107 protein-coding genes and 1 riboswitch (1 of these 108 running past the window's edge) are annotated in these 115,343 nt (G+C 49.0%); of the genes, 47 read left to right on the top strand and 60 right to left on the bottom strand.

Annotated elements, in window-relative coordinates; translation table 11 throughout:
* The first annotated feature begins 462 nt into the window (after positions 1-462).
* Positions 463-601: riboswitch (cyclic di-AMP (ydaO/yuaA leader) on the top strand.
* A gap of 5 nt (positions 602-606) precedes the next feature.
* Positions 607-1,077 carry a C40 family peptidase gene (locus BP97_RS0123410; RefSeq protein ID WP_028551300.1) on the top strand — a complete coding sequence of 157 codons (471 nt, stop codon included), beginning with the start codon at positions 607-609 and terminating at the stop codon, positions 1,075-1,077.
* A 173-nt stretch (positions 1,078-1,250) separates the two neighbouring features.
* A complete protein-coding gene (locus BP97_RS0123415) occupies positions 1,251-2,621 on the top strand; it encodes a cryptochrome/photolyase family protein (RefSeq protein ID WP_028551301.1) in 1,371 nt (456 codons plus the stop codon).
* A 67-nt stretch (positions 2,622-2,688) separates the two neighbouring features.
* Here BP97_RS0123415 and BP97_RS0123420 read toward each other — a convergent pair whose 3' ends face one another.
* On the bottom strand, positions 2,689-3,228 hold the full coding sequence (locus BP97_RS0123420) for an NADPH-dependent FMN reductase (RefSeq protein ID WP_231506369.1): 540 nt from the start codon (positions 3,226-3,228) through the stop codon (positions 2,689-2,691).
* 239 nt (positions 3,229-3,467) lie between these two features.
* Between BP97_RS0123420 and BP97_RS37205 the strand changes: the two genes are divergently transcribed.
* Complete coding sequence (locus BP97_RS37205; RefSeq protein WP_036746418.1) at positions 3,468-4,034, top strand: DoxX family membrane protein; 567 nt, start codon at positions 3,468-3,470, stop codon at positions 4,032-4,034.
* 221 nt (positions 4,035-4,255) lie between these two features.
* On the opposite strand, the gene BP97_RS0123430 is transcribed toward BP97_RS37205, so the two are convergent.
* Entirely contained in the window at positions 4,256-5,224 is a 969-nt protein-coding gene (locus BP97_RS0123430; RefSeq protein WP_028551303.1) for a quinone oxidoreductase family protein, read from the bottom strand.
* A 366-nt stretch (positions 5,225-5,590) separates the two neighbouring features.
* Between BP97_RS0123430 and BP97_RS0123435 the strand changes: the two genes are divergently transcribed.
* Positions 5,591-6,355 (top strand): exodeoxyribonuclease III, encoded by a 765-nt coding sequence (locus BP97_RS0123435; RefSeq protein ID WP_028551304.1) that lies wholly within the window; start codon positions 5,591-5,593, stop codon positions 6,353-6,355.
* Between the two features lie 250 nt (positions 6,356-6,605).
* Here BP97_RS0123435 and BP97_RS0123440 read toward each other — a convergent pair whose 3' ends face one another.
* Complete coding sequence (locus BP97_RS0123440; protein ID WP_028551305.1) at positions 6,606-7,661, bottom strand: 2,3-butanediol dehydrogenase; 1,056 nt, start codon at positions 7,659-7,661, stop codon at positions 6,606-6,608.
* A 282-nt stretch (positions 7,662-7,943) separates the two neighbouring features.
* Here BP97_RS0123440 and BP97_RS0123445 point away from each other — a divergent pair, with 282 nt between their 5' ends.
* Positions 7,944-8,969: a LacI family DNA-binding transcriptional regulator gene (locus BP97_RS0123445; protein ID WP_028551306.1), complete on the top strand. Its 1,026-nt coding sequence runs from the start codon at positions 7,944-7,946 to the stop codon at positions 8,967-8,969.
* A gap of 193 nt (positions 8,970-9,162) precedes the next feature.
* Here BP97_RS0123445 and BP97_RS0123450 read toward each other — a convergent pair whose 3' ends face one another.
* The 3 genes from BP97_RS0123450 to BP97_RS41620 all read right to left on the bottom strand — a co-directional run bounded on the left by BP97_RS0123450 (position 9,163) and on the right by BP97_RS41620 (position 10,542).
* Complete coding sequence (locus tag BP97_RS0123450) at positions 9,163-9,471, bottom strand: hypothetical protein (RefSeq protein WP_028551307.1); 309 nt, start codon at positions 9,469-9,471, stop codon at positions 9,163-9,165.
* A gap of 229 nt (positions 9,472-9,700) precedes the next feature.
* Positions 9,701-10,030 (bottom strand): sulfurtransferase, encoded by a 330-nt coding sequence (locus tag BP97_RS41615; protein ID WP_331281318.1) that lies wholly within the window; start codon positions 10,028-10,030, stop codon positions 9,701-9,703.
* Positions 10,027-10,542, bottom strand: coding sequence for a sulfurtransferase (locus BP97_RS41620; RefSeq protein ID WP_331281319.1), 516 nt, complete (start codon positions 10,540-10,542; stop codon positions 10,027-10,029). Before BP97_RS41620 ends, BP97_RS41615 begins: the two co-directional genes overlap by 4 nt.
* Before the next feature lie 165 nt (positions 10,543-10,707).
* Here BP97_RS41620 and BP97_RS0123460 point away from each other — a divergent pair, with 165 nt between their 5' ends.
* The gene (locus tag BP97_RS0123460; RefSeq protein ID WP_028551308.1) at positions 10,708-11,205 is read left to right on the top strand and encodes a GNAT family N-acetyltransferase; all 498 of its coding nucleotides are present in this window, start codon (positions 10,708-10,710) and stop codon (positions 11,203-11,205) included.
* Here the strand turns inward: BP97_RS0123460 and BP97_RS0123465 are convergent.
* The gene (locus tag BP97_RS0123465) at positions 11,197-11,502 is read right to left on the bottom strand and encodes a 4a-hydroxytetrahydrobiopterin dehydratase (protein WP_036746431.1); all 306 of its coding nucleotides are present in this window, start codon (positions 11,500-11,502) and stop codon (positions 11,197-11,199) included. The two genes, BP97_RS0123460 and BP97_RS0123465, sit on opposite strands and share 9 nt — an antisense overlap.
* Positions 11,503-11,553: 51 nt before the next feature.
* Positions 11,554-11,847, bottom strand: coding sequence for a hypothetical protein (locus BP97_RS0123470; protein WP_028551310.1), 294 nt, complete (start codon positions 11,845-11,847; stop codon positions 11,554-11,556).
* Between the two features lie 159 nt (positions 11,848-12,006).
* On the opposite strand from BP97_RS0123470, the gene BP97_RS0123475 reads away from it, so the two are divergent.
* Together BP97_RS0123475 and BP97_RS0123480 are read left to right on the top strand one after the other, a co-directional pair.
* Complete coding sequence (locus BP97_RS0123475; protein WP_028551311.1) at positions 12,007-13,608, top strand: SWIM zinc finger family protein; 1,602 nt, start codon at positions 12,007-12,009, stop codon at positions 13,606-13,608.
* Entirely contained in the window at positions 13,605-16,544 is a 2,940-nt protein-coding gene (locus BP97_RS0123480) for a DEAD/DEAH box helicase (protein WP_028551312.1), read from the top strand. Before BP97_RS0123475 ends, BP97_RS0123480 begins: the two co-directional genes overlap by 4 nt.
* Positions 16,545-16,560: 16 nt before the next feature.
* Here the strand turns inward: BP97_RS0123480 and BP97_RS0123485 are convergent, their stop codons facing one another.
* Complete coding sequence (locus BP97_RS0123485; RefSeq protein WP_051620911.1) at positions 16,561-17,748, bottom strand: EAL domain-containing protein; 1,188 nt, start codon at positions 17,746-17,748, stop codon at positions 16,561-16,563.
* Positions 17,749-17,892: 144 nt separating this feature from the next.
* The gene (locus BP97_RS0123490; RefSeq protein ID WP_028551314.1) at positions 17,893-18,663 is read right to left on the bottom strand and encodes an MBL fold metallo-hydrolase; all 771 of its coding nucleotides are present in this window, start codon (positions 18,661-18,663) and stop codon (positions 17,893-17,895) included.
* A 186-nt stretch (positions 18,664-18,849) separates the two neighbouring features.
* On the opposite strand from BP97_RS0123490, the gene BP97_RS0123495 reads away from it, so the two are divergent.
* The 3 genes from BP97_RS0123495 (at position 18,850) to bluB (ending at position 23,036) form a co-directional block, all read left to right on the top strand.
* Positions 18,850-19,266, top strand: coding sequence for an Lrp/AsnC family transcriptional regulator (locus tag BP97_RS0123495; protein ID WP_331281320.1), 417 nt, complete (start codon positions 18,850-18,852; stop codon positions 19,264-19,266).
* 38 nt (positions 19,267-19,304) lie between these two features.
* Entirely contained in the window at positions 19,305-22,205 is a 2,901-nt protein-coding gene (locus tag BP97_RS0123500; RefSeq protein ID WP_028551316.1) for an ATP-binding protein, read from the top strand.
* Positions 22,206-22,379: 174 nt separating this feature from the next.
* Positions 22,380-23,036, top strand: coding sequence for a 5,6-dimethylbenzimidazole synthase (gene bluB / locus BP97_RS0123505; RefSeq protein ID WP_028551317.1), 657 nt, complete (start codon positions 22,380-22,382; stop codon positions 23,034-23,036).
* 71 nt (positions 23,037-23,107) lie between these two features.
* Here the strand turns inward: bluB and BP97_RS0123510 are convergent, their stop codons facing one another.
* From BP97_RS0123510 to BP97_RS0123525, 4 genes are all read right to left on the bottom strand, one after another.
* On the bottom strand, positions 23,108-25,321 hold the full coding sequence (locus tag BP97_RS0123510; protein WP_028551318.1) for a methyl-accepting chemotaxis protein: 2,214 nt from the start codon (positions 25,319-25,321) through the stop codon (positions 23,108-23,110).
* Between the two features lie 175 nt (positions 25,322-25,496).
* The gene (locus BP97_RS0123515) at positions 25,497-27,074 is read right to left on the bottom strand and encodes a UDP-glucose--hexose-1-phosphate uridylyltransferase (protein ID WP_197035524.1); all 1,578 of its coding nucleotides are present in this window, start codon (positions 27,072-27,074) and stop codon (positions 25,497-25,499) included.
* A gap of 46 nt (positions 27,075-27,120) precedes the next feature.
* A complete protein-coding gene (galE, locus tag BP97_RS0123520; RefSeq protein ID WP_028551320.1) occupies positions 27,121-28,107 on the bottom strand; it encodes a UDP-glucose 4-epimerase GalE in 987 nt (328 codons plus the stop codon).
* 83 nt (positions 28,108-28,190) lie between these two features.
* Positions 28,191-29,366, bottom strand: a complete 1,176-nt coding sequence (locus tag BP97_RS0123525; RefSeq protein ID WP_028551321.1) for a galactokinase — start codon at positions 29,364-29,366, stop codon at positions 28,191-28,193.
* A gap of 226 nt (positions 29,367-29,592) precedes the next feature.
* On the opposite strand from BP97_RS0123525, the gene BP97_RS0123530 reads away from it, so the two are divergent.
* Positions 29,593-30,468 carry a helix-turn-helix domain-containing protein gene (locus tag BP97_RS0123530; protein WP_028551322.1) on the top strand — a complete coding sequence of 292 codons (876 nt, stop codon included), beginning with the start codon at positions 29,593-29,595 and terminating at the stop codon, positions 30,466-30,468.
* A gap of 46 nt (positions 30,469-30,514) precedes the next feature.
* Here the strand turns inward: BP97_RS0123530 and BP97_RS0123535 are convergent, their stop codons facing one another.
* Complete coding sequence (locus BP97_RS0123535) at positions 30,515-32,647, bottom strand: sensor histidine kinase (protein ID WP_036746420.1); 2,133 nt, start codon at positions 32,645-32,647, stop codon at positions 30,515-30,517.
* A gap of 78 nt (positions 32,648-32,725) precedes the next feature.
* Between BP97_RS0123535 and BP97_RS0123540 the strand changes: the two genes are divergently transcribed.
* Entirely contained in the window at positions 32,726-33,418 is a 693-nt protein-coding gene (locus BP97_RS0123540; protein WP_028551324.1) for a response regulator transcription factor, read from the top strand.
* 64 nt (positions 33,419-33,482) lie between these two features.
* Here the strand turns inward: BP97_RS0123540 and BP97_RS0123545 are convergent, their stop codons facing one another.
* On the bottom strand, positions 33,483-34,805 hold the full coding sequence (locus tag BP97_RS0123545; RefSeq protein ID WP_028551325.1) for a hemolysin family protein: 1,323 nt from the start codon (positions 34,803-34,805) through the stop codon (positions 33,483-33,485).
* 350 nt (positions 34,806-35,155) lie between these two features.
* Here BP97_RS0123545 and BP97_RS0123550 point away from each other — a divergent pair, with 350 nt between their 5' ends.
* Positions 35,156-36,124, top strand: coding sequence for a cation diffusion facilitator family transporter (locus BP97_RS0123550; protein ID WP_028551326.1), 969 nt, complete (start codon positions 35,156-35,158; stop codon positions 36,122-36,124).
* A 53-nt stretch (positions 36,125-36,177) separates the two neighbouring features.
* Here BP97_RS0123550 and rluF read toward each other — a convergent pair whose 3' ends face one another.
* Positions 36,178-36,879 carry a 23S rRNA pseudouridine(2604) synthase RluF gene (gene rluF, locus BP97_RS0123555; protein WP_028551327.1) on the bottom strand — a complete coding sequence of 234 codons (702 nt, stop codon included), beginning with the start codon at positions 36,877-36,879 and terminating at the stop codon, positions 36,178-36,180.
* A 176-nt stretch (positions 36,880-37,055) separates the two neighbouring features.
* Between rluF and BP97_RS0123560 the strand changes: the two genes are divergently transcribed.
* The 3 genes from BP97_RS0123560 (at position 37,056) to BP97_RS37215 (ending at position 40,422) form a co-directional block, all read left to right on the top strand.
* On the top strand, positions 37,056-37,463 hold the full coding sequence (locus BP97_RS0123560) for a hypothetical protein (RefSeq protein ID WP_051620913.1): 408 nt from the start codon (positions 37,056-37,058) through the stop codon (positions 37,461-37,463).
* A 128-nt stretch (positions 37,464-37,591) separates the two neighbouring features.
* Entirely contained in the window at positions 37,592-38,050 is a 459-nt protein-coding gene (locus BP97_RS0123565) for a hypothetical protein (RefSeq protein ID WP_028551329.1), read from the top strand.
* A 176-nt stretch (positions 38,051-38,226) separates the two neighbouring features.
* Entirely contained in the window at positions 38,227-40,422 is a 2,196-nt protein-coding gene (locus tag BP97_RS37215; RefSeq protein ID WP_081824327.1) for a transglycosylase domain-containing protein, read from the top strand.
* Between the two features lie 88 nt (positions 40,423-40,510).
* Here BP97_RS37215 and BP97_RS0123575 read toward each other — a convergent pair whose 3' ends face one another.
* Both BP97_RS0123575 and BP97_RS0123580 read right to left on the bottom strand, forming a co-directional pair.
* Positions 40,511-41,560 (bottom strand): hypothetical protein, encoded by a 1,050-nt coding sequence (locus tag BP97_RS0123575; RefSeq protein ID WP_028551330.1) that lies wholly within the window; start codon positions 41,558-41,560, stop codon positions 40,511-40,513.
* Between the two features lie 98 nt (positions 41,561-41,658).
* Positions 41,659-42,204, bottom strand: coding sequence for a hypothetical protein (locus tag BP97_RS0123580; RefSeq protein ID WP_028551331.1), 546 nt, complete (start codon positions 42,202-42,204; stop codon positions 41,659-41,661).
* Positions 42,205-42,400: 196 nt separating this feature from the next.
* Between BP97_RS0123580 and BP97_RS40740 the strand changes: the two genes are divergently transcribed.
* Positions 42,401-42,559 (top strand): hypothetical protein, encoded by a 159-nt coding sequence (locus BP97_RS40740; RefSeq protein WP_197035525.1) that lies wholly within the window; start codon positions 42,401-42,403, stop codon positions 42,557-42,559.
* A 131-nt stretch (positions 42,560-42,690) separates the two neighbouring features.
* On the opposite strand, the gene BP97_RS0123590 is transcribed toward BP97_RS40740, so the two are convergent.
* From BP97_RS0123590 to BP97_RS0123630, 9 genes are all read right to left on the bottom strand, one after another.
* Complete coding sequence (locus BP97_RS0123590; RefSeq protein ID WP_028551332.1) at positions 42,691-43,425, bottom strand: class I SAM-dependent methyltransferase; 735 nt, start codon at positions 43,423-43,425, stop codon at positions 42,691-42,693.
* A gap of 61 nt (positions 43,426-43,486) precedes the next feature.
* A complete protein-coding gene (locus tag BP97_RS0123595) occupies positions 43,487-44,032 on the bottom strand; it encodes a DNA-deoxyinosine glycosylase (protein WP_028551333.1) in 546 nt (181 codons plus the stop codon).
* A 108-nt stretch (positions 44,033-44,140) separates the two neighbouring features.
* Complete coding sequence (locus BP97_RS0123600) at positions 44,141-45,034, bottom strand: DMT family transporter (protein WP_028551334.1); 894 nt, start codon at positions 45,032-45,034, stop codon at positions 44,141-44,143.
* 124 nt (positions 45,035-45,158) lie between these two features.
* On the bottom strand, positions 45,159-47,141 hold the full coding sequence (locus BP97_RS0123605) for a methyl-accepting chemotaxis protein (protein WP_028551335.1): 1,983 nt from the start codon (positions 47,139-47,141) through the stop codon (positions 45,159-45,161).
* A 116-nt stretch (positions 47,142-47,257) separates the two neighbouring features.
* Positions 47,258-47,599: a hypothetical protein gene (locus BP97_RS0123610; protein WP_028551336.1), complete on the bottom strand. Its 342-nt coding sequence runs from the start codon at positions 47,597-47,599 to the stop codon at positions 47,258-47,260.
* An 81-nt stretch (positions 47,600-47,680) separates the two neighbouring features.
* On the bottom strand, positions 47,681-48,877 hold the full coding sequence (locus tag BP97_RS0123615) for a class I SAM-dependent methyltransferase (RefSeq protein ID WP_028551337.1): 1,197 nt from the start codon (positions 48,875-48,877) through the stop codon (positions 47,681-47,683).
* 43 nt (positions 48,878-48,920) lie between these two features.
* A complete protein-coding gene (locus tag BP97_RS37220) occupies positions 48,921-50,141 on the bottom strand; it encodes a PQQ-dependent sugar dehydrogenase (protein ID WP_036746421.1) in 1,221 nt (406 codons plus the stop codon).
* Between the two features lie 200 nt (positions 50,142-50,341).
* Complete coding sequence (locus BP97_RS0123625) at positions 50,342-50,791, bottom strand: Dps family protein (protein ID WP_051620915.1); 450 nt, start codon at positions 50,789-50,791, stop codon at positions 50,342-50,344.
* Between the two features lie 188 nt (positions 50,792-50,979).
* Positions 50,980-51,225, bottom strand: coding sequence for a hypothetical protein (locus BP97_RS0123630; protein WP_028551339.1), 246 nt, complete (start codon positions 51,223-51,225; stop codon positions 50,980-50,982).
* A 299-nt stretch (positions 51,226-51,524) separates the two neighbouring features.
* Here BP97_RS0123630 and BP97_RS39065 point away from each other — a divergent pair, with 299 nt between their 5' ends.
* Positions 51,525-52,046 (top strand): DUF2231 domain-containing protein, encoded by a 522-nt coding sequence (locus tag BP97_RS39065; RefSeq protein ID WP_028551340.1) that lies wholly within the window; start codon positions 51,525-51,527, stop codon positions 52,044-52,046.
* 112 nt (positions 52,047-52,158) lie between these two features.
* Here BP97_RS39065 and BP97_RS37230 read toward each other — a convergent pair whose 3' ends face one another.
* The 6 genes from BP97_RS37230 to cls form a co-directional block, all read right to left on the bottom strand.
* On the bottom strand, positions 52,159-52,806 hold the full coding sequence (locus BP97_RS37230; protein WP_051620917.1) for a serine/threonine-protein kinase: 648 nt from the start codon (positions 52,804-52,806) through the stop codon (positions 52,159-52,161).
* Between the two features lie 26 nt (positions 52,807-52,832).
* Positions 52,833-53,714, bottom strand: a complete 882-nt coding sequence (locus BP97_RS0123645) for an SMP-30/gluconolactonase/LRE family protein (RefSeq protein ID WP_036746422.1) — start codon at positions 53,712-53,714, stop codon at positions 52,833-52,835.
* Positions 53,715-53,887: 173 nt separating this feature from the next.
* Complete coding sequence (locus BP97_RS0123650; protein ID WP_028551342.1) at positions 53,888-54,172, bottom strand: hypothetical protein; 285 nt, start codon at positions 54,170-54,172, stop codon at positions 53,888-53,890.
* A 100-nt stretch (positions 54,173-54,272) separates the two neighbouring features.
* Positions 54,273-55,073 (bottom strand): M48 family metallopeptidase, encoded by an 801-nt coding sequence (locus tag BP97_RS0123655; protein WP_028551343.1) that lies wholly within the window; start codon positions 55,071-55,073, stop codon positions 54,273-54,275.
* A 22-nt stretch (positions 55,074-55,095) separates the two neighbouring features.
* Positions 55,096-55,941, bottom strand: coding sequence for a DUF72 domain-containing protein (locus BP97_RS0123660; RefSeq protein WP_028551344.1), 846 nt, complete (start codon positions 55,939-55,941; stop codon positions 55,096-55,098).
* Between the two features lie 57 nt (positions 55,942-55,998).
* On the bottom strand, positions 55,999-57,459 hold the full coding sequence (gene cls / locus BP97_RS0123665) for a cardiolipin synthase (protein WP_081824328.1): 1,461 nt from the start codon (positions 57,457-57,459) through the stop codon (positions 55,999-56,001).
* Positions 57,460-57,713: 254 nt separating this feature from the next.
* On the opposite strand from cls, the gene BP97_RS0123670 reads away from it, so the two are divergent.
* From BP97_RS0123670 to BP97_RS0123695, 6 genes are all read left to right on the top strand, one after another.
* A complete protein-coding gene (locus BP97_RS0123670; RefSeq protein ID WP_051620919.1) occupies positions 57,714-58,415 on the top strand; it encodes a 3D domain-containing protein in 702 nt (233 codons plus the stop codon).
* 235 nt (positions 58,416-58,650) lie between these two features.
* On the top strand, positions 58,651-60,303 hold the full coding sequence (locus BP97_RS0123675; protein WP_028551347.1) for a glutamine--tRNA ligase/YqeY domain fusion protein: 1,653 nt from the start codon (positions 58,651-58,653) through the stop codon (positions 60,301-60,303).
* Positions 60,272-60,970 carry a PepSY-associated TM helix domain-containing protein gene (locus tag BP97_RS0123680; RefSeq protein ID WP_269321924.1) on the top strand — a complete coding sequence of 233 codons (699 nt, stop codon included), beginning with the start codon at positions 60,272-60,274 and terminating at the stop codon, positions 60,968-60,970. Before BP97_RS0123675 ends, BP97_RS0123680 begins: the two co-directional genes overlap by 32 nt.
* Positions 60,971-61,100: 130 nt before the next feature.
* Positions 61,101-62,840, top strand: coding sequence for a 5'-nucleotidase C-terminal domain-containing protein (locus BP97_RS0123685; RefSeq protein WP_028551349.1), 1,740 nt, complete (start codon positions 61,101-61,103; stop codon positions 62,838-62,840).
* Positions 62,841-62,996: 156 nt separating this feature from the next.
* Positions 62,997-63,425 (top strand): MarR family winged helix-turn-helix transcriptional regulator, encoded by a 429-nt coding sequence (locus tag BP97_RS0123690; protein ID WP_028551350.1) that lies wholly within the window; start codon positions 62,997-62,999, stop codon positions 63,423-63,425.
* A 402-nt stretch (positions 63,426-63,827) separates the two neighbouring features.
* Positions 63,828-64,160 (top strand): carboxymuconolactone decarboxylase family protein, encoded by a 333-nt coding sequence (locus BP97_RS0123695; protein WP_028551351.1) that lies wholly within the window; start codon positions 63,828-63,830, stop codon positions 64,158-64,160.
* A gap of 156 nt (positions 64,161-64,316) precedes the next feature.
* Here BP97_RS0123695 and BP97_RS0123700 read toward each other — a convergent pair whose 3' ends face one another.
* Both BP97_RS0123700 and BP97_RS0123705 read right to left on the bottom strand, forming a co-directional pair.
* Positions 64,317-64,757 carry a hypothetical protein gene (locus BP97_RS0123700; RefSeq protein ID WP_028551352.1) on the bottom strand — a complete coding sequence of 147 codons (441 nt, stop codon included), beginning with the start codon at positions 64,755-64,757 and terminating at the stop codon, positions 64,317-64,319.
* A 4-nt stretch (positions 64,758-64,761) separates the two neighbouring features.
* On the bottom strand, positions 64,762-65,310 hold the full coding sequence (locus BP97_RS0123705) for an NAD(P)H-dependent oxidoreductase (protein ID WP_028551353.1): 549 nt from the start codon (positions 65,308-65,310) through the stop codon (positions 64,762-64,764).
* A 161-nt stretch (positions 65,311-65,471) separates the two neighbouring features.
* On the opposite strand from BP97_RS0123705, the gene BP97_RS0123710 reads away from it, so the two are divergent.
* The 3 genes from BP97_RS0123710 (at position 65,472) to BP97_RS0123720 (ending at position 68,277) form a co-directional block, all read left to right on the top strand.
* Entirely contained in the window at positions 65,472-66,110 is a 639-nt protein-coding gene (locus BP97_RS0123710) for an HlyD family secretion protein (RefSeq protein WP_036746423.1), read from the top strand.
* A 12-nt stretch (positions 66,111-66,122) separates the two neighbouring features.
* Entirely contained in the window at positions 66,123-67,652 is a 1,530-nt protein-coding gene (locus BP97_RS0123715) for a DHA2 family efflux MFS transporter permease subunit (protein WP_028551355.1), read from the top strand.
* Between the two features lie 82 nt (positions 67,653-67,734).
* On the top strand, positions 67,735-68,277 hold the full coding sequence (locus tag BP97_RS0123720) for a helix-turn-helix domain-containing protein (protein ID WP_028551356.1): 543 nt from the start codon (positions 67,735-67,737) through the stop codon (positions 68,275-68,277).
* A 52-nt stretch (positions 68,278-68,329) separates the two neighbouring features.
* Here the strand turns inward: BP97_RS0123720 and BP97_RS0123725 are convergent, their stop codons facing one another.
* The 5 genes from BP97_RS0123725 to BP97_RS0123745 all read right to left on the bottom strand — a co-directional run bounded on the left by BP97_RS0123725 (position 68,330) and on the right by BP97_RS0123745 (position 74,694).
* Positions 68,330-69,502 (bottom strand): response regulator, encoded by a 1,173-nt coding sequence (locus BP97_RS0123725; RefSeq protein ID WP_028551357.1) that lies wholly within the window; start codon positions 69,500-69,502, stop codon positions 68,330-68,332.
* Positions 69,480-71,354, bottom strand: a complete 1,875-nt coding sequence (locus BP97_RS0123730) for a cache domain-containing sensor histidine kinase (protein WP_028551358.1) — start codon at positions 71,352-71,354, stop codon at positions 69,480-69,482. The genes BP97_RS0123725 and BP97_RS0123730 overlap by 23 nt, the downstream gene beginning before the upstream one ends.
* Positions 71,355-71,457: 103 nt before the next feature.
* Positions 71,458-72,255, bottom strand: coding sequence for a carbohydrate ABC transporter permease (locus BP97_RS0123735; RefSeq protein WP_051620924.1), 798 nt, complete (start codon positions 72,253-72,255; stop codon positions 71,458-71,460).
* Between the two features lie 102 nt (positions 72,256-72,357).
* Positions 72,358-73,248, bottom strand: a complete 891-nt coding sequence (locus BP97_RS0123740) for a carbohydrate ABC transporter permease (protein WP_028551360.1) — start codon at positions 73,246-73,248, stop codon at positions 72,358-72,360.
* Positions 73,249-73,347: 99 nt separating this feature from the next.
* Complete coding sequence (locus BP97_RS0123745) at positions 73,348-74,694, bottom strand: extracellular solute-binding protein (protein WP_036746426.1); 1,347 nt, start codon at positions 74,692-74,694, stop codon at positions 73,348-73,350.
* Positions 74,695-74,974: 280 nt separating this feature from the next.
* On the opposite strand from BP97_RS0123745, the gene BP97_RS0123750 reads away from it, so the two are divergent.
* The 6 genes from BP97_RS0123750 to BP97_RS0123780 all read left to right on the top strand — a co-directional run bounded on the left by BP97_RS0123750 (position 74,975) and on the right by BP97_RS0123780 (position 79,289).
* Entirely contained in the window at positions 74,975-75,385 is a 411-nt protein-coding gene (locus BP97_RS0123750) for a DoxX family protein (RefSeq protein ID WP_028551362.1), read from the top strand.
* Positions 75,386-75,406: 21 nt separating this feature from the next.
* Entirely contained in the window at positions 75,407-76,183 is a 777-nt protein-coding gene (locus tag BP97_RS0123755; RefSeq protein ID WP_028551363.1) for a DODA-type extradiol aromatic ring-opening family dioxygenase, read from the top strand.
* A gap of 116 nt (positions 76,184-76,299) precedes the next feature.
* A complete protein-coding gene (locus BP97_RS40315; RefSeq protein ID WP_156043294.1) occupies positions 76,300-76,467 on the top strand; it encodes a hypothetical protein in 168 nt (55 codons plus the stop codon).
* Between the two features lie 110 nt (positions 76,468-76,577).
* Positions 76,578-76,829 carry a hypothetical protein gene (locus BP97_RS37235; RefSeq protein ID WP_051620920.1) on the top strand — a complete coding sequence of 84 codons (252 nt, stop codon included), beginning with the start codon at positions 76,578-76,580 and terminating at the stop codon, positions 76,827-76,829.
* A gap of 370 nt (positions 76,830-77,199) precedes the next feature.
* Positions 77,200-77,874, top strand: coding sequence for a response regulator transcription factor (locus tag BP97_RS0123775; RefSeq protein WP_028551364.1), 675 nt, complete (start codon positions 77,200-77,202; stop codon positions 77,872-77,874).
* Positions 77,871-79,289, top strand: a complete 1,419-nt coding sequence (locus tag BP97_RS0123780) for a HAMP domain-containing sensor histidine kinase (RefSeq protein WP_231506376.1) — start codon at positions 77,871-77,873, stop codon at positions 79,287-79,289. The genes BP97_RS0123775 and BP97_RS0123780 overlap by 4 nt, the downstream gene beginning before the upstream one ends.
* A 31-nt stretch (positions 79,290-79,320) precedes the next feature.
* Here BP97_RS0123780 and BP97_RS0123785 read toward each other — a convergent pair whose 3' ends face one another.
* The 3 genes from BP97_RS0123785 to BP97_RS0123795 form a co-directional block, all read right to left on the bottom strand.
* Positions 79,321-80,202 carry a carbohydrate ABC transporter permease gene (locus tag BP97_RS0123785; RefSeq protein WP_028551366.1) on the bottom strand — a complete coding sequence of 294 codons (882 nt, stop codon included), beginning with the start codon at positions 80,200-80,202 and terminating at the stop codon, positions 79,321-79,323.
* 21 nt (positions 80,203-80,223) lie between these two features.
* Positions 80,224-81,123 (bottom strand): carbohydrate ABC transporter permease, encoded by a 900-nt coding sequence (locus BP97_RS0123790; protein ID WP_028551367.1) that lies wholly within the window; start codon positions 81,121-81,123, stop codon positions 80,224-80,226.
* A 135-nt stretch (positions 81,124-81,258) separates the two neighbouring features.
* Complete coding sequence (locus BP97_RS0123795; protein WP_028551368.1) at positions 81,259-82,617, bottom strand: ABC transporter substrate-binding protein; 1,359 nt, start codon at positions 82,615-82,617, stop codon at positions 81,259-81,261.
* Between the two features lie 304 nt (positions 82,618-82,921).
* On the opposite strand from BP97_RS0123795, the gene BP97_RS0123800 reads away from it, so the two are divergent.
* Positions 82,922-83,284, top strand: coding sequence for a group I truncated hemoglobin (locus BP97_RS0123800; protein ID WP_028551369.1), 363 nt, complete (start codon positions 82,922-82,924; stop codon positions 83,282-83,284).
* A gap of 96 nt (positions 83,285-83,380) precedes the next feature.
* Here BP97_RS0123800 and murI read toward each other — a convergent pair whose 3' ends face one another.
* Positions 83,381-84,148, bottom strand: a complete 768-nt coding sequence (murI, locus tag BP97_RS0123805; RefSeq protein WP_028551370.1) for a glutamate racemase — start codon at positions 84,146-84,148, stop codon at positions 83,381-83,383.
* Positions 84,149-84,361: 213 nt separating this feature from the next.
* On the opposite strand from murI, the gene BP97_RS0123810 reads away from it, so the two are divergent.
* On the top strand, positions 84,362-85,489 hold the full coding sequence (locus tag BP97_RS0123810) for an FtsW/RodA/SpoVE family cell cycle protein (protein ID WP_028551371.1): 1,128 nt from the start codon (positions 84,362-84,364) through the stop codon (positions 85,487-85,489).
* 255 nt (positions 85,490-85,744) lie between these two features.
* On the opposite strand, the gene BP97_RS0123815 is transcribed toward BP97_RS0123810, so the two are convergent.
* Positions 85,745-87,367, bottom strand: coding sequence for a response regulator transcription factor (locus BP97_RS0123815; RefSeq protein ID WP_028551372.1), 1,623 nt, complete (start codon positions 87,365-87,367; stop codon positions 85,745-85,747).
* Complete coding sequence (locus BP97_RS0123820) at positions 87,333-89,132, bottom strand: sensor histidine kinase (RefSeq protein WP_051620921.1); 1,800 nt, start codon at positions 89,130-89,132, stop codon at positions 87,333-87,335. The genes BP97_RS0123815 and BP97_RS0123820 overlap by 35 nt, the downstream gene beginning before the upstream one ends.
* A gap of 215 nt (positions 89,133-89,347) precedes the next feature.
* On the opposite strand from BP97_RS0123820, the gene BP97_RS0123825 reads away from it, so the two are divergent.
* From BP97_RS0123825 to BP97_RS0123845, 5 genes are read left to right on the top strand one after another with little or no spacing between them, the layout of a single operon-like run.
* Positions 89,348-90,892 carry a spore germination protein gene (locus BP97_RS0123825; RefSeq protein ID WP_028551374.1) on the top strand — a complete coding sequence of 515 codons (1,545 nt, stop codon included), beginning with the start codon at positions 89,348-89,350 and terminating at the stop codon, positions 90,890-90,892.
* Positions 90,889-91,989, top strand: coding sequence for a GerAB/ArcD/ProY family transporter (locus BP97_RS0123830; protein WP_028551375.1), 1,101 nt, complete (start codon positions 90,889-90,891; stop codon positions 91,987-91,989). The genes BP97_RS0123825 and BP97_RS0123830 overlap by 4 nt, the downstream gene beginning before the upstream one ends.
* Positions 91,986-93,104, top strand: a complete 1,119-nt coding sequence (locus tag BP97_RS0123835) for a Ger(x)C family spore germination protein (RefSeq protein WP_051620922.1) — start codon at positions 91,986-91,988, stop codon at positions 93,102-93,104. Before BP97_RS0123830 ends, BP97_RS0123835 begins: the two co-directional genes overlap by 4 nt.
* A 30-nt stretch (positions 93,105-93,134) precedes the next feature.
* Positions 93,135-94,235, top strand: coding sequence for a GerAB/ArcD/ProY family transporter (locus tag BP97_RS0123840; RefSeq protein WP_028551377.1), 1,101 nt, complete (start codon positions 93,135-93,137; stop codon positions 94,233-94,235).
* A complete protein-coding gene (locus tag BP97_RS0123845) occupies positions 94,232-95,341 on the top strand; it encodes a Ger(x)C family spore germination protein (RefSeq protein ID WP_028551378.1) in 1,110 nt (369 codons plus the stop codon). The genes BP97_RS0123840 and BP97_RS0123845 overlap by 4 nt, the downstream gene beginning before the upstream one ends.
* Positions 95,342-95,415: 74 nt before the next feature.
* On the opposite strand, the gene BP97_RS0123850 is transcribed toward BP97_RS0123845, so the two are convergent.
* The 3 genes from BP97_RS0123850 to BP97_RS0123860 form a co-directional block, all read right to left on the bottom strand.
* Complete coding sequence (locus BP97_RS0123850; RefSeq protein ID WP_028551379.1) at positions 95,416-95,961, bottom strand: glutathione peroxidase; 546 nt, start codon at positions 95,959-95,961, stop codon at positions 95,416-95,418.
* A 3-nt stretch (positions 95,962-95,964) separates the two neighbouring features.
* A complete protein-coding gene (locus BP97_RS0123855) occupies positions 95,965-96,414 on the bottom strand; it encodes a MarR family winged helix-turn-helix transcriptional regulator (protein ID WP_028551380.1) in 450 nt (149 codons plus the stop codon).
* 252 nt (positions 96,415-96,666) lie between these two features.
* On the bottom strand, positions 96,667-97,641 hold the full coding sequence (locus BP97_RS0123860) for an aldo/keto reductase (protein ID WP_028551381.1): 975 nt from the start codon (positions 97,639-97,641) through the stop codon (positions 96,667-96,669).
* 203 nt (positions 97,642-97,844) lie between these two features.
* Between BP97_RS0123860 and BP97_RS0123865 the strand changes: the two genes are divergently transcribed.
* Complete coding sequence (locus tag BP97_RS0123865) at positions 97,845-99,671, top strand: sulfatase family protein (protein ID WP_051620923.1); 1,827 nt, start codon at positions 97,845-97,847, stop codon at positions 99,669-99,671.
* 119 nt (positions 99,672-99,790) lie between these two features.
* Positions 99,791-100,690: a LysR family transcriptional regulator gene (locus BP97_RS0123870; protein ID WP_028551383.1), complete on the top strand. Its 900-nt coding sequence runs from the start codon at positions 99,791-99,793 to the stop codon at positions 100,688-100,690.
* A gap of 185 nt (positions 100,691-100,875) precedes the next feature.
* Here BP97_RS0123870 and BP97_RS0123875 read toward each other — a convergent pair whose 3' ends face one another.
* The 8 genes from BP97_RS0123875 to BP97_RS0123910 all read right to left on the bottom strand — a co-directional run bounded on the left by BP97_RS0123875 (position 100,876) and on the right by BP97_RS0123910 (position 109,653).
* Positions 100,876-102,078: a M20 family metallopeptidase gene (locus BP97_RS0123875; RefSeq protein WP_028551384.1), complete on the bottom strand. Its 1,203-nt coding sequence runs from the start codon at positions 102,076-102,078 to the stop codon at positions 100,876-100,878.
* A gap of 287 nt (positions 102,079-102,365) precedes the next feature.
* On the bottom strand, positions 102,366-103,331 hold the full coding sequence (locus BP97_RS0123880) for an ABC transporter ATP-binding protein (protein ID WP_028551385.1): 966 nt from the start codon (positions 103,329-103,331) through the stop codon (positions 102,366-102,368).
* Positions 103,312-104,310 (bottom strand): ABC transporter ATP-binding protein, encoded by a 999-nt coding sequence (locus BP97_RS0123885; protein WP_028551386.1) that lies wholly within the window; start codon positions 104,308-104,310, stop codon positions 103,312-103,314. The genes BP97_RS0123880 and BP97_RS0123885 overlap by 20 nt, the downstream gene beginning before the upstream one ends.
* 42 nt (positions 104,311-104,352) lie before the next feature.
* Positions 104,353-105,255, bottom strand: coding sequence for a nickel transporter permease (gene nikC, locus BP97_RS0123890; RefSeq protein WP_028551387.1), 903 nt, complete (start codon positions 105,253-105,255; stop codon positions 104,353-104,355).
* A 139-nt stretch (positions 105,256-105,394) separates the two neighbouring features.
* On the bottom strand, positions 105,395-106,315 hold the full coding sequence (gene nikB / locus BP97_RS0123895) for a nickel ABC transporter permease (RefSeq protein ID WP_028551388.1): 921 nt from the start codon (positions 106,313-106,315) through the stop codon (positions 105,395-105,397).
* A gap of 142 nt (positions 106,316-106,457) precedes the next feature.
* Positions 106,458-108,002: a glutathione ABC transporter substrate-binding protein gene (locus tag BP97_RS0123900; RefSeq protein WP_028551389.1), complete on the bottom strand. Its 1,545-nt coding sequence runs from the start codon at positions 108,000-108,002 to the stop codon at positions 106,458-106,460.
* A gap of 283 nt (positions 108,003-108,285) precedes the next feature.
* A complete protein-coding gene (locus BP97_RS0123905; RefSeq protein ID WP_028551390.1) occupies positions 108,286-108,606 on the bottom strand; it encodes a hypothetical protein in 321 nt (106 codons plus the stop codon).
* A 15-nt stretch (positions 108,607-108,621) separates the two neighbouring features.
* Entirely contained in the window at positions 108,622-109,653 is a 1,032-nt protein-coding gene (locus tag BP97_RS0123910) for an LLM class flavin-dependent oxidoreductase (RefSeq protein WP_028551391.1), read from the bottom strand.
* 174 nt (positions 109,654-109,827) lie between these two features.
* Between BP97_RS0123910 and BP97_RS0123915 the strand changes: the two genes are divergently transcribed.
* Positions 109,828-110,385 carry a GNAT family N-acetyltransferase gene (locus BP97_RS0123915; RefSeq protein WP_028551392.1) on the top strand — a complete coding sequence of 186 codons (558 nt, stop codon included), beginning with the start codon at positions 109,828-109,830 and terminating at the stop codon, positions 110,383-110,385.
* A 57-nt stretch (positions 110,386-110,442) separates the two neighbouring features.
* Here the strand turns inward: BP97_RS0123915 and BP97_RS0123920 are convergent, their stop codons facing one another.
* Complete coding sequence (locus tag BP97_RS0123920) at positions 110,443-110,754, bottom strand: hypothetical protein (protein ID WP_028551393.1); 312 nt, start codon at positions 110,752-110,754, stop codon at positions 110,443-110,445.
* Between the two features lie 33 nt (positions 110,755-110,787).
* Complete coding sequence (locus BP97_RS0123925; RefSeq protein ID WP_028551394.1) at positions 110,788-111,213, bottom strand: Rrf2 family transcriptional regulator; 426 nt, start codon at positions 111,211-111,213, stop codon at positions 110,788-110,790.
* A 302-nt stretch (positions 111,214-111,515) separates the two neighbouring features.
* Here BP97_RS0123925 and BP97_RS0123930 point away from each other — a divergent pair, with 302 nt between their 5' ends.
* The 3 genes in view from BP97_RS0123930 to BP97_RS0123940 are tightly spaced (at most 29 nt apart) and all read left to right on the top strand, a layout consistent with a single transcriptional unit that may run on beyond the window.
* Complete coding sequence (locus tag BP97_RS0123930; protein ID WP_028551395.1) at positions 111,516-111,965, top strand: MarR family winged helix-turn-helix transcriptional regulator; 450 nt, start codon at positions 111,516-111,518, stop codon at positions 111,963-111,965.
* A 29-nt stretch (positions 111,966-111,994) separates the two neighbouring features.
* Positions 111,995-113,761: an ABC transporter ATP-binding protein gene (locus BP97_RS0123935; RefSeq protein WP_028551396.1), complete on the top strand. Its 1,767-nt coding sequence runs from the start codon at positions 111,995-111,997 to the stop codon at positions 113,759-113,761.
* Positions 113,754-115,343, top strand: partial view of an ABC transporter ATP-binding protein gene (locus tag BP97_RS0123940; RefSeq protein ID WP_028551397.1) — the 5' portion only. It continues 285 nt past the right edge of the window; the window shows 1,590 of its 1,875 coding nt (coding positions 1-1,590); its start codon is at positions 113,754-113,756; its stop codon lies beyond the right edge, outside the window. The genes BP97_RS0123935 and BP97_RS0123940 overlap by 8 nt, the downstream gene beginning before the upstream one ends.

Here is a 115,343-nt window from a genome sequence, read left to right on the forward strand (position 1 = left end):
TTTTAGCCATAAAAATATCCCCTCCAAGTTCCACTCGAACCTCCATGATAACATGAAGGTTTTTTTTGAGTGTCTACTTGAAGGGGATAATACCAAGCTGTGACGGTTTTTTTGTGCGAATTCATGGTAGCCTCAAATGCTCTTCCCATCTCATGTGAGGTATCAGATTTCTTTCGTAAAGTCAAGCGGTTGCCACATCGCTTGCTTCCACTACATCCAGTAATGCTGAATTTTCAAGCTATTATAGATGTCAAACCACTCAGTAATTTGTCGAAAATTGTATTTTCAGGAGTAAAAAAAAGGCATATAGCTCTCATAATTTTTCAATGAAAACCTTTTCAAATGTAAAATTACATGAAAAACTAAAAAATATATCAAAAATTCCTTTATATTTGTGAATTTTCTATGACAGAGGAAGGAAAAATGCATTTTTGATCGAATTCTTGTAGTCGTAACAAAAAAACGTACATATTGCCGAATTTCCACACAATGGAAAACGGGGGATCCAAAACCCGGGTGAATTGATCTCGCAACAGAGTGATCATAGGGAGCCTTCAACCGAACCCTTAAGCTAACCTCGTAGGCACCGGAAGGGGAAAATTTCCTTTGAAAAAGTTTTTTGGTTTTGCCGTTTCTGTGGCACTGTTTTGCAGCATTCAAGTAGGAAGCGCTTTTGCGGAAACGCCGCTAAGTCAAGCCGTGAACGAAGAGCTGGGAGCTCCTTACAAATGGGCAGGTACAACAGCTAAAGGCTTCGATTGCTCCGGCTACACTTCCTTCGTCTTCGCAAAATTCGATATCGATTTGCCTCATACGTCTAAAGGACAAGCAGCAATCGGTACAACGGTGTCCCAAGATGAGCTTCGCCCAGGCGATCTCGTGTTCTATAACACAGATGGCAAAGGAATCTCACATGTAGGAATTTTTGTTGGTGACGGAAAGTTCTATCACTCCGCCACAAACCAAGGTGTTACGGTGACTAAATTGAGCGACTCGTACTACACGAAGCGCTTTGTCACTGCGAAACGCATACTGTCGGATGAGCAGTACCAGCAAGTAATGACCGACAGCAAATAGAAGCACTGTATCTATCTTTTGAAGCCCTCAGCGTTTACATCCGTAACGTCTCCAGCGTTCGGACAAGCCTGCTGGGCTCTCTTTCTTTCTATACGAATATTTAACCAAAAAGGTTGCAAGTGAACCGCTTTCATATATATTCCAAATCAATCCAATTGAAGGGCCCGTGACCCATGATTTTATTTGTGCACCGCAAAGATCTGCGGGTCAATGACCTGCCCGCATTTGATTATATACGTGAACGTCGCAAGCCAAGCTTGCATGTGCTGATCCTCGATCCGTTCGTGCTGAAGCATGAACGGCACCGTGAGCACAGCGGAATGAACTTCCTGCAGCATGTCGCACGGCTGCAGCAGCTGTATCGTGCGGCAGGAAGCCGGCTGCACGTGCTGTACGGCGAGCCCGCACGGGTGGTGAGCGGACTGCTGTCGTCGCATCCAGTGGAGGAGCTCGTGTTCCACGAGGACTACACGCCTTATGCGACGCATCGTGATCGTGAACTGCGCGAAGCGGCTCACGCCGCAGGCGTAGCTGTCACCGAGTTCGGCGAGCAATCGCTTGCGGACCTGCGCGACTTCCAGCGCTGGAGCGGCCGCAGCGAGCCGTACAAGGTGTTCACGCCGTTTTACCGGAAGTGGAGCGAGTACCTGCTCCACTTCTACCGGCCGGCGTTCGCCGCACATGTGCGGGAGCTCGCCCAAGCGGAGCTCGCCGAGGGCGCAGCCGCCGCCTACGCGCTGCCGCCCGAGCTGGCGGCGTGTCTCGCCCGCGACGCGAAAGCCGTGCACGGAGGCGGATCGGGCGCCGTGGCGATCGACCCGCACCGCGTGCTGGGCGGCTTCCTCGCGGAGCGGCTCGGCAGCTACGCCGACGGGCGCGATCGCTTCGCGGATGAGGCGACGAGTCGGCTCAGCCGGCACTTGAACGTCGGTGCGCTCTCGGTGCGCGCCGTATACGAGGCGCTGCTCGAGTATCCTCAGCGCGAGGCTTGGCTGCGTCAACTGGCATGGCGCGACTTTTATATTTATCAAGCGCGGCTCGACGCCGACTTCTTCCAATATGAGAAGCGTTATGATCTCTATAAGCTGAGCAGCTATCATTTCCAAGCATGGCGCGAGGCGCGCACCGGTATTCCTATCGTGGATGCCGCTATGACGGAGCTGAACATGACAGGCTGGATGCCTAACCGTTTGAGGATGATTACCGCTATGTTTCTTACCAAAAACTTGCTCTGCCCCTTTACTTACGGAGAGCAGTATTTCCGTTATAAACTGGCCGACTATGATAATACATTGAATCGTGGAGGATGGCTATGGTGCTCCTCGCTAGGGTTTGATGCGGCCCCCTACTTCCGTATTATGAATCCGGTAACGCAGTCACAAACACATGACCCGGAAGGAAGCTACATTCGCCGTTGGCTTCCAGGGCTATCTTCTTTGTCCAATCAAGCCATCCATCTCCCACAGCCTCATGCGATAGTTGATTTAAAAACGTCGAGAGCCCAGGCCATCGACGTCTATCGAACGATATTGAAAAACGAATAGAGCGGCCCCAGGCCGCTCTTATTTTTGTGAGAAGCTTTCAAGTAAGAATTTCAAAGGTTTCCCTTCGTCATCCCCGTAACTCTACAGCATTAGCCAGCGCTCGGAGAAGCGCTCTTATCTCCTCGGTCGTCTCCGCGTCCGTAAACTCGCCTTGCTCGTTTAGCTTTTTGTATATCAATGGAATACTCAACTGGCCACCTTCAAAAAGGTTCGCCGTGATCATTTGAAGGGTCAACAGCAACGAGGCATGCGCCACCTTCCCACCTGTTGCCAAGGGAGATGCGCTGATAACAGCCGTCGGTTTATTCAAAAATTCTCCTGAGGAGACGATCCAATCCAAGGCGTTCTTCAGAACTCCCGGAACTCCGTTCGCATATTCCGGAGTGCAGAGGATCACTCCATCAGCTATTTGAAGCGCCTTCCGCCATTCCATCAACGAGGCTGGCGAATCATCGCCATCTATATCAGGATTAAAATGCGGGAGCTCCCCTATCCCTTCGAACAATAATATTTCCATCCCCTCCGGCGCCAAGTCTGCTACTGCCTGCAGCAATCTTGTGTTGGAGGAAGCCTTGCGTAAACTGCCGGAAATGGCCGCGATTCTCATCCGCTGTTGCCCCCCTCTTTCGTAAATAACTACCATTATACACCATGGGGGCAACCCCATTTCTTAAACATGTTGAAATGGGTCTTCAATTACTCTCTTATGTCAAAACCATGAAAATTAATCCAAATCAGGAATATTGTGATTATAATCACATATAAAATTACGAGCTCAAGATACAATAAAGCTATCCAATATATTTCACAGTTTAAATTGCTATTCACATTAAGGAGGTTGGTTCCATGAGCAAAAATGAAATCATGATACCCGAAAATCCCGTATCACACTTTTTATTCAGCAGCACCAGAGCAGGTGTGATTTGGTTAATCATCCGGCTATATGTCGGCTACACATGGATCACATCCGGTTGGGGTAAAGTCACTAACCCTGCATGGACCGGAGATAAAGCAGGAACCGCTCTGCAAGGGTTCATTAAGGGAGCCTTAGCTAAAGCGGAGGCAGGCAAAGACGTGACGGGCTGGTATGCAAGCTTTCTAGAAAATTTCGTGCTGCCAAATGCTAAGGTGTTCGGGTTCTTCGTCGCTTTTGGCGAACTGCTAGTAGGACTTGGTCTGATCTTAGGCTTGTTAACAGGAATTGCAGCCTTCTTCGGCGGCATCATGAACGCCAGCTTCTTATTCGCTGGAACGTTGAGCACGAATCCTCTGCTGTTTATTCTGGCTACTTGGCTGGTACTTGCTTGGAAAAATGCCGGCTGGTACGGGCTGGATCGTTGGGCGCTTCCATTCCTCGGTACGCCTTGGGGACGCAAACCATCAAACGATAGCTTCAAGACAACACCGCTATAAACCTAGGCTTCTCTAAAAAGCAGTCCCGCCTTCATCTCATGAGGCGGGACTTTTGGTCTCTCATCCCTTAAATAAAAGAATTCCCTAACTGAAACTAACATAAGGTCATTTGCATAGGAACGGCATGATGAACAGCATCCTCTTAGGGGATGGCTGTAGTTCCAGCATATTTAAACTCATGAACTGGATTGGAGTGTTAACTTCGCCCCTCTGCTTGAGTTCTACGGAATCAAAATTATCTTTCCCGTGCTTTGTCGGCTCTCCAGCAGTCGATGCGCTTCTGCCCCCTCGCTTAGCGGGAAGACTTTGGGCCTCTCCAGCTTGATACTTCCTTCACGGATCCAGGTAAACAAATCATTGGCTCTTCGCGCTCTATCAGCTGGAGTCGTTACATGATTCCATAGATCTCCGCCCGTTAGCGTCTTGGATGTATCCATCAGCATTCGGGGATCGACTAATGCCGGATCTCCCCCTGCCATACCGAAGAAAACAACCGTCCCCTTCGTCCTTACCGCTGCAAAGCTATCCATTAAAGTAGAACCTACCGAATCATAAGCGACCGTGAGTCCATCCCCTTCGGACGACCAGCGTTTGGCTGTCTCTACCCAGTCACCGTCGTAGAGCAGTACCTCATCGGCTCCTGCGGCTAGGGCCATCTCGCGTTTGGCCGATGATGAAGTAAGCCCGAGGACACGCGCCCCACTTAGCTTAGACAGCTGGATGAGAAGCTGCCCTACGCCTCCCGCCGCAGCATGAACCAGTACTTCGTCACCGTGCTGCAATCGATAGCTGTCTCGGGTTAGATAATGTGCGGTCATCCCCTGCAAAAGAACGGAAGCGGCTGTTTCAAAGCTGGTATCCTCGGGCAGAGGTATCACCTTCTCAATGGGCACTAGCACGAGCTCAGCGTTTGCATAAGGCACATCTGCAAATGCAATACGATCCCCCGGTTTTAGTTGCGTAACACCTGCTCCCACCTGTTCTACAACGCCTGCGCCTTCATAACCGAGTATGTACGGCGGCTTTCCCGCTAAATGATAATTGCCGCGTCTACGATAAATATCAGCGAAATTCAATCCTACAGCCTTCATCCTTATCAGAACCGTTGAAGGTAATAGCTGTGGCGCCGGCAGCTCTGTATACTGTAGAACCTCCGGTCCGCCAAACTGCTGGAACGTCAATGCTTTCATTATTTTTACCCTCCAAAACATTTCATATCGAGTGGCCATCTCGGAAGCTAACATGATTTTATGCAGATCCCATTCATCATTAGTATACTCTTCCGTGAGCGGCAAACCATTCATCATCGCTTATTTTACCGAGATACTCCAGCGCTGTTTTCATACCTGGGCAAAAAATACAGCTCTATCCATTCAGGACATTGGCCGCATGCTGTTTATTAAGGTTGGCGCAATCCGTATTCCAAAAGCTTTCTCATTACTAGAAGCCGTGAATAGGCCTTACGCCGGGGACTACTAAAGTTTGCGTTGTTCCTTGGTAATAGGAATCTATGATACACTTAAAAAAATGACTAGAAAGCTTTAAGGAGATAGATGATGAAACTGGTATCCTGGAATGTCAATGGTCTACGCGCCTGTGTGAACAAAGGATTTTACGATTACTTCAAAGAATGCGAAGCAGATATTTTCTGTTTACAGGAGACGAAGCTTCAAGAGGGACAAATCAGCTTGGAGCTGGGAGAGTCGTATAGTCAGTACTGGAACTATGCTGTCAAAAAGGGCTACTCTGGTACTGCCGTCTTTACAAAAATAGAGCCGCTTTCTGTTCGTTACGGCATTGAGGAAGATCAAGAAGATGAAGGTCGGATCCTAACGCTGGAGTTTGAGGCTTTTTACCTTGTGAACGTATATACCCCCAATGCCCGGCGTGATCTATCAAGATTAGACTACAGACTGGAGTGGGAGGAACGGTTTCGCGCCTACCTTCAGCAATTGGATGCTAGGAAGCCTGTCCTTGTATGCGGAGATTTGAATGTTGCTCACCAAGAAATAGATTTGAAAAATCCAAAGTCCAACCAGAACAATTCTGGCTTCACTCCGGAAGAACGGGAGAAGATGACACGGCTGCTGGAGGCCGGATTTATAGATACTTTCCGACATTTCTACCCTGACCGGACGGATATGTATAGCTGGTGGTCCTACATGCCAAAGGTAAGGGAACGGAACGTGGGATGGCGAATCGATTATTTCCTTGCTTCTTCCAGACTGAGTCCTTTTCTGACAAATGCGCAAATTGATACGGAAATAACCGGCAGCGATCACTGTCCTGTGACTCTAACGGTTTCAGATATTAGCGAATAAGAGAAGTTCTGAGATCGTTCCCCCTACCAGACTTCAAACGTAAGCATCCCACTGAACTGGGGCGGGACATATCGTCTTGTATCTATTAGCTTGGGTGTTGAGAGATATTCAGAAAAAGCTGTGAACATCGCCTTCCGGCATCATGTCACAGCCCTCAAAAAAATTTAAAGCTCCCATGCTATAGTAACCTTGCAATTAAACAGAGAGAGCCTGACAGGCTCCCTCTCTTTGGTTTGCGCTGTAGCGTGAATTACTTACTCTTTGGAGTAACAATAATTTTGATCTGGCTTTTCTCTTTGATAAGTGTCTCAAAGCCTTCCTCTACAATATTGGAGAGCGCAATCCGCTTGGTCACCAGCTTGTCTGCCGGGAAGTAGCCTTGCTGCATCAGACTGATGACCGCAGGGAAAACATCGCGGTAGCCGATGATACCGGCAATATTGCGTTCTTTCAGCACAATCTGGTTAGGGTGAATGGAGGCTTCACGCTCGAAAATGCTGACAATCATGATTTGACCGCTCATTTTTGTCGAAGCAATGGCTTGGTTCAATACGGCTGGTACGCCAGTCACTTCATAGCACACATCCGCTCCGCCGTTAGTGAGGCGTTGAATCTCTGCCACAACGTCCGTATCAGCTGGATTCAGGCCAATTGCGCCCAGCTCTATAGCTTTATTTCGTCTCTCTTCTGATAGCTCAACAGCATAGATTTTGGATGCCCCGGATGCTTTCAAGGCTTCAATCAGAAGCAATCCAATGGGGCCTGTACCGAACACAACCGCACGATCGCCTACTTTCAGCTGGCTCGAACGAACGGCATACAGCACAACAGCTGACGGTTCAACCAATGCACCCTGCTCATAGGAGAGGCTATCCGGAATTTTGTGAACCATATGTTCATCCGCCGCTACATACTCCGAGAAACCTCCGCCTCCGCCGGCGAGGCCCAGGAAGCCCATTTTGTCGCAAAGGTTGTATTTGCCATGCTTACAAGAATCACATGTTCCGCATGAGAATACAGGCTCCACCACGACGCGATCGCCTACCTGAAATCGGCTTACTTCTTCACCAACCTCTACGATTTGCCCGGAAAACTCATGTCCCATTACGATAGGTGCTTTTTCATTCGTCAGCGGATGGGGTGTTCCCTCGGGAATAAAAATAGGACCTGCAGCATATTCATGCAGATCGCTTCCACAAATGCCGCATGCTTCAATTCTAATTTTAACCTGCCCTTTTTGGGGGGTCGGCTCATTGATCGTTTCTACGCGCAAGTCCTTCACACCATACCATCTTAACGCTTGCATATTAGTCATCTCCCTGTAGGAATTAAGAAATAATTGATATGGTTTCCCATCTTGATAGACAAAATAGGAAACGTTTCCGGTAACTATCATGTCACAACTCCGTCAAACTGTCAATTCGCAGGCAGCTGCTTTAACGGGCTTTTTTGCTGGTAAACTGGCTTCTTTCACGTTTTTAAGCGCCATCCCGTTATGCGGAAGACGCGCTATGTTATAATAAGGATATAAATAGGAGTTAGCGGAATTGTCATGGAAACGATTCCGTTATGAAAGGACCATTCTCTTATGGTGAACAATAAAAAGCTAACGATTGAGGATGTGGCGAAACAAGCCGGTGTCGGGATAGCTACTGTTTCCCGGGCACTTAACAATAGCAAAGGCATCAGCGCCAAGACTAAGGCTAAGATATTGCAGGTCGTTAAAGAAATGGGATTTACCCCTAACACTTCGGCCCAAAGCCTTAAAATCCGCCAAACACGCCAGATTGCGCTGGCCGTCCCCGATATTCGGAATGCGATTATTCCGGATATTGCCTGGTCGGTCGAGCAGGCTGCCAAGCAGCACGGATATAGAGTTGTACAAATTAACACGCTGGGGAATGCCATGCTTGAGCTGGAGACGCTGCGGGAGCTGGATCAGCTGCATGTGGACGGGCTTGTCATAATGCCTTTGGCATACCCTAAGCAACTGGAGCCTATGATTAATCAGGCAGGCATCCCGGTATCTGTCATTAACTATGGCAAAAAAATGAGCGAGGACCTCAATGCGGATATTGTCGGCATGGCGCGCCAGGAGGGCAAGCTTGTGATGGAGCATCTGCTGCAGATTGGCCGCAATAGAATCGCCTATGCGGGTGCGCCAAAACATAAGATAGAAGAGCGGTATTTTGCTTATGAGCAGTCGCTCAACCACATAGACCCGTCCTTCGTCTACTTCGGGGAAGATTTTTCATTTGAAACGGGGCGCCAGGCCGCCAACTATTTTTACAGTTTAAAGCATATGCCGGATGCCATATATGCCGTGAATGACATGGTTGCTATCGGCATTGTGAATCGGCTCAAGGAGCTTGGAGTTCGAGTGCCGGAGGATGTGGCAATTGCAGGTATCGATAACAATCTGTGGGCGACGGTCACAACACCACAAATTACTTCCGTCTCCATTATGGGCAGTGAGGTAGGAAGACTGGCGGCGGAGCTATTGCTCAAACGAATTCAATATCCGAATACCTCCGGGTATGAACGTGTAGAATTTGAGCCCCGGCTCATTGTCAGGGAGTCCAGTGTCAAAATGAATCAATACGCCAAGAGCTGATTAAAATTTGCAATAAAAGGGCTGTGTCAGGTTATCCTTAACCAGACACAGCCCTTTAATCTTTGTCACTAGTGACCACTTATTCTTCCCCGTCCTCGTCCCCTATGCTCAAATAATTCTGAACAAGAAAGTGGGGATTCGAACCAACACGGCGTGGATGCCTCGGAGCATATGCCCTTGCCCAAGAACTGCCTTAAGCAGCAATAATTCCGTTCATTTGCAGTGTTGCTTGCGCCTGATCGTCGGCGGGGTGGTAACCTTTTTCCAATAACTCTTTAATGTACATTTTGTTATAAATAAATGAGAAAATAATGCCCGGAACCCATGCCCCGAATCCCAATGTAAATGTCCCAACTGCGGCAGCGGCAATAAACATTATTGCAGCCCATTTCAGATCGCCTCTGAAAAGTGCTGGGAAAAACCCGAAAAAGAAGGTAGTCCAACTAAATCCAACTTTTACTTCTTTTATACCACCTGCAGCATTTTTTAGTCGTACACGCATGAGTATATTCGCCCCTTATTATCATAATTTTTCCATTTCAATGGTTATTATAGGCAAATAGTCGCATTTTGTCGATACTTAATTATTTGCGAACTCATTTTTTTGGTGTGTACGCCGATCCGTATGAACTGGATGCTTGTCTCCCTATTGATTTGGAGCCAACGAAAAAAGCGTACAGTCTTTAGCAGACTATACGCCAAACGCCCGTAGCTACGTGGTCTCTCAGCACTTATTCTTTCCCCGTAGCCACCGGATTGTCCTTATACGACACCCAGTCGCTCCAGCTGCCCGAGTACAGCTTCACATTCGGCAAGCCGGCTTCCTTCAAAGCAAGCACATTAGGACAAGCCGTAACGCCGGAACCGCAGTAAACGATAATTTCATCAGCATTGTGCAATTCCCCGAACTGCTTACGCAGTGCTGCTGCATCCTTCCAGCCGCCTTCTTCATTCAGACTTTGCTTCCAGAAGTAGTTCTTCGCTGAAGGAATATGTCCTGCTACCGGATCAATAGCTTCTTCCAAGCCAAGATATCTGCGCTCTTCCCGAGAATCGATCAAACCGTTCCCGGACGTCCGATACGCTCCTTCACTTCCTCCATGCTAACCACCATAGAGCTTTGCAGCTTAGGCACAAATACAGCTGCATGTACCGCAGGAGGCTCATCTGTTACCGGATAGCCAGCAGCTTTCCATTTGGCGTACCCGCCGTCTAATACAAATGCTTGCGTATGCCCTGCGTATTGGAGCATCCACCAAAAACGAGAGGCCATTGCCCCTCCCTGATCGTCATAAGCGATAACCTTCGAGTCCTTGCCGATCCCTGCAGCCCCCGCAACCTCGGCAAAGCGATCCCAATCCGGCAGCGGATGACGTCCGCCATGCTCGGTTATAGGAGCGGACAATTCTTTCTCCAAATCGACATAAACGGCACCAGGGATATGATCCTGCTCATAAGACTTCCGCCCAGCATCCGCATTACCCATGCCAAGTACGAAACGGCAATCTACTATAACAACATTCTCATCGGTTCCATGCTCAAACAACCATTCCTGAGTTACAATATGCTGCATCGAAAGTTCACTTCCTTTGCTGGAGTTAATCTTTTCTTCTAGTATACAACGGAATAGCGGATGAACAAAATGTGGAAATGAACGAATCTTCGGCAGGTCGACAAAAGAGCCCTCTCTTTGTACAATAAAGTATGGAAATTTAATGGAAAAGGAGTTGAGTGCCCCTTGTACAAGACATCCGAACTTCGTATCGTCCCTTTAACGGAAGAGCATTGCCAAGATATTTGTACCTGGAAGTACCCTATACCCTATGACATCTATAATTGGCGAGATTGGGAGCTGATGGTAAAGGACCAAGAGGAATTCGCTGATGCAGCATTGCGAGAGGAGCAGTACCGCGGAGTAGTCGACTCGGACGGTACACTAGTAGGGTTTGCTCAATTTTTTCCTTTAGTCGGGGTAACGCGTCTTGGGCTTGGTATGCATCCCCATTTATGCGGGCAAGGATACGGGGTTGATTTCGTTCGGGCCATCGTGGCTGAAGCCAAGCAAAAAGCACCTGCCAACGAAATCGATTTGGAGGTGCTTATATGGAATATTCGCGCTTATCGCGTCTATGAAAAAGCCGGGTTTACCCATACCGATACCTACGAACGGATGACCCCAACCGGTATGGATATGTTCCACTGTATGGTGTGGAAAGATTCAGCAGCTTTACGATAAATCCCGCTGTCCGTTGAACACAGCATCGTAGCGTGAAGCCGCCGCAAAATCAAGGTCCGTCAAGCCTCCTGCCCGCCAGGAGGTCAGGCGCAGCCGAACCAGCTTATAGTCGATAGCAATGAGCGGATGATGATTCAATTCCCGCTCCGATATACGGGCAATTTCCTGCACAAATTGAATACCTTCCATATAAGCGTCAAACCGGAACGTTTTGACGATCCAATTAACGTCCTCCCTACTCCAGCCTGCCGCCCGCTCTAGCTTATAAGCTATTTCTTCCTCATTCAGCTTCGTCATTTTCATAAGGTCCGGCCCTCCCATGGCACTTGCCGTAATGGAGCTAGCCAATTAGACCAAGTAAACTACGCTGATCAGCTTGCCCTCATGGTAAATGACAATGACATGTTTTTCTCTGTCATGGCTGACCGTACAGCTGCCGACACGCATTTTAGGCTCCGTGCCCAAACCGTAGAACAAATCGTCAGCCAACGTTTTAATACAGTCCTGCTGCTCCTCGCTATCCAGCTCATTCCAGTCGTCCGAGGTCATTTCCAAAAATGCATAACACTCGTCGATACTGTGTAAAGCTTGGGTAAAGTCGTCAATAATGTCATTATATTCTCGGGCGAATTTAATTCCCATGCAACGTCAGTCCTTCCGGATGAAAATGGAATGAAAATGCTTACTAAGCATTTTAACCTGAAAAATCCTTCTCATGCAACCGCATGGAAATAAAGCATTTGGATCCAAAATCTGTTACACTGTAAGGATACAAACAAGTTCGGAGGCGGAACGTTTCCTATGTTGAAGCTGCAACTCCCGAAAAACCGAATGAACTTTTTGATCGAACGGATGCAGCATGATTTCGATCTCACCATCCTTGAGCAAGGCTGGGAGTATTACCATAAGGGCCGTGTATCCGACGTGGAGCTGGTTCACGGTGTGGAAATCAGCGCACTCGTTCGTGGTTCACAGTCCTACGAGGTCATACTGGATTTGGACCGTTTTGAGAAAAGTGAATGCAGCTGCCCCTATGACGGGTACTGCAAGCATATGGCCGCTGTTATTTTCACATTATATGCATCGTTTGCACGCCCGGAACTGCTGCTGCAGCACTTAAAGCAGGCCATTAGGGTCAAAAACCGCCAACAGTTGTCGCGCACAGCTGCCGGTACCAAAACGGAGAAAAAGCAGGAGCGGCTGGAAGCGCCCCAGGCCAATCAACTGCCTGCTTATTGGCATCGTTTTTTTGACCAGCAATTTTATGGCTATTCTTTATCTCAGCAGCATTCCATCGAGCAGTTCTATTCCGCGGCCCAGGAATCACTCAAGCCGATAGCAGAGGAATGGGAGCCCTCGCTGCAAACACTGTATGAGCTGCATGTGCTGCTGTTCGTCATGCGTAAGATCGAGCAGTTTTATTCCGATACGAAAACTTCCTATATGTCCCACTATATAGAAACAGGCTGCAAAACCGTAGCCAAGCAATGCATGGAGCAGCTTACGAAGCTGCTTCCTGAATTGGACATTCCGTCATTGGTCAAACGGCATGCCGCTGCTTTGGATGAGACATTGACCATGCTGAGCGAGGCGGCGCTAAGCGCCAAAGATTCTCCGCTCGATTGGCTGTTAGGCTACCGTAGTATTTGGTGGCAGCTAGCGGAAGAGCCTGAGCGGATCGCCAAAGAGCTGAAGCGTCTAAAGCTTCTTGCTTCCAAGCAAGGTCTGCAGCCCCGCCGGAGAGACGCATTGTTGGTAGCTATGGCTCACTTCAAAGTAATGGAAGGCAAAGACGAGCAAGCCCGCGAGCAGCTGGAGGCACTAACCAAGCGGGAAGCCCGAGATTATTTCCTGTATTTGCACCATTGCTACGAGTTGCAGGAATGGGAACGGATGCTGTCCTGGCTGCGTTGGATGCTGCCCTCCATGCAAAGAGCGCAGCAGGAAGAGCTGCGGACGTTTTGTACGTACTGGATGGAAGCGGTCAGCCGACAGCCTGACGACGGCGAATGGGTTGAAGTCATGATAGCCTTGCTGCCGCGGACGTACTATTTCTATACGGCTTACCTGCTCAAGGCCCACCGGTTCAAGGCCTGGGTTGACCTGCAGATCGCCAACCGGGTCTCGCCGCTCAATCTGTATGCGCTGGATTTGAAAACAGTGGAAAGTCACGACCCTTCTCTCTTGCTGCCGCTGTATCATCAAGCGGTGGAGCGAAGCATTGCCGAGAAAAACAGGAACGCCTACAAAATGGCCGTCAAGATGCTCAAAAAACTGCACGCCTACTATAAAAAGCTCGAAAAGCCCAATACATGGGAGGAATATATTTACCGGCTGGCTACACGGTATTCCCGCCTCAGGGCGTTTCAAGAGGAGCTTCGGAAAGCGAAGTGGATTCCATGATCGACTCGTCTGCAATCACGGTTAATGTCAGATGGATAGCTCCGGGCTGCTTCTTTTTGTGGGGCTCCCGGTATAACGGCGGCGTGAGCGATGCCTATGATTTGAAGGGGCTGCTGTTCGCCTGGCATGAGCCCTCATTTTATGGCACGTTCATCGAGGTTACGGAATCGATGAACGTGGAGGGGCTGCAGCTGTCCGCGCTGGAGGCGCTGGACTACTTGTGCAGCCCGAGCGCAGTCCAGCATCTGAAGCTGGACTGGTGCAGCGAGCTGCGCGAGCTGATGAAGCTGGCGCCGTACGTGAAGGAGGCGCTAGTGCAGGGACGCTGCATGCCCGACTTCGCGAAGTGGAAGGCGGGCGAGCTCGGCTGGAAGCTTCAGCTGCCGGATCAGGTGGCAGCTGAAGGGTTCTCGCCCTTGGCGCAGCAGTGGATGGACCGCCTCATCCCCGAGTGGGGCGAGGAAGACAGCCTGCTGCGACAAAGCATTAGGCAGCTGGAGGCAACGTATCCTCTGCTGCAGCGCGGCAAGCTCCCGGCCGACCTGTGGATGGACGAGGAGGACTGGCTCGTCTCCATCGGCTGGCAAACCGACGGCACGCCGTTCCGGACGTGCCTGCAGCTGAGCGAGCCGCCGCAGCAACGCAGCGGCAGCGGAACCTGGCCCCTGCGCGTCGTGCTGCAGGACCGCGCCGACAAGACGCTGCTGCGCGAGGTAGATGCCCGAATGCTGGCTTCAGCCAGCTCGGGCGATGCTGACGCGCACGCGCCAGAGCCAGAGCCAGAGCCAGCCGCGCTGACGGAGCTCCCTGCTGCATGGCAGCCGGAGCTGCAGCGCGCGGCGCGCGATCTCGCCAAGTGGCAGCGTATCCTGCCATGGCTTGAGAAGAGCGATGAGCCCGGCGTGCTGCGCAGCGAGCTCACGCAAGACGAGGCTTGGCAGCTGCTGACCGATGGCAGCCTGCGCCTGATGGAAGCGGGCTACTCCGTCTTCCTGCCCGCCTGGTGGGAACGCATCCGGCGATGGCGTCCACGCCTCAAAGCGAAGATCAAGTCGTCGGTTGGCTCCGGACCCCAGTCGATGTTCGGCCTCGAACAGCTCATGCAGTTCGACTGGAAGATCGCCTTGGGCGATATCGAGTTGACGGAGGAAGAATTCCGAGCACTCCTGGAGGAGAAGCGCAAGCTCGTTCAAATTCGCGGCCAATGGATTCAATTGGACCCGGCCCAGCTTCAGCAGCTTGAACAGGTTATGAAGCAGGTACAGAAGAAGCAGGGACTTTCCTTCCGTGACGTGCTAGAGCTGCATCTACTCGGCTCCTCCGAGGGGGAGGAAGAATTCGGCTTCCAGCGATCCCTCCAGATGGAGGTAGAGCTTAATGACCAGCTTCAGGAAATGGTGGATTTGCTCAACCATGCCAAACGTCCGCCGCTGATCGAACCTCCCGCATCATTTCAAGGGATATTACGCCCTTACCAGGTCGAAGGGATTTCCTGGCTCTTGTTCCTGCGCCGCGTTGGTCTGGGAGGCTGCTTGGCCGATGACATGGGTCTCGGCAAGACGATACAAATGATTACGTATTTGCTCCATTTGCGGGAGCAAGAAGCTGCGATTCATGCGGAGCACGGAACGGAGTCTTCCCCGTCGCTCCTCATATGTCCGACTTCGGTGCTCGGCAATTGGCAGAAGGAGCTCGAGCGGTTTGCTCCCGAGCTCAAAATCCATCTGCACTACGGCCCGAACCGAGCTAAAGGCGATGCCTTCAAGGAGACCTGTGAAGGCTACGATCTGGTGCTGACAACTTACACATTGTCTCATCTCGATGAAGTCGAGCTATCTCAGCTCGAGTGGAGCTCGATTTGCCTGGATGAGGCCCAAAATATAAAAAATGCGTACACCAAGCAGGCAACCTCAATCCGCGGCCTAAAGAGCCGCCATCGAATCGCCTTGACAGGGACGCCGATCGAGAATCGGTTGACCGAGCTATGGTCGATCTTCGACTTTCTTAATCCAGGCTATCTGGGCACCCTGCGTGAATTCACGCATCACTACGTAGGCGCTATCGAACGGACGAACGATCCCGAGCTCGTATCCAAGGTACAACGGCTCATTCGCCCTTTCTTGCTGCGAAGAGTCAAGAAGGACCCAGCTATTCAGCTCGATTTACCGGATAAGCACGAATATAAAACATTCGTCTCGCTAACGGCGGAGCAAGGTCTCTTATACGAAAATTACATTAAGGATATGTTTGAACGGCTGGACAGCCTGAGCGCCATGGAGCGGAGAGGCTTAATTTTGGCGGCTTTGACCAAGCTGAAGCAAATTTGCAACCACCCTTCACTCATGCTTAAGGAACCAGCTGGCGTTCCCTGGCAGCAGCGCTCCAACAAAGTCGAACGGCTGCTGGAAATGGTTCAGGAGCTGCGTCAGGAGGGCGATAAATGCCTTATTTTCACTCAGTTCGTGGAAACGGGCCATCTGCTGCAGCGCATCCTGGAACAAGAGCTTGATTCCCAAGTGCTATTCTTGCATGGAGGCACGCCTAGAGTGGCACGCGATCGCATGATAAGTGAATTTCAGAACGAAGAGATACAAGGAGACCGTCAGCCGGGTATTTTCCTTCTGTCGCTGAAAGCGGGCGGTACGGGGCTTAATCTGACCGCAGCGAATCACGTGTTTCATTTTGACCGGTGGTGGAATCCTGCCGTTGAAAATCAGGCGACCGACCGTGCTTTTCGAATCGGCCAAACCCGTCATGTACAGGTGCACAAGTTCGTCACGCTCGGCACTCTGGAGGAACGCATCGATGAGATGATTGAGAAGAAACAAGGCTTAAGCCAGCAAATTGTCGGCAATGGCGAGCAGTGGATCACCGAAATGTCCACCGATGATTTGAAGGAGCTGTTCGCTTTAAGAAACGAATGGGTCGAACTCTAGCTGCTTACCAAAAGCGTTACACTTGCACATCCAAAAATAAATAGTGCGTATCTCCAACAGGGCAAGAATACGTCTGCATCAGACGGGAAGTATCGAGATCGGTGTACTCGCTCGAGAGCATCCCCTGCCGCTGATTGTTTAGCCGCATCATATTCGGAATAAAATAAGGACGCCATATCCAGTTCGATCCTTGATATTGGGCGTCCTTTTTCCATTCACCCTCGATATCCCTCGTATAATTGGAAGAAACCTGACATCCGTCTTCACGGCATATATAAATTCTGACCACATTGAGTCCTACGCTCATTAGCAAACTTTGAATCATCTTATCCGCATCCGTCACGCTGCCAATATGAATATCTGATGCAATCAGCTCGCTTAAGCTGTCCTGCACGGAGAACAGCGCCCGATAGCGTGCCATCTCCTGTTCGGTGTACAGCCTGATTTCTTCTTTTAAGAATGGTTCGTAGGCTCGCTCATCCTGAAGCCCCTGCCTTGCTTCCGAGAATAGGAAGCCCTGAACATACCGCGCCCCCGCTTTCAACGCATAATACAAATCCTGCTTGGTCTCGACTCCTTCGATCAGCAGCGACGATCCCATCTGGGAAGACAGGATAGAGAAGGAATTCAGCAGCGCCTTATAGCCGTCATGCATGGCGCTCTTCTTCAGCAGCTTCAGGTCGATTTTCAATATATTGGGTCGAATCGAAGCAATACGGTCATAGTTGCTGTACCCGCTCCCTATATCGTCGATAGCAATGAGACAGCCCTGCTCGCGGTAAACGTTAATAATAGCGGACAACTCGTCGAGTCTCCCGTGGAACTCCTCTTCAGTTACCTCTATAACGACCCTTGATGGATCAAGTCCATGCTTCTGAATAAATTGCAGCGTCGGAAGTATACCGCATTCTTTATATATGCGATAAATCCAGGAGGGCTTTAAATTCAAAAACAGCAGCGCGCTAGAATCCGACTGTGCTATTGCGGCAATGGCTTGTTCCCGCAAAATACGGTCTACATGCAGATGCTGCTCATCACTAATTTCCGGATTTTGAAAAAAAGGCCCCAAGCTCCTCACCTTTTCTCCTTGCACCGTTCTCCCTAACGCTTCATAAGCGATTATCCGTTGCGTTTGCAGTGATAAAATCGGTTGAAAAAACGAACGCAGCTCTCGTTCCTGCAGCTCCCGTATTTCATTCAGCATCCCCATTTGCCCTCCAATAACTACCGGCGTTAGTTTTATGACAATATTTCTGACATCTCACCTTAACGCTATTGTAAGTTACAAGAGACAAACTGGCAATTGTTTACTGCGAATCTTGTCATATTTTCTGTATAGGCTTTCAGCCTAACATGGTGCCTCTGAACTAAAATCGAGCCATTCACCATCCTCAGGAATTCTGACTTGATGCTGTAATTGCTCAGCGCTCAAATAATCTCGTACCTGCCCCCGCGTCTCCAGACAATGGTTGATCGCCTCCATATGAACGGCTACCACACAAGTCTCTGGTGCATAACGGCATACTCGGGCGATATCCTCATGGGTCATCGTGATCGGGTCGCCTTGAGCAAATTGGGCAGCACCGCCGTTAACAATAGTCACATCTGGGCTATAGCGGTCTAACGCATTTTCCACCTCCGGCACATAGATGGTGTCACCGGCTATATACAGCACAGGCTCATCCTGGGCATGCAGCACAAATCCCGACACTGCCCCCATCCGCTTCCCAATTTCACCAGTCCCGTGTTGACCACCCGTTCGCGACAAGCGGATGCCCCTCCACTCAAGCTCATTCTCTATGGATCGAACATGATTGAATCCGGCCTGTTTTATTTTATCCGTGTCCGCCGGCTGACAAAATACCGGAAGCTGTTTATCCAAAAGTCTTACCGCCTCTTCATCCCAATGGTCGAAATGGGTGTGAGTCACTAATACAGCTTGTATCGTTTGCAATAATTGCGGTGATACGGGGATGGAAACTAAAGGATTTTGTCGACTATTTGTCGAATTCATTACAGGTGGATACGCCCCCTGCTCGCAGAGCATCGGGTCCACCAAAAAACGGATCCCATGTATGTCTACCAGCAGTGTCGCATGTCGAAGCAGTTGAATTTTCATGAAAAATCCCTCCTATGCAAATAAACGGATTGGCGCCTGGAATTCAGAGTAAGTACACCCTCCGGGCATCTATGCTTAGTATGCCTTATTTCTCTTTATGGCTGAAGAGCTTGATGAAAGGGCTGGACGCAATTCATTTTCACCATGAAAAAAATAACCGATGCACGCAGGAAAGGATGAATGCCCATGCTCGATGCCACGGATTTAAAAATATTGGAATGCTTGCTGGCCGATGCCCGCATGCCCCACAAGGAGATCGGTGAGCGCGTTCATCTTACCGGACAAGCGGTCGGCTTTCGTATTCGCAAGCTAGAGGATGCAGGAATTATCCAGGGCGTCCATATCACACTGAATCAGGAAAAGCTCGGCTTGACGGTTATGGCGCAAATCATCGTTTTCATGAAAACGACGAGCTCCCATTCGCTGTTTCAAACCTTCGTACGGGAGCATCCGAACGTCAAGGAAGCTTACCGTATCAGCGGGGAAGGCTGCTACTTACTCCGTCTTCTCGTAGCTTCGCATGGCGAACTCAATGCATTTTTGGATCGGTTAGTCGAATACGCCAACTATAGAGTTCATATATGCTTGGACCGCATCAAATAAGCAGGATTCATTCTATTATCAGGTAAGGTGGTTTATGCATGAATGTAACCCGTTCTAATGTATCATTGCTGTATGTTGTACTTATCATCGCCCTGCTCGCTCTTGTCAGCGTATCGAGCTACATCGCCTCGACGAATATGGAGGCTGAATTGAACAGCATCGTGCAGGAAGCGATTCCCTTATCTGCTGTAGCCGAAAATATTTTGGGTGACGTGGTCAATCAGGAGACCGGCGTACGAGGCTTCGAAGTAACCAGCGACGAAAAATATTTGGATCCTTATGAGCAAGGCAAAGCACAGCTCGCCAAAGACTTGGAGCTCATGGCCGTGTATCAGAAAAAATATCCGAATCTGAAAAGCTTAATGGAAGGAGACATCCTTCCGCAAATTCAAAAGCTGCAAGATCATTATAACTCGCAAGTGGAGCTGGTCCGGGCCGGTAAGCTGGATGAAGCACGTACACGGCTGAATAACGGAAAGCTTCTGATGGATCGATTCCGCCAGCTGCATCTGAAAATTCGTACCGATATCGATACGATCGGAACGGAAGCCTACAATGATGCCCAACATGCCGGGCATATCGCCCGTTTGATCATAGCTGCCGGAGGGGCGGTAGCGGTCGTCATCGGCGCTTTCTCCGCCTTTATATTCAACCGTGCCAATCGGGCCGAATCCGCATTGCGCAAGAGTGAGGAGACATACCGCTACATGGCGGAAAGCCTGGAAGCACAAAACGAGGAAATTATTGCTCAACAGGAAGAGCAGGAGCAAACCCTGGAGAAGCTCTCCCAAAGAGAGCAGGAGCTTGAAACCATCAGCTCCTACCAGGAGAAGCTGTCCGGTTCATTGAACATGAACCAATTTCTCGAGTCATCCATTCCAGCACTGCTTAGTTCACTGCAAATGGATGCAGCACTGCTTGTTATCCAATCGCAAACCGCTTCCGGACAGCAGTCTTCTTATGACATTTTGTATGCGGTAGGCTATCCGTCGAACCTGCCTTCGCGAATGGAGCACGAGCTGTTCGGTCCTGCACTGCGTGTGTTTACAGAGAAAGTACAGATTGACTGTAAGCGGGAGCTGTCCGCCGAGGAAACAGGACTTCATCGAAGTATGACCTATGCGATAGATCAATACCATCCTCTGTTTGACGACAAGCAGGAAGTGATCGGTTTTCTGCTGCTCACCGGCTATTTGTCATCACGGACCGAGCAGCAGGGCCGGGTGGGTAAAGGCTTAATGCGGCAGTTTGGACTGGCCTTCCTAGCCCAGCAAATGAATGAAGAGCGTCATCTTCAATCCCGACATCTGGAGCAATTAAACGAGCAGCTGCTGCAGGAGAAGGCACTAATCGAGGAGCAGCGCGACTTAATCGAGAATATCCTTGAATCGACCCATGAAGGCATGATGCTGTGCGACGCCTCCGGCAAGCTGCTCTTTGCCAACCAACGGATGAAGAGCTACTTTACAGTAGCTGAGCATAGCGGAGATAATTGGACCGAGCTTGCTCGCAATATCGAGAAGGTCATTCCTTCCTTCTCCCCTGTTCGTAAAGCCATGGAAGGCCTGCTTAACGGTTCATTGGATAAGCTGACTGAACGGTTCGCCTTTATAGACGAAGAAGAGCAGCAGCGTTATATCGAGCTGTACGCCACCAAGGTTGGAGATAAGAAAAACCAGCAGGAGCGAGGCTACTTATTCGTATTCCGGGACCGAACCGAAGAGGAAAAGGTCGACGAGATGAAAAACGAGTTCATTAGCATCGTATCTCATGAGCTGCGCACTCCGTTAGCCAGCGTGCTTGGATTTATTGAAATACTTCTGCATCGTCAGCTTGCACCGGACAAGCAGCAAAAATATATGCAGACTATTTATAAAGAAGCTCATCGTTTATCTACGTTGATTAACGATTTCCTGGATTTGCAGCGGATGGAATCCGGCAAGCAGGTGTATCATTTTGCGCCGGTTGAGCTAGTCAGTGTAATCCATGAGGTCGCGGAGCAATGGAAGGAAAAGCTCAGCCACGATATTCATATCGTGTCGGCCGATCCAGAGGTATGGGTTCGTGCAGACGCCGACCGACTTAAACAGGTCGCCCACAATTTAATCAGCAACGCGATCAAATACTCGCCTCAAGCCGATAAAGTGAACATAGCGATTGACTCCCAGGCTGGGCAAGTGAAGCTGCACATATCCGACTATGGTCTCGGCATACCTGAAGAGGCCAAGAGTAAGCTGTTCTCCAAGTTTTACCGTGTCGATAATTCGGACCGCCGTCAAATCGGGGGTACCGGCCTAGGACTTGCCATTGTGAAAGAAATCGTTGATGCCCACCATGGGGCCATTACATTCGATTCAGTCATGGGTGAAGGAACCACCTTCACCGTTCAGCTGGAAAGCTACACATTCCCTGATGTCGACGGCAGCATTATCGTGCTCGAGGATGATGACAATTTGGCAAAGCTGATCCAGGTCGCTTTAGGCAAGCTGGACATTCCTACCGTACATCTACGTTCCGCAGAGGAAGGCATAGCTGCTCTAGCTCGAGTTCGTACGACTCCACCGCGGCTGTGCATCGTCGATATCCATTTAGAAGGCTCCAAGAACGGATGGGATTTCATGGCCGAGCTGTACGACCATCCGACCTTCTTCCGAACACCGGTCATCGTATCGACCGCATTGGAGCCGCCGCTTAATTATCACGAGAAGGATATTGAGAAATTTTTACGCAAACCGTTCTCGATGGAAAAGCTGCTTCAAGTTGCAGACCAGCTGTTGTTCCATACAGACAAACATCCCGCTTACGTTTTCCCGGAGCAGGATGAAGCATTAATTACCTCGTCGTTAAGAAAAAAAGGGATTGAGGTTACTGAAATTACCCATGGACAGGATACGATCCAGGTTGAGCTTAAACGTAAACCGAGTCTCCCGGAGACTTAGTCCTATAGTACATCAACTAAGGCGAACCATCCCATTTCCGAAGCTCCAGCAGCTGTGAATGGCGGTCCGCCCTTTTTATGTTTCAATCGCATTTAAAAATAACCATCATTTCGTTGAAAATTGATTTATGTGATAAGCTACTGATTAGAACAATCGAAGGAGTTGATAGATACGATGGATTTTCGTGATGAAGAAAAGGCTGCGGTCTATAAAGCGATTTACACTCGCAGGGATATCAGGACATTTCGGCCCGATCCGATCCCGCAGGATACGATCATGAAGCTGCTGGATGCCGCGCATCACGGGCCTTCCGTCGGCTTCAGCCAGCCATGGAATTTTATTCTCATCCAATCGGACGAAGTGAAACAACGGCTCGCCTGGGCTGCAGATAAGGAACGAAGAGCCCTGGCTATCCACTATGAAGGGGAGAAGGAAACGAAGTTCATGTCGCTCAAAATCGAAGGACTTGCGCAAGCTCCCTTGACGGTCTGCGTCACCTGCGATCCCACCCGGGGCGGCTCTCATGTTCTCGGTCGCAACTCCATTCCCGAAACGGATATTATGTCGACAGCCTGCGCCATTCAGAACATGTGGCTAGCAGCCTGTACCGAAGGACTAGCCATGGGCTGGGTCAGCTTTTACAAGAAAAACGACGTTCGTGATATCCTGGATATCCCGCCTCATATCGATCCTATCGCTCTCTTATCCATTGGGTACACGGACAATTATCCTTCCATGCCGATATTGGAATCGACGAATTGGGAGAAACGGCGTTCGCTCGAGCCTTTGATCTTCGCAGAAAAGTGGGCAGCAGCCCCTAATCAGCAGTAAACATGTAGAAAAAGAAGCGGCCCAGTCCTTGTCAGGAGCAGCCGCTTCTTTTCATATTATGGATGGAGGCATCATCTTCTGCGCGTTTCCGTTAACCGGAACTGGTTCACCAACTGCTGTAGGAAGCCCGTAATGGCCTCCACGTGATGAGACGTATGACGGACGTTGACAATATCGGTCATCAGCTCATGCACCTTTCCCTCGACCTCCGTCGAAATTTGCCGGTTCTCTTTACTGACGTCGGCGATTTTCTCCATCAGTCCTACTACTTCGTTAATGACCTGCGTCTTTTGCGAGTCCATACCGGCACCGCTTAACAGCTCAGAGGCTGCGGCAGCCAACTGCGTACCTTCCTCCACTACCTGTGTACCTTCCTCCATCGAGGAAAAAGCTTCCTTGGCATTTTTATAAATCAACTGTACAGTTTCGTGTATCTCTTCTGTCGATTTGCGGGTTAAATCGGCAAGCTTGCGAATTTCCCCTGCGACGACGGCAAAGCCTTTGCCGTGCTCCCCTACCCGCGCCGCTTCTATTGAGGCATTTAAAGACAGTAAATTCGTTTGATTGGATATTTCTTCAATGACCTGCAGTACATTTTTGATCTGCTGCGTCGTCTCCATGAACGTAAGAATCGTTTGGTTCGTTTCGGCTACTTTATTCGAGATTTGGCGCATCTTATCCCCGATACGTTCTACTTCCGTCTGTGCAACAGCAATCTGCTCAGAGGCCTTGTCCTCAAGCACTCTCAGCGTCCCCTGCATGTCGCCTACCGCATCCTTCGCCACATCGATATCTTTCAGCTGGCTGCGGATGCTTCGGATCATATCGTGAATTTTGCCGCTCATCCGTTCCGTGGAGCCTGCCGTACTGACAGTCGAATCATTGAGCAGCTGCTGACTGGACAGTACTTCTGTCGCCGCCTGCTTCACCTGCAGCATAATTCCCTCCAGCGAGTCGATCATGTTGTTAATCCATTTCGCCAGCTCGCGCGTCTCATCCTTATCGAACCGTCCGTAATCCAAACGCTGTGTCAGGTCCCCTTTTCCCTCGGCATTAATTCGGATAAACCGATTGATCGTATGCAAGCTGTCCACTACCGGCTTGGAGCCACGCTTATGCAGCGTCCAGGCAACCATGCCGCCATATACGAGATTGAGTACGGCAATTCCAACAGCTGTGACGATCGGAGAAACTGATATATTGCTTAATGCCAAGTAAACCAGCAAAGCGCTAACCACAGCAAAAACAGCAATCATAGGCAGCTGAAGCTTCGTTAGCTTCCAGCCGATCCCACGAACCCGGTATACCTCCTCCAAGTCCCCTTCACACATCATGCCCCAGACATCAGAACAATGAGGAAGCTGAAAGGTGACTCCTTTGCCGATGACAGGAATATGCCGGTAATCCGAATAGCCGGGAAAAGCGACGAACAGGTTGCTGCCATTCTCTATCGTATTAGCAACACCAGGATGGAGCTTCCCGGTTGCCGGATCGGTAAACATCAGCTCGAGCTCCGTATGTTCCTGCACCGTGACCACACCCCAATCGGTGGTGACGCCATCTTTCAGGTTCTCCCCGTGAGTAAAGGTGCGATCTTCGAACCTACTACGAGATAATGCTGTACCCGGAGCAATCTGAGTATTCAACCCAGCACGCGCCATAAAAATGTAGTTATCGCCGGAATCCGGATAGACGTGTCCTGACTCACGTTGGATCAAGTCACCGATCACATCATTGGGAACTCTGCCGCACAGCGCTCCCGCCCAACGTCCGTTCGTCATTATGGGCACGATGTAGAGAAGTGTCATTTTATCATGAAAAGCGGAGGTCGTAGGACCTATCTCCAGCGTCAACGGATCAGCAAATGGACCGAACAAGCATTTATTTCCTTTGTTGGTGTGTTCCAGACCTTTGGACAACAGCCCTCGCCCTGCATAGCTTGTTCCAATGTGCTTCGGATAGGATGAGAATACGACCACAGACTGTTCATCCAACAGGAAGACTTCCGAGAAATCCAATGCACGATTACGAACGGACGCAAACAGCTTGCCCAACGCCACAGACTGTTGATCCTTGGAAACCTCATGTAAGGATATCTCCGATACAATTTGTGCCAACAGCCGGTCCAAATGAGACCAGTACTCGTTCGTCCAGCTTTTTAACAGCTCCATGCGAGTGCTGGCAATCCCTTCGAAAATATCTTCAACATCCGCCCTTAACCCGCGATTTAATCGGTAAGACCACCAGAGAGGAAGCCCCTTCCTGAACCCTAACCAATCAAACATATGTACTCCCCCATCTCCAAAGCAAGTGTTATTGTTATGTAAAATACTATAACACAAACATGGTTTAGATGTGAGAAAATTTTCCTATTTTTCGCACAAAAGTTATCATCATGTTATGAAAAGCAGGAAAAAAGGCCCATCTATGATTAGATGGGCCTTTAATATGCCATAAGATTTATTCAAATCCGAACGATCGAATGAACGATTTAAATCCAGAAAGCCCTATTTCGGTCCGTTTGTATACCCCTGCATCCTGGAGAACATTAGCAAACTTTTGTCCGATAGCTTGACGAAGCAGCTCTTCAACCGTTTGCAAAGGCAGTCCTATACCGTGTCCGGCGATCAATTCCGCAATCCATTCGCGATGCTTGTGAAGCGGATGCTCGGCATGCTCTGTTATGCTCGAGTCAAAAGCTAGAGACCCCGTCAGTACCTGGGCCAAGAGCTCCATTTCGTCCTTGAGCCGTCCAGGGAGTACAGCCAGGCCCATCACTTCAATCAAGCCGATATTTTCCTTCTTAATATGATGAAGAGGCTGGTGAGGGTGGAAAATCCCGTCCGGGTGCTCCTCACTGGTCCTATTATTGCGCAGCACAAGATCCAGCTCATATTCCCCGTTTGCATTGTTACGAGCAATAGGAGTGATAGTATTGTGAGGTATTCGTACACCATCCCGTTCAGTGTGAGCCAATATATCATGATCTGGATCGCTATATTGCTTCCATTCGTTCAAAATCGTATCGGCCAGCTTCAACAGCTGGGATCTGTTATGTCCGGAAATACGAATCACGGACATCGGCCATTTCACAATACCTAGCTTCACATTCGGATAATCCGGATGGGACATACTGCTCTCGACCGGAGCCTTCTCCATCGGAAAGCGATGCTTGCCGCCTTGGAAGTGATCGTGATTCAGAATCGAACCGCCCACTATCGGCAGGTCTGCATTAGCCCCGATAAAATAATGAGGGAACTGATCGATAAAATCAAACAATCGATAAAACGTCTGCTTCGAGGTTTGCATCGGACGGTGTTGATGGTCCAAGATGATGCTGTGCTCATTGTAATATACATAGGGCGAATATTGAAAATACCATGGATCCCCGTCCAGCTCAAGCGGAATGACCCTCAAGTTCTGTCGCGCAGGATGATTAAGCCGTCCTGCGTAGCCTACATTATCGATACATAGCAAGCATTTTGGATAGTTGCTCTGCGGGGCTGTTTTAAGCAGCGCAATTTCCTTGGGATCCTTCTCCGGCTTGGAGAGGTTGACTGTAATCTCCAGTTCGCCGTACTCCGTCGGTGCCAGCCAGTATTGGTTTTTGGCGATCCGATCTACACGGATATAGTTAGAATCAATACATAACCTATAGAATTCGTTCGTAGCCCGTTCCACGCTATCCTGCTTCGCCGTCTTCCAGAAGCGCCCGGCAATCTCCGATTGTCGTGGCATCAGGCAGCCCATCATTTTGGCATCCAGCAGATCGCGGAGCGTTGTGTTGTTGTCTTCAAGAATTCCGGTTTCTGCCGCATAATCAAGCAGCACCTCCAACAGCGCTACCGGACTGTCGATATGCTCCTCCTCGACGGCGCCGCCGTATGGCTCGCTGATTCGAAGCAGCTCCAGCAGGGCGTTGCGCGCGGCGTAGATGTCGATCGGCTCCAGCAGCTTTTGCCGAATGCCGAACTGAAGCAGCCGTTCAATCGTTAGAGCGGCCGTCTCCTCCCGGTTCATTCCGGTTGTGTCATTCATAGCGCACGATCTCCTTTTTTGCAGCTTGTAGGCTGCATAGACTTAATTACTTGGCGTACCCGTTCGGATGGCTTTGATGCCATGCCCATGCCGTTTCAATAATTTGTTCCAGACTATCGCGTTTCGGCTGCCAGTCAAGCTCTGCCTTTGTCCGTTCCGAAGATGCGATAAGCACCGCAGGATCACCTGCGCGGCGCGCCTCTACAACCGCAGGAATAGCGTGACCCGTTACTTTGCGGGCAATATCGACCACTTCTTTAACGGAGAAGCCTTTGCCGTTGCCGAGGTTGTAAATGCTGCTTTCGCCGCCTTTGCGCAGCTTCTCGACCGCAAGGATGTGAGCGTCGGATAAATCTGTAACGTGAATGTAATCACGGATGCAAGTACCGTCCGGCGTCGCATAATCTTCTCCGAAAATCGAGATATGAGGCCGCTGTCCAAGCGCCACCTGCAATATGATCGGAATCAGATGGGTTTCCGGCGAATGGTCTTCCCCGATACGTCCGCTTTCATGGGCTCCAGCCGCGTTAAAATAGCGAAGCGACACATATTTGATGCCGTGTGCGGTATCGAACCAACGCATCATTTTTTCCATGGCAAGCTTGGTTTCGCCGTAAGCATTTGTAGGGAGCGTACGGTCACTTTCGACGATAGGCACGTTCTCCGGTTCACCATAAGTAGCGGCCGTGGACGAGAAGACGATCTTTTTCACGCCGTACTCGTTCATTTTTTCCAGCAAGCACAGGGTTCCGTACACATTGTTATGATAATACTTGGCCGGATTCTGCATGCTCTCTCCAACCAGTGAATTGGCTGCAAAATGAATGACCGCTTCGATGTTGTTTTCCTTAAACACCGTATCCATAAATGCCGCATCGCGAAGATCGCCAACGTACAGCTTCCCGCCTAACACCGCCTCACGGTGACCCTGCTGCAGGTTGTCGACTACGACAACCTCCTCGTTCCTTGCCAAAAGCTCTGCAACCGTATGCGAGCCGATATACCCCGCTCCACCTGTTACCAATATAGCCATTTGAAATCCTCCCCGTCCTTATGCATTTCATTCGCTAATCAACATGCGGTTCAAGCGTCTCGCAGTCCGACTCTATTCCCGTGTTATACCGACACTTGTTCTACACCATTGCCAATATCACATACATAGAAATCTGCCGTTAAGCCCGTTTTCTCCTTGTACACCCGGCCTACTTGCTCAATAAAGGAGTCTACACTGTCTTCATGAACCAAGGATACCGTGCAGCCCCCAAAGCCTGCGCCTGTCATGCGAGAGCCCAATACGCCGGTTACTTTCAGCGCTTCCTCAACCATGACATCCAGCTCCAAGCAGGTTACTTCATACAGATCACGAAGCGAGTTATGGGAGCCGATCATCAATTGACCGAACGCCTGTAAATCGCCCTGTTCCAACACTTTCATGGATTGCAGCACACGATCGATCTCCTCGACAACGTGCTTGGCGCGTTTGCGTACAGTCTCATCAGGAATAAGATGCTGATATTCATTAAACTGCTCTAGGCTCAATTGACCGAGCAAAGTCAGCTCTGGAAATTGCGATTGCAGATCCTTAACCGCCTGCTCACACTGCGATCTTCTTTCGTTATATGCAGAATCAACAAGGCCGCGCTTCTTGTTCGTATTCCCAATGACAAGCTTATAAGCACCGCTTTGGAACGGTACATGCTTGTACTCCAGTGTGTCACACATAAGCAGTATAGCGTGATCCTTCTTACCCATTGCCACAGCAAACTGGTCCATGATGCCGCATTTTACATCCATGAACTCGTTCTCAGCCTTCTGTGAAAGCAGGGCGATCTGTACTTTATCCGTCGGTTGACCTTCCATCGTCAGCAAACCGAAAGCTGTTACCACTTCAATAGAAGCAGAGGAGGACAAGCCTGATCCGTTAGGAATAGCTCCACTGTACAAAATATCATAGCCGCCTACGGATACTCCTCGCTGCTGCAGCTCACGAATAATCCCTTTTGGATAATTCATCCAGTCATCCGCGGGGTCAAAGGCAATGTTATTGATGGAAATATGTTTGTGTAAAGGGAAGTTCGTGGAAGCGAATCCCACTTGCTCGTCACCGCGCTTGCGAATCAGCATCGTCGTCCCGAAAGTAAGCGCCGCAGGAAATACGTAGCCACCGTTATAATCCGTATGCTCGCCGATCAAATTGACGCGTCCCGGTGCATGGAATACGTGAATAGGTTCTGTTCCGGCATTGCCGTATAATGCTGTAAAACGCTCTTTCAATGCTTGTAAATCTGCCATGAATACACCACCTAATTTAATTTATTGGGCCGCTTATGATCGTTTGGCGGCACTGTTTTCTTGATATTAGTATACTGCCGCATACTGCACTTCACTATGGAACGATGTCAGCATCGCATGGAAAAATGTTAGATCGTATGTTTACCCTACCTCTTAACATGATATACTTTTATCCATACGAGCAACAAGTACGAGAACACTATACAAGCTAGAACCTTCCAGGAGGATGACTATGTCCACCCCAGCCAAACGAACGGAAAGCTACTATGTCGTCTCTAACCCGCAGCCGCCTGCCGAAGATGATTTGACCGTGCTGTTCAGCGGCAGCAGCCAAACAAAGCCCGGGCATAAGCCAGGACCCAAGGTCGTCGATTACTATTTGCTGCATCATATTCAATCTGGATACGGCACTTATACGTGTCAAGGGGTGACCTACCCCCTCGGGCCCGGAGACAGCTTCCTGATCGAGCCTGGCAAGCTTATCAGCTACAAAGCGGACGAGGATGATCCGTGGTACTACCGCTGGATTGCGTTCGAAGGAATTCGAGCTGAACGCATTTTGAAGCAAATCGGCATTTCCTCCCAGCAGCCCATCGTTCATACAGGACGCAAACGCAGCATTGGTGTACTCTATCACCAAGTGCAGACTGTCTTCCAGACAAGGGTAAGCCAAGCTAACCTGAGAGCGAGCGGCTATCTGCATTTGCTGCTTGCCGAATATGCCGAAGCGCTGAAGCCCGGTCAGAGCAGCTCTCCGCAGCTCACGAGCAGCAGCGACCAAATCGTGCAGCAGGCTATTCAATATTTGTCCACTCAATATGCAGAGCCAATCACCATAGAGCTGATGGCTGAGGCGCTCGGATACAACCGCGCTTACCTGTCCACATTGTTCAAGAAGCATACCGGGCTAACGCCCGTTACCTTCCTGCTGCAGCTTCGTACGGATAAAGCAAGGCTCCTGCTTCGCGAGAGACAGGAGCTCACGGTGGAGCAGATCGCCTCATCCGTCGGATTCCATGATCCGCTCTACTTTTCCAAGCAGTTCAAGCGACTGTACGGGGTGTCTCCAACCGAGTACCGCCATGCCATGAAGCGGCTCTAGCTTGAGCCCGGGAAGGACATGGTCCGCCTGCGCCCTTACCATGGGCTTACGCTCTAAGGACATGGCTAACCGGCTGGAGAGGAAGTACAAAGCAAATACAAGCTCCTTGGCCGAGGCGGCTTTCCGCCCAGATCCGCCCGCCATGGAATTCGACGATTTCCTTCGCGATGGCCAGCCCCAAGCCGCTCCCTCCTTCAGCGGAATTACGCGACTTGTCCTTTTTGTAGAAACGATCGAATATGTAGGGTAAATCCTCTGGGTCTATCCCGCTGCCGTTGTCCTGCACTCTCATAACAAGAGCCTGACCTTCAATAGCCATCTGCAGCTGAATGAAGCCGCCTACTGGAGTATGTTTAATAGCATTATATATAATATTGGTCAGCACCTGGTCAATGCGGTCAATGTCGATGAACACGCTGCCGATTTTATTCCGTTCCTCAGGGGTTGGAATGGGAGCCTGTACACTAAATCGCAGCCCGGCGTTTTTTACCTCAAGATCATAACGATCGCTGTAAAAGCTCATGACGTCCTCAATGATCATTTCCTGCATGGAAAAGTCGATTTGCCTTGCCTCCAGCTTAGACAGCTGGAACAGGTCGGAAATCAGCCGATTCAAACCGGTTATCCGGCCCAGAATGAGCCGCAAATATTTCTCCTGCTGATCAGGGTCGACAACAACCCGGTCAATCAAAGCCTCTACATAACCTTGAATCAGCGTCATCGGTGTTCCCAGATCATGCGAGATGTTGCTTAGCAAATGACGCCTCGAGGTTTCCAATCGCCCCAAATCCTCGTTCATTTTCTCCAGCCTGCGGTTAGACCGCTGAAGCTCAGCCGTACGTTCCTTGATCCGGTGCTCCAGTCCCATATTCAGCTCGCGCAGCTGACGGGATAAGGTCTCTACGGAAGCAAACGCTTTGAATGATTTGAGACTAATAATAAAGGATGTCATGAATATAAAATAAAACAACCCATAGGACGAAATATCCCCCACGCGAATCCATTGATTGTAATACAAAATGTCCACTATAACCGTGAACGCGTATACCCCCCCGCCCAGGGTCGCAAACCACGCGCCTTCTCTGCCGCGCAGCAGCGCTTTAACAATTCCGGCCATGACATAACTGCAAACCAGCAACGTGATAACCTGATACGCTTGGGTAGTGAATGTAAATATCTCTGGGGGAAGCACCGTGACAGCCAAAGAGAACAGAACTCCTGTCACCTGTGTCCCAATAACAAAAGAACGCTTAATTTCTTGCGGATACAAGGACTTGCAAAACATAACTGCCAACGGCAGCCCAAGGTAAAAACAATAGTATTCGATTCGCAAGCCGCATTCCCACGGGATAGACGGGAACATTTGCAGCGCTGCTCCTGCGCCAACGTACATTGCACGGATGCCAACAGCTATACAGAATAGAGAAAAGTAAAGGGATCCCCTTTCCTTGAACCGGATGAGGAATAGTCCAAAATGATACAGTCCCATTAGCAGTAAACTGCCTACCAGCATTAAATCTAAGCCCATATGATTATTGTGACGGTTAGCCACCTGCTCAGCTGTACCCAACGACAGCCCACTCCATATTCCCCCCACCCGATGGTGGTAGTTCGATACCTGAAGCACGATATCTATCGTTGTATCGTTCGGTTTGAAATATACGAGCTGGGGCTTATATCCAGGTCGCCCGCTGTCCGGGCTCACGCCCACCTTACCAGCCTTGGCTAATGCTTCCCCGTTTACCCAGAGCTTATACGCGGTACGTATGGAAGGCAGCTCTAGAGCCAAAATATCGTCTGTCGTTTCCGTCAGCAATCTTAGGTGAAAGGTTGCGTAGCCTTTGCCGGATATCTCCTCATCGTCCACAAGGTACCCGTTCCAGGAGGAGGGCAGCTGAAGCCAGTCGGCCGCTTGATGGCTTTCGCCGTAAAGAGCAGCCTCTTCAGGAGAGATTAAACGGTTCCAATAAAAGTCCCATTCGCCGTTCAGTCCCACAATGCCGTCCTTCTCGAAATGCCAGCCGCGTAAATCCATGACACCCTGTACCGCCAGCGGGTCCATTCTTTTGTTCGTCGCTGAATCGCTGCATCCGCTTAACAAAAGGATAGCAAAAATAACTGGAATCCATATATAATAGAGATATATTCTGGAAACGAAAATCACTTTCTTTCTATACATTTTTCTCTCATCGTATCGCAATTTTCAATATTTGGGAACTAGTAGGATACAACAGGGGTCAGGAGATGAAGAGTGACAATGTCAGCCGAAAAAATTTTAATAGTGGATGACGAACCGGAAATTATCGAGCTCATTCGATTATATTTGGCTAAAGAAGGCTATGACGTGATAAGCACGGACAACGGCCCGAGCGCATTGGATTATTTGGAACGCTTTAAGCCGGATATGGTCATTTTGGATATTTTGCTTCCGGGGATGGATGGCATTGAAATATGCAGACAGATTCGGAGAAATTATGATATCCCGATATTATTCATTAGCTGCAAAAGCGAGGATATGGATATTATTCTCGGCTTGAGTATCGGGGGCGATGATTATGTGACCAAGCCGTTCAGCCCGAGCCAGCTCGTGGCCAGGGTAAAAGCCCATTTGCGTCGCAAGCAGCTGTTGGACCAGCAAAAGGAGGATTCGCAGCAGCTTTCTTTTCCTGGGCTCGAAATCGACTTGCTCAGCCGCAACGTTTGGGTCAACGGCTCTATCGCTCCTCTCTCGTCCAAGGAATTCGATCTGCTAGCATTGATGGCTAAAAAGCCGAATAAAGTGGTGCCTATCGAGCAATTGTACAAAATGGCTTGGGGAGTGGATAGCAACGGAGATACCCGCACCCTCCTCGTACATATTAGTAATTTACGCAAAAAAATCGAGCCGAATCCGACCGAACCGGTATTTGTACAGACGGTCCGCGGCGTAGGCTATAAATTCAACTGCTAGCCAATAAAGAAGGGCTGCCCAGTAAGATCTCTTGAGACCTTACAGGACAGCCCTTCTTTATTAATTACGCTGTTAACGTTTCTACGGACAGCTTCTTGACGATAATCCGCGAGACCCTGAGTTCATCTGTTTCTTCTACAATAAACTCATATTGGTCGCCGTAGGAGATCTTCTGACCTTTCTTAGGCGGGATCTCGATATGAGAGTATACCCATCCGCCGATCGTATCATAATCCTCCGTGTCAATCTCCGTTCCGAACCGATCATTGACTTCGTCAATTAGCATACGGCCATCAATAGAAAACGTTCTTTCATCTTTTTGTTCCAGCACCGGACGTTCATCGGTATCAAATTCATCCTGAATTTCTCCAACGATTTCTTCGATAATATCCTCGATCGTCACCATACCGGAAGTACCGCCATACTCATCGATGAGCAGCGCGATTTGCGCTCTCTTCTTCTGCATCATCTTCAGCAAGTTACTGATCGGCATTGATTCAGGCACTTTGGTAATGGGACGAATAATTCTGCGAATATCCGGGCTTTTTACGTTTGCCTTCAATAAATCCTTTATATGGACAAACCCGATAATGTTATCTTTGTCCGGATCACATACCGGGTAACGTGTTCGCATCTCGTCTAGCGCGATTTTCATGTTCTCCTCAAACGACATTTGGACATAAAGGCAGCCCATGTCTGTACGGGGAATCATAATTTCACGCGCATTGGTTTCGGTAAACTCAAATATATTGTCAACCAGCGTGAGCTCGGTATTGTCGATTAAGCCGTTCTTATGACTTTCCTTCATCAGTACGCGGATCTCTTCCTCCGTATGAGCAGAATCATGTTCGGAAGCAACTTCGATTCCTGCCTTGCGCAGCATCCAGTTGGAGATCGTGTTTAACAGCCAGTTAAACGGAAACATAATTTTATAAAATACAATCATGGGTCCGGCAGACATCATCGTAATCTGCTCCGGCTTCCGAATGGCATAGGTTTTGGGAAATTGCTCACCTAAAGTAATGTGCAGTGTGGTGATAACGGAAAAGGAAATGATGAAAGAAATCGTATGAATCAATGTATCGTTCAAACCGATATCCTTGAGCACAGGCTCAATCATTCTCGAAACGGTCGGTTCCCCAACCCAACCTAAAGCTAGTGACGCTAAAGTGATACCTAACTGGCACGCGGAAAGATAAGCGTTCAAGTTACTCGTAATTTTTTGTGCAAACTTGGCGCTTGTATTACCATCCTTAGCCAACGTTTCAATCCTGCTGTTACGAACCTTAACCATCGCAAATTCTACAGCGACAAAAAATCCATTCAATAAGATCAAAACAAGAATCAAAACAAGATTCCACAATAAAGGTAACGGGTCACTACTCAATAATTCCCTATCCCCTCGGTGAGGCGGATAGGTACACCTCCCTTAAAAACTCAATTTTTTAGTGTAAACATAAGTAACACTTATATATATTATATCGCAAATAAAGCTCGCTTCCAAGGAACGGCTTGCCGATATACATCGTTATATCCAGAGATAAGATGTCAAAAGTATAGGTATACAAACTATTTTCTAACAATTTTGCGCTGATTTGGACCGTTTTCGACTTCCGATTCGGTTTATTCTATACATAAATGAAGCTGATAGAACTCATATTATACGAAAAGCACGTTATTTTTTGATTCTTTGTTTCTCTCCGATTGGAGAACAAGTCAATCAAACCGGAGGAATGTATGGCTAGTTGGGTCCAGCTGATTAAGCAAGGAAATACGTCTTCAGCAACCGCGGCATTAGGGAATGCAGGAATCGCGATTTTGAAGGGCATTGCGGCAGCCCTAAGCGGCAGCGGCGCCATGTTTGCCTCGGCCATGCACTCGATCGCGGATGCGATTAACCAAGGTTTTGTTTTTGCAGGAAGCGTGCTGGCCGAGCGGAAGCCAACTCCACGTTTTCCTACAGGGTTCGGACGGGTTATCAATCTATTTTGTATGATTGCAGTAATTGTAGTCACCGTCATGGCTTATGAAACAATTAAGGAAGGCATCCATCTGCTATCGCATCCAACAGTTACCCACAGCTTCTGGTTGAACTTTATCGTGTTGGCTATTTCCATCGCTGTTGACGGCGCTGTGCTCATCAAAGCCATGAAAGAAATTGTACATGAAACAAGAGTCTCTGCACAGGGGTTGGGAATTATTGCTGCCGCCTTCAAAAATGTAGGACGTGCGGCCCCTCCTACCCGTCTTGTCTTTTATGAGGATATCGTTGCTACATCAGGCGCTTTGCTTGCTCTTATCGCTGTTATTGTTACTCAGCTTACGGATTTTAAAATGTTTGACGGTATAGCAACCATTTTTATAGGTATATTAATGGTTGGTGTGGCATTTAAAGTGGGCTATGACAACATGGTAGGCTTGATCGGGGTAGCCGCACCAATTGAGGTTGAGTCGAAGGTAGCCAAAACGATATTGGCTGATAAGGATGTAACCGACATCTATAGGCTTCGAATCATTCAAGAAGGTCGTACCTATCATGTGGAAGGATACATCGAGCTTCGTAAGGGGCTGACATTGGCTGATGCGGACGACATCAAATTCCAAGTTCGTGACCAGCTGCTGGCCGATGCGGATATCTCGGATGTCATTCTGGGCATTATTGAAGATAATGGAGTCAAGGACTGGAAGAATGAAACCAATATATGAAAAACCGGCCAACACCCTGTTGAGCCGGTTTTTAGGTTAACAAGCTTCTCTGCCTATTTACGGTCATGAACGATACTTTTCAAAAGCTCGTTCATTTCTTGATCCGTCAAGTCACGCCATTTGCCCACCGGCAAGGCACCAAGCTCGATATTCATGATCCTTACCCGCTTCAATCGCCGTACCTCGTAGCCAAAGGCGCTGCACATTCTACGAATTTGCCGATTCAGTCCTTGTGTCAAAATAATGCGGAACACTCTTTCACCCTGCTTAGATACTTGACACGGCTTAGTCATCGTACCCAAAATACGGACTCCGCTCGCCATGCCCTGCAAAAACATCGGTGTAATCGGCTTGTCCACCGTCACGATATATTCCTTCTCATGATTGTTTTCAGCCCGCAATATTTTGTTCACGATATCCCCGTCATTGGTAAGTAAAATAAGCCCCTCTGAGTCCTTATCCAGACGTCCAATAGGAAATATGCGTTCTTTGTGCCCCACAAAGTCTACTATGTTGCCTTTCACGTGCTGCTCCGTCGTGCTTGTAATGCCGACCGGCTTATTCAGGGCTATGTAGACCCCTCTCTTCTTGGCGCTGACCGGTCTGCCATCCACCCGGACCTCATCGCCCTCTTCAACTTGACTGCCCAATTCTGCGCGTTTTCCGTTAATCGTCACACGCCCGGCATCCACCAGCTTATCTACCTCGCGCCGCGAGCAGAAGCCCGTCTCGCTTATGTACTTGTTAATCCGCATCTATCGTCACTCCACTTATAATCACTCAACTGCCTGTATTATACCACGGCCTATCATTTATGAACAAAATTAGGCATAGGGTAACTTAGTTGTTTACATAAAATACCTAATTAGGTACGATAGACCTATGACTTAAGATGGGTTTTGAAATAAAAAACGAAAGAAGGTGAATTTAAGTGTTATCGAATATGACGTACCCGGCAAAAACCGTTTTTTTCTTCAGCTTGTACATGTTTGTGCTCAGCTTAGTCCTTCTGGTCGTCCCAGAACTTCTTGCTTCGCTGCTCGGCTATACGGCGGAGAGCGAAATCTGGATTCGTGTCGTCGGAATGTTCCTGCTTTTCCTCGCCTTCGACTATTGCGCATCCGCACTGGAGGGCATGAACCGATTCTTTTATTTGACCGTCTACACACGTGCATCGATCATTGTCTTCATGACCACCTTCGTCCTGCTGGGGATGCTGAAGCCTATCTTCATCGCTTTGAGTCTGATTGACTTAAGCGGAGCGATATGGACATTCTCCGCTCTGCGCGCCGCCAAACAGCATCGCAAGAAAGCTTCCTTTCACGCCGACGCTGCGTAATGTGTAAAAAGAATAGAGGCGCAGATTCAATATTCCGTGAGCGGGGTAATAGAGACTACCCGATTCCCGGGATGCCTGACTTCGGTCGCTGGCATTCCCACACAACCATTATAAGGAGTGTGAAGGCAATGACACGCAAGAAGCAGATGCATTTGATTACTCGCCCCTTTTCCCATGTGCATAATATATTAACGGCTTTAGGTTTTGCAGAAAGAACGCAGCGTGACGGCTGCGTGTATGAGCTCACTTTCCGCGACCCCATCACGCTGCAGGACTATTTGTATCAGCTGCCGACGAAAACCGCGAGCAACGGCCTGACGATCGTCCATCTTCATAAGGCTTGCTTCAGGGATAAAGTCGAGATTCCGCTCAGCGCAATCGAAGCGGCGGCACAGATGATGGCAGAGGTTGAGCAGTATTTATCCAGCCATCAGCCTAAGCAGACCAGCGCACCGATCGATGATACTATGAACGGCCGTATGGCCAACACCGAGGAGGAAGTGAAGAAGCTTGGCAAAGAAATGGCCAGCATGCCGACCAACTCCCAGGTGATGGAAAACGGTATGGTGCCCGACCCTATTCAATAGACATTCCATATGAACAAACGAGAACCCCGGCAGCTGCGGTACCAAAGCCTGCCGGGGTTCTTTCTGTGCGTCTTATGGAACTGTGCGCAGAAAAACCGACATCCCCACGAATTAATTAGTATGCGACATTTTGTATTGCGCAAAAAGATCATGTATTTGTAGTGAGGGGTTTACCTATGACATCAAGACAAAGACCTTCTATTATAGCGATGCTGCGAAAAAGGCTTCGCCGTAAATTATCAGCCAAAGCAGCAGCACGAAGCACTTCTATAAGGAAAGAAGTGAAAGAAACGGCTCAAAGCACCTCAGACGGCAGCAAAGCCAGTCAGCGTACCAAGTCGCCTAAGCGAAGCCGCCGTGGTCTCGGCCGAATCACTTTATGGCTAACCGGACTCATGGTAATGATTGCAGGCATCGCCGTCTTTGCGACGGCTCAATGGGTCCGCGGACTCGATATCAGCAAGCTGGAGCATCCCTTGCCCGAACCGACGCTGATCATGGACCGTAACGGCAAACCGGCCTCCCAGCTGTCATCCTCCCGTATTGTTCCGGTATCGCTCGACCAAATTCCGCTTGATCTGCGAAATGCAGTTATTGCGGTGGAGGATCGGCGCTTTTATGAGCATTCGGGGATCGACCTCTGGTCTACAGCCCGAGCCCTGCTGCGCGACTTGAAATCCGGCGAGCTGAAAGAAGGCGGCAGCACGCTGACCCAGCAGCTGGCTAAAAACATGTTCCTCCAATCGGATAAGACGTTAAGCCGCAAGCTGAAGGAAGCTGGTTACGCACTCAAAATCAATACCGTCTATAGTAAAGACGAAATATTGGAGCTGTATTTGAACAGCATTTATTTCGGGGAAGGACGATGGGGTGTCGAAGGAGCGGCGCAGGAATACTTTGCCAAGCCTGTGCAGGAGCTGAAGCTGGAGGAGGCCGCTCTGCTTGCAGGCTTGCCTAAGGCCCCTACCTCCTATTCTCCGGCCAAAAATATGCAAAAAGCGCTCGAACGACGTAATCTGGTGCTTTCTCTGATGAAGGAGCAGAATTTTATAACGGAGGCCGCCTATGAGAAGGCCGTCGCCCAGCCTATCGTCTTGAAGCAGCATAATGAGGAATCGCTTAAAGGAAAATATCCTTCCTATGTCGATTATGTCATTCAGGAAGCGGCCGACTTATACGGCTTTACCGAGGAGCAGGTGCTGACTAACGGGCTGCGTATTTATACAGATCTGGATCCGCAGGTTCAACAAGCAGCTCAGGACGTCTATGCAAGCGACGCCCTGTTTCCTGAAAGCAAGCCGGATCAGCTTATCCAGAGCGGTGCCGTCATCATTGACCATAAGACCGGCGGCATCCGTGCGCTGGTCGGCACTCGCGGACCGCAAGTATACCGCGGCTTCAATCATGCGACCCAGCTGAAGCGTCAGCCTGGCTCGTCCTTCAAGCCGCTAGCGGTGTATGGTCCTGCACTGGAGCAAGGCTACACCCCGAGCTCTCAGCTCTTTGATGGAGACCTCGACATCGCCGGCTACCGTCCCAAGGATTGGGACGGACAAACGCGCGGGCAGGTCACGCTGCGCGAAGCTATTATGCGCTCGTGGAACATCCCGGCCGTGTGGCTGCTCAATGAGATCGGCATCGATACCGGGATGGGCTTCGCCCGCAGGGCAGGCATTGCGCTCGGGCCTGCCGACCGCTCTTTGAGCATCGCCCTCGGCGGCTTATCCGAGGGCGTGTCGCCCCTGCAGATGGCGCAAGCCTTCGGCGCCATCGCCAACCTCGGCGTGCGACAGCAGGCGCACGCCATCGTGAAGGTAACGACCAAGGAGGGCTACCCCTTGGTCGAGGCACAGCCGCAGCCGGCTACGGTGACGAAGCCGGCTATCGCCTACACCCTGACTTTACTGCTGCAGGATGCAGTAAAGTCAGGGACAGGGCAGGCCGCCGCACTTGGGCGGCCGACCGCAGGCAAGACGGGCACCACACAGCTGCCCGACACGAAGGAATTCGCCGACATCGGTGCCAACGGCATCAAGGATGCTTGGTTCGTCGGCTTCACGCCTGAGCTGACCGCCGCCATCTGGCTCGGATACGATCAGACCGACAAGAACCACTACCTGACGACAGGCGGAGCTGTTCCCGCTGCGCTGTTCAAGGAGATCATGGGCCGGGCGCTTCATGATGTGCCTGCCTCGTCCTTCACCGTTCCGGACGATTATGTACCGGAGCCCGAACCGCAAAACACTTGGCTCCAATCGGTTCAGGAGAAGCTCGGCATCGGTAAGCCAGCTTCCAAACCCGAGCCCAAGAACAATGATAAAGCAAAAGAGAACGGCAAATCCAAAGACAAAGGAAAGCCTAAGGAGCACTAGCTCAGCTTAAAAACCCCGCTTACTCGCCTCACCTTTAAGGTGAAGCGACGAGTAAGCGGGGTTTTGCTTGCTGTATTAACGCCTTACATTAATCATCATCGTTACCATGGCCCTTGTCCTGGTGCTTTTCTTTCTCTTTTCCTTTACCAGGATTCTTCTGTGTTTCCTGTTCTTTATCCTTCTCATAGCCTTTAACCTTGGATTCCTGCGGGCGTGAAACGTTCGCCGCTTTTTCAGGCCATTTAACATCCAGCTTCCACTCGGGAGATGTATTAGCAAGCTGAAACTCCGAGGCGATTTTTTGCTTAAGTGAGGCTTCGAAAGCTTTAGAATCGGACGGGAGACCCTTTACCAACTGTTGAATAAACGAGTCGGCTTCGGCACCATCTAGATGGATGCTGGAACGATCCTTCGTTTGCAGGAAGATCTCACTCTTCCCTTTCTCCTTCGATCCTTGCTTCGCAGGCTCCTGCTTGACCTTAAGCTCGAACTCGCGGCTCTTCCACTCAAAGGACAGCTTCTCCCATGCTTTTGACGCAGTTATTCCGCTGGTTCCCGGCTTCCCGTTGCTTGCCGGCGGTTTGCTCGTACCTGCAGATGAGCCTTGATTCGCGCTTACGTTAGCTGCAGCAGAAGAAGATCCCTGCAGGATTGCAGGGGCCGGCGATGAGGTAGCCGGGTTAGAGGCTTCCGTTGCCGTTGAGGCACTTGTTCCTGCATCCGCACTATTAGTACTGCTTCCTGGTGCTGAAGAATCTGACGAAGCCGAGGCTTCAGGTGTAGATGTTTCCTCTTGACCGCTATTCGCTGCCCCTTGAGCGCTTGTTGCCTTAATGTAAGCCGCTTGATCCTTGCTATTCAAGATGACGTCAACGGCATCTCCGGCCTGAAGGTCCGACATAGCCGACTTTTGCATGTCTCGGTATACCCACACGGTGGATGATACCGTGTACGATGCTTCCTGACCTCCTACATTGACAACAAGCCGTTTGCCTCCGTCATCCATACGAACGAATTGCCCTTTCGTTTCCTTAGATATTTCAGCCGATACCGATCGGTCCGACAATCCGAAAGCGCCGTACGAAATTAATCCAACGCATAAACAACCGACAATAAGCCATATGAGTCTTTTTCTCATAGTCCCCTCCTATAAGTCATGTCTTATCCAGTCCTTATAGGGTTCGTAGGGTTCTCTAATTTTCAGGGAATCCTCGGGGTACGTCGGTTCAAGAAGGTTTATTCCACCGCATCCCATCTACTGTCCGCTGTCTGAAGACGCGGATGCAGCTCCGAAGGTTTAACACCGCCAGGAGGCATGTCGATCCACAACCTGACTTTCTTGATCCAAGCTTCGAACGAATCAAAAGCCGCCAGCTTATTCGCCATTTCCAGCGTCACCCATACAAAGTGAGGAGCGGCATACTTATCGGCCAAATAGCGAAACGCAGTGTCCATAGGCGTATACTTCTTACGTTTCCCTTCGAATCGCTCTACTGTTATATCCAGTCCAGAATCCAATTGTTCCAGCTTTAATTCCAGATCTTCCATACGTTGGTAATAAGGTGCAGCCTCCCGTTCCCCCATTCGTCGCAGCGTCTCCTCATGCAGGGGGTAGAACACGAGCTTAGCCATTGTCTTATCCTCCGCCATGCTCACAAGCGCAGCCAGCTGCCTCTCATCGAAACGTTCAAAGCTATCATAGACCCATACCGAGCCGCGCTTTCCCTTACGTTCATCGTCCGGCACATAGCCGTATGGAACCTTGCTCACTTGTCTCGCCACGTAAGTTCCCCCATCTATTGGAAATGGTTGCTTTTGCCTTAGTATACCATCTGCCCCTATAAACATTCCCGCTTAAAAGGAATAATTGTCCTCTCCCCAGGCAAGCTTAAGAAAAGCTTCCTGTTCGTGCCAATCGGGCACGGCTTGTCCAGTATCTGGAGGAAGCCAAGCATACCAAGAAAAGGAGAGAAGCCGCATGTCCGAAAACAAAAAACATCAAGGCAATTACGAGGGAACCGCCTCCATGAAAGCGGAGAATCAAGATATGGAGTTCGTCAACGATACAGTGGAAGGCGCTAAAACGACCCAGAATTTAAACGGAGCCATCGCTAAAGAATCGTCTGAGGAAGAGTAGGGCAGGAAAACCTCTCAATGAAGCTTTCAAAGGATAAGTGAAGGTGTAACGGCAAAAGAAACAGAGGATACAGAGTTCCTAATAAGAACTTGTACCCTCTGTTTTTTATTTTAAATATAACGCTCTACTTCTCACTTTTTAGTGGCCGAAACGAGGAGAAACATCGGTCTTCGCAATTCATCCTTCATCTCGGGAATGGAATTCAACAAATCAGCTTCCGGCTCGGGTTCAATGAGTCCCGTTATCTGAAAGCCCGACTTTATAAGTGTATTCACGTAGGTCGTAAGTGTTTTATGGTATTTCATCACATCTTCGCCTAAAAAACGGGTGTTGCGAATACCTTCATCAAAGTAACGATCGATGGGCCAAAACATGCGGCGACCCTGCTCATCATAATACCAATCCTGCTTCTCATTGGATGTAAACGCCGGATGCTCCACCGAGAAGACAAAGTCCCCTCCACTCGCTATACAACGATTCACTTTATCGCAAATTGCTTCAAATGATTCTATGTAATGAAACGCCAATGAGCTAAAGACCACATCAAAACTATTTGCAGGAAAATCAATATCTTCAATAGGCATGCGCATGTATTGAATGGAGGCTGATCCCGTATTCTTTTTCGCCTCCTGGAGCATCCGTTCGGAAATATCTACACCTATGACCTCTCTCGCTCCTCGCTCAATTGCATAACGGCAATGCCAACCGAAGCCGCATCCCAAATCCAGCACCCGCTTATCCTTCAAATCAGGGAGCATTTGTTGAAATATATGCCATTCACCCGCAGCCTTCAGCCCATCTACCGAACGAGGCATTTTACTATACTGATTAAAAAAGGTCACGTCATCATATTTGTTTTCCTTCATGTTCCTGCCTCCTTAGCTCCTTTTATTATTACACCGCAAACTCGCATAATGCATACCGACCTTATGCGCCCTCTTCCGCACGCAGCTCCTGCCATGACACAAGCTTGGCCTCCAACGCCATGGCCCGAGCCGTGCTGGACGAAGGGAGCACTGCATACGAAATACCCCCGCCTATCGCGAGCTCTCCGAGCTTCGGTAGAACCTGCTTCCTGTACAGCTCTCCGGCGGCTTGGCCGTTGAAGAAAACACGCCGGACAGCGGGATACTTAAGGAAAAACCATGCAAAATCATTTGCCTCCGGCTTGCGAATCTGAGCATCCAGACTGCCTTCCCGCTCGCAGGCTGCCAATACGTCCCATAGACCAATTCCATGTGACAAAGCAAAAGCTAGCCGTTCCTCGTAGCTATCACTCGGTACATTGTGAAGCACTCCCTCAGCCGACGTTCCGCCAAACAAGGAGTACAGCAGCTTCCAAAAGTGATTGCGCGGGTGTCCGTAATATTCCTGCTTGCTTAGCGACAGCGCACCGGGCATCGAGCCCAGCACAACCGTATGACAGGACGCATCCATCACAGGCGGCAGTCCCAACAAACGATCTCGCTCCATATTCACCGTGATCAGCCCCTCTCTGCGATAAAAGCCCATGTTACTACTGTAACCTGGCTCATCTGTATGCTTTTTTCTAAGCGATTTTCCTTTCCTCCTACTCAGATCTTAAGCTTCCGCCTGCTTCCCTTTAGTTATCCGCACACTCCGCTTGAGAGGCCAATTAAGCAGCAGTAGACCCGCTACGAACACACCCGCACCGCCGAGAATATAGACCGTGATAGGATCATGAAAGAATAAATAAGACCAGGCGATCGTGAACAGCACTCCGCTGTTGCTGACGATAACGGCGACCGCAAAGCTCACTCTCTTGAGCGCCTGAGCAAACCAATTGAAGCTAAGCCCTGTAATAAGCCCCAAGCAGAGCAAGGCCCCAAGCGCCCACCCGGTAACAGGACCGGTTGCATGGGCTTGTACCGGTAGAGGCAGCGCCATGAGCAGCGAGCACCAGAAAAATACAGAGAAATTCATATTTTCTGCATCCATGGATTGGATCAGCATTTTCTGACTTAGTACGTGAAAGGTTGTGCCTACTGCGGAGAACATGAACAGGATTGTCGTCAAGCCATTACTGGCCAGCATCTGGTGCAGCGGCAAACCATTCCAGCTAATCATCAGCACCCCGCCAATGCACAGGGCTGCAGCCATCCACCCACGAGCCGATACATGCTCTTTAAAGTAAAAGGCCGACACCAGCAGCAAAATAACGGTCTGGATCGGGCCCACCAATATATTTCCATACGAATAGCCAATAGATAGTGCTAAATTTTCAAAAAAATAGTTGCAGCTCTTGCCGAGTGCTCCGAGCCATATCCACTTCATATTACCGCGGAGCTTGATTTTGCCATCCTTCAGCAGCAATAAGATGCCTAGAAAAACAATCCCCAATGCAAACCGGGCGAATGTAATCGTCGTACTGTCTAACATCCCGGTGGCCGTCTTCACCAAGATCCCGACAAAGCTCCAGGATAACGTAGCCAAAAAAAGCAGGAAATACCCCACGCTGCCACACCTCATTCGCTATCTGACCCGCGTTACGAGTCTGTTAAGTTCCGCTTCAATAATACGAAGCTATTGTACCACAGCGATGAAAGGTCGTGACGAAAAAAAAGAAACCGCGGGCGGTTTAAAACTTAAACCTGCCCACCGTTTCTTGTAACTGCTGCTCCGCGGTACGAAGCGAATCCGATAATGCACGTGTTTCTTCCGACTCCTGCAGCTGCTGCTGCGATGCTTCAGCCACTTGATGCGCATTTTCCGATGCCGATCCGGCAATTCTCGCCATTTCTTCAATACCGGCGGTCACTTCCTCCGTACCGGCTGTCATTTGCTCAGCCGCCGCAGACACTTCCTCCATCTCCTCGGAAATGCTGTGGATCATACCTACCATGTTCGACAGAACTTCACGTACCTCTTCAACTTGATGTACCCCGAGCTCTACATCTTTGCCGCCCTGCTGCATAGCAAGGACCGCAGCTTTCATAGTCATCTGGATTCCATCGACCATCTCATGAATCTGCCCAGCGGAAGTTTCCGACTGATCGGCCAGCTTTCGGACCTCACTTGCAACAACGGCGAAGCCTTTGCCCTGCTCGCCCGCTCTAGCAGCCTCAATCGCGGCGTTCAGCGCCAGAAGCCCTGTCTGGGATGCGATACCCGAGATCACATGCGCCATCTCACCTACGACCTGCATCCCTTCCTCCAGCTTGAGAATGGCCTCCCCTACCTTATGGGCAGAATCATTCATCGTTCCCATCTGCAGCATCGCCTTATCCGATGACCTGCTCCCCAGCTCAGCCTCCTGCACGAGACGCTTTGTAGCTTCCGTCACATGCGCTGACGCTTCAGCGATACGCTGTATACCTCCTGCCATCTCTTCCATCGCCTTGGCGCTATCCTCGGCGCCAGACGCCTGATTCTCCGCACCGGCAGCCATCTCCTGAACCGTTCGCGATATGTCGGAAGCCATAGCTGTGGATTGAGCTGCACTCTCTGTCAGCTTGCCTGATATTGCTCCTATCCGGCCCGACATCCCATGCACCGTACCGATAATCGTCTGAAGATGAGCAATGAACCGATTGACCTCTTCCGCCAGCTGCCCCATCTCATCCTTGCCCTTAACCGGAATCCGATAGGTCAAATCCGCTTCATGTGAATTCAGATTAGCGGTCGCTCGCAGCACGAAACGAAGCTTGCGCGCAACAATAAGCCGGGATAACACGAATAAGAGGGCGAGCATGCCGACATACAGCAGACCGAAAGCTGCAGCCATCATCTTGCGCTGCTTGGCAACCAAGGCATCGGACCCTTCCTTGGATAAGGCTACACGAACACCGCCCCAGTGCTTGCCGGTAATCGTTAGCGGGTACGATATGTTCCACGTTTCGACGATTTTGCCTTCCAGATTACGCGGATACTTTTGCAGTAGCGCGTGGGATGTGTCTTTGCTTGCAGCAGAGCGGTATCCGGTCTCATCATTGAAAACGCGGTTGCCACGGTACTTTTGGCTAAGCAGGCCTGCTGCTCCCCAAGAATCCTTGGACACTTCGCCCTGTAAGCTGTACTTGCCATTATGTGTAGCCGTATAACCGACGAAATCCGGATTATTCGAATACATCGAAGGAATAGCGAATATGACATTCTCATCGGTTAGAAAGCTATCGATAACCGCCTGCCAACGATCGTCGGTATAATCGTCGAAAGCGCTCGTGTATTTAAGCTCATATTGTGCAAGCGGAACCGAACGACCATCATAAAGAAGCTGCTTGCCTTCCGCGTAAGCGCCGTCTTTCGAACGCTTCTGCGCTTCCTGCTGACTCTCCGGCATCACCGTCAGTTGATCGTTAAACAATCGGCTTTTCAGCTCTTCGCCAGTCAGTTGCGTTCCGTTCTTCAGCACAACGCCGTTTCGGATATCGTCTTCGGTGATACTCTGCAGCGTCTTGGAAAGTGCAATCGCCAAGCTATTGCCTTTATCGAGCAGCTGCGTCTCCGCATCCTTATTGATCTCATGCCACTCAAAGGCATAGATGCTTGCCATCAACGCCAATAATATAATCCCGGTGTACGCCATAAACTTGCCTGTCAATGAAACGAAACCGTTTGTCATAAGATTCCCCCATGTATATGGCTTAATTTTCCACTATTATACATGGTTTTGTAGGTGCAAAGGCCTATCGAAATGTACAAAATATGACATTTCATGCACAACAAATCGACATTTTTTTATGTAAACCGTCTCCACAACAGCATGAGTAACGTAACGGCTATAATGACACCCAATACGATGAAAAACGCTTTTAGAAAGCCCACGGCAAAGGACTGTTCCTGGTTGTCCCTGGGATCCCGCTTCATCCAATCCTGCAGCCACAGCACGGCGACTGTACCTAAGGAAAAGCCACAGGCACAGCGCAGCAGCTTCAGCACATAATCCCTCATCGTCAGTAATTCTATTGTCGTCGATGAAGCACTCACATGAAGCGTTACCCGATCGGCGCAAAACAATATGGCCAAAAATAAGCCGATTATAAAACCGTAGACGCCGCCCTTCACCAGCTTCTTTTCCATTGTTCTTCCCCCTTGTTTCCCTAAAAAAGCAATGAGCCCGCTGTACTTTTCGTCACCCGGGCCCATTCATATATTGTATTGTTATGAATTTAAAGCGTTCAGCAGCGGCCGCAGCTCAGGCTCGAGAGCACGCTCAAGGTATGGATCAGCCTGAAGAAAGCTGCGGAACTCCACATAACTGCTGACTAAAGAGGACAGCTCCGCTTCCGTGGGACGTTTTCCCTTGACGGCGCGGATCAGCACATTTTTGGGCGTATGCTCCATATCGATGAACTCCAGCAGCTGTGTCTTATAACCTACAATGTCGAGCAGCTTTGCCCGAATTGCATCCGTAGCTAGCGCTGCGAACCGTTCTTTGAGAATACCGTGCTGCAGCAATGGCTGAAGCACCTGATTCTGCAGCTGGCGGAACAGCTCATGCTGACAGCAAGGTACCGACAATATAACGTCGGCCTGCCAGCGTACCGCTTTTTCCAAGGCTGCATCCGTCGCCGTGTCGCAGGCATGCAGCGTAACGACCATATCGACCCGGTCCAAGTCGTTATACTGTGCGATATCCCCGACTAGGAACTGCAGACGGTCATATCCGAACTTCTCCGCCAAGCTGCTGCAGTGCTGAATGACATCCTCCTTGAGGTCAAGACCGATAACCTGAATATCCAGCCCCTGTACTTCCTTCAAATAATGATATAAAGCAAACGTGAGGTACGATTTGCCGCAGCCAAAATCTACGATATTGAGTGTCCGATCCTTGGACAGGTGAGGTACTACATCGGCAATCATCTCGACAAACCGGTTGATTTGACGGAACTTATCATACTTTTTGGCAAGCACTTTGCCGTCGGCATTCATAATGCCTAGTTCAACTAAAAAAGGAATCGGAGTGCCTTCCTCCAGCACGTAATTCTTTTTACGGTTATGGGCAAGCTCGGCTGTAGGCTTCTTGGTCGGTGGCTTTTTTAAAATGCCTGCTTTCCCTTTCTTGCTGATCAGCACCTGATAATCCGCTTCCGCAGACTGCAGCAACGCTTGACGGAACGTTACCGTCAGCAAGTCGTTCATTTTATCAGACGCTTCCTCAGGCAGCACATTGTCGTGCAGCACTTTCTTTCCGCAGAAAGAGCTGAATTGATAATGAAGCTTTCCCTTGAGCTCTATAGGCTTGACGATGACTTTGGTGCAGCCTTGAGGGTCGTTTGTGCGCACTTGGCTTAAGGTAGCTTGGATAAGCGTGCGTTGTTCTATGAGATCGTTCAATAAAGACGCTGTAGATTGCATAAATATTCATTCTCCGTTCCAATTGGTAAGTAGGGTCTAGGTGTTAAAAAGTTGGCTTGAACCGAATCAGCTTATCGTCATCCGGTCTGGGCGTACCACGTCCATCCCGATTGTTCGTTAGTATATAGAGAGAGCCATCCGGACCCTCCATTACATTACGAATGCGGCCCAGCTCGTCCTTGAACCGTTCCTCGACTTTAACGATAGACTGTTGATCACTGCCCAAGATGAAGCGCTGCAGCTGCATTCCACGCAAATTCGCTGCTAGTAAGCTTCCCTTCCAAGGGCCTTTGGTAACGAATGTAATGCCTGAAGGTGCCCATGTCGTATCGCCGCTCTGCAAAATAGGTTTCTTAATCGGGCCAGGACCCGCTTTATCCGCATCCTTCGCCGGTATTTGCGAGGCGTCGCCTTCAATCAGCGGCCAGCCGTAGTTGGCCCCAGGCTCAATGAGATTAACTTCGTCATGGGCCGTTTGCCCGTGCTCCGTACTGAACAGCTTACCCGTTTCAGGATGCCATGCCAACCCCTGCGGATTACGGTGCCCCAAGCTATAGACCGGAGAGCCTGGGAATGGATTATCCTTAGGAATCGTGCCGTCCGTATGAATCCTCAATATTTTGCCTCCGAGCTGCTTCACGTCCTGTGCCATGGAAGGCTTGTTGGCATCTCCGCTCGTTATGTACAGATCGCCGTCGGGGCCGATTTTAATCCGTCCTCCGTCATGAATCCTCTCTCCGGGCAAAAGATCGAGCAGTACCTTGTCCAGCTTGGCCTTATTGCCGCTTTCCACCAGACGTAACACTCGGTTGCGAACTTGCCCGCCTTCTTGGTAAGTATGGTAAACATAGAGGAAATGATTGCTTTTAAAATTCTTATCCAATGCGATGCCGAGCAAGCCTGCTTCCCCTTGATTGTATAACGGAGAGGTGAAACGGTAAACCGGATCCTCTAACAATTGTCCCTTGTCAATAACACGAATCGCCCCTCCTCTTTCCGTTAGGAAAATGCGCCCGTCCGGAGCGAAATCCATATCCCAAGGAACGTTGAGCTTGGTCGCAACGATTTCTTGCGAATAAGGAAATGAGGCTGTCCCGCCCTCTGCTGCTTTTTCCGAGCTCTTGTCCGTCCCCGGTTGCTGAGCCGCTGCGGGTGCCGAGGATTCGCCACTCTCCGTATGATTCATCTGTCGCTCGCATCCAGGTACGACCAACAAACCAACCGCCAAGCTTAATGTGACCCAGCCGTTCAAAAAAACCGCCATTCTTTATCCTCCTTTGGATCGGTACAGAGATAGAAAAGCAACCTTTTTGCATCCTATTTTTTCCTTATTATACCTAATATTGTACCGAAAAAGCCAATTTCCCTTATGGATAAGCTTGTAATATCTTCGCAATGAGGACAAGTAAAAGCACAAAAAAGAGCGCCGCATTACGCAGCGCCCCCGCTTTATCATCCGTCCGCTTATTCAATAAACGAACGCAGCATCCACACGTGCTTCTCTAAGCTCGCCTGTACACCAAGCAGCAGGTCGGAGGTTGACTCATCGCCCGCTTCTTCTGCGGCTTCCATGCCTTCCTGCAGCTCCTTGTTTACCGTGTTGAAATCATTAATAAGCTGACGAACCATGTCCTCGGCCTTCTCTTTGCCTGTAGCTTCCTTAATGGAGGCGTCCTGCAGCATTTGCTGCATCGTTGCTACCGGTTTTCCTTGAATCGTGAGCAAACGCTCCGCTATCGCATCAAAATGAAGCGTAATTTCGTTGTAGAGTTCCTCAAATTTCACGTGCAGCGTAAAAAAATGAGGGCCTTTGACATACCAATGATAGTTATGAATTTTCATATATAGGACACCGAAGTTGGCTACCTGCTTATTCAGAGCTTTTTCGATCGAAACGGCTGTTGCTGTAGACATGGACACTCACGCTCCCTTTTGAAATCATCGTTATTGGATTCATAGTAAAAGTGTTGCTATGATTCTTTATTACCCATTCCAGCCTATTCTGAAACGATACAGTAAAAGCACCCACAGCCTCACTGCCTGCAGATGCTTCTGTCAGTTGAGTCCTTAATGGCCAACCCGATTATTTGACCAATAGTATTTTACTTGTCACTTTGGTCGATATGCAGCCTTGATTTGGTATTGCCTTTGGTATCCTTGTACATCTCTTGTTCCTGGCTTTCCAGAGGAAGACTGACCAACTCCCACTCGGTTTGGCCCATAGCCGGATCATATGGGAACTCATCGCCCCGCTTCAGCGTCTCTTCACGCCCCCACTCATTCTCATAAATGCCGTCTGTTTCGACTTCATCACTGGATACAGGCTTCATGCTCTTATCGTTCGCCATAACTGCCAAAACCCTCCTTGATGTTGATCTCGGACGTTATTATGCCCGTAATGTTGGCGAAGTATGTTTTAGCAGCATCAGTGAGAAAGCGAAGGATTCACCTAAACTTTAAGTTTATTTTCAGGTTTCCATAAAGTGGTTTTGATATGATAATCACAACACTACTCATTGTAGTGTTGTTGACTAAAGAACTTCTCATTTATGCGGAAAAGAGGGTGACGCCTTTATTCATAGCTCTTCATTGCTTTTCTAAAAAGTAAGATTAGCCAAGCAGTTTATAACACGAAAGGATGATAAGCATGGCTTATATTTTCAAAAACCTGCATTTTATTTTTATTCATATCCCGATTGCCATGTTGATTTTCAGCTTTGTATTCGATATTCTAGCCATCGCCTTGAAAAAGAAGGACTGGCACACGGCGGCCGTCCTGTGCTTATTCGTCGGAACGCTTGGAGTGATCGCCTCGGTATGGACCGGGCCGGATATGCCGAATCCCGCTGTGCAAAAGCACGAGCTGTATGGGAAAATAACGATGGTGCTGTTCATTATTTTATCTGCAATACGTCTTTGGATCCATTGGAAGAAAAAAGCGGAAACAGGCAGAAAGCCGGCCTACTTGGCTGCCGCCTTCATCGGTGTCCTTCTTGTTGCCTATACAGGACATTTGGGTGGGCAGATGGTACATAAAGATAAGGGTCCTATGCAGCGGCCAAACGGGCAGCCTGCGATGCAAGGAGAGCGTCCGATTCCTGCCAACGGCGCAACCGTTCCAAGCTCACCTGCCAACAGTGCTCCTGCCTCGGGAAAGCCTTCACCGTAAAACAATGCTGTCCTCGGACAGCACAAAACCCCCTGTCTTTGTTGTTCCTAAAGAAGGGGGTTTATAGGCTTACAGACCAAAAGCGCATGCTTCACGGTCAACAAGAAGAAGTTTATGAGTCAGAGCCCGTCCGTCCATGGTCATTAAACCAGCGGTACCCCTTTCTCACCGCAGTCAGCAAAAACTCCGGAACCGGCATATGGTGCAGCACCGGGAAATAAAAGCGATCATACGCGGTCTTCAGATCATCCCACATGCTGCAAGATTCCTCTTTCAAGAAATCAGACACATCGACTACAATGCCTCGTCCGTCTTTAAGCATCACATTTTTGCCGTGAACATCGTGGGGATTCAACCCCTTGCGTCGTGCGTAATCGAGCGCTGAATCGATATCATCGATAACTCTCCTGGGTATCGGAATGCCGCGCAGAATGCAGTTGTACAACGTTATTCCGCTCAATCTCCGCAGGATCAAATAACATTCCCCGGTGTGGTAGCATTCCGAATAGGCCGGGTGCTTGCCTAGGAGCCGGTATACCTCCGTTTCATCCTCTAGCCCCGGACGACCGGGGGCATACACTTTGACCGCCATATCGCTGAAATCGGGATGGCTCACCACCGCAGCATAATTGCCGGCACCAAGCAGCTTCCAAGGCTTCGGCACATGATGCACCACGATAGGATCGTGAGGGTACACACTTTCGATATTCAGCTGTGGCAGCAGCTGCTGCTCCACCAAGTCGATTAGAGGTTGGATCATAAATTATTCAGCTCCTTGCGGCCACTTTACCCACCGTACATAGCAGTTCGCAGTCCCACTGCGCCCGGCTTAATCCGAAATACACCACCGGCATGCGGCTGCTTCACTAGATCTTCCTCTGTAAGCCCTGTTCGCGCCGTAGTGATGTACAATTCGTCGTAATTTTCCCCACCGAAGGTGCAGGAGGTGACCCGAGCCGTCGGTACCGGGATCACGCCGATCTGCTCTCCTGTGTGCGGATTCCAGCGGGAAACCTGCCAGCCGTCCCACTGAGCTACCCACAGCATCCCCTCCGCATCGACCGTCATCCCATCTGGGAAGCCGCCTCCCTCAGGCAGCGTCACAACGGTTCGAGCATGATTCAAGCTCCCTGTAGCCACATCGTAATCGTAAGCGACAATTTTTCTCGTCGGCGAATCGATATAGTACATCGTATGTCCGTCGGAACTCCATCCGAGTCCGTTAGACACCGTAATCCCATCAAGCACCTTGCGAACCTTTCGATCCTTCTCCAGCACATACAGCGCCGCTACGGGCTCCTTCTCCTCGAAGCTGAGCGTACCGGCCCAGAATCGGCCTGCGGCATCGCACTTGCCATCGTTAAACCGATTGTCCGGCTTATCTTCCTCAGGATCGGTAATGAATGTTAGCTGACCTGTCTCCCAGTTGAGCAAATGAAACCCGTGCTGCAGCGCCAGTACCAGCCCTCCGTCCGCTCTAGGTACCGCTGCGCCAACCATTTGATCAAGTGTTATCGTTCGGTTCGTCCCTTGCTTTGGATCGTAGGCATGCACCTGGTTTTGCTTAATATCAACCCAATACAACGTTCCGCTCTGTTGATCCCAGCAGGGCCCCTCCCCTAAAGTAGCCTTAAGGTCAAGCACCAGCTCCAATTGAGGCTCGATCATCCTAATCTCCTCCATTCGTAATAAGCGCTCCTATGTAAATTGTTCCCTATATTGTAGCATACGAACCTTCGGAAAAGCACGAAGGACATAATGGAAGTCCGCCACAACAAAAAGACCTGCACGCGGGTGAACAGCGACAGGTCTTCATGCCTTTCTATGTTTGAGCAATCAGCTCATCTTGTTTCGGTCTCCTCCGGGCTTTCCATAGGAGTCAAGCTCTGCAAGGCTGCCTGGTCTTCCGCCAGATCCGCCTTAGCTTCCTCCACAGCCTGCTGGTTATAGCTTAGACCTGCTTGATCCACGGCACGTTCCGCCCGCTCTACCGCCGTTTGAGCCTGTTCAATCAGCTGCTCGCTAGGATGGCTTTGCGCTTGCGTCACCGCATGATGCGCGGTATGTACGGAGTTTTGCGCTTGGGAGATTGGGTTTTGCGATTGCAGACTAGAATCCTTGGTCATAGGAAGTGCCTCCTTAAGTCATAGTTTTCATTCCTTGCTTACTATGGGACAAAGGGAGGCATTTTATGCCGAGATCAATAGGCTAAAGGATAAGATCAGGCTATAAAGCGGATGTGCCCTCCACTGATTCAAACTGATTAGAGTTATACCCGAACAAATAAGGGTGTGCATGAAATCGTCCTATCTCATTAATCCGCTTTGGAAGCGGAGGGTGCGTCGACAAAAGCTCGAACCATGCAATGAAAAAGCCCCGCTCCCTAGCACTCTGCTCCAAATACTCGCTAATATTAACTCGGGTGAACAGCTGCTTGCCTATAGCCAGCACGGTCAACGCACGAACCGCCGCATTCGCATTGCCCGTGTATGCCGTTGCCATACGATCGCACGTATATTCGCAAGCCCGGGAATAGGCATTCCCGAGAAAAGGAATCCACATGGCTGGCCATATCAGCATATGCTTGGTCATATGCTTTCTCTGAATGTGAGCAAGCTCATGAGCAATAACAAAGGTCAGCTCCTCGTCGTTCCCCTGCTCAATCAATTCAAAGATATCGGAATACAAGATCACAAAATTTCTACCTAAGAAGCGCGCTGCGAATGCATTCAAGATTCCTCCCGATTGGACTACAAAGACGTCGGGAACTTTGGTTATCCCCATCTGGCTGCACAACGAATGCACTCTTTCATGCACAAGAGGGAACTGTCGCTCGGATAGCTTCACGCCGGAGCTGCGAATGCTTGCGAGCATCAACCCATGCAGTAGGAGTGATACGACAAGGCCTATCAGCAAATACGGTATTCCGATAACGGAAAATATCAAGCTGAGATAAATTAACACACTGATGCAAGCACTTACGATGAATAATGTAGTTTCATTCTCATGTACCAAGCGGGGATTCATTGCTCTTTAACACTCTCCCTGTTCAAAATAAGTCCAGCTGCTTCGGAGCGTTCTCCTTCGGCTGCATGCCGAGCAGCTCCATTAATTGTTTGGCGTTGCCGGCTGCATCACCGCCGGAATTGTTATTAAAAATCACGCAAATCTCATCGGACTCCAGTTGCAGCCGCTCTAGGTTCTGCTTCCATTCCATGAGCTCATCGCGGGAATAACGGTACAAATAACGGACCTCCCGCCAATCGGAGGCCCCTCCCTGATTCCATCCTTCCATGTTGCGTCCATGAAATCTTACCATCGTCATGGAACGAACCGTAGGATGCAGTACCGTCGGGACAGACCCTGTGCCAGCTTGCGGCTCGTCGCAAATACTATGCATCCAGCCTTCGTTTTCCATATAGGACAGCGTCTTTTCCTTCAGCTCAGGAGTAAACCAGCTTTGGTGCCGAAACTCCAGTGCAACCGGAATCTCTCCCATTCGCCGCTTCGTTTCGCGGAGCTTCTGTACATTAGCACGCGTGCAGTCGAACCAGGGCGGGTATTGGAACAAGACCGTCTTCAGCTTGCCCGCAGCTTGTACGGGGCGTATAGAATCAACAAATGCCTGGAACATCGTGGATTCGTCGCTGAACGGACTTTTCCCCCGCAGATGTCCTGTCATGCCTTGGTAAGCTTTAATAATGAAACCGAAGTCATCCGGCGTTTCATTAACCCATCTCTCATAGGTCGTTTCCGCCTGAACTGCATAGAAAGAGCTGTCCACTTCGACAATCGGAAAATGGCGGCTGTACACCTTCAATTTATCCCGGCTTGAGGTTCCCTCCCCATATAGGTCATCGTGATCCCCCCAACCAGCAAGTCCAATTTGTATCATAGGCACCTCACCATCATTGCCGCTCCTATTGTATACTGGAATCCTTTTCCTTTTCAATTATAAAATTGGAGAAATCAACCTGGCCATCGATTCTGCAGCACGGGTAAGCAGCGACCGCTTGTTGTAATTTTCCCAAGTAAGCAGCTGGCAGTAACGAATGTCCTGCTCGAATATATGCTCAAGACGGGTCGCCACTTCGGGATCGAATAGAAACGCGTTGATCTCAAAATTGAGCTCTAGACTGCGCCGATCCATATTGGCCGTTCCTACCGACGCCGCCTGACCGTCGATCACCATCGTCTTTGCATGCAAAAAACCTTTGTCATACAAGTAGCAGCTAGCCCCAGCGCGCAGAAGTTCCACCAGATACGCGTAAGAAGCCAAGTGTACGAGGCGATGGTCACCCTTGAGCGGAATCATGATGCGTACGTCGATCCCGGATAACGTGGCGATTTTTAACGCATTGAGTACGCTATCGTCCGGAATGAAATAAGGAGTTTGAATGTAAATCCTCTTCTGGGCTTCAAAAATAAACTTGATAAAGCCGTTCTTAATCCGCTGCGTCTCCGAGCTCGGCCCGCTGGTGATGATTTGCACCGCCGTTTGGGCAGTATCGCGCATAACTGGAAAGAATGAGGGCTCCGATATCGAGCTTTCATTGGAGGCAACCCCCCAATCAAGCAAAAACTGAACCTGCAGCCTATGAACGGCATCTCCCCTGAGCATCAAATGCGTATCGCGCCAATACCCGATATGACGATCCATCCCCAAATATTCATTGCCAATATTAAAGCCTCCTATAAACCCGGTTCGGCCATCAATAACAACGATTTTGCGGTGATTACGGTAATTGAGGCGGAAGTTCAGGTAAGGAATTTTGGAAGGGAAGAAAGGAAGCGCCTGCCCGCCCGCGGCTATCAACCTCTGGAAAATCTTTTTTTTGATTCCCAAAGACCCTATATGGTCATACAGCAGACGTACCTTGACGCCCTCCTCCGCCTTCCGTGCCAGAGCCTCAATTAACCGTATTCCGGTTTCGTCGTTGCCTATTTTGTAATAAAGCAAATGAATGTGCCTCTCGGCACGGCTAATCTCCTCAAGCAGCGCTTCGAATTTCTCCACCCCGACAGTAAACAACGTCACTTCATTGTTCTGTGTCAGAGGGGAGTACCCGCTAATAAGGTTCATATAAATCAAACGCTGATAATCTCGGACCGAAGGATCATGAAACGGAAACGTATTATTATGCAAGCTCTGCGCCTGCCCCTTCATTTCCTCCCTAACCCTTCTCTCCAGCTTTGGACGATTGCGGTACACCTTTTGCCTTGCTAAATTTTGCCCAAGAAAAATATACAGAATAAATCCAACAACCGGCAGCAGCAGCAGCACCATGAGCCACGCCCAAGTAACCCCTACATTGCGCCTTTCCAAAAAAATAATGGCCGCTGCAAATAACAAATTGATGACGGGAATCCAATCGTTCAGCGTCTTCCAAATGTTTATTGTCCAAAAATGCATGATTCCCTCACCTCAGGATACGATCTCATCCAAACTATAATATCCAATTATTAGTGTCCGCGCTGTGTGCGGTCCAATCCTTCGCCGCATTAATTAACCAACATTTACTAATACCTTAACCATACACCATCGGTGAAAATATGCAAATCATTCAAATCAGAAAAAATGGGTAAGGTTTAGAATCTAGCAAATTCGGTAAATCTAGTTACTAGAAATCCATTCTATCGTTTTTCATCCAAAGGAGGATAAGATTCATGTTCCGTAAAAGCTTGAGCATTACTCTGCTGCTCCCTATGGTGCTGCTGATAAACTTGACCTTGACCGCTAAGGTATACGCCTATCATGTACTGGACGATGGATCCGATATGATTGAGGCTTATTCCGTACCCTATTACTATTCGTTGGCTTCGCCTGAGCCTGATACCCAGCCAGCAGTCCAGGAGCTATCCGCTCCCGAGCCTCTTTTCTATCAGGTGAACTCGGGTGATACCTTGTATAAGATTGCCCGTGATTTTGGCACCACCATAACGTCTATAATGGTTGAAAACAATATTAGCGACCCCCATATTCTCTCTATTGGCCAAAAGCTGCAAATCCCTTCTACCGATTCGGTCCTTCCACTGCCAGACGGTCAACAAAAGGTGATTAAGCAGGTTCTGAGTTCCACCCTGACAGCGTACACAGCCGGAAAGGAATCAACCGGTAAAGAGCCTTCGAGCGCTTCTTACGGCATTACGTACAGTGGAAGCAAAGCCGAAGAAGGCAGGACCATTGCAGTAGATCCTGCCGTCATCCCTATCGGATCCATGGTATTCATTGATGGAATTGGTATTCGTACGGCCGAGGACACCGGTTCTGCTGTCCGGGGAGCTAGAATCGACGTATTCATGGATGATTTGAAGCAAGCCGTTAATTTCGGCGTGAAAAAAAATGTAAAGGTTTATGTGCTATCCTGATTCATCTAATGTTTCGGCTGCAGTCGAAGAACGGCTGCCTTTAGGTTAAAAAATCCCTCCACCCGGCTTTTACCGCCAAAGGGAGGGATTTTTGGCATTCAGCATCCTGTCAGGCGTTATTTCTTAGGAGGGCAAACTCCCAAAAAATCATAGTTTTAGAGGAAGACCATTATATTTCAACGCGATTTTGTGTATTATATTAAGATAAACTATTACGCAAGAAAGGTTGATTCTGTTGGAGAACCCGTCTGCATCATCTAATTTTATTAAAAACATCGTTACGGAAGACTTGAAATCCGGCAAAGTCGACTACATATTAACCCGTTTCCCTCCTGAACCGAACGGTTATTTGCACATCGGACATGCCAAGTCCATCTGTCTTAACTTTGAGCTCGCTGACGAGTTCAAGGGCAAGACCAACCTTCGTTTTGACGACACGAATCCGGTTAAAGAAGATACCGAATATGTCGAGGCCATCAAAGAGGACGTTGCTTGGCTCGGTTTTGAGTGGGACAACTTGTTCTTTGCATCGGACTATTTCGAAGAAATGTACCGCCGCGCGGTACTGTTGATTAAGAAAGGGCTGGCGTTCGTAGACGACCAATCTGCGGATGAAATCCGTATTACCCGGGGCACCTTGACTCAGCCGGGACAAGATAGCCCGCATCGCGGCAGAACCGTCGAGGAAAATCTCGATCTGTTCGAGCGTATGCGTAACGGAGAATTCAAGGATGGCGAAAAGGTGCTGCGCGCCAAAATCGACATGAGCTCGCCGAACATTAATTTGCGTGACCCGGTCATTTACCGCATTGCCCACGTGACTCACCATAATACCGGTGACAAATGGTGCATCTACCCGATGTACGCCTTCGCGCACCCGCTGGAGGATGCTATCGAGGGAGTTACTCACTCGATTTGTACGCTGGAGTTCGAGGATCAACGTCCATTCTACGATTGGGTTGTATCCGAATGCGAGATGGAGCACCAACCGAAGCAATACGAATTTGCTCGACTGAACATTACGAACACCGTAATGAGCAAGCGCTTCTTGAAGCAACTTGTAGACCAGCACATCGTTGACGGCTGGGACGACCCGCGGATGCCTACGATCAGCGGCCTGCGCCGTAAAGGCTTTACGCCGGAATCGATCCGCAGCTTCGTTCGCGAAACCGGCGTAGCCAAGAGCTACAGCGTAGCGGATGAGCGGATGCTGGAGCATTTTATCCGTGAAGACTTGAAGCTGAAGGCGCCTCGTACAATGGCCGTACTTCGTCCTCTGAAGGTCGTTATTACGAACTACCCTGAGGGCCGGGTCGAGATGCTCGACGCAGAGATTAACCCGGAGAATCCGGAAATGGGCACGCGCCAAATTCCGTTCTCCCGTGAAATTTATATTGAGCAAGACGACTTCATGGAGAACCCGCCTAACAAATATTTCCGTTTGTTCCCTGGCAATGAAGTACGTCTGAAGCATGCTTATTTCATCAAATGCAACGACTTCGTGAAGGATGCGGACGGCAACGTGGTCGAAATCCATTGCACTTACGATCAAGAAACGAAGAGCGGCAGCGGCTTTACCGGCCGTAAAGTAAAAGGAACGATTCATTGGGTTGATGCGGCTCATGCGCTTCCTGCTGAATTTCATTTGTTCGAACCGTTGATCTTGGATGAGGAAAAAGGCGATAGCGACAATTTCATGGAGCATATTAATCCGAATTCACTTGAGGTGGTTCAAGGATTCGTAGAGCCAAACATGAAAGACGCCAAGCCGCAGGACAAATTCCAAATTTTCCGCCATGGCTACTTTAATATTGATCCTAAGCTGACCCAAGACGACAAGCTCGTCTATAACCGGATTGTATCGCTCAAAAGCTCCTTCGAGTTGTAATACAGAGTCAGGTTATCGCAGCATTCATAAAGACAGAGCAGTCCCAGCGTTTACGCGCAAGGGGCTGCTTTTTTTTGCTTTCAGGAGACTTTCAGTTGTTGTTCAGTCCCATTTCATAAAAGAGTCTTATAATGCAAGCAGATCATCAAATGATAAAAATTTCAGAAAAGGTGAATTTCTTATGAGGCGAACGAGGCAACTGCATTTATGGATTGGATTGATCTGTTCTATTTTTATTTTGATCGAATCGGTTACAGGGTTACTGTTATCCGAGCGGTGGTTGCTTGGATCAGAAAGCATGGAGATGAGGGCTCCTCAAGCCATTACACAAACTGTGCCTGGCGGACAAGATGGAGTGCAATCCGGTCAAGCTGCTAGAGATGCGGGACAGACGGTACCCTCCCGCAATGCTGATACGGATGCTGCTGGCGCCTCGGGCAATAATAACCGGCAGGCCTTTAAAGGTGGAGAAAAAGGAGCAGGCAGCAGCGTTATGGGGATTATCAAAGGGCTTCATGAGGGCAGAATCGGTCAAACCAATGTGAAATGGCTCGCTGACTTGACGGCTGTAGCCATGATCTTCCTTACTTTAACCGGCATTACACTATCCATCAAATCACTGCGGGCACAAAGCATCCGCAGGAAAAAACGGCATGCTGAAGCTTAAGTAACCCCCTCTTGATCTGGCTGTCCTCCCCCCTTATTTACCATAAATTAACATGAATTTGTTTGTCCATTAACACTCGGCTGTTACAATGCGATGGACAAATTAATTAGGTAATCCAAGGAGGGCAAGTATGAAAAAAAGCGCAGCATGGCTTTCGATGATGTTGGCCTTATTCATGAGCACTTCATCCATGGTCCCGGCAGCAGCGGCAGACGTACCGAACGGGACGAAGACGATCACGATCCTGCATACGAATGATATTCACAGCCGAGTTGAAGAAAGCAAGGAAGGTATTGGCTATGCCAAGCTGGCAACGATGATCAAGCAGCAAAGAGCAGCCAATCCGAACACGCTGGTACTGGATGCCGGAGATACGTTCCACGGTCAGACCATAGCAAATCTAGAGCGCGGTGAGAGCATCGTCAAGATCATGAACAGTATCGGCTTCGATGCCATGGAGCCAGGAAATCATGACTTCAACTATGGCAGCGATCGACTTGTGGAGCTAAGCGGAAAGGCTCAATTCCCCATCATCTCCGCCAATGTGAAAAAAGCCGACGGTTCCCGTCTGCTAAAGCCTTATATCATCAAGGATGTAGCAGGAGTAAAAGTCGGTATATTCGGTCTGACTACACCGGAAACGGCTTATAAGACCCATCCGAATAATGTCAAAGGCATCACATTTGCCGATCCGGTAACGGAAGCCAAAGCGATGGTAGCCGAGCTTAAAGGCAAGGCCGACATTGTCATTGCCCTGGCTCATTTAGGAATAGATCAATCTAGCGTTGATACAAGTATCAAGGTGGCTGAGCAGGTGCCCGGTATTGACGTCATTATCGATGGACACAGTCACTCTACCTTGGAAAAGGGTATGACGGTCGGCGGCGCTCTTATCGCGCAAACCGGCGAGTACAGCAAAAATATCGGTAAAGTAGATATCGCACTGGATGGGACGAAAATCAAAAGCAAATCGGCAAGCCTCATTATGAAGCCTGCCACCGATAATATTCAGGCTGACCCTGCCGTGGATAAGATTGTGAGCGATATTAAAAAAGGCCAGGATAGCATGTTATCCCAGGTTGTAGGCTCTACGGCGATGAAGCTGATAGGTGAGCGCGAGGTTGTCCGTGTTGGCGAATCCAATTTGGGCAATCTGATAACGGATGCCATGCTGGATGAAACCGGCGCCGACATTGCCTTGACCAACGGCGGTGGAATCCGAGCATCAATCGAGGCCGGACCGATCACTAAAGGCCAAGTTATTACGGTGCTCCCTTTCGGCAACTACATCCAGACGAAAAAGGTCAAAGGCGCCGACATTGTCTCCGCGCTTGAGCTGGGAGTATCCTCCTATCCAGAGCCACTCGGAGGATTCCCGCATGTAGGCGGCATTACTTTCACACTCGACGCCGGGAAACCTTCCGGTAGTCGCGTTAGCAATGTCTTAGTAAAGGGTCAGCCTATCGACCTTGAGAAAACTTATATTCTGGCAACAAACGACTTCATGGCAGCCGGAGGAGATCAATATACAATGTTCAAAGACTATCAGCTAGCCAACGATTTCTCTTCTCTTGAGGAATCTGTCATCGCTTACTTGCAGAAAATAGGCTCCGTGATGCCAAGCGCAGACAGCCGTATTAAAGTCATCTCTGCTGCTTCGGAGTCCGTCCCGTCCGGAGCGGCGCCAGCCCCTGCTGAAGCCCAAGCTGCACAGGCTGTTTCCGGAGTTTATATTGTAAAAGGCGGTGATTCCTTATGGAAAATTGCTCAGCAATATAACACTAGCTGGACCCTGCTTCAGGAATGGAACCAGCTCACCAACCCTAACCTGATCTTTCCAGGTCAGAAAATTATCGTTCCAGCCAGCTAAACGGCTGCTCTCATTACAAACAACCTTGTTCCTGCCAGCAGGTCCAAGGTTGTTTCTTTGTATATCGATTGGAATCCGCCCCATTCCGATGTACACTGAATGTACAACAGCTGTGGCGGCAAGCCGAGCTGATCATTTTTTAGAATGAGGTATGATATGGAGCAGCATATGTCTTCTTTGCTCGGCTTTTGGATGAAACGGGCTTACCGTGATATTTGCAATTATCTGGACAGCCGTCTGGAGCCTTATGGACTGACCAATTCGCAATTGGGCGTACTGATGATGCTTTGGGAACAGGACGGGCTTACGCAAACCGATATTCAGAAGATGCTCGGCATCCAGCCCGCTTCTATGACACATTTAATCAAGGGGCTGGAGCATAAGCAGCTTGTTACGCGCAGCGGAGATCCGAATGACTCCCGGGTCAAACGTTTGTATGTCACTGAGCAGGGCAAGGCTCTGGAACAGCCGTGCATGGCTATTGTACTGGAGGGTGAGGATAAAATGCGCAGCGGCTTTTCTTCGGATGAGGCTATCATTATGCGAACTTGGATTCAAAAGGTCATGAGCAATTTGAACTCCTGAATAGGAGTTCATTTATTTAGAAACCCGTGGACGATTAGAAGTGTGTGGTACTCCGGTGGGGTATCCCCTTCCGGTCGCTGTTGTTATAGGGAAATTTTTAATTTTATTTTTAGTGGTAATTTCCCGATAACAAAGGCGAACGCTTTCGCTCCTCCAGGGAATACCCCACCTCCACCTTTAACCCTCTTCTGAAAATAGGATTTCTTTAAAGACTGAACTCCTGAACAGGAGTTCTTTTTATTTAGATATAGAAGCAATAAATTCAAGCTACTCATTTATTAAAGTAGGGATAAACCAAAATAATATAGGAAAATAAAGGATTATTTTCTTGATTTCCGGTCTTTCATCCATTACAATTTACTTAGGTATCTAAATAAATTGTAGAGATGAGGTTGATCCCCCATGTCCGATGATGTTTTATATCGTAAATCGTATTTAGGACGTATTACGGAGTTGAGAAAAATGGCCGCTCCCGCCGCAGACAGCTATTTTCAATTCGAAAAAGAAGCTTTCGCGTCGGGTCAACTCCCTCGAAAGACGAAGGAGCTGATCGCCGTTGCAGCTGCACACATCACAGGCTGCCCCTACTGTATTGACGTTCATGTAGCAAAATACAAAAAGCTGGGTGGCACCATGGAAGAAATCGTGGAAGCCGTCATGGTAGCCTCTGCCGTCAATGCCGGTGCTGCACTGGCGCATTCCGTCAATGCATTGAACGCTTACGAGCACAATTGACTTCCTCTCTTCCTATGTTCATACTACTTCACTACGATAACCCACACCTTCTTAATCCTAATTGAATGCAAACAGCCCGGTTTGTGCTAAGGCTTCAAACCGGACTGTTATATTTGTAATAGAGACAAGCTTATACCGGGAGAAAGCTTCGGCTCCTTATTGATCGTTCTTATTCATTGAACGAAGCGCATCACGAAATTGATTGTCTTTGGTTGTTTTAGAACTATCTTCCTCTGAATCATCCTTAGTCTTTTCGCTGCTCTCAAAACTTCTTAATGCCTGCCGGTAATCATGGTCACCGCGACTGCTTTCCCTTCTAATTTTGGGATCAGGAGGTTCAGGCTCAGCCGTTGCAGGCGCTTCCTTGACGGGCTCCGGTACAGCAGCCACCGCAGGTGGTGTGGCAGACGGCACGGCTTGGGGAGGGGCAGCCTCCACACTCACTACCGGCTCAGACGGGGCTTCAGGAATCCGCTCTTGCGTTGGAGAGGACATTTCGCTCTCTCTTTTTTTTCGGTTGGACTCCACCTTCAAATTATAAACGATAAGAAACACAAGCCCGACAACGGCAATAATACCAAAAATGATATATTGCATATGGCTACACCCTGTCGTGCTTCATTTTTCCAGTAATTGTTGCAACCCGTTTACCTAATGCACGGCCTAAAGCAAGGTCTCTCTCCGTTGGCAAATTGGGCGGATCATTGCGCGATGCTTCAACAGGGCAGGTAACTCCAACCCCGTAATAGGAACCATACAAAGCATTCTCGGGAATGTTACCTGGCAGACCCACAATAATCATCCCCTGATGAAGCATCGGGGTAATCAAATTCAGCATGGTTGCCTCAATACCGCCGTGCACGGTAGCTGTAGTACAAAACACAGCACCGATTTTATCCATTAGCTTCCCTTGCGCCCACAGGTAACCTAACTGATCGATCCAGGTTTTCATCCCGGAGCTGATGGTCCCGAAGTGCCCAGGACACCCCCATATAATGGCATCCATATCCACCAGCTCGCTCGTGTCCGCTTCACTGACGTGGCGCAGCTTTACCGTTGACTGCGGATGGCTGTTAGCCCCCTCATAGATGGAGCGTGCCAACGCCTCCGTATGTCCGTTCTCGCTATCGTAAACCACTAAGATTTTCATGGTGTGTTCAATCCTCCCTATCCTATGCTTCTCCATTCAATTTTCCCCATGAAGAGTTAAAGTATGAGCCTTAAATAATTTCCAACTCTCAGTGACTGCATAATTAAGGAACCAACAGGGGAAAATGTGTACAGAAAAATGGATGCATGGAGGAATGGAAGATGAGTAAAGTAATTTTGATCAATATTTTGGTCTTGATCCTCATTTTGGGCGGCGCCGGTGCGGCGATCTACTATTACAACCGGTCCATAAACTACGTAACCACAGACAATGCGAAGTTCGAGGGTCAATCTGTAACAATAGCAGCCGTTGCTTCCGGACAATTGACTGAATGGAACGGACAAGTTGGGAAGGCTTACCGTTCTGGCGATCGTGTGGGCAGCATACAACCGTCAGCAGGTACTGCTAAGGTTGATTTGACTGTACCGATCGAAGCTACTATTGTTCAGCAAACCGCTGTTCCCAACTCTTTCGTCTCGGCAGGCTCTCCATTGGCCCGAGGCTTTGATCTAAACCATTTGTGGGTAACCGCCAATATTGAAGAAACGAAAATTAACAATATTAAAGCGGGACAAACCGTGGATGTGTATACGGATGCCTTTCCCGGGACTACGATTACAGGTCACGTAGACAAAGTAGGATTGGCGACAGCGAGCTCCTTTTCTCTGCTGCCCTCCTCTAACAGCAATGCCAACTATACTAAAGTAACTCAAGTCATTCCTGTTACTATTACACTGGATAGCTATAACGGACTGGCAATCGTTCCGGGCATGAACGTATCCGTACGAATTCATATTTAGCAGGGGGCCGTTATGGAAAATATCTCGATCGGCCGCACGCTGACCGTGTTAATGGCCGGGGCTTTCGTAGCCATCTTGAACCAAACGCTTATCAGTGTGGCAATCCCTCACATGATGAACGACTTCAATGTCTCGGCCACTACAATACAATGGTTGACCACAGCTTACATGTTGGTCAATGGAGTGCTCATACCGATCACCGCATATTTGATTGAGACGTATGGAACCCGTGCTCTGTTTCTGTTCGCTATGGTTGCCTTTACGGTAGGCGCATTGATTTGTGCTATATCGCCCAATTTCACTATTATCCTCATTGGCCGAATCATTCAGGCGATAGGAGCCGGAGTACTCATGCCCCTGATCACGAATGTATTCCTCGCCGTTTTCCCTCCTGAGAAAAGGGGAGCAGCTATGGGTACTATGGGGATTGTTATGATTTTCGCTCCTGCGATAGGGCCGACATTAGCAGGATGGGTCGTTCAGAACTACACTTGGCGCATTTTGTTCTACGTCATGATTCCATTAGGAGTTCTGGACATTTTGTTGGCACTCAAATGGCTCAAAAATGTAACTAAGCTTTCCTATCCACGTTTCGACACGGCTGGAGCGATTTATTCTACTGTCGGCTTCGGGGCTTTACTCTACGGTTTCAGTGAAGCTGGAAGTAAAGGATGGACGAGCCTGCTTGTCTTAGCCAGTTTTTTTATCGGTATTATCTTCCTGCTCCTATTCATTTGGCGCGAGATAACCGCCGATACACCTTTACTTGATTTGCGCGTGTTCAAATATGATGTGTTCACTATGAGTACGGTCATAGGCGCGGCCGTTAATATGGCCATGCTAGGGGCGATGATTCTGCTTCCGATCTACCTGCAAAATATTCGTGGTTTTACACCGCTGCAATCGGGACTTCTGCTGCTTCCGGGAGCTTTGATCATGGGGGTCATGTCCCCTATTTCCGGGGCGCTGTTTGACCGGATGGGAGCCCGTCCGTTGGCTATTGTCGGCTTGATCATTACCGCAATCACGACGCTTGAATTCAGTAAGCTGACCGATACATCGACCTACAATCACATCATGCTGCTGTACACGATTCGCATGTTCGGGATGTCGATGATTATGATGACCGTGCAGACCGCTGGATTAAACCAGCTGCCAAGGCAGCTAGGCAGCCATGGAACAGCCATGTCCAACACGACACGACAAGTCGCAGGCTCCATCGGCACCGCTCTATTAGTTACCGTCATGTCGAGCCGAACCACAGTTCATTTGGGCAATTATTCAAATGAGATCACAACGAGCAATCCCATTTTGACGGAAAATATTAATCAGTTCGGGCAGCAGCTCGCTCTGGCTTCGGGTCAGGCAGTCGAAGCAGGCAGTACCTTAGCGGTTCAGACGATCTACTCTCTGGCAGCGACTCACTCGACCATCAGCGGGATTAATGACTCATTTCTGGTTGCGACTCTGATTACCGTCGTTGCCCTGTTCTTCTCTCTGTTCCTTCGCAGAGCTAAGCATCCGGAAGTACCTCAGAAATAGTCCATGCTTTGCAAATCACCGCCCGATTCGCTAAGATGATAGCAGCAGCAAGCACATTAAGGTGAAAAATGGGGATGGAATCATGGAGATTGGGGCGACGATTCGGGCGATACGTAAAAAAAGAGGCATTACGATCGGGCAATTGTGCGAAGCGACGGGACTCTCGCAAGGATTCATGAGCCTGGTTGAGAATAACAAGACCTCTCCTTCGCTGGCAACCTTGGAATCTATCGCTGGAGTACTCAAAGTACCATTGGCGTTCCTGCTGCTGAAGCAGGAAGAACGGATGAAAGTCGTTCGTAAAGAGGATCGAACCTTCAGCTTCTACAAAGATCAATTAAAGGTGGAGCATTTGGGAGAGGAAGGCGGTCTGCGGCTTATCCTCATTGAAGTTCCGCCGGGGCTTCCAAGGACGGAGGAAACAAGCGTTCACGAAGGGGTCGAATGCCACCTTATATTAAAAGGCACCCTCCTCGTAACCCAAGGTGAGGATGAATTTGTTTTGAGCGAAGGGGACACTTTCACCTGGCAGGCATGCGTACCGCATAAAGTATCTAACATCGGGGACGATCAGGCCGTCATCTTGATAGCCAGCTACAACGAAAGCAGAGCAGGCCGCTCCTGATCACATGAAAATAAGCCACGGCTTCCTATGAGGAGCGGTGGCTGTTTGCTGTCTAGGAGCTGCAATCGAACTGCTTGCGGTATTCCGTAGGTGTAAGAGTCAGCTTCTTGCGAAATACCTGGGTGAAATGCCGCATATCCTGATAGCCGACCCGCTCCGCCACATCGGCGATTTTCAAATAAGGGTCCTGCAGCAGCTCCTTTGCCCGTTCTATGCGCAGCTGGATCACATATTCCTTGTAGCCCTGACCGGTTTTGTGCTTGAACAGCTGACTGAAATACACGGGGTTTAAAAAGACGACGGATGCTACCTTCTCCAATGACAAATCGGCGTCGTAATGCGCTCGAATGTACTGCAAAGCGACGTCAATGGAGCTTTCCCCGCCCTTTTCAACCGGCTTCGCTGCTGGAATGGCACCGAACTGCTTGAGCTTCTTAACCTCCTCGGGAATTCGCCCGAAATCACTCAATGAACCACTCATCGATAGATGAAAAGGGATCTTCAAGCATTGATGAAGATGACTCTTCAGCTCGGCGGAGAATGTCTCTACCCCCACTCCCTCACGCATCGTAACCAAGCCGAGCAGGCTGTGGCTGTCCAGACTGACGACGAAGCCATGCCCTTGCTTATCCATTAATTCGGACAACACATTGTCTACAATAAAATGTTCCAAATGGATTCGGTTGGCGCTCTCGAGACGAACCATGACCAGATAAAACTGCGGATGCCGCTCCGTAAGATCCGTCATATCAAACCGTCCTATATCCAGACCGGACGCCCAGCGTTGAAAGACTGCCTCACGCAAGTATTTCAAATTCGATTTCAGCAGCTGGTTCTCCATCGTGAGCCGGCTGTCTCGCTTCAGCTCAGTTTCCAACGCAGCTATGAGTCCGATCAGCTTCTCCTTGCCTATAGGCTTGATCAGATAATCCCGCGCTCCAAGCCTCATTGCTTCTTGAGCGTAGGCAAATTCGGAATAAGCGGAGATAACAATCCATTTGACATGAGGATGCCTCCGGCGGGACAGCTTCATTAATTCCAGACCGGTCATGCCAGGCATCAAAATATCGGTAAATACCGCATCTACATGCTCACTCTGCAGCACCTCAATGGCTTCTTCCGGAGAAGCGGCCAAAAAGACACGGCATTCAGGATAACCGGCTTGAATAGCCCGCCTGACCCCTTCGCGAATGATCTTCTCATCATCGACCACCAGAATATTCATGCAGGCTGCCCCTTTCTGCTTCCATACGCTTTACTAGAGGAATCGTAATTGTAATCGTTGTCCCTTGCCCTATCCGGCTTCGGATAGCCAAACCATAAGGCTCGCCGAACATCAGCAGCAGGCGCTGGTGCACATTATGCAGACCGATACCTTGCCGAGTCTTTACTGCCGCCCCTTCAATGTGTGCAGCGGAGGGTACGGTATTGTACTCTTGTGTCGTACGTTCTCCGTTCGGCAAGCTTTCCCTAAGTGAGCTGTTGAGCCGTTCGAGAGCCTCTTCATCCATCCCCGGCCCATTATCTTCAATGTACAATCGTAGAAGCGAATCCGTTGACTCTCCGTAGACCCGCAATACACCTGCCTCATGCATCGGCTCTAAGCCATGCTTCACGGCATTCTCTATGAGAGGCTGCAGCGTCATCTTGGGCAGCCGGATAGAATGCCAGTTCTCGGCTATACGAATGTCCGTACGCAGCCTGCCGTCAAGTCGCGTCTCAATAATCGTTAAGTAATGGCCGATCTGCTCCAATTCTTCACCTAAGGTGACGACCGAGTCTTCTTCCCAGTGGCTGCTGTAGCGGAACATGTGGGATAAGGACAAGACGACCCTTCCCAACCGGTCATTCTCCTGCTCGTCGAGCATCCAGTAAATCATATCTAAAGTGTTGTACAAAAAATGAGGATTGACCTGGGATTGCAGTGCAAGCAGCTGAGCGTTTTTCTCGCTTTCGGAAACCGCTCTAATGCGACCTATCAGCTCTTCCATACGACCGACCATCTGATTGAACGACGCGACTAATATATTGATTTCTTCATATGAATTTACGTTAAGAACTCCGTGAAAATTCCCTCTCTCGACCTGCTTCATTTGATGAATGAGCCGCTTCATAGGAGAAGCAAATGACTTGGAGACGAGCGTAGCCATTACCGTCGCGACGACAACGAGAATGGACCCGACGAGCAGTAAATAATGCTTCATCTGATCGAGCTCGACGTTCAGGTCCTTGGAGGGGGTCAGACTAACGAATTGCCAGTCAGCCAATGCCGGTCTGGATGCAACGACAAGAATGCCTGATTGCTCCGTCACCAGCACTTCATGCTCTTGTAGCGGATGGTCTCCCAGTGATTTGAGCAGCTTGGAATCGGTCTCACTCGTACCGTTCGAACCCATCACTTTGCCTTCCTTGGACAGCATATACACCTCGCTGTGCGAGCCGAGACTTAAATTCGATAAGGCGGAAAGGACCTGCTTCGGAGTCATTTCTACGAACAGAACCCCGATAGGCTGATGGGTATGAAAATCATACAGATGCCTTCCAAAGGCAAAGACGGACCGCTTTTCATTCTGGTCAATCATCGAACGTTCCTTCACACCGAACCAGACCAACTCGCCTGTCGATGCCTCGATTTCCTTATACCAGGACGCCGCGGCGAAATTGGGGTCAATCACGCTCATCATGCTGCCATAGCTGTATACAGCACCAGTATTGGATATAACGTGGATACCGACAATATCCTCGCGCGAATTGTAGAAGCCTCCCAAAATATTGACGATCGTCCTTTCGTTAATCGCCTTCAAGGCAGGGTCCTTATGGCTATCATCCACTATCAGCCGCTGCATATCCAAATTGCCTGCGATGGATTTGGACAGCGTATTGTACCCTTGCAGCAGCAAATCGAACAGTTCTACCGTCTGATACACATTTTTTTGCGCGATGTCGCTAAATTTCTGATGAAACTGGTCTGTCCATCGTTTGTAGTACAATCCGCTCACGACCAGCAGCAGGCTAAGCATGCAGATGAGAAAAAGGAAAAATAACCGATTGTGGATCGAATGAAGCCCTCGCCGCACGAATGATGTCCCCTTTCGCATAACAGCCTGCTTTAACTATACAACATGGTCCGGCTTTTGAGCAGATCTTCCAGCTGAATCTCGCAGGAAAAAGCGAGCAAAGTTATCCCTTGACCGCTCCGGCAACCATTCCCTTCGTAATTTTCTCCGATAGCAGGAAGTAGATGACGATAACGGGTATAGCCCCCATGACAAGAAAGGCACCGATAGCACCATAGTTAACCGAATATTGGCTGACAAAGCTGTTGACGCCGAACGGCAGCGTCTTGAGGCTCTGGGATGAAATGAATGTCGCTGCCATAATATACTCATTCCACACCGAGATAAACGTTAATATACATACCGTCATAATAGGAGGGACAGAGATCGGCAGGATGATGCTGCGGAACATGCGGGTGATGCTTGCACCGTCCATTATGGCGGATTCCTCGATTTCTACAGGAAGAGACCTCATAAATCCTGATAGAACAAATACAGCAATCGGCGTTGAGAAGGAAATGTAGGGCAGAATTAAAGCCAGATAGGTGTTCAATATGCCCAGGTGCTTGAAAATAATCATATTGGGCAGCAGTGTAGCTTGCAGTGGGATCATTATCCCTACCAGAAAGACCAGCATAACTGCGTTACCATACCGGAACCGAAACCTGGTTATCGCATAGGCAACCATCGAGCACAGAACGATGACCACGAGCATGGTTACCACCGTAACGAAGAAGCTGTTGAATAGATACCTTAAATAAGTCCCAGATACATAGGCATCCTTATAATTGTGCCACTGGGGGGATTGTGGAAGAGAGAAGAAGCTGCCGCTTAATATCTCTTCATTCGTCTTCAGGGAATAAAGCAGCAGCCAGACAAGCGGATAGATCTGCGTGACGAACAGTACGGACAGCAGCGCCATGACAAGGCCTTTCCCCACTGAAAATCGGCTGCGGCGAGCTTTGACGGTACTCGAGGCGATGACTCTACCGGATATGGAGCTCATGATCGGCTCTCCTTTCGATTAAGCATACTTGTTCTCCAGCCAGCGGAAAACGACGTTTAATAGCACCGTCACGATCAGACACTCCACAACGAGGAAGGTCGCCAAGGCGCTACCATAACCATATTTCATGGATAAAAAGGACATATTGTACATATGGGTGGAAATTACGTCCGTCGCATGAGCGGGACCACCCGAGGTCATAACCATAATCATGTCGAAGGACTGCAAGGAACCTATGACAGAAAGCACAATCGATATTTTAAAAATCGGCAGCACCATCGGCAGCGTAATGTACCGGTCCGCGGTCAGACCTTCTGCGCCGTCAATACGCGCCGCCTCATAAATATCCGCCGGAATGTTCTGTATGCCGGTAAACTGAATCAGCACATGGTAGCCGAGATACTGCCACAGAGCCACGAAGAACAGCGAGAAAATCGCAACCTTCGGGTCCGTCAGCCATGAGCGAGTCCAATGATCGAGACCGGCGGCTATAAGAAGCTGATTCAGCATTCCGCCGAGCGATGCGGGATTGTAAATTGTTTTCCACAGCTGCCCTATAACTACAACCGACAGAATGACGGGTAAAAAGTAGCTTGATACCCAAAAGTTCGGCTTACGAACAAAGCGACTGATCAATATCGCCACGAATAAAGCGACTGGAATTTCTGCCATAGAAAACAAGGCGAACAGCAGCGTTCTTCCAACAGAGGGCCAAAAGACCGAATCCTGTGTAAAAATCTCCTTGAAGTTATCCAGTCCGATAAACTTGGATGTACCGATCCCATTCCAATCCAGCATAGCGCTGTAAAAGGAAACAAGAATCGGTATAAAAACCAGCGCTACATACAATAGCAAACAAGGGAGCACGAACAAAGCAATCATCCGTTTGGGTACTCTTAACGCATTCAACTGTAACAGCCTCCTCTCAAGTTGTTCTGTTAAAACTTCCCTATGTGGTGACAAAGGGAACCGTCTAAGTTCCCGGTTCCCTTCGCACCTAGCCTAACCTTATTTATTGTTCGCCTCGAAGGCTGCTTGATGCTCCTTCGCCACATCCTTAGGATCTTTTTTCTGGACGAACAGGTTTTGAATGCTGGTCAAGTGAGCTTGTGCCGTTCCCGGGTTCATCGTGTTGTCGAAGGCCAAATCGCCACCCTGCACCGTTTTGAATAAATCAAGTACATCAATGGCTAGCTGCGAGTACCCTGCCGCTTTGAAATCACCGTCTACTTTTTGCGCCAAGCCTACCGCGTTTTTCATCTCGAACGATACTTTAGGGAAGTTGACCATGAAGTAATTCATGAAATCTTTCGTTTCTTTCAGATGCTTGCTGTTGGCCGATACGGCAAAGCCGCTTCCTGGCGCCAGCATGTATTGGTCAGGATTTCCCTTACCATCCACAGTTGGGAACTTAAATACGCCGACCTTGCCTTTGACCGACGAATCATCGATACCTCCTGTTGCCCATGATCCCATGAAATACATCGCCGTTTTACCGGTTTTGAACAGGTTCTCTCCTGCATTGTAATCGAACGAAGTCGCACCTTCTTGGAATGCGCCCGCTTGGACCAAATCCTGGAGCTTCGAAACTGCCAGTTCAAATGCCGGGTCATTGAACGTTTTCTTTTTATCCATAACATCCTTGAGGAAGTTCGGGCCGCCGTTAGTCCGCAGCACCATGTTCATGAATAAGAAGGAGCCGGTCCACGTATCTTTCTCCGGTATTGCGATCGGTGTAATTCCCTTAGCCTTTAATTTCTTGGACACCTCGATCATTTCCTCGAACGTCTTCGGAATCTCTACCCCCGCCTGGGCGAATAACTCCTTGTTGTAGTACACCACCGCAATATTGTTGCCGTCAGGAAGCGCATACACATTATTGTTGAAAGTGTAATAGTCGAGGATGCCTTTCTGGAATGAGTCCTTTAACCCGTTTTTGTCCAAAATATCATTAAGGGGAGCCAGTAATCCGGCATCTACAAACGGTTTCATTTGCGCGCTTGGATTGACGATCGTAATGTCTGGAACTTCTTTAGACGCTGCTTGGGTTTTGAGCTTCAGCTTTTGCTGGTCGGTGTTCAAAGAATCAAGCTCGATCTTTATATTCGGGTTCGCCGCCGTGTAATCGGCTACAATCTTCCTTACTATCTTATATGTTGGGGTCGTCGGATCCGGGTATATGTTTTGAAATGTGATTGTTACTGCACTTTGCTTATCTTTATCTTTGGTCGCGTCACCGGAGCTGCCTCCCTGACTCGCTTGACCAGGTGCCGGGCTGCCTCCGCCTCCACATGCTGCAAGACTTAATACCAGCGTTCCGGTCAAAGCCAGATGGACCTTACGCATTTTTTTCATCACTGCTCCCCCTCACATCGATTCTCCTTGCTACATGCTTATTATTGCATTCGGGAGAGCTATTCAACAATGAACAAACTTAAGAGGTTAGGTTTGTTTTTTATAGTGGGGGCATAGGCGGAATTGGACAGCGGACCGCTCAGGCGCATGATTTTTTATTAATAATATAAATATTATATTTGTATGAGAAATATTTCTTCTTGACGCTCTGCTGTTAGTTATGATAACTTTTATTTAAAGTAATCAGCTTACAAAACTATAGTTATAAGGAGAGGATCTAGTGTCTAAAGGAAGTATTATTCATACTGTAGTACGCATCCTATTCGGAGTGATATTCATGGCTCATGGTATAGCAAAACTGCAAATGGGGTTAAGCAACGTAGCGGGCTGGTTTAACAGCATCGGTATACCGGGCCAACTCGGTTATGTAGTTGCCTTCTTGGAATTGATCGGAGGCGTGCTTCTCATTGCAGGCTTAGCTACCCGTTATATATCGATTGCTTATATTTTGCTGATGGCAGGAGCCATAATTAGTACGAAGCTGCCACTAGGTTTACTTGGAGACGGTAAAGCACCAGGGTTCGAGCTTGAGCTGGCCTATATGCTGATTGCCCTGTTCTTAACAGTAGAACCGAAAAAAGGCTGGGGTCTAGACCGTTTATTCGGACGCACTGCAAATCCAACCAATTAATAATTTGAGGAGGCTGCGATAATGGGAACATCATTTTTTATCGGTCACGGATCCCCTATGCTCGCGATTCAGGATCTCCCTTATACTCGGGAGCTGCGCCAGCTGGGAGATCAACTAGGCAAGCCGGAGGCGGTTATCTTATTCTCCGCCCACTGGGTAAGCCGCCAGCAAGAGCTTACGTATTCGGATAACGTCTACGAAACGATTTATGATTTTGGCGGTTTCCCGGATGAACTGTTCCGAGTCGTATACCCGGCACGGGGATCGGTTACCATCGCCGACGAGCTTCATGGATTGTTTGAAGCGGCTGGTATTCCGACAAGCCGCAATACTGCCCGCGGACTCGATCATGGTTCCTGGGTCGTGCTGCGGCACATGTATCCGGAGGCCGATGTTCCGGTTATCGCCCTCTCCGTTAATCCGCTGCTTCCGCCGGAGCAGCAGTATCGCATTGGGCAAGCCTTGGCGGAGCTTAGTGATCGCAGAAACGTTGTCATCATCGGCAGCGGCGCAACCGTGCATAACTTCCGCGCAATGGACTTCGGCAAGCCGGAACAGGCCGATAGCTGGGCCAAAGAATTCGACGATTGGCTCATCGGCCGCATGAAGGAATGGGACACTGCCTCCCTATTCGATTATTTGCAGCAAGGACCTTATGCCAAGGTCGCGACGCCGGATTACGAGCATTTCCTGCCGATATTTATCGCCATGGGTGCAGGCGATACTCGGAAGAAAGCCGAGCTGCTGCACCAAAGCTATCAATACGGCTCGCTCAGTCATTTGATTGTGAAGTTTTAATTATTGGGCAGCTGCTCCAGGACGGGGCAGCTGCCTTTTTGCATTACGCAAGGATTGAAACTTACATTTGATGGTAACAATAATTAACAAGAAAACGTTTTCGAGGAGAGATGCGAATGCAGTATAACCTCACGACTAAGAATGATATGAAAGAAATTATTCTATCGGCCATCGAACAAGAGAAATGGAATGCAGCCATTAAATTGATTCAAACCGTACAAGAGATGGAGCGCAACGGCAGAGAAAGCATCCTCATTGAGATTAAACAGCATCCCTCCGGCTAACGAACGTTTCTTGCTATCTACCCTTCTCACTTACACTCTTCACCTACTCACTAGGCAAGTCACCATTGCTGCCACCCCTTCATACAGTAAACTACGGAGGGGATTCAATCATGTCTTGGCATCAAAGCATCCATTATTTAATAGGCAAGCCGGTCGGCGTCTCTTTAACGAACGGCCAAGGGGTATCCGGAGTTTTGTGCAGCGTGAACGCAGGGGAGATTTACCTGCTCGAATATTTGTACCATACACAGTTCGCGACGAAGCATTATCCACTCAGCCAAATTCAAAATATTCTTCCTTACCCTGCCTGCTACACCGCTCAGCCCGCTCAGCCGCCATCACAGCAAAGGCCTTATTATTGACATACCTGTTGACCATATCCAAATACGTATCTTCTGCAAAGACTGTCCTCCAGTGGTTGGACAGTTTTTTTTTTGCGTTTTTTGGCACAAACTTGGCTTCGATAACCACCGTTTATATTCCGTTTAAAAAAGTATCGTATGCTGCTCTTACCAAGGTAGAAAAAAGGAGCGAATGCGAGCATGTCGAATCCAAAACCAAACATGAATCTGATTTTAACCGGGCTGCTGTTAGCTTCACTCGATCAATCGGAAGCCTATCCTGAAGCGGAACTCGTATAAAAAGAGGAACTGGTATATGATAATCCCAACAAGATTTCTTATTCCATTCGAACCGTTGGAATTTATTATAGAAAGAAGGATGACAAGTACAATGACTAAAATCATGATAGTCGATGACGATTCACATATCCGTGAATTGGTACGGGTTTTTCTAACGAACGAGGGCTTCGAGGTCGTCGAAGCCCCGGACGGTGTAGAGGCGCTCGCACTGCTCGGGTCGGTCACCGTAGATATGGTCATTCTCGATATTATGATGCCAAATATGGATGGCTGGGAGCTGTGCCGCGAGCTGCGGGAGCATTACGAGCTCCCCCTCCTCATGCTGACAGCCAAAGGAGAAACGGCTCAAAAGGTCAAAGGCTTCGAGCTCGGTACGGACGATTATCTGGTGAAGCCGTTCGATCCTCTGGAGCTGGTCGTCCGGGTGAAGGCACTGCTCAAGCGGTACCGCATTGCCTCCTCCCAGACGATTCAATTCGGCAAACTGTCGATGAACCGCAAAACATATGAGCTCAATGCGAACGGCGAAAGCTTGACGCTTCCTTTAAAAGAATTCGAGCTGCTATTCAAGCTCGGCAGCTATCCAGGCAAAACGTTCTCTCGCGAGCAGCTCATAGAGCAATTATGGGGCTATGATTTCGAGGGTAATGAGCGGACAGTCGATGTCCACATAAATCGGCTTCGCGAACGGTTTCCGGAGGATCCGTACGGGTTCAAGATCAATACGATTCGGGGGCTCGGTTACCGGCTGGAGATTCTCTCATGAAACGGGATAATTTCGTCCTCAGCGCTGCTTTTGGAATTGGCCTGTTTTTAACCGTATCCATTGTGCTATGGACTGTAGCTTCCTTACTGACCGCTTACTACTACGATTGGCGCGGCCAGGAGGCCAGATGGAACGAAATGCTCGGCAATGGTAAGACGATTGCCGTCCTTACGGACAACAATGCCGGTAATATTGACGGCCTGATGAAGCAGTTGGCGCTTCTGAAACAGGAAAGGCTTGTTCTCATCGATGGAACGGGGAACAAGCTTGCATTCGGTGGAGATCAGGCCATATCGTTCGCCTCAACCATCGATCAGGCTGAGATTGATCAAGTCCTAACCGGTACGGAGATTAAGAAAGTGAAGCGCGGCAACGTATTCCAGCCCGGGCTTGCGACCACCGGTCAGGCCATATCGATAGCCGGCCGTCCTTATGCTTTGTTCATTCAAGCGGATACGGAAAGCCTGTTCCACGATTACGGCAAACAGCTCGTCACTGTGATTGTCAATCTGCTCCTATTTCTCCTGCTCGGCTTGCTTGCATCGCCTAAGAGAAAAAAACAGGTGCTCTACTTGAAACGAATGATCGATGCGATCCGCAAAATGGCCAAAGGAGATTTCAACGTTACCTTCGAAACGCGCAAGGAGCACGGCCCTTGGGGAGAATTGGCGGAAAACCTGAACCATATGGCGGTCGAACTGAATCAAATAGAGCAGATGCGGCAGGAATTCATCTCGAACGTCTCGCACGAGATTCAATCTCCCCTTACTTCAATCAACGGATTCGCCCGTGCCCTCCATAATGAACAGCTAAGCGGCGAGGAGCGTAAGCACTATCTTGAAATCATCGAGACGGAAAGCACACGCCTGTCCAAGCTGAGCGACAACCTGCTGAAGCTAACCTCTTTGGAGTCACAGCATCACCCGTTCGATCCCAAGCCCTACCGGCTGGACAAACAGCTGCGCAGGCTGGTTCTTGCATGCGAGCCTCAATGGCTGGGCAAGAACATCGAGATGGACGTGTCATTAGATGAGCTGACCTTAGAAGCGGACGAGGATATGATGAGTCAAGTATGGGTCAACCTGCTTAACAACAGCATCAAATTCACTCCTGTGGATGGTACGATCGGAATTCACGTGAACCATCAAGACGGTCAAGCCATCGTCCGCATTTCGGATACGGGCATCGGTATTTCCGCTGAAGACCAGCGGCATATATTCGAGCGCTTCTACAAAGCAGATAAGTCACGTCATCGTTCCGGCGGAGGCAGTGGACTTGGACTTTCCATCGTCCATAATATCATCGAGCGGCACCGAGGCTCCATCACCGTGCAAAGCCGGACCGGTGAAGGTACGACCTTCACCATCAACCTTCCGCTCAAAGCAAGCAAATACGACAAAAACGCTCTTTCCTGAAACCAGGAAGGAGCGTTTTTGCGATACTATCTTAACCTTTCAAAGAACCTGCGGACATTTGCATAAACGATTTATTCGCTAATGCGTAAACTACGAGAATCGGCAGGATTGATAGACAAGCACCTGCCAGCATTAGGTTAAGCTGTGCAGCATCGCCTGTGCCGTAACGAAGATTCGCCAGACCAACGGTCAACGGCTGCAGCTTCGGCGAGCTCATCGTGAAGACGAGCGGCAAAATATATTCGTTCCAGCCGTGACGGAAGGCAAACAGTGCCGATACGCCAATACCTGGAGCAACGAGTGGCAGTACGATACGCCAGTAGATGCGGAAGTATCCGCAGCCGTCCAGCATCGCCGCTTCATCCAGCTCCTTCGGAATCCCTTGGAAGAAGCCGAGCAAAATGAAGAAGGTCGAGGCGTGAGCCGCAATAAGGATAATAACAACGCCCCACAGCGTTTTATTCAAGCCGAGAGAGACCATGATATCGTATTGCGGACGAAGCACAACCGCACCGATAGAGATAAACATCGTTGCCGATTGGATGAACACAAACAGCTTTTTACCTGGAAAAGGAAGCCGGTTCGCCGCGAAAGCCGCCATGGAAGCGACGATTAGCGTACCAATTGTGGACACGATACTGATAAACAAACTGTTCCACGTAAAGGTGCTGAAATTCCCTTTTTGCCAAGCGTTTAAGTAGTTGCTGAATTGCCATGACTTAGGTAAAAACGTATCGCCCAAGTTAATTTCGATATTGGTTTTAAACGAGTTGATAATCGCCATAATGACTGGAAACACGGTAACGACAAGGACAACCAGCAAAAATGCCCAAAGTACGATGAGGCCTGTATATTTGCTAGCCTTGGAACGGCTTTTTTTCCCCGCGTGTACGGTTGCAGGCGCGCTATTCATAGTAATCGCTCCCTTCCCCTATTAATAAACCTTGTTAAGGCGTTTGGAAATGTAGAAGTATGCCGCTGTAATAAGACCGACGATCAAAGCAGTAACGAAACCTACCGCACTGCCGTATCCGAATTGAGGCTGTACGCCGGAACCAGTAGAAACCGGGAAGAACAGCTTGTACACGTACAAGAACATAACTTCCGTCTTGCCGACCGGGCCGCCCTCGGTAAGTACCATGATACTTTCATAGCCCTTAAGCGAGTTGATGATGGCATACATAATAATGATTTGCAGTACAGGTCCAAGCATAGGAATCGTAATGTACCAGAACTTTTGAGCTTCGTTGGCTCCATCCAATGAAGCACTTTCGTAGACGTCATTCGGGATGCTTTGCAAGCCTGCAATAAACAGGAGCATATAGTTCCCGAAGGCACCCCACGCCGCGATCAAAATAACGGTAAGCATCGCATGCTTCTGCCCGAGCCAATCAATAGGCTGCCCGATGATGTGAAGGTTCAGCAGCATTTTATTCAAAATACCGTTGTAGGAGTTAAAGACGATAAAGAAGACAACCGCCATAACCGCGGAACTGATTACCGTAGGCATGAAATAAACAGCCCGTAAAAATTGGCGCCCGCGAATCGCCCGGTTCAAAATAACCGCGAGAATCAATGACAGCGGCAGCGTGATGAGCAGCTTGCCCCCCGCATAAATAAATGTGTTCCATACTGAATCCCAATACATTTGGTCATGCAGCAGCTGTTTGAAATTATCGAGCCCGATAAAAACTTCTTTCCCGTAGCCTTTATAATCGTAAAACATATACCGGATAGCCCAGCCGATTGGATATACGGAGAAAATGAGCGTAAGGAGCAGACTCGGGAGTACGAATACTGATGAAACTCCTAACAGCCTGGATTTTTTTATCATAATGTTCCCTCCTTAGAGTTTCACCGTAGGTGAAACTTACTTCGTAAGCATCTTTTCATAGTTCTTTGGCAAAAAGAAGGGGACCTATCAACATAAGGTCCCGCCTCTGAACAAATTACTGCGCAACAACCTGTATTACTTCAATTTCATTGGATCAAAGTTCGGATCCGGAGTTACCTTCACATCGCCGGCTTTGACTGCTTTATCAAGCGCATCGTTGTAACGTTTGCTCAAATCAGCAATGATGCTATCCAAGTCGCCGCTGCCGTCCAAAACATATTTCCAGAACGCATCCGCATATTTCAAGCCTTGCAAAGAGCTATCTACGTTCGGTTTAATAGGCCAAATAGCATCGGATTTGTTAGGCACAAATTCTTTGTAACCATAAATGTCCGGAGCTTTCATTTTTTCTGCAACGGATTGAAGAACTGGCATACCCAGACCTGTTTCCGCATATTTCACAAGGTTTTCTTCGCTATACATGTAGTTCATGAACTTCCATGCCGCTTCTTTATTTTTGGAGCTGCTGCTAATGGACAGCCATTGTGCACCGTTCATCCCGTTTAGACCTTTGATATTGCCGTCAATGGATGGTACATCGGCTGCAGCCCATTTGATTTTCGTAGGGAATTGGGTTTGGTAAACGCCGATTTCCGCAGAGTAGGACAAGTACATCCCGATTTTACCTGCAGCGAATTGTGCGCGTAGCGGGTCAATATCCATCGATTCCACGCCTGGCAGCATGCTGCCGTTATCTTTCATTTGTTTAAGCGCAGTGATCACTTCTTTGTAGCCTGCGAAGTCGTATTTACCGGTTTTGAAGTTATAGCCGTCTACGCCGTAGCCGCTCACTTGCAGAATGTTACGAACGGAACGCTCCATAGCGCCTGTAGGATTCTTAAAGTTCTCAGCAAAGCCGTAGATGCCGTCTTTTTTACCCATATCGGTAATCTTTTTGGCTGCATCCACCATTTCTTGAAGCGTTTTTGGAGGATTAGCTATGCCCGCTTTTTCGAACAATTCTTGGTTATACACTAAGCGAATCGTTGTACCATAGTTCGGCAATGTATAGATCTTGCCATCGTACGTATTCGCACTGTCTCTCAATGTACTTTCAAAGCGTTTTTTCATATCGTCCTTCATGAACGGATCAAGCGGCTCAAAATAACCTTTACGAGCCATGTTCACGAAATCGAATTTAGCATTAAGAATGTCCGGAGCTTGTCCGCTGGCATAAGCAAGATCGACGGATTGAACGTAGTTCTCGGACATAACGCTCATTTCCACTTCGATATCTTGGTTATCCGCATTGAATTTCTCTACAAGACCTTTAATATAATCAGCATCATGACGGTCAGCCGTCCAGAACGTCAGCTTGGTTTTACCACCGCTGCTCGCTCCGCCTGAATTAGCGCCGTCCTCTTTATTCCCACAGGCCGCAGCCGTAAAAGCTAAAGACAAGCAAAGCAATGCTGCCATTGATTTTTTTACCATAATGTAACCCCTCCTGTTCAAATCATAGGTTTCTCTTATGTATATAGGATATGCGATTTTTGTCGAAAATGGAGTGTGGTGAAACGACGACAAAGGGATAAAATCCGACGATGGACCTAAAAACGATAATTCCCCCCTCCCATTGGACTCAAAAATCCAGAGCTGCATCTAGCTCTTTCAAGCTCTGTGATAACCGAAAGCCATCAAGGGCATTCTATAGAAAGACCACCTTCACTAACGCAAAAAAAAGATGCTATAGTATGAGGAATACATAATGTATGAATAAATATTTGGGAGGTACTGCTTGGTGACAGCTACACTTTACGAGCAATTAGGCGGAGAAGAAGCCATTTCCAAAGTCGTCGATGAATTCTACAAACGTATATTGGCCGATGATTCCATTAATTTTTTCTTTTCAAAGACAGATATGGAGAAGCAGCGGAGGCATCAGGCGAAATTTATAAGCTTTGCTTTAGGAGGGCCCCATCAATATTCAGGAAAGTCTATGGAAAAGGCCCATGAAGGTATGAACCTTCAGCCGGAGCATTTTAATGCTGTAGCTACTCAACTTCATGATGCGCTTTCCCATTTTGGAGTTGGCGAAGATAAGATCGGTGAGGTATTAGCACATGTATCCACTTTAAAGGACAGCATTCTTTATAAATAAAAAAAGCCTTGTTTGCCCTCCTCACAACAGGAAAGGCATATCAGGGCTTTTTCTATACTCGCAAACCATATCTGTAATACCTGCTGCTCTTATCGACTACAGCATCTCCAGCAGCCGATGATATTTAGACAATGCTCCCTCATCTTCCACCTTTACGCCAGATGTATAGAAGGTTACTTGCCCTGTGCCCTCGTTCGTCCGATTCGATGCTTCAAGCACTCGCTTCAAATTTTTCACCGTTCCCACGCTACCGTCCATCAACAGGACATCGTCTGCAAACAGCTTCCGGAGACTTCCTTTAAAGAACGGAAAATGCGTACAGCCCAAAACAACGGTCCCGTACTGTTTCAGGTCAAACGGAGACAGCTGGTCCTCCAAATACCCGATAACCGCGTCCTCGTTGAATTGAAATCTCTCCGCGAACTGCACCAGATTAGGCAGGGGAAGCTTATCTACGATAGCATGACTGTCGATGCGATCGACCAGGTCATGAAATTTCTTCTCTTTCAGCGTTAACGAGGTCGCCAGCACCAGCACTCTTTTCCCCAATGCTTCGCTGATTTGCACAGCCGGTTTGACTGCCGGCTCGATCCCGAGAACAGGGAAGGAGTACTTAGCGCGTAAATCCTCCACTGCCACACTTGTCGCTGTATTGCACGCAATAACGACGGCTTTTACCCCTTGACGCGCAATAAAGTCAACGGCTTCAAAAATATATTGTTTGACTGCTTCCTTCGACTTCTCTCCATACGGTACGTTCATGGTATCTGCATAATAAATGTAATCTTCATTAGGCAATAGCTTTAATGCCTGGTGAAGTACGGTTATCCCGCCGATGCCTGAGTCAAAAATGCCGATTTTCAAGACATTCACTCTTTTCTATCATGTATGTTCTTTTTTTGTTTCCTTATTGTTTATTATTTTACTTGCTCGTTCCAGCCCGCAGGCCAAGTCGCGCAAAAATGTATAATCGCTCTATAATATGTTACACTGATTAAACCGCTCCATGCTAATATATCCCTTTATAAGGAGGTTGCTGGTGAATAGCAAGACGCACAAAGGAGATCTGCTGTAACAATGATTCGAAATATAAAAAAATTGGACTATAACGTACTAATCCTCCTGTTTTTGTTCATGATCATTAGTACCTTATTAATAAAGAGTGCTACCACCTATGATGAACAGTACCACAATCTATACTTAAAAAACATGATTAATTATGGCATAGGCTTTTTTGTTCTAGTGATGACAGCCCTTTGGGATTACCGATTGATCGTTAAAATCTCTTACTACCTATATGGTGCAGCTCTTCTTCTATTAATTGCTGTTTATATGTTTGGCAGTGAATATCACGGTGCCAAAGGGTGGTTCGAGCTCCCTTTCGGATTTACTTTCCAGCCTGCCGAATTTATGAAAATCGTTCTGATCTTAGCTATTGTAAAGCTGCTTGAGCAAAAAAACTATGACCCTTTAAGAATTATACGTGATGTTGCCCCCATGGTCTTCATGACTCTTGTCCCTTTTATTCTTGTGTTGAAGCAACCGGATTTGGGAAATGCCATCATCTATCTTGTTATCCTCTTCGCCATGCTGTGGATGGGGAACTTGAAATACAAGCATATGTTTCTTCTGGTCACCCTCATAGCGGCTTCCTTAACTGCGTTCGTTTATAGCTATGTTCATTATCATGAACCGATAGAGCAATTTTTGCTAGACAAAAAGCTCGGACATTGGTCAGAGCGTATCGATACGTTTTTAATGCCGGACCAAGCTTCGGACGATGCCACTTATCATGTCAAAAAAACGATAACGGCTATCGGTTCCGGGCAGTTGAGCGGCGACGGCTTCATGCAAGGCAGCTCCAAAAATCGGGGGCGTATCCCCTTCGCTTATTCCGACTCTATCTTCGCAGTCATAGGGGAAGAGTTCGGCTTTATCGGGTGCTCGCTTTTGATCGCCCTCTATTTAATTCTGCTAAGCAAGCTGCTGTTTATGAATTCCGGCGCTTCCTACGCGGCAGGCTTTATTGCGGTCGGAGTATCGGCCGTGATGCTGTTCCAGATCTTCGAAAATATCGGAATGCTTATGGGCCTTATGCCGCTGACCGGGATTACACTGCCCTTCATCAGCTATGGAGGAACCTCCATTATGATCAATATGTTCTCTATCGGCCTTATTCTCAGTGCTCAGATTCATCGCGATTGAATGAGAGCCCTTTAATCGTTTAGAGGGTGAGTCTGTATGGAATCCACAAGCTTGAAATATTGTTAGTATAGTCCGGTAGAATGTGCCCCTCCAGCCGCTGTTGAAACCCGTGAATTTGATTAGAATTAGTGGGATTTTCACGGCTTTCAAAGGCGGACGTAAACTCCTCTGAGGCACATTCCACCTACCTATAGCACAATTTCACGCATAACCGGCTTCTCTATACCGAAGCCCTCTAAATGATTAGAGGGCTTTTTATGCTTCAGAAAGTCCCGCGCTCTGGCGGAATTCCGACGGCGTCATCCCCGTCACTTTCTTGAATACATCGCTGAAGTACCGCCGCTCCTCATAGCCCAGCGCCGAGGCGACCTCCTGAATCTGCTTGTTCTGAAGCAGCATTTCCTTGGCCTTGTCCATCCGCATGGCGGTAACATACTGGTTGAAGCTCATACCTGTCACTTTCTTGAACAGATTGGCGAAGTAGCTGCCGCTCAAATGGACCTGTGAAGCGCAGTGCGCCACGGTAAGCTCTGCTGCCAGATGCTGCTTGATGTATGCGATAGCCTGCTCAATGACCAAGTGTGCTTGCGAAGCGCTCCGCTCCTCCACGATGCTGCAGCCCTGCTCGCAGATTTGCTTCAGCAGCCCGTATATATCATGAACGGTACGACCGCTGCTTGCCTCCATCTCTTGCAGCAGCTCCTCGAGCGGCTCTATATCTTCATAAGATAGCTTCTCCAGCAGCACACGCACAAGCATATTCGCAAAACCATGCAGCAGCAAAGCAAGGTAGCGCGGCTGAGGACGCGGCTGAAAGTTGACCAGCTCCTCGTATACCTCTTCAAGGATTACAAGCGTCCTCTCCCGGTTCCCTGATTGCAGAGCGAAGGCAATATCCTGTACCCGATCTGCAGGATATTTAGGCAGCTGTTGGTTATCCTCTATGACATCCCCATAGCATACGACTCCATTACCCCCCGTATAAAAATGGTAGGACATGGCTGTTTCTGCTTGCTGGTAGGACAGCGGCAGCTCATGAACTTTGCCTGCGCGATTACCTACACCAATGGACACAGTGTACTTGGCATAACGTGAGATATGATCACAGCAGCGCTCCGCAAGTGCCGACGGGGTTTCTCCCTCATATTCGTTATATATGATAACGAACCTACCGTCTGAATCCCGGAAGATGACGCCCTTCGTATGATTATGAATCGTTTCCTCCAAAATATTTTGCAGCGTAAACCGCAGCAGCTCGATTTCGCTGACCGGCCAGTCCTTACTTAACTCTTGAAACCGGTCAATTTCGAGGACCATCACGACGAAGTTTTCCCGGTCCAATCCGAGCTGGAGAAAGTCCCATCTCTCGCGTATTTTGTTCTCATTGGCCTTGTGATGGATAAGCAAATTGAAAAATTCTTGCCGAAGCACAGGCAAGCTTTCCTTCACGCGACGCTCCATCTCCCGAATATTCGACTGCTGCCGCTTCGTTTCCAGTACGGCCAGCCGAGCTTTTTGCACCGTGGAGGTGATGTCCTCCAGCGAGAATGGCTTCGTGACGAAATCAAAAGCCCCGAGCCGAACGGCTTCCTGTGCATATTCGAAGTCGCTGAAACCACTGATCAAAATAATTTTACAATGAGGCAGCGCTTGAACAACAGAACGCGTCATTGTCAGTCCATCCATTTTCGGCATGCGAATATCGGTAACGATAATATCCGGCTGCTCCTTCAAAGCAAGCTTTAAGCCATCTTCTCCGTTCAGGCATGCGCCTGCAATGGCGATGCCGTATTGCTCCCACGAAATTCCGTTAACAAGCCCATCCACAACGTCTTTAATATCATCAATGACGATCATTCTGATCATCGTCGAGTCCATCCTCTTCCCCTCCTTTGCTCCAAGGTATCGTCACCGTAACGGTCGTACCTAACCCTAGGGCACTTTCAATGGTCATACTGGCTTGGTTCTCATAGTACAACCGCAGTCGTTCAACAATATTGTGAAGCGCATAACTATCCGACGACTCCGCGGCTTGGCGAATGGTTTGAAGCGTGTCCTGATCCATCCCATGACCGTTATCCCGTATAGTAAATACCAAATGATCTCCCAAGGGCTCCAACTTCACAATAATGACGCCCCCATCCTGCTTGTCCTTGAATCCATGCAGAATAGCGTTCTCTACCAACGGCTGCAGCAGCACCTTCAATATCGAATGCTGTTGAATCTCCTCGTCCTGCGGAGCCTCAATCCGAAATTCAAACAAATTCTCGTAGCATCTCTGCTGAAGCGACAAATATTGCTCCACGTGCAACAATTCTTTCTTGATTGTTGTCAGTTCTTTGCCGTTATTAAGACCGAGCTGGAACATTCGTGACAGCGACATCACCATCTGACCGACCTCGTCAGACTTCTTGAGCTGCGTTTTCCAATAGATCGTGTTTAATGTATTGTATAGAAAATGCGGGTCGATCTGCGCCTGCAACGCCTTGATCTCCGCCTTGTGCTTGTCCTTTTCCACACGTTGGTTCATCTCGATCAGCTGAGCAATCTGCTCCAGCATCCGGTTGAACTGCTTGCCCACTTGGGCAACCTCGTCATTGCCTCCGCTTTCGAATCGGACACCCAAGTCATTGTCCCCTGCGCGACGCATAAGCTTCTGAAGCTTCGTCAACGGATTGGCTAACAGCGTGCTAAGCCCGTTAGATACGAGGAATCCGATTACAATACAGATGACCATCACCAGCAGTGTAGCCCATTTGATTCCGTTCGCCTGGCTCATAAGCTCATCGGTCGGCTTGACGCTGAGGTAAGTCCAGCTGTTGTCGACAGTAGATTTGACGAAGTTCACCAAGTACGTATCGCCTTGGAAGTCAAAATCGAATGCCCCTTGCGATTGTGATCGAATTCGCTCCTGGAACCGGGGCTCCTTCAGCATGTCATCGTACTTATACGGCCTTTGCACAAAGACCGGCGTTCCATCATCCTTCATAATGGTGACACCCTCACGCCACTCGCTAATATTATCCGTTAAAAAGTGCAGTAAGCCTTCTTCCCTCAGATTCACAATGATATAGGAATCCGGGACGGCAAAGCCGGCAATCGCATTAATAACTAAAGACATTACAGGAACATCACCCGAGAAAAAGCTGTCCTTATGCCCTTCAATCCAGATCGCGTGCCGCTCCTCCCGGATTCTCTCGTACATCGGTGTATCTTTAAAATTATTCCGAATCTGTCTTGGCGCATCCGCAGGGTAAAAATCCCCAATAGGCGTAGTAAGCAAAACAGCTTGAAGCAGCGGCTCGTTCAGCTTCAGCTGCATAAACGGTGTTTGCAGCGCAGCATAATGGGCAAAATAGCTCGATCGGTCCCCCGTTACAACGTCCTTCATCGCCTGCTCGTAAGAGTTGCTGATGACCAGTGTCATCAACGACAGGGCTACATGGTTCAACTTCTCGTCAAAAGCTTGTGAAGATTTATTCAATGCATCCTGGCTAAGCTTCAGTGCATTGTCCTGCACCACCTTGGCCGAAATGTAGTACGTTGTCCAGCCGACTGTCAGGACGGACAAAATAATCATCAAGGCAAAGGCAATACGAAGCCGGTGCTTGAACGGATATTTATGTAGAAAATAACGGATCAATCCTGCTCGTTCCCTTCTTACGGCCGTACCAGTCTCACACGACTTTTCATGAGACAAGTTATGCTATAAATCATACCACGCTCGTGTCCGAATGCAAAAAAACGACGAAGTCGCCCCACTCGTCGAGCCTTTGTGTATTATGAACAACTCCGCATATCTCTTTCATAATTATGCCATATTAAACATTATTAATGTTGGATCGGAATGGGATGACTATGAGCTTTCTTCGCTGGTTTAAATGGACAACGCATCAATCCGCACCTCAGCTTCAGCAAGCACCTGAGAAGCTGTCCGGTGCGATTAACGCTTCGCTTGCAGCTAACATAGCGGAAATAAGCACTCTCTTCAGTCAGGCCCCCGATCTTGTCATTCGGCACCTGGTCATCCAACCCACAGGACGCGAGGCTGCACTCGTGTACCTGAATGGTCTGAGCGACAAGAACTCTGTCAATAACAACGTACTTCGCCCGCTTCAGGATGGTACTTCGAACGGTAGCTCGAGCTCAGCTCCTTCCATAACCATTGGACATATTACAAAGCTAAACCAATGGGAGGATGTCGAGTTGTCTATCTTCCAAGGCTACAGCATTCTGTTCATAGAAGGCCAGCCCGAGGTTCAAACCTTTGACACTCAGGGTTGGCCGCAGCGGGCCATCGAAGATCCGCAGATCGAGTCTTCCTTGAAGGGAGCCCATCAAGGGTTTGTAGAGACAGGGACCCAAAATATCGCCATGATTCGCAGGTATATCCCGAACCGCGAGCTCAAAATGAGGGAGATTACCGTAGGCCGAAGGGGCAAGACAACCGTTTCCATCCTTTATTTGAGAGATGTCGCTCATCCGGACGTCTTGAAGGAGCTCGAGGACCGCATCCGCCGGTTGGACGTAGACGCAATCTTGAACACAGGGGAGCTGGAAGGATTCATTGAAGACAATCCCTATTCTCCTTTCCCCCAATTTTTGTCGACGGAGCGTCCTGACGCTGCGGCATCGCAAATTTTGCAAGGGAGGTTCGCTGTCGTTGTCGACCGCTCTCCCAGTGTTCTGATTGGTCCAGCTACGTTTACGTCATTTTTTCAGAGTCTGGACGACTATAGTACACGTTGGCTCATTGCCACGTTCATCCGAATGCTGCGTTTTGTCGGCTTCATCGTCGCCGCCTTTCTTCCAGCCCTCTATATTGCGGCTATATCCTTTAATTATGAGGTGATCCCGATCAAGCTGATTTTATCGATCGGAGAATCGAGGGAACGCGTGCCCTTCCCTCCTATAGTTGAGGCCCTCCTGATGGAAATTACTTTGGAGATGCTGCGCGAGGCTGGTATTCGCCTTCCAACCCCGATCGGACAAACCGTGGGTATTGTGGGAGGTATCGTTATAGGCCAAGCGGCGGTACAGGCAGGCATCGTGAGCAATGTGATGGTTATCGTGGTAGCGGCCACCGCGATCGCTTCCTTTATTATTCCTAACTACGATATGGCCTCTGCTATCCGTCTTATTCGCTTTCCTATGATGATTATCGCTTCTATGTTCGGAATCGTAGGAATTGTTATCGGGCTAATGACCCTGATCGCTCATCTTATTTCACTCGAATCGCTCGGTACGCCTTATGGCAGTCCGGTAGCACCGATGCGTTTTGCCGATTGGAAAGACACGTTCATCCGGCTGCCGATATGGAAAATGAACAAGCGTCCTGTCAGTGCAAGACCTTTGCAAGGTAAAAGGCAAGGTCCCAATCATCCGAAGGGTGACGGCAAATGAAGAAGTACCAGTATAACGAAATCACTCTCATGCAGTATATTTTCCTCATTCACGGTTCACAGCTTGGGATAGGGCAGTTAGCCCTCCCCCGCCAGCTGGTGGAAAGTGCCGGGGTCAGCGGATGGATATCGCTCCTGCTGGGCTGGGCTGGCTCCCTAGCGGCAAGCCTCTTCATCATCTCGGTTATGAAGAGATATCCGGGTGGAACGCTGCCCGACTTACTTGTTCATTACTTTGGCAAAACGATCGGTAGAGTCGGAGCTGCTCTGATGGCATTGTTTTATGCTTTTTCAAGTATGACGTGCATTATAGCTACCGGATTAATGATTCAGGAATGGCTGCTTCCACAAACGCCGTTGTACATTTTAATGATTTTGTTCTCGATTCCGACTTATCTCATTACCCGTAACGGGCTTCGGATTATAGGCAGGTATAACGAACTCGTCTTTTTCTTGACGATTCCTATGGCTGTCTTCTTGCTGGTTCCATTGAAGGATGGACACCCGCTGCACCTGCTGCCGCTTCTCGGAGAAGGATGGAGTCCCTTGTTCCAGGCTACCTTGGTAACCGTATATTCCTTTCTTGGCTTTGACTCCGCACTGATTTTGTATCCGTTTTTGAAAAAAAAGCAGTCAGCCGTCTTAGGCATTACGATTGCCAATACCCTGACGATGCTTCTTTTTTTAATGACGGCGCTAGCCTGTTTTACCTTTTTCAGCCCTGATGAAATTACCCAGTATTATCAGCCCACCTTGGACCTGCTGAAGGTCATTGAATTCCATTTCGTAGAGCGGCTGGAGCTTGTTTTTTTGTCAGGCTATCTATTCGTTATTTCCGCTACATGGGTCATTCTGATGTACAATACGGTCTTTTGCACAAGCTGGCTCCTCGGAAAACAGGATCATCAAAACCACGTACTGCTCCTGTTAGGATGTATTGTGGTAATCGCTTATTTCTTGGATCCTTCAGCGCATCAGTTAGATGATTGGTTCCATTGGCTGACAGGGGCCGGCCTGTTGTATGCCTTTGCGATGCCGGTCGTTTTATGGTTGTACATGCGAGGTGATGAACTTATTCGTGGGAGGAGTCGCACATGATGAAGCGCGCACAGATTCTAATAGGGGTCATCTTGCTGGCGCTCCTTCTTGCCGGCTGCAGAGATCGGCATAACCTGGAGGATTTGACGGTAGTGCTCATCCTTGGAATCGATGTAGACCGCGACAACAATCTGGTGTTCTATGAATCGAGTCCTGTATTCAACAAAGAAGCCAAGGATAAAGAAGAGGAGTTCGGGGTAAAAGCCTCCACGTTTCATGAAGCCAGAGAAGTGTTCGACGCCATGGTGACTGCCTTAAGCGTAGAAGGGAAAGTACAGCTCATTTTGCTCAGCCATCGCCTTCTGCAAAGAGGGGATTGGTTCCCTCTGTTCGATACGTTTTACCGAGATGCCAAAAATAGCTTGGCGCCGAAAATAGTCGCCGTAGACGGCTCCGTCTCGGACATTATCCATTTTGCCCCCAAGGACAAGCCCTTGCTTCCAGTCCATATTACACGGCTTATCGAGGAGAACCACCGACGCAATATTACGGTCAGCACGGACTTATTGGAGCTGCACCGGCAAATGACCGACAAGGGAGTAACTCCTTACATCTCAGAAATAAAAAAAGATAGTGAGATACAACTCATAGGGACAACGCTGCTGCAGGAAAATGGTAAATATGCCGATTCTCTCAATCTCCAGCAGACGACGCTGCTGCATATTCTGCAAGAGCACAAGGAAGGAGAGCAGTCCTTAACCCTCTCTGTTCCAGTAGGTGAAAAAAAGACTTATTTTGATAAAAACAAACTGAGCTTCATCATTCAGCACCTCTCCACCAAAACGAAAACGGCTTATGATCAGGGGAGATTTCGATTTCGGACCCATGTGGATATGACCATTACGTTGAAAGAGCGATTGTTTCCTTATGACATGAAAACAAAAAGCCGCCAAATGGAGCAAATGATTCAAGAACAGCTGCAAACCCAGCTGCAAACGCTGATCAAAAACATGCAAAAGCATAAGGCCGATCCCGTGGGATACGGCTCATGGGCGAGAGCTTACCAATATAAAGCATGGTCTGAGGTTAAAAGCCAATGGAGCGAGGCTTGGTCCAAGGCCGATGTTAACGTCACGGTTAGAGTGAAGATCAAAAGTGTCGGTCCCATTAAATAATGGCCCTCACAGAACGGGAGGCGGCTAGGAGTGAAAAAGTATGCCTATAACGAAATTACGTTCATGCAATACACCCTATTCATCCACGGTTCCCAGGTCGGAATAGGCATTCTTCAGCTGCCTCACCAACTGGCCGAATACGCGGGTACCGACGGTTGGATATCCATCATCATAGGATGGGTCTTATCCGTCATAGCCAGCCTATTTCTCGTTCAGGTGATGAAGAAACACCCTGAAGATACATTAATCGACTTACTGCCAAGATATTTCGGTGTATGGGCTGGAAAAGCCTTTACCTTGTTTCTTGCACTCTATTTCGGATTTTTGGCTTATACGGTCATATGCCGTGCCATTCTGTTTATCAGCTCGTGGATCCTGCCTCAGACGGCAGACTATATGCTCATGATTCTTTTCTGCGTCCCCTCTTATCTCGTTGTTCGAAATGGTCTTCGCATTCAGGGCAGATATTCTGAGCTTGTATTCTTCATCTCTCTGTGGATGCCCCTATTTTATCTGGTTCCGTTGAAAGATGCTCACTGGCACTATCTGCTGCCGCTGGTAAAGGACGGTTGGGGACCAGTCCTACATACCGCTTCTTTTACGATCTATTCTTTTCTAGGGTTTGAGACTGCCTTTTTTCTATATCCATTTCTGCAGAAAAAAGAATCTGCCACTCTAGGGATCGTGATTGCTAACACCATGTCTATGCTCGTATTCCTGTTCGTAACGATCTCATGCTTCGTCTTTTTCAGTCCTGAGGGCATTCTGCAATTCAATGAACCTACGCTCAATATATTGAAGGTTGTTGAATTAAGCTTTCTGGAACGGCTGGAGATCGTCTATCTGGCTTTTTACTTATTCATCATTTCAACTACCTGGATGCCTTATATGTTCTGGGCTGTATTCTGCAGCAGTCAGCTGCTTGGCAAACAGAATCACCATCGTCATCTTGTTGTGTTCCTGCTTCTATCTATTGCGGGAACAATAGGGTTCAAGCTAACGTTTGATAAGAATGACAAGTGGCAGCAGCTGCTCGGTAATGTGGGATTACTGATTGCCTTTGCGCTTCCCGTCGCTTTATGGCTATACACCGGTGGGTACAGACTGCTCAAGAGGAGGAGAAACTATTGAAGCTGCTCCTCTGTCTGCTGATTACCATGCTGGCACTCCTTCCGGGATGCAACGATCGTCTGGATCTTGAGGATATGTCGATAGGACTCTTGATGGGGATCGACTTGGATGAGAATGATCGTCTGGTCTATTATTTGTCGAGCCCTGTTTTTAATAAAGAAGCGAAGAAACGTCAAGAGGAGAGTGGGGTCATCTCATCGACCATGGTCCAATCCGAGAAAAAAATGGACGGACTGACCACCGCATTGACTGTCCGCGGAAAGGTACAAGTACTGCTGCTTGGCAAACGCTTGCTGAAGCAATCGAACTGGTTCCCTCTACTGGATGTAGCATTTCGCGATACCAAATTCACGGTTAACGCAAGAATCGTTGCGGTGGATGGGCCCATCTCGGAGGTTATTCGTTTCCAACCCAAAGACAAGCCGAGTCTGCCAGAGCACTTGTCCAAGCTTATTGATACGGCTAACGAAAGAAACATCACCGTCAAGACAACGCTGCAGGAGCTGCACCGTCAAATGTACGAAAAAGGAACGACTCCGTCTATTTCAGAAATCAAGAAGATGAATGATATTGAAGTCCAGGGTACTGCGCTGCTTAACGAGCAGGGGAAATATGTATCGTTAATTACAAGGCAGGAGAATACACTGCTGCAAATTTTACAGCGCAAAACCAAGGAGGATCTATCCCTTACGGTAAGTGTTCCTCAAAAGCAGCCGGATGGCGGTATGATAAAAAAGAAGCTGAGCATTTTACCTGAGCAGTTGAAGCTCCGTATCGACAGTGCATTCAACGAAGGCAGATTCGAGTTCGATATTATCGTTCGGATCAGCTTTAGTCTTGTCGAGAAACAGTTTCCGCGGTTTATGAATCTGCAATCCCAGAAACTGGAGCATATCATTAACGAAGAGCTGCAAAAGGAATGCAGGACCCTAATTAAGAAATTCCAGGAAGCCGAGATCGACCCGATCGGGCTCGGATTACACGCAAGAGCTTATCACAATACTCAGTGGAAAGAAGTGCAAGACCACTGGGGTGAGGCTTTAGCCCGTTCTATTATTCGAGTGACCTTCCAGACGGAAATAACGAAGTTAGGACCTGTTCGGTAGTCTCTCACGACTTGAAAAAAGACAGCTCCAGACGGTTCGTCCTGGCTGTCTTCTTATCATCGTGATATTAGCTTTTACAATAGAGCTTCAATCGCTGACTCCATATCCATAGGCTCTACAGCCGGCTCGAATCGTCCTACTACGTTGCCGTTGCGATCAACTAGGAATTTGGTGAAGTTCCATTTGATCTCGTCGCCTACAAGCAATTCAGGCTGTTTCTCCTGCAAGAAGGCATGCAGCAGCCGACCGCTTGCATCGCTCAGGTCAAACCCTTCAAATGGCGCCTGTTCCGTCAAATAGCGGAATACAGGATGGGCGTCACGGCCACGTACATCCGTTTTTTCAAACAATTGAAATTGTACGCCATAATTGACTTGGCAAAACGACTGTACCTCTTCACTGTTGCCAGGCTCCTGTTCATTAAATTGATTACACGGGAAGCCTAGAATTTCCAAGCCTTGTGAACTGTATCGCTCATGAAGCTTTTGCAGGTCAGTATATTGAGGCGTAAAGCCGCATTTGCTAGCCGTGTTGACAATGAGCAGTACTTTACCCTTGTATTGATCCAGCTGTACCTGTTTACCTTGAATTGTTTCTGCAGAAATATCGTAAATAGACATCGTTCATTCCTCCGTTTTCATTTGATGGATTGTATGCAAAAGTGCCGTTAATTTCTCACGCCATTCAGCCGCTTCTTCCTTCTCCATACCCATTTGGCAAAATAACCGGTTAGGGATATCGTAAGCCTGCTCCTTCAGCTTCACTCCCTGTTCCGTCAGGCAGATCCTCACCTGTCGTTCATCCTTGCTATCGCGAACCCGACGGATAAGGTCCATCTGCTCCAGCCGCTTCAACAGCGGCGTCAAGGTGCCGGAATCCAAGTAAAGACGGCTGCCCAGTTCCTTCACAGTAATGTCATCCGCCTCCCATAGAGCTAGCAGTGTTACATACTGCGTATACGTTAGACCAAGTTCATCCAATAGGGGGCGGTACAACCTCGTAATTTCTTTGGAGCATGCATATACAGCAAAGCACAGTTGATTATCCAGCTTCAACCACTCGTCCTTCTTCATCCGCACCTCCGATTGATTTTTCGTAATTTAATTGTACACAATTAAATTACTCACAATTTAACACACTCTTTCGTTTTGGTCAATCCCTGGCCTCTACCAAAATGTGACCTTTATAAAAAAGTCCGACACCCTAAGATGTCGGACTATAAAAACGATTATTGGATATCCATCCAACGAAGCAGCACCGTGATCGCTTCGGCGCGAGTCGTTAGTCGAGCGATGCAAGCAAAAGTTGAAGGGCACTTTCGACTGTTAAGGCAGTCGATAAAAAGCGAACGGAGCTCCATATCGAAACGATTCGCTGATGGAATTCATCTCCTTAAGATGGTCTGAATCCATACTTACCGACAGGCTCAGCATATTTTCTTCAACCTGTTCCACTCGTGTCGCCCCTACGATGACAGTCGATACGACCGGCTGCTGAATGAGCCAGGCAAGCGATAGCACGCTCGGTGAGCAGCCTGCCACCGCAGCCAGCTCGCCTACCCTTTTGCCAAGTGCTATTTTTTCCTCACTGAGAAAACGGCTGAAGTTCGGATCTGTATCTGCGCGTGATCCTGCAGGGGCAGCATCAGGAGAACTGTATTTCCCGGTGAGAATGCCTCCTGCCAAAGGAAAATAGGGGATAATCCCAACCCCCTGATCCAAGCAGAGAGGAACAAGCTCCTGCTCCGGCGTTCGGTCAGCTAATGAATAGCTGATTTGTGTAGAGACAAATCGGTTCAGTCCCAGCCGCTCACTGATGCCGAGAGCCTTCATAAGCTCCCAAGCCGCATAGTTGGAAGCGCCGATATAACGGACCTTCCCTGAGCGAACCATATCGTCCAGAGCCCGGAGCGTCTCCTCGAGAGGCGTGTCCGGATCAAACGTATGGATTTGGTACAAATCCACGTAATCCGTCTTGAGTCGGCGCAAGCTATCCTCCAATTCCTGCTGCAGATGATAGCGCGACGAGCCGCGCTCATTAGGTCCCGGTCCACGGACCAGGCCTGCCTTTGTTGCCAGAACAACTTCATGACGCTTGCCTGCCAGGGCCAGTCCGATAATCCTTTCCGACTCAGACTGGGCGTAAATATTGGCCGTGTCGATGAAATTGATCCCTTTATCCAACGCATGATGAATGATTTGCATCGAGGTTTCTTGATCGGCACGTTTGCCGAAGGCATTAGTCCCTAACCCCAGAGCAGAAACTTTCAAACCGCTATTTCCTAAACGTCGAAATTGCATGTCATGTTCTCCTTTTCTCAACATAAGAATAAGTTGTCGCTTGCCCTGTACGGCTCTCCCGAATCTAGATCGTTGTTCCTCAGCTTGAAGGCTTAGTCCGGTAACCGTGTTATCTAATAGATAACATTATACCATTGTGCGAACGATGAGTTCGAATGGCCATTCTTTGATAGAAGTGCAATCAAACGATGGGAGTGGTTTGCATGGCTGCGCCAAATGAAAAACCAATACGCCAACATCCATTCAAAAACAAGCCTAACATTCTTATCGTTATCGTAGATCAAGAACGGTACCCTACCGTATATGATAACGAAGAACTGCGAGCCTGGCGCAAAAACAATCTGATCGCACAAGGACTCCTTCGTGAGAACTCACTTGAATTCAAGCACCATTATATCGGCAGCACCGCATGCTCCCCCAGCAGAGCGACCTTGTTTACCGGCCAGTATCCCTCCCTGCATGGCGTTAGCCAAACCCCGGGCATTGCCAAGGGTGATTTTGATGCAGACACATTCTGGCTGGACCCGAACACCGTCCCGACGATAGGCGATTACTTTCAAGAGCTGGGATACCGTACGTATTTAAAAGGAAAATGGCATGTATCCCAAGCCGACTTGATCATTCCTGGTACGAAAACTTCGCTTGCAAGTTATTTCGAGAGCAATGGAATCCCCGATCCGCAAAAGGTCGATGACTATCTTGGAGCAGACCGGCTGGCAGGCTTCGGCTTTCAAGGCTGGGTCGGACCCGAGCCGGCTCCTATTCATCCGCACAATTCAGGATCATCGGCGGCATTCGGTGTGAGCGGTCGAGATCCTATTTATGCACAGGAATCCGTTGAGCTCATTCAGGCGCTTGATGCCGAGCGCACTATGCACCCTCAGGATACACCAACTCCGTGGCTTATTGTGTCGTCCTTCGTCAATCCTCATGACATTAGTCTATATGGGGAACTCTCACAGCTCATTCCGCAATTTAACTTTGATGCCGATCCGACCGTTCCTTACGTGCCCCCTGCTCCGACAGCGGATGAGTCGCTGGATACAAAGCCCAGAGCCCAGCGCAGCTATAAGGAAGTATATCAGCAAGCTTTCCAGCCTACCAAGGACACGACCCACTACCGACGTCTATACTATTCCTTGCAAAAGAAAGCGGATCAGGAAATGCTCAAAGTATTGCAGGCCCTTCGTGCATCCTCCTTCTATGAAGAGACGATTGTCATCTTTACCTCTGACCACGGAGATATGCTCGGAGCCCACGGAGGATTGTTTCAAAAATGGTATCAAGCCTACGAGGAAACGGTGCATGTTCCTTTCCTTATTCATAGCCCTCGACTGTTTGATAAGCATTATTCCGTCGACATGCTCACGAGTCATGTAGATGTGCTGCCCACTCTGCTGGGACTCGCAGGAGCCGACGCAGTAAGCCTGCAGAAGCGGCTAAAGGAAACACATATTGAAGTGCATCCTCTCGTGGGCCGAGACCTGTCCGCACTCGTTCTCGGTACCGGTGTTCCGGCGCGAAGCGGTGAGCCGGTCTATTACATGACGGACGACGATGTGACTCGCGGGCTTAATCAGCACAATGTTTTTGGGGTACCCTACAGCTCAGTCGTTCAGCCGAATCATGTAGAGTCCATCATCACCGTCTTGGCAAACGGGACGCGCAAGGAGCTATGGAAATATTCCCGTTACTTCGATAATCCGCAATTTTGGAGCGATCCGGGCAGCAAAGATGTGACGACCACCTGCGGTAGACCGCATCCCGCCCCCGGATTGCCAATGACCCCTGACTCCGTCACAAGCTCGAGCTGTGTTACGGCTACCAAAACGTCACCTGTGCAGGACGAGTTTGAACTATACAACTTGTCCTCCGACCCTTTGGAGCAACGAAATTTAGCCAGCTCCGCCTATGCTACGGACGAAATCCGGAGGATTCAGCATATTCTCTCGCTCATGCTTGCGGAGCAATGCGCAGCTAAACGATTGGCTCCAAGCAGCGGCCCGGTCCCTGGTATGCCGGGCTGCTAAAGGGATTAATAAGGGGCCCTTTCGGCAAACATGCCGTGAGCTCCAGCACGTAATCCAAGCGCCCCTCCCCCTTTTCTGATATAATAGGAGCAATATGTTCTGGAAGGGGACGCATTCCATTGAACGAACAAGACTGGACTCTACTGGAGTCCATTTACGAGGAACAAAACATAACAAAAGCTGCCGAACGGCTTTTCATCTCACAGCCAGCCTTAACTTATCGTCTTCAGCAGATTGAACAGGAATTCGGCATCAAGGTGTTCACACGGAGCGGTAAGAAGATCCAGTTCACTGCTGAGGGCGAGCATCTGGTCCATTATGCCAAAAAGATGCAGCTCGAGCTGCGCAAAACAAAGGAGCTGCTCGCCAATCTGCAGGATATTGATGTCAGAGGCTCCTTAAAAATCGGTGCCTCTAGCAATTTTGCCCTTTATAAGCTTCCTTCGATTATGAAGCGTTTTGTCGATTTACATCCGCATGTGCAGGTGAATCTTCGCACCGGACTGAGCTCCGATATTTTTCAGCTGCTGCAGGATGACGATGTCCACCTCGCCATCATACGCGGCGATTATCATTGGATCGAGCAGAAGTTCCTTATCAATGAAGAGCCGATTTGTATTATTTCCAATCACCCTATTGAAATCGACAAGCTCCCGCTGCTCCCGCGAATCCATTATCAGCTCGGAGCCAAAAAGGATAAGATTAAATATAAAACGGACTCATTTCTCAGCAAGTCCATCGAAAATTGGTGGCAGGATCGGTTCACTGTCCCGCCCATTATCACGATGCAGGTCGATAGCTTCGAGACATGCAAGGAGCTAGTCAAGCACGGGCTTGGCTATGCGATTATTCCCCGCATTTGCTTGACTGAGGATGATGAGTTCTACACTATGGACTTGGTGAAGCAGAACGGAGAGCTGCTGCTTAGGAAGACTTGGATGATCTACCGTGAGTCAGCTATGGATTTGTCGTCTGTGAACAAATTTGTTCACTATGTGCGGTCGGTGTATCAGGAGTAGGAGCATACTCGCCTAGAGAGGGATAATGGATTGGACACACCGTTGTGGTAGATCGGCTCGTTTAACGCGGTTTTTCAGCGTTAATCAAACGCTTAAGCCCGACACAAGCCCATAAACCCCAATAACAAACAAGAAGACCGAAGGAACGCTGCCACAAGCCGTTCCTTCGGTCTTCTTTTGCAACTCTAGCTGGAAGCCGCAACCCGGCTGCCCGCTGTTTCTTTATTTCTCGCAAACTCGTCCTTCACCTGTCTCAACAGCTCAGGCTGTGTGATCAGGTCATAAGCGGTTGCGGCAACGGTTTTCGCTGCCGTGACGATAGCCGCATGGCCCTCCGGGCTCGTGCCGGCTTGGACCCATTCCTTCGTATGGCTCGACGTCCCGAATGGTACGAACCATACTCGTACGCAGGCTCCTGGGACTCGATACGTCACGGTGCTGAAATCCGTCGATCCCGTATTGATACGAGGCGGCGTGATGTTACTCGCTCCTGCCTCCGCTGCGTTGTCCAGCATGATCCGGTTCAAGCTGTCGACGTTAATCTTGTTATCGAGCAGCTTGAGCTCGTTGATCGTCAGCTCGGCTCCGGTCGCCAGTGCCGCTCCGCGGGCCACATTGTACACCCGTTCGACCACGGTGTCGAGATAAGGACGATCCGCAGCGCGGATGTAGAACTGCGCCGTTGCCCGGTCCGGCACTACGTTCGCCGCCTTGCCCCCATCGGTGATAACGCCGTGGATGCGTACATCGGAACGTACATGCTCACGCAAATATTCGATGCCGTTGAACGTCATCAGTACCGCATCCAGGGCACTAATGCCCTGCTCAGGCGCTACGGCGGCATGAGCCGATTTGCCTTGGAATATGAAGTCCACCATATTCAATGCCAGCGATTTGCCGTCTACTGTCGTGCGGTCGCCTCCGTGCATCATCAAGGCGACATCCAGGTCGTCGAAAAGCCCTTCTTTCGCCATGGGAAGCTTGGCGCTGGTCGTTTCCTCCGCCGGGGTGCCGTAGACCCTAATGGTCGCAGGCGCATCGCCCAAATGCTTTGACAGTGCTACAGCAGCTCCTACAATAGACGGTCCCTGAAGATTATGTCCACAGGCGTGACCCAGGCCTTCCAGCGCATCATATTCGCACAGCAGGCCGATAATCGGGCCTCCCGGTTTATTTTCATAGGTTGCGATAAATGCTGTTGCCAGACCGAGAATAGGGGTTTCAATAGTGAATCCGTTCTCCTTCAAGGTGCGGATTAACAGCTCCGACGCCTTAAATTCCACGTTCCCCAGCTCAGGGTTATCATGTATGAAATCATTCATCGAAATCATTGTTTCACGAAAAGATTCGACCTCTTCATAAAGGGCTTGCTTTCCTGTTTGCGCCATGCTCTCTACCTCCTGCATTTCTACCCTGTATAGCCTTGTATAGCTTCGTATTACCGGTAGAGGTGTTTAGTTTGCAGCCAATGCTGAATCACATAGGCCGCTTCGACATTATTGTCATCCATCATAATATGGGAGTAGCCTATAAATGCCGAGCTTCATCCATTCAATAACCTGTAAGGAACGCAGCTTGGGTCGATATTTCACCAACATGTGATGTTTCGACCGCCGAAGTGAATGAACCCCTTTTCCAAGATGCATCACGAGCTTCCCTTACGCCCCAAACCCAATTATTTATATAAATGACATGCGACATAGTGGCCGTCTATATTATGCATTGCAGGTCGCTCCGTACGGCAAATGTCCATGCATGCGCTGCATCTTGGATGGAATGTGCAGCCCTGTGGCGGATTAGCCGGGCTTGGCACATCGCCCTGCAGCACGATTCGCTCCCGTTTCTCTAACGGGTTAGAGCTTGGTACCGCGGACAGAAGCGCCTGTGTGTACGGATGCAGCGGATTGGCGTACAGCTCATTTTTATCCGCAAGCTCCACCATTCTACCCAAATACATGACGCCTACCCGGTCGCTGATATGCTTCACTACACTCAAATCATGGGCGATGAACAGGTACGTCAGTTGGAACTGCTCCTGCAAATCCTGCATCAGGTTAATAACCTGCGATTGGATCGATACGTCAAGCGCAGATACCGGCTCATCGGCCACAATCAGCTTCGGATTAAGGGCCAAGGCCCGGGCTATCCCGATCCGCTGACGCTGCCCACCGCTGAATTCATGCGCGTAGCGCTTAGCATGGTAACTGTTTAACCCGACTACATTCAACAGCTCGTCGATCCGCTTTTCTTTTTCCCTGCCTTGGTACAACTGATGAATCTCCAATGGCTCAGCAATAATATCGCCTACGGTGAGCCGGGGATCGAGCGATGCGTAAGGATCTTGGAAAATAATTTGCAGGTCTCGGCGATGCTTACGAAGCTCGCTAGGTTTCATCCCGACCAGATTCGTTCCTTCATATATCACTTCTCCAGAGGTTGGCTCCAGCAGTTGGAGCAAGGTTCTGCCTGTAGTCGACTTGCCGCAGCCGCTCTCACCCACAAGGCCGAGCGTCTCGCCTTTATACAGGGTAAAGCTGACACCGTCAACGGCTTTGACTTGATTTACGGTCCGGCCCAGCAGCCCTTTTTTGATCGGAAAATATTTCGTGAGGTTCTTAACCTCAATGAGCGGCTTTTTCATGTGCAGCTCCCTCCTCACCGGACTGATAGAGCCAGCAGCGGCTGAAATGCCCCTCTTCGACCTGAATCAGCTCAGGTACGCTAACCTTGCATTGCTCTGTAACAAAATCGCACCGTGGAGCAAACGTACAGCCGCCGCGCAAGCTGCCAGGAATCGGCACGTTGCCGCGAATGGAATACAATCGCTTCTCTTCAGAATCCAGACGCGGTACGGATTTCATCAAGCCCTGCGTATACGGATGCAGCGGCTTGGTGAATAAGGTAACGACATCCGCTTCCTCCACCACTTTGCCTGCATACATAACAATGACTCTATCGCACATCTCGGCTACGACACCCAAGTCATGGGTAATCATCATAATGGCCGTGTTATGCTTGGCCTTCAGATCGCGCATCAGATCAAGAATTTGCGCCTGTATCGTCACGTCCAGCGCCGTTGTCGGTTCATCGGCAATAAGCAGCTTAGGGTTGCACGCCATCGCCATGGCGATCATCACACGCTGCCTCATACCGCCGGACAACTGATGCGGGTATTCGTCCACGATCTGCTCCGGACGCGGAATGCCTACCAGCTTGAGCATCTCAACTGCTCTTGCTTTGGCTGCCTTGCGGTCGAGCTTTTGATGAATTTCCACCGCTTCGCCGATCTGTTGACCCACCGTAAACACCGGATTGAGCGACGTCATCGGCTCCTGAAAAATCATCGCCATCTCATTGCCGCGAATCTCACGCATTTGCTGATCGTTCATGGCCAGCAAATCTTTGCCGTCAAAGGTAATGGAGCCTTCGACGATTTTTCCGGGAGTCAATCGCATCGCTGTAAGCGAGGTCACGCTTTTGCCGCAGCCCGATTCTCCGACGATACCAACCGTTTCACCTTCATGTACCGTTATATCAACCCCGTCTACCGCGGGAACGACGCCTTCTTCGGTGTAAAAATAAGTTTTGAGCCCTTTAATTTCAAACAATGTGCTCTTCAATGCTCTCCCTCCCCGTTTGCGGATGCAGGTCTTTGTATTTCATTACAGCTTCATCTTCGGATCCAGCGCATCACGCAGGCCGTCTCCCAGCATGTTAAACCCAAGCACCATGAACATGATCGCTAACCCGGGCACGGTGCTGACGTGCGGTGCGGTACGCAAATACTCTCTTCCCGAGCTGAGCATAGCGCCCCATTCAGGTGTCGGAGGCTGTGCGCCCATTCCCAGAAAGCTCAGTCCCGATGCGGTCAAAATCGCCGTAGCCATCCGCAGCGTGGACAACACGATAATCGGTGCGATACTGTTCGGTATAATGTGTTTGAAAATGATGCGGGCGTTCGTCCCGCCCATTGCTTTGGTGGCTTCTACAAATTCCTTGTGCTTTATGGAGATAACGGCACTTCGGGAAATACGGGCAAAGGTCGGGACGGAGAATATCCCGATCGCGATCATCACGTTCACCATGCCCGGCCCGAGCACGCTGACAATGGCAAGAGCCAACAGGAAGCTTGGAAACGCCATGAAAATATCCATAATCCTCATGATCGCCGAGTCCAGCCAGCCACCGAAATAACCAGCGATCGTACCTAGTGCTACGCCGAAAATAACAGCGATGAACACCCCAACGATCCCGATCATCAACGAGATTTGCGCTCCATAAATAATGCGGGACAACAAATCCCGGCCAAATTCGTCGGTGCCAAACCAATGATGAGCGTTTGGACTTTCCAGCATCACCTGCATATCTTGTTTAAAAGGATCGTAAGGGGCTATCCATGGCGCAAACAAGGCGACCACGATAAAAATAACCACCATGCCAAGCCCGACTAAAGCCCGTTTATTTTTCTTAAACCGACCGAGCATCATTTTCCACGGAGAACGATACGTGTAGGACGCTTCCGGCGCTTTTTCTTCTAACGTTTGAATCGCAGCTTTTGCCTGCATCTGATTAGGCTCCTTTCTAAGAAGTCTGTTTGTAGAGGATGTTTTAAAAACTCACTTTACTAGGAAGTTATGAACCGAATTGCAGTTGGGAGCTCGACTTGAAATCACGCATTCAAGCGAGTTTTTAAAACCTTCTCGTTTACTCGTATTTCACTCTAGGATCAATAAGTCCGTAGGACAGGTCGACAATCAAGTTCACGATAACGAAAATCGCTGCAACGAACAGAACACTGCCCTGGATGGCAGGATAATCACGGAATTGGATTGATTGGATAATAAACCGTCCGAGGCCATTCATCGAGAACACCGTTTCCGTTAACACCGCTCCGCCCAGCAAATGGCCAAATTCCAAACCGACAATTGTAACGACAGGAATCAACGCATTTTTCAGAGCATGCTTATAAATAACAAATTTCTCCTTAACCCCTTTGGCGCGAGCCGTGCGGACAAAGTCTTGATTAATGACTTCCAGCATGCTTGAACGGGTCAAACGAGCCAGAATGGCCGAAGACGATAAACCAAGCGCGAGGGCAGGAAGGATGAAATATTTGAAGCTGTCGTTACCTCCGGACGGAAGCCAGTGTAAATAATAGGAAAATATTAAGATCAGCATAATACCCAGCCAAAACACCGGCATCGAAATCCCAAAAAGCGAGATCATCATCGTCGTGTTATCTACTGTGCTGTTAGGCTTGGTAGCAGAGACGATTCCCGCGAATAATCCAATGACCACCATAATAACAACAGCCATAACCGTCAGCATGATGGTTGTAGGAAACCGTGTCATAATTTCCTCCAGGACGGGACGACTGGAGCGAAGCGACGTACCCAAATCTCCTTTGAGCAGGTTGCCCACATAGGAGCCATACTGCACATACAAAGGCTGATCCAATCCAAGACGCTCGCGAATTACCTGCACATCCTCTTCCGAGGCTTCGTGACCGGCTATCATTTGGGCCGGGTCCCCTGGGACTGCATGGATCAGAATGAAAGCGATGATTGATACGCCAATAAGCGTCGGTATCATTTGCAGCACACGTTTGACAATATAACTAACCACTTGGCGCCTCCTGACTAAGATAACCCCACAAAGTGATGCCTTGGCTTCGTTGCTAATTCAGCTACTTTGCGGGGAGCCCCGAAATTTTTACTTTCTATTATGTTTAGAAAGGGGATGGACGCGCCATCCCCAGCCTTGTTTCTTATTTTTTTACAGCGTGACGCAAATCGACCAACTCAGTATTCAGGCTCACTACGCCTTCGACGTTTTTACGTACGCCGACCGGCTGTTTCATTTCCATCAAGAAAATCCATGGAGCTTGCTCTTTGATGTTTTTCAATGCATCGGCATATATTTTTTTGCGCTCGTCAGCATTGACGGTTTTCATTCCTTTATCCAACAGCTCATCGATCTTAGGATCGGACAACAGCGTGTAGTTGTTAGCACCTTTAGTTTGGAACAATGGTCTTAAGCCTGCATCCGCATCATTGCTCGGTACGGCCCAGCTCACTAGGAACAGGTCGAAGCCCGATTTCGGATCACGGTAAGCTTGGGTATAAGCGCCCCATTCCCATTTGCGGAATTCCACTTTAAAGCCGATAGCTTCCAGGTTCGCTTGAACGAACTCGGCAATTTGACGGTCCATCAAGTAGCGGCCCTCCGGAGTCCACAGCTTGATGGTCGTGCCCGGCTGAACGCCAGCTTCCGCCAACAGCTTTTTCGCTTTTTCCGGATCGTACGGATAAGCCCCTGCTGGGGAGTAACCCCAAGTCAGCTCAGAGATCGCAGCTTGCGACACTTGCGCTTGACCTAGCAAAATTTTCTTAACGATCGTTTCTTTATCGACGGCATAGTTAAGCGCTTGACGTACTTTTACATCTTGGAACGGCGCTTTTTGCGTATTCATACCGATATACAGATTCCGGTTGCTCGGGTATACGGTTACATTGACTTTATCGTTGCCTTTAAGACGCTCGATATCGGTCGCAGGTACAGGTGCGATAACATCGGCTTCGCCGGTTTCCAACATCAAAGCACGCGCAGCGTTTTCTTTAATTGGCTTGATCGTTATGGATTTCAGCTTCGGCTTCTCGCCCCAATATTCGTTATTCGGTACCAGCACCAGCTTGTCGCCGGATACCCACTCTTTCAATTGGTATGGACCAGAGCCTACAGGCTGCTTGTTGAAGTTTTTGCCTTTTTCCTGCACACCTTTCATGCTTACGATCGCACCGGACGGATGCGCAAAGGTGGATAATGCAGGGGCGTAAGGGAATTTCAGCTGAAACGATACTTGATATTCGCTGTCCGCCGCTACTTTATCTACGAATTCGGCAAACAACGAATAGCGCGCTAGCTTGTTATCCTTGTTCAAAATACGCTCGAAGCTTGCTTTTACCGCTTCCGCATTGACCGGAGTTCCATCCTGGAACTTCGCGCCCTGCTGCAGCTTGAACGTCATTTTCTTACCGTCGTCCGACGTCGTCCATTCTTTAGCCAGCTGCGGCACCAGCTTCATGTCTTTATCAAAAGTAACCAGTTTATCATAAATTAACTCCGTAGCATCGTATGAGATGCCGTCTGTTGCATCCTGCGGATCCAGACTCACCGGCTCGGAACCTAGTGCAAGCACCAAATCTTTGGGTTCTGAGCTTCCTCCTGCCGCAGCCTGCTCGGTCTTCCCGCCGCTACAGGCGGATAAAATAAGCAGTAATGACGCCATGATGACTAAAGATACCTTCTTCATTAAACGAACTCCCCCTTTGTCTGTTCTAACCTGCTAGATACTGCTCTAATGCTCGCCATACCCTTTGATACAGCAAAAGATAGCGCTATCTTTTTGGTGCCTGTTGGGGTACATATGTCCTTGAGAGACGCTGTAACCTATTATCCTTGGGCTTTATTCTACCAGCGCATTCATCGTATTGTACAATTTATAAATTTTATTGTTATCTTCAAATAATTCTATGATGGGCGGTTTCGGTCACGACAAATAGGCAGAGTAGCCGCTCTGCCTTGGTGATTTGACGTCATTTGGGATGAAATAACCCTTGCTTCACAATAGCGTCTGCCAGCTCTGCGTCTTTCATGTTGATATCCATATCCGGGATCTTGACGACAAAACGGCGTTTGTCCGCATCATAGCATACCCCTCCAACCGGATAAATCTCATATAGAGGCATTTGATTGGAGGGTATTTTTTTCATTTGCTGAATGACAGAGAATACCTCACCCCAGAAGGGCAAATCGGCATCTTGGCTGCATTCGAAAATCGTTTGCTTCAATTGTTCTCGGAGTTCTTCTTTGATGACTGACAATAGCATCTCTTCTTTCCGGCTTTGTAGATTCATGCGGCCACATCCTATTCAGAGGCGGGGCTGAAGGTCAAAAGCTTCTGCAAGAAGCCGGTACGACCGCAGCCTGGCTTCAAAATCGTAGGTGATCGTCACGATCATTAGCTCTTCAGACCGATACTGCTCGGCCAAAAGCAGCAGCTTCGCCTTCACCTGTTCCGGCGTACCTACAATCATCCGCTTCCGATTATCCTCGATCCGGTTCAGATCATAGGGAGTATACGGATAACGCTGCGCTTTTTCGACGGATGGCGTTCCAATCACGGAGCTGCGCCCTTTCTCAAACAACAGCAGCCTTAAATCCAGGCTGGAAGCCGTCTTGTTGGCTTCCTCTTCCGTTTCCGCACAAATGACGAAAACCGCCAACAGCGATTTTGGCTTATCTCCGAGCACGGACGGTTGAAACTGCCGCTGGTAGCCCCGCATCTCATCGGCTCCGCCGTAGCCGTTAATAAATTGCGCGAAAGCGAACCCAGCTCCATATTGGGCCGCCAATCGGGCGCTCTCTCCACTCGAGCCGAGAAGCCACAGCTCGGGGGACGTGTCCACAACCGGCGTAGCCCGCAAGCCCGCGTATGCATGTGTGTCCGGAAGCGAATCGTGAAGATAGTCGATCAGATCCTTAATTTGCTCCGGATATTTGTCCAATGCAGAAGCCTTGCCTTCCTGCAGCGCTCTGGTGGACAGAGGCATGCCCCCGGGCGCACGCCCGATTCCAAGATCAATGCGACCGGGATATAACGCTTCCAACAGGCGGAAATTTTCCGCTACCTTGTAGGCACTATAGTGTGGCAGCATGACCCCGCCCGAGCCTATACGCATCGTTGAGGTCCGGGCCGCCAAATGGCTGATGAGCACTTCGGGGCTAGAGCCAGCCAGGCTCATCGTAAAATGATGCTCCGATACCCAAAACCTGTAATACCCAAGCTTCTCAGTCTCCTGTGCCAGCCTCACCGTGAGAGCCAAGGCTTCGGAAGCGCTGCTGCCTTCCGCAATGGGGGACTGGTCCAATACGCTTAACCGCACTAATTTCCCTCCTTCGATAGTAAGCTAGTCTGTTAACAGGCAATTCTTCGCTTAAACTGCATGTAGCTTTGCCTTCATTTCCGATATTTTCTTTTATAGTATACAATAAAAGTAGCCTTTAAAAGGTGGATTAAGAAGCTATATTTCTATGGGATATTCTTACAAACTACATAACAAACCGGAGGCATGAAAATGATACGACTCGCTCAACCGGCAGACGCTCCTGCAGCCGTAAAACTAATATACCAGGCCATTAAGGACATAGGATTTCAATTAACAGGAGCAGAAACAGAACAAGAAGTGCTGGAACGATTAACGCGATTTTTTCAAACGGAAGGGAACCGGTTTAGCTACACCAACCTTTTGGTTAAAGTTGTGGACAGTGAAGTCGCCGGTATGATTTTGTGCTACCACGGCTCGCAAGCAGAAGAGATAGACAGCCCGATACTCGAGCAGCTGCGCCTCATTAAGAAGGATCCGGGCTTGACTCTCGATAAGGAAGCGGATGATGATGAATATTACATCGACGCACTTGCTGTATTCCCCGAATGGGGAGGCCGCGGGTTCGGGACAGAGCTGATCCACGCGGCAGAAGAGCATGGACGGCAGCTCGGCTACGATAAGATCGCCTTGAATGTCGAGCAGTATAACGAGAAAGCTTGCGCATTATATAAGAAGCTGGGGTATGCTGCAGACAAAGAAACAGAGATTAACAAGCATACTTATTTTCATATGATCAAGAAGCTTTAAGCGATTTGCATAGTCACACACGTACATTCTGCACACGCTGTTTAACCCGGTCCCCTATTAGTGGGATCGGGTTTTCTTTTGTTGCATATGAAGCATGACAGCACTTAATAGGAGAAGAAAGGGGGCTGCTCCGACGAACCTATATTCACTGGAGCTTAGTAACATTAATAGAGGTGAAGCAAGCAGAAATGCGATGTACAAAAAAATCGGCGTCATAGCCAATGCCCCGATGAGACCTGCAACGATACATGGAACAAGAATAGGGATCAATAGTCCGTTCCCTTCTTTATTCATAGGCAATAAACTGATGACCGCTAGTATACCTGCTACAACAAAACATAACCGACTAAGGTGATGAAGATTCTTCATTTACCCTCCATGATATAGGTAGCCTCCGGCTTCCTACGGTTTTTCTGTCATCTGATGCACGATTTGCATTAAGGTTACTTTACTCAGCTCATCCTCCATCGCCTTTTGCGCTTGCGAGAACGTGGTCTCCAGAGCTCCTTGAATATTGCGGCCCACCGCACATTGAGGATTCGGATTCTCATGCACCGAGAACAACTCCTCCTGATGGTCGGCTTGAACGGCGCGATACACTTCCAGCAAAGTAATCTGATCCATCGGCCGAGCTAACACCGCACCAGCAACACCCGGATTAGTAATAACAAGCCCTGCCTTATTCAGCATACTCATAATTCGCCTAATAACTACGGGATTCGTATTCACGCTGCCGGCAATAAAGTCGGATGTGTTCCGTCCTTCTTTGTTGATTTCCAGTAAAGATAATATGTGTATGGCAACAGCAAATCGGCTGCTTATGGTCATTAGGACTCACCTCTTCTATGCTTCACTATCACAACAAGGGCTTCAAACCCCTGGTAGCTTTATTTTATCATATGTTTCGTCTTTCTTTAACCTGTAATTATTGTAGTTACATTTATAATTCACCTAAATCTTCTACTATATTCAAAATGGGCTATCGCCGAATCTCCCTTATATTACATGACGAGCTTTGAACTGCAATAGTTTGCAGCCAATCCATATTAAGCATATTTTCAGTTGACGCGCTTCTTCCACTGTTTTACAATTTATATTAGTCGCCTAAATAATAAAAAGGAGGGTTCGCCTTGCATCCCCACCCGTCTGAATCTCTCACTCATATGATGTCCCACGTGATGAGGCTGCATCGCCACACCTTGCATCTACTGCTTCAGGAGCAAGGGATCGAAGTGTACCCAGGGCAACCTCCCCTTCTGTTTCGTCTATCGGAAGAAGACGGACAAAGCCAGAAGGAACTTGCCAAGAAGCTGCGGATCCAACCTGCGACCCTGACTGTTATGCTGACTCGCATGGAAAAGACCGGGCTTGTGCAGCGCAGGCCGGATGATCGGGACCAGCGCATCTCCAGAGTGTTTCTTACAGAAGAAGGAAGGCAAGCCATCCAAGCGGTTAAAGATACGATGCAGTCCTTAGAGGTCTGCTCGTTTGAGGATTTCACCCCGGAAGAGAAGCTTCTGCTCCGCCGCTTTCTGCTGCATATGCAGGATAACTTAAAAAAACTGGAGAAAAACGTTTAGTCGACAAAACAATAGCGAGGTGCAACTTTGTGTGGAAATTATTTCGGTTTTTAAAGCCTTACTGGAAGTCAGCCTTATTAGCCCCCCTCTTAATGCTCGTTGAGGTGTACATGGATTTGCTCCAGCCGAAGCTTATGGCGAGCATCGTGAATGAAGGCGTCCTGCAGAAGGATTTGCTCCACATTCAAAAAACGGGGGCTCTAATGATCGGCTTCACCCTGATCGGTCTGATCGGTGGACTTGGGTGTACGCTCTTTTCAAGCCTTGCTTCCCAGAATTTCGGCGCCGATGTGCGCAATGAGCTGTTTCAAAAAGTGCAATCGTTTTCTTTTCGCAATCTGGATCAGTTTAAAGCCGGCTCGCTCGTGACTCGGTTAACGAACGATGTGGTGCAAATGCAAAATCTGGTGCAGATGACACTGCGAATTTTGGTAAGGGCTCCGTTCCTGGCTATCGGCAGCTTGATCATGGCCGTTACGATCAGCTACCGCTTGGCTGCCATTTTGGCCGTCGTCATTCCCGTTCTATTCCTAGTACTGTATCTGCTGATTCGCTTCGCCTTCCCTCTGTTCTCCAAGGTACAAAGCAAGCTCGATTCCGTGAACAACGTACTGCAGGAGAATCTCGCAGGTATTCGCGTTGTCAAGGCGTTCGTCCGTTCCGATTATGAGAACAAGCGCTTCCGCACCGCCAACAATGATTACACTGAGATTGCTATGAAAGCTACCCGCATCGTGGCGTTGAATATGCCCGTTATGACCTTGATCTTGAACGCAAGCATCGTTGCGGTTCTCTGGTACGGGGGGAATCTCACCTGGGAAGGCTCTCTTCCAGTCGGCGATTTAATCGCCTTTGTCAACTATGTGACGCAGGTGTTGTTCTCACTGCTTATGGTAGGGATGATGCTGATGTTCGTTTCACGGGCCAAAGCGTCCGCAGACCGCATTAACGAAGTGATGGAGGTTCAATCTGAAATCACGGAAGACGGTCATGCCGTAAGCCGTTCCGTACGGGCGGGCGAGGTTACATTCGAACATGTGTCCTTCGCTTACAATGGTGAGGAGTCCACTCATATGGATTCCATTTCCGAGCAGAGGGATCTGGTGCTCAAGGACATTCACTTTACGGCTGAACCGGGACAGACCGTGGCAATTCTTGGTGCGACTGGGTCCGGCAAATCGACGCTGGTGAACCTGATCCCCCGGTTGTACGATACAACAAAGGGCAATGTGCTAATTGACGGCATCGACATTCGCCAGATGTCGCTCGATCATCTTCGCAACCAAGTCGGTATGGTGCTGCAGCAGGCCATTCTATTCACCGGGACGATCCGCGACAACATTCGTTTTGGTAAACCTGATGCTTCGCAAGAGGAAGTCGAGGAGGCAGCCAAAGCGGCCCAGGCACACGATTTTATTATGAGTATGCCAGAAGGGTATGACACCGAGCTCGGTCAAAGAGGGGTCAATCTGTCAGGCGGACAAAAGCAGCGGATTTCCATCGCACGGGCCTTGTTGGTTCGACCGGCCGTTCTGATTCTGGACGATAGTACCAGTGCGGTTGACCTCGGTACCGAATCCCGCATTCAAGCGGCAATCAAATCACTGATGCGGGAGAGCACCTGCTTCGTCATTGCTCAACGCATTTCATCTGTACTCGATGCGGATAAAATTCTCGTGCTCGATGAAGGACGTATTGTTGCCGAGGGTACCCATCAAGAACTGATCCAGACCAGTCCCGAATATCAGGACATCTATAACTCCCAAATAGGAAAGGGGGCCGTTGCGCATGGCTGAACCTAATCGCAGCGAGCAGCATGAACGTAATAACGGCGGGATGAGACCTATGGGCCCTCCTATGGGCATGGGGGGTCCTATGGGCGGTGGCCCGGGCGGACCGAGGGGAATGATGGCCAAGGTACGCCCCAAAAACACCAGGGCTACCCTGAAAAGAATGTGGCAATATTTGAGTCGACAGCGCGCAGGGTTAATCTCTGTATTTATACTAACTGCACTCAGCTCCGGCTTGGCGTTAATAGGCCCTTATTTGATCGGCTTATCGATCGACGAATATATTATTCCGCGCAATTACAGCGGCCTTATATGGTTGTGTATGGCTCTTCTTGGAGCCTACGTATTCAGTGCCATTATGTCCTGGATTCAGGCTTATGTCATGACAGGAGTATCCCAACGCACAGTGCGGGAAATGCGGGAAGATATGTTTAGTCGAATTCAGAAGCTGCCGCTCCAGTTTTTTGATAGCAAAACCCACGGGGAGCTTATGAGCCGAACCACCAACGATATAGAGAACGTGTCCAACACGCTAAACCAGAGTGTGACACAGCTCATTTCAAGTGTCATCACTGTCATCGGTGCCTTGCTTTTTATGTTAAAGCTGAATATTTGGCTTACTCTGCTTAGCCTGATCACCATTCCTCTGGTCATGCTCATTACCGGTAAAATTTCCAAGTATACCCGTAACCATTTTTCCGGGCAGCAAAAATATCTTGGTGAAATCAACGGGTTTATTGAGGAAACGATATCTGGGCAAAAGGTCGTTAAAGCGTTTCGCCGGGAAGAAAAGGCGATCCAGGATTTTAACGTTATCAATGCGAAGCTTCGGAACGCAGGTTCCAAGGCTCAAATTTTTAGCGGGATGATCGGACCTGTTATGAACGTACTCAACAACATCAGCTTCGCTTTGTTAGCTGCGGTAGGCGGATGGATGGCACTGAACGATATGACGACGATCGGGATTATCGTGAGCTTCCTGAACTATTCCAAGCAGTTCGGCAGACCGATTAACGAATTGGCTAACCAATTCAACATGATTCAATCCGGTGTGGCCGGCGCCGAGCGTGTATTTGAAATTATGGATACCAAGACGGAATACGAAGAACGGTCGAGCCGCAAGGAGCTGAAGCATGTCAAAGGCGAGGTCATCCTGAACGATGTATCTTTCCGCTATAAGGAAGATGTGCCTGTCCTTAAGCATGTGTCGCTAACCGCCAAGCCAGGGGACACGGTAGCCCTCGTAGGCCCCACCGGAGCAGGTAAAACAACGATCATTAATCTGCTGACCCGCTTCTATGACATTCAGGAAGGTACCATTACGATAGACGGGGAAACGATACGCAGTTTCGACAAAGATCAGCTGCGCCAACAGCTCGGTATCGTCCTTCAGGATGCGTACCTGTTCTCCGACACGATTCGTGAGAACATTCGTTATGGGAAGCTGGATGCCACCAACGAAGAGATTGAATCGGCCGCCAAGCTGGCGAATGCAGATACCTTTATTCGTAAACTGCCGCAAGGCTATGACACTGTGCTATCAGCAGAAGGCAGCAACTTGAGTCAAGGACAGCGGCAGCTCATTACG

Origin of the sequence: Paenibacillus sp. UNC451MF (assembly GCF_000686845.1) — a bacterium.
Lineage (GTDB): Bacteria > Bacillota > Bacilli > Paenibacillales > NBRC-103111 > Paenibacillus_S.

Bases quoted from the DNA above. Each gene is read 5' to 3' on its own strand.
- BP97_RS0123615 (WP_028551337.1), bottom strand. From the start codon at position 48,877: ATGCAATCTACAGCGTCTTTATTGAACGATCTCATAGAACAACGCACG.
- cls (WP_081824328.1), bottom strand. From the start codon at position 57,459: ATGCATTTTTGGACAATAAACATTTGGAAGACGCTGAACGATTGGATT.
- BP97_RS37205 (WP_036746418.1), top strand. From the start codon at position 3,468: ATGAGCAAAAATGAAATCATGATACCCGAAAATCCCGTATCACACTTT.
- BP97_RS0123525 (WP_028551321.1), bottom strand. From the start codon at position 29,366: ATGGCAGATTTACAAGCATTGAAAGAGCGTTTTACAGCATTATACGGC.
- BP97_RS0123515 (WP_197035524.1), bottom strand. From the start codon at position 27,074: ATGAATGACACAACCGGAATGAACCGGGAGGAGACGGCCGCTCTAACG.
- BP97_RS37220 (WP_036746421.1), bottom strand. From the start codon at position 50,141: ATGGCGGTTTTTTTGAACGGCTGGGTCACATTAAGCTTGGCGGTTGGT.
- BP97_RS0123880 (WP_028551385.1), bottom strand. From the start codon at position 103,331: ATGAAAAAGCCGCTCATTGAGGTTAAGAACCTCACGAAATATTTTCCG.
- BP97_RS0123915 (WP_028551392.1), top strand. From the start codon at position 109,828: ATGATACGACTCGCTCAACCGGCAGACGCTCCTGCAGCCGTAAAACTA.
- BP97_RS0123610 (WP_028551336.1), bottom strand. From the start codon at position 47,599: ATGGAAAAGAAGCTGGTGAAGGGCGGCGTCTACGGTTTTATAATCGGC.
- BP97_RS0123660 (WP_028551344.1), bottom strand. From the start codon at position 55,941: ATGATACAAATTGGACTTGCTGGTTGGGGGGATCACGATGACCTATAT.
- BP97_RS0123920 (WP_028551393.1), bottom strand. From the start codon at position 110,754: ATGAAGAATCTTCATCACCTTAGTCGGTTATGTTTTGTTGTAGCAGGT.
- BP97_RS0123625 (WP_051620915.1), bottom strand. From the start codon at position 50,791: ATGTCTACAGCAACAGCCGTTTCGATCGAAAAAGCTCTGAATAAGCAG.
- BP97_RS0123810 (WP_028551371.1), top strand. From the start codon at position 84,362: ATGATTCGAAATATAAAAAAATTGGACTATAACGTACTAATCCTCCTG.
- BP97_RS0123475 (WP_028551311.1), top strand. From the start codon at position 12,007: ATGTTGAAGCTGCAACTCCCGAAAAACCGAATGAACTTTTTGATCGAA.
- BP97_RS0123720 (WP_028551356.1), top strand. From the start codon at position 67,735: ATGGAGATTGGGGCGACGATTCGGGCGATACGTAAAAAAAGAGGCATT.
- BP97_RS40740 (WP_197035525.1), top strand. From the start codon at position 42,401: ATGTCCGAAAACAAAAAACATCAAGGCAATTACGAGGGAACCGCCTCC.
- BP97_RS0123430 (WP_028551303.1), bottom strand. From the start codon at position 5,224: ATGAAAGCATTGACGTTCCAGCAGTTTGGCGGACCGGAGGTTCTACAG.
- BP97_RS37230 (WP_051620917.1), bottom strand. From the start codon at position 52,806: ATGATCCAACCTCTAATCGACTTGGTGGAGCAGCAGCTGCTGCCACAG.
- BP97_RS0123510 (WP_028551318.1), bottom strand. From the start codon at position 25,321: ATGTTTGATTGGTTAGGGTTCAGGAAGGGGCTTCCTCTCTGGTGGTCT.
- BP97_RS0123530 (WP_028551322.1), top strand. From the start codon at position 29,593: ATGACTATGTCCACCCCAGCCAAACGAACGGAAAGCTACTATGTCGTC.
- BP97_RS0123655 (WP_028551343.1), bottom strand. From the start codon at position 55,073: ATGAATCCCCGCTTGGTACATGAGAATGAAACTACATTATTCATCGTA.
- BP97_RS0123825 (WP_028551374.1), top strand. From the start codon at position 89,348: ATGAGCTTTCTTCGCTGGTTTAAATGGACAACGCATCAATCCGCACCT.
- BP97_RS0123865 (WP_051620923.1), top strand. From the start codon at position 97,845: ATGGCTGCGCCAAATGAAAAACCAATACGCCAACATCCATTCAAAAAC.
- BP97_RS0123605 (WP_028551335.1), bottom strand. From the start codon at position 47,141: ATGACAAACGGTTTCGTTTCATTGACAGGCAAGTTTATGGCGTACACC.
- nikC (WP_028551387.1), bottom strand. From the start codon at position 105,255: ATGCAGGCAAAAGCTGCGATTCAAACGTTAGAAGAAAAAGCGCCGGAA.
- BP97_RS39065 (WP_028551340.1), top strand. From the start codon at position 51,525: ATGGCTTATATTTTCAAAAACCTGCATTTTATTTTTATTCATATCCCG.
- BP97_RS0123575 (WP_028551330.1), bottom strand. From the start codon at position 41,560: ATGAGAAAAAGACTCATATGGCTTATTGTCGGTTGTTTATGCGTTGGA.
- BP97_RS0123855 (WP_028551380.1), bottom strand. From the start codon at position 96,414: ATGAAGAAGGACGAGTGGTTGAAGCTGGATAATCAACTGTGCTTTGCT.
- BP97_RS0123780 (WP_231506376.1), top strand. From the start codon at position 77,871: ATGAAACGGGATAATTTCGTCCTCAGCGCTGCTTTTGGAATTGGCCTG.
- BP97_RS0123435 (WP_028551304.1), top strand. From the start codon at position 5,591: ATGAAACTGGTATCCTGGAATGTCAATGGTCTACGCGCCTGTGTGAAC.
- BP97_RS0123695 (WP_028551351.1), top strand. From the start codon at position 63,828: ATGTCCGATGATGTTTTATATCGTAAATCGTATTTAGGACGTATTACG.
- BP97_RS0123790 (WP_028551367.1), bottom strand. From the start codon at position 81,123: ATGATAAAAAAATCCAGGCTGTTAGGAGTTTCATCAGTATTCGTACTC.
- BP97_RS0123450 (WP_028551307.1), bottom strand. From the start codon at position 9,471: ATGCGTGTACGACTAAAAAATGCTGCAGGTGGTATAAAAGAAGTAAAA.
- BP97_RS0123670 (WP_051620919.1), top strand. From the start codon at position 57,714: ATGTTCCGTAAAAGCTTGAGCATTACTCTGCTGCTCCCTATGGTGCTG.
- BP97_RS0123755 (WP_028551363.1), top strand. From the start codon at position 75,407: ATGGGAACATCATTTTTTATCGGTCACGGATCCCCTATGCTCGCGATT.
- BP97_RS0123775 (WP_028551364.1), top strand. From the start codon at position 77,200: ATGACTAAAATCATGATAGTCGATGACGATTCACATATCCGTGAATTG.
- BP97_RS0123540 (WP_028551324.1), top strand. From the start codon at position 32,726: ATGTCAGCCGAAAAAATTTTAATAGTGGATGACGAACCGGAAATTATC.
- BP97_RS40315 (WP_156043294.1), top strand. From the start codon at position 76,300: ATGCAGTATAACCTCACGACTAAGAATGATATGAAAGAAATTATTCTA.
- BP97_RS0123685 (WP_028551349.1), top strand. From the start codon at position 61,101: ATGAAAAAAAGCGCAGCATGGCTTTCGATGATGTTGGCCTTATTCATG.
- BP97_RS0123815 (WP_028551372.1), bottom strand. From the start codon at position 87,367: ATGGACTCGACGATGATCAGAATGATCGTCATTGATGATATTAAAGAC.
- BP97_RS0123745 (WP_036746426.1), bottom strand. From the start codon at position 74,694: ATGAAAAAAATGCGTAAGGTCCATCTGGCTTTGACCGGAACGCTGGTA.
- BP97_RS0123900 (WP_028551389.1), bottom strand. From the start codon at position 108,002: ATGAAGAAGGTATCTTTAGTCATCATGGCGTCATTACTGCTTATTTTA.
- BP97_RS0123595 (WP_028551333.1), bottom strand. From the start codon at position 44,032: ATGGAGCGAGATCGTTTGTTGGGACTGCCGCCTGTGATGGATGCGTCC.
- BP97_RS0123795 (WP_028551368.1), bottom strand. From the start codon at position 82,617: ATGGTAAAAAAATCAATGGCAGCATTGCTTTGCTTGTCTTTAGCTTTT.
- rluF (WP_028551327.1), bottom strand. From the start codon at position 36,879: ATGCGGATTAACAAGTACATAAGCGAGACGGGCTTCTGCTCGCGGCGC.
- BP97_RS0123700 (WP_028551352.1), bottom strand. From the start codon at position 64,757: ATGCAATATATCATTTTTGGTATTATTGCCGTTGTCGGGCTTGTGTTT.
- BP97_RS0123705 (WP_028551353.1), bottom strand. From the start codon at position 65,310: ATGAAAATCTTAGTGGTTTACGATAGCGAGAACGGACATACGGAGGCG.
- BP97_RS0123690 (WP_028551350.1), top strand. From the start codon at position 62,997: ATGGAGCAGCATATGTCTTCTTTGCTCGGCTTTTGGATGAAACGGGCT.
- BP97_RS0123415 (WP_028551301.1), top strand. From the start codon at position 1,251: ATGATTTTATTTGTGCACCGCAAAGATCTGCGGGTCAATGACCTGCCC.
- BP97_RS0123440 (WP_028551305.1), bottom strand. From the start codon at position 7,661: ATGCAAGCGTTAAGATGGTATGGTGTGAAGGACTTGCGCGTAGAAACG.
- BP97_RS0123485 (WP_051620911.1), bottom strand. From the start codon at position 17,748: ATGCTGAATGAAATACGGGAGCTGCAGGAACGAGAGCTGCGTTCGTTT.
- BP97_RS0123925 (WP_028551394.1), bottom strand. From the start codon at position 111,213: ATGACCATAAGCAGCCGATTTGCTGTTGCCATACACATATTATCTTTA.
- BP97_RS0123495 (WP_331281320.1), top strand. From the start codon at position 18,850: ATGCTCGATGCCACGGATTTAAAAATATTGGAATGCTTGCTGGCCGAT.
- BP97_RS0123590 (WP_028551332.1), bottom strand. From the start codon at position 43,425: ATGAAGGAAAACAAATATGATGACGTGACCTTTTTTAATCAGTATAGT.
- BP97_RS0123860 (WP_028551381.1), bottom strand. From the start codon at position 97,641: ATGCAATTTCGACGTTTAGGAAATAGCGGTTTGAAAGTTTCTGCTCTG.
- BP97_RS0123445 (WP_028551306.1), top strand. From the start codon at position 7,944: ATGGTGAACAATAAAAAGCTAACGATTGAGGATGTGGCGAAACAAGCC.
- BP97_RS0123725 (WP_028551357.1), bottom strand. From the start codon at position 69,502: ATGAATATTCTGGTGGTCGATGATGAGAAGATCATTCGCGAAGGGGTC.
- BP97_RS0123535 (WP_036746420.1), bottom strand. From the start codon at position 32,647: ATGTATAGAAAGAAAGTGATTTTCGTTTCCAGAATATATCTCTATTAT.
- BP97_RS0123470 (WP_028551310.1), bottom strand. From the start codon at position 11,847: ATGGGAATTAAATTCGCCCGAGAATATAATGACATTATTGACGACTTT.
- BP97_RS0123735 (WP_051620924.1), bottom strand. From the start codon at position 72,255: ATGGCGCTGCTGTCCGTACTGTTCGTCACGCAGATCTATCCGCTTGTC.
- BP97_RS37235 (WP_051620920.1), top strand. From the start codon at position 76,578: ATGTCTTGGCATCAAAGCATCCATTATTTAATAGGCAAGCCGGTCGGC.
- BP97_RS0123835 (WP_051620922.1), top strand. From the start codon at position 91,986: ATGATGAAGCGCGCACAGATTCTAATAGGGGTCATCTTGCTGGCGCTC.
- BP97_RS0123550 (WP_028551326.1), top strand. From the start codon at position 35,156: ATGGCTAGTTGGGTCCAGCTGATTAAGCAAGGAAATACGTCTTCAGCA.
- BP97_RS0123490 (WP_028551314.1), bottom strand. From the start codon at position 18,663: ATGAAAATTCAACTGCTTCGACATGCGACACTGCTGGTAGACATACAT.
- BP97_RS0123420 (WP_231506369.1), bottom strand. From the start codon at position 3,228: ATGAGAATCGCGGCCATTTCCGGCAGTTTACGCAAGGCTTCCTCCAAC.
- BP97_RS0123850 (WP_028551379.1), bottom strand. From the start codon at position 95,961: ATGTCTATTTACGATATTTCTGCAGAAACAATTCAAGGTAAACAGGTA.
- BP97_RS0123905 (WP_028551390.1), bottom strand. From the start codon at position 108,606: ATGAATCTACAAAGCCGGAAAGAAGAGATGCTATTGTCAGTCATCAAA.
- BP97_RS37215 (WP_081824327.1), top strand. From the start codon at position 38,227: ATGACATCAAGACAAAGACCTTCTATTATAGCGATGCTGCGAAAAAGG.
- bluB (WP_028551317.1), top strand. From the start codon at position 22,380: ATGGATTTTCGTGATGAAGAAAAGGCTGCGGTCTATAAAGCGATTTAC.
- BP97_RS0123480 (WP_028551312.1), top strand. From the start codon at position 13,605: ATGATCGACTCGTCTGCAATCACGGTTAATGTCAGATGGATAGCTCCG.
- BP97_RS0123465 (WP_036746431.1), bottom strand. From the start codon at position 11,502: ATGACGAAGCTGAATGAGGAAGAAATAGCTTATAAGCTAGAGCGGGCG.
- BP97_RS0123645 (WP_036746422.1), bottom strand. From the start codon at position 53,714: ATGATCGAGCCTCAATTGGAGCTGGTGCTTGACCTTAAGGCTACTTTA.
- BP97_RS0123710 (WP_036746423.1), top strand. From the start codon at position 65,472: ATGAGTAAAGTAATTTTGATCAATATTTTGGTCTTGATCCTCATTTTG.
- BP97_RS41620 (WP_331281319.1), bottom strand. From the start codon at position 10,542: ATGCAGCATATTGTAACTCAGGAATGGTTGTTTGAGCATGGAACCGAT.
- BP97_RS0123785 (WP_028551366.1), bottom strand. From the start codon at position 80,202: ATGAATAGCGCGCCTGCAACCGTACACGCGGGGAAAAAAAGCCGTTCC.
- BP97_RS0123650 (WP_028551342.1), bottom strand. From the start codon at position 54,172: ATGACCAAGGATTCTAGTCTGCAATCGCAAAACCCAATCTCCCAAGCG.
- BP97_RS0123500 (WP_028551316.1), top strand. From the start codon at position 19,305: ATGAATGTAACCCGTTCTAATGTATCATTGCTGTATGTTGTACTTATC.
- BP97_RS0123830 (WP_028551375.1), top strand. From the start codon at position 90,889: ATGAAGAAGTACCAGTATAACGAAATCACTCTCATGCAGTATATTTTC.
- BP97_RS0123875 (WP_028551384.1), bottom strand. From the start codon at position 102,078: ATGGCGCAAACAGGAAAGCAAGCCCTTTATGAAGAGGTCGAATCTTTT.
- BP97_RS0123715 (WP_028551355.1), top strand. From the start codon at position 66,123: ATGGAAAATATCTCGATCGGCCGCACGCTGACCGTGTTAATGGCCGGG.
- BP97_RS0123565 (WP_028551329.1), top strand. From the start codon at position 37,592: ATGACACGCAAGAAGCAGATGCATTTGATTACTCGCCCCTTTTCCCAT.
- BP97_RS0123630 (WP_028551339.1), bottom strand. From the start codon at position 51,225: ATGGCGAACGATAAGAGCATGAAGCCTGTATCCAGTGATGAAGTCGAA.
- galE (WP_028551320.1), bottom strand. From the start codon at position 28,107: ATGGCTATATTGGTAACAGGTGGAGCGGGGTATATCGGCTCGCATACG.